General features: G+C 69.5%; 82 protein-coding genes and 1 rRNA gene (1 of these 83 cut by a window edge). 43 read left to right on the top strand and 40 right to left on the bottom strand.

Annotation, left to right across the window (positions count from 1 at the left end):
* A protein-coding gene (locus tag AAF430_10970) for a CehA/McbA family metallohydrolase (GenBank protein MEM7410746.1) crosses the window boundary here: on the bottom strand, window positions 1-709 show its 5' end (the start). 1,301 nt of this gene lie to the left of the window's left edge; only the first 709 of its 2,010 coding nucleotides appear in the window; it begins with the start codon at window positions 707-709; its stop codon lies off the left edge, out of view.
* Between the two features lie 144 nt (window positions 710-853).
* On the opposite strand from AAF430_10970, the gene AAF430_10975 reads away from it, so the two are divergent.
* Window positions 854-2,863, top strand: a complete 2,010-nt coding sequence (locus AAF430_10975; GenBank protein ID MEM7410747.1) for a hypothetical protein — start codon at window positions 854-856, stop codon at window positions 2,861-2,863.
* Here AAF430_10975 and AAF430_10980 read toward each other — a convergent pair.
* The 3 genes from AAF430_10980 to AAF430_10990 are packed head-to-tail and all read right to left on the bottom strand — an operon-like array spanning window position 2,860 to window position 7,928.
* Window positions 2,860-4,425: a carboxyl transferase domain-containing protein gene (locus AAF430_10980; protein ID MEM7410748.1), complete on the bottom strand. Its 1,566-nt coding sequence runs from the start codon at window positions 4,423-4,425 to the stop codon at window positions 2,860-2,862. The genes AAF430_10975 and AAF430_10980 overlap by 4 nt on opposite strands.
* A gap of 18 nt (window positions 4,426-4,443) precedes the next feature.
* A complete protein-coding gene (locus AAF430_10985; GenBank protein ID MEM7410749.1) occupies window positions 4,444-6,750 on the bottom strand; it encodes a hypothetical protein in 2,307 nt (768 codons plus the stop codon).
* Complete coding sequence (locus tag AAF430_10990) at window positions 6,747-7,928, bottom strand: hypothetical protein (GenBank protein ID MEM7410750.1); 1,182 nt, start codon at window positions 7,926-7,928, stop codon at window positions 6,747-6,749. The genes AAF430_10985 and AAF430_10990 overlap by 4 nt, the downstream gene beginning before the upstream one ends.
* Before the next feature lie 107 nt (window positions 7,929-8,035).
* Here AAF430_10990 and AAF430_10995 point away from each other — a divergent pair, with 107 nt between their 5' ends.
* From AAF430_10995 to AAF430_11005, 3 genes are all read left to right on the top strand, one after another.
* Window positions 8,036-8,902 (top strand): WecB/TagA/CpsF family glycosyltransferase, encoded by an 867-nt coding sequence (locus AAF430_10995; protein ID MEM7410751.1) that lies wholly within the window; start codon window positions 8,036-8,038, stop codon window positions 8,900-8,902.
* A 106-nt stretch (window positions 8,903-9,008) separates the two neighbouring features.
* A complete protein-coding gene (locus tag AAF430_11000; protein MEM7410752.1) occupies window positions 9,009-10,391 on the top strand; it encodes a sugar transferase in 1,383 nt (460 codons plus the stop codon).
* The gene (locus AAF430_11005) at window positions 10,391-11,602 is read left to right on the top strand and encodes a glycosyltransferase family 4 protein (GenBank protein ID MEM7410753.1); all 1,212 of its coding nucleotides are present in this window, start codon (window positions 10,391-10,393) and stop codon (window positions 11,600-11,602) included. The genes AAF430_11000 and AAF430_11005 overlap by 1 nt, the downstream gene beginning before the upstream one ends.
* On the opposite strand, the gene AAF430_11010 is transcribed toward AAF430_11005, so the two are convergent.
* From AAF430_11010 to AAF430_11025, 4 genes are read right to left on the bottom strand one after another with little or no spacing between them, the layout of a single operon-like run.
* Window positions 11,573-12,472 (bottom strand): glycosyltransferase, encoded by a 900-nt coding sequence (locus AAF430_11010; protein MEM7410754.1) that lies wholly within the window; start codon window positions 12,470-12,472, stop codon window positions 11,573-11,575. The two genes, AAF430_11005 and AAF430_11010, sit on opposite strands and share 30 nt — an antisense overlap.
* Window positions 12,469-13,284, bottom strand: coding sequence for a class I SAM-dependent methyltransferase (locus AAF430_11015; protein MEM7410755.1), 816 nt, complete (start codon window positions 13,282-13,284; stop codon window positions 12,469-12,471). Before AAF430_11015 ends, AAF430_11010 begins: the two co-directional genes overlap by 4 nt.
* Window positions 13,284-15,368, bottom strand: coding sequence for a glycosyltransferase (locus AAF430_11020; GenBank protein ID MEM7410756.1), 2,085 nt, complete (start codon window positions 15,366-15,368; stop codon window positions 13,284-13,286). The genes AAF430_11015 and AAF430_11020 overlap by 1 nt, the downstream gene beginning before the upstream one ends.
* Window position 15,369: 1 nt before the next feature.
* A complete protein-coding gene (locus AAF430_11025; GenBank protein MEM7410757.1) occupies window positions 15,370-17,067 on the bottom strand; it encodes a hypothetical protein in 1,698 nt (565 codons plus the stop codon).
* 191 nt (window positions 17,068-17,258) lie between these two features.
* Between AAF430_11025 and AAF430_11030 the strand changes: the two genes are divergently transcribed.
* The 4 genes from AAF430_11030 to AAF430_11045 all read left to right on the top strand — a co-directional run bounded on the left by AAF430_11030 (window position 17,259) and on the right by AAF430_11045 (window position 20,313).
* Complete coding sequence (locus AAF430_11030; GenBank protein ID MEM7410758.1) at window positions 17,259-17,591, top strand: hypothetical protein; 333 nt, start codon at window positions 17,259-17,261, stop codon at window positions 17,589-17,591.
* 79 nt (window positions 17,592-17,670) lie between these two features.
* Window positions 17,671-18,690: an aldo/keto reductase gene (locus AAF430_11035; protein ID MEM7410759.1), complete on the top strand. Its 1,020-nt coding sequence runs from the start codon at window positions 17,671-17,673 to the stop codon at window positions 18,688-18,690.
* The gene (locus tag AAF430_11040) at window positions 18,665-19,486 is read left to right on the top strand and encodes a hypothetical protein (GenBank protein ID MEM7410760.1); all 822 of its coding nucleotides are present in this window, start codon (window positions 18,665-18,667) and stop codon (window positions 19,484-19,486) included. Before AAF430_11035 ends, AAF430_11040 begins: the two co-directional genes overlap by 26 nt.
* The gene (locus tag AAF430_11045; protein MEM7410761.1) at window positions 19,483-20,313 is read left to right on the top strand and encodes an SCO family protein; all 831 of its coding nucleotides are present in this window, start codon (window positions 19,483-19,485) and stop codon (window positions 20,311-20,313) included. Before AAF430_11040 ends, AAF430_11045 begins: the two co-directional genes overlap by 4 nt.
* Before the next feature lie 4 nt (window positions 20,314-20,317).
* On the opposite strand, the gene AAF430_11050 is transcribed toward AAF430_11045, so the two are convergent.
* A complete protein-coding gene (locus tag AAF430_11050; protein ID MEM7410762.1) occupies window positions 20,318-21,271 on the bottom strand; it encodes an ABC transporter substrate-binding protein in 954 nt (317 codons plus the stop codon).
* Window positions 21,272-21,298: 27 nt separating this feature from the next.
* On the bottom strand, window positions 21,299-22,945 hold the full coding sequence (locus tag AAF430_11055) for a radical SAM protein (protein MEM7410763.1): 1,647 nt from the start codon (window positions 22,943-22,945) through the stop codon (window positions 21,299-21,301).
* 157 nt (window positions 22,946-23,102) lie between these two features.
* On the opposite strand from AAF430_11055, the gene AAF430_11060 reads away from it, so the two are divergent.
* Entirely contained in the window at window positions 23,103-27,320 is a 4,218-nt protein-coding gene (locus AAF430_11060; GenBank protein ID MEM7410764.1) for a DEAD/DEAH box helicase, read from the top strand.
* 56 nt (window positions 27,321-27,376) lie between these two features.
* Window positions 27,377-28,171: a class I SAM-dependent methyltransferase gene (locus AAF430_11065; GenBank protein MEM7410765.1), complete on the top strand. Its 795-nt coding sequence runs from the start codon at window positions 27,377-27,379 to the stop codon at window positions 28,169-28,171.
* Between the two features lie 11 nt (window positions 28,172-28,182).
* On the opposite strand, the gene AAF430_11070 is transcribed toward AAF430_11065, so the two are convergent.
* The gene (locus AAF430_11070; GenBank protein MEM7410766.1) at window positions 28,183-30,462 is read right to left on the bottom strand and encodes a tetratricopeptide repeat protein; all 2,280 of its coding nucleotides are present in this window, start codon (window positions 30,460-30,462) and stop codon (window positions 28,183-28,185) included.
* A gap of 131 nt (window positions 30,463-30,593) precedes the next feature.
* Window positions 30,594-32,213 (bottom strand): TIGR03790 family protein, encoded by a 1,620-nt coding sequence (locus AAF430_11075; protein MEM7410767.1) that lies wholly within the window; start codon window positions 32,211-32,213, stop codon window positions 30,594-30,596.
* A gap of 93 nt (window positions 32,214-32,306) precedes the next feature.
* On the opposite strand from AAF430_11075, the gene ettA reads away from it, so the two are divergent.
* Window positions 32,307-33,989, top strand: a complete 1,683-nt coding sequence (ettA, locus tag AAF430_11080) for an energy-dependent translational throttle protein EttA (protein ID MEM7410768.1) — start codon at window positions 32,307-32,309, stop codon at window positions 33,987-33,989.
* A gap of 3 nt (window positions 33,990-33,992) precedes the next feature.
* Here ettA and AAF430_11085 read toward each other — a convergent pair whose 3' ends face one another.
* The 4 genes from AAF430_11085 to AAF430_11100 form a co-directional block, all read right to left on the bottom strand.
* Complete coding sequence (locus AAF430_11085) at window positions 33,993-36,581, bottom strand: tetratricopeptide repeat protein (protein ID MEM7410769.1); 2,589 nt, start codon at window positions 36,579-36,581, stop codon at window positions 33,993-33,995.
* Between the two features lie 117 nt (window positions 36,582-36,698).
* Window positions 36,699-38,000 carry an ergothioneine biosynthesis protein EgtB gene (egtB, locus tag AAF430_11090; protein MEM7410770.1) on the bottom strand — a complete coding sequence of 434 codons (1,302 nt, stop codon included), beginning with the start codon at window positions 37,998-38,000 and terminating at the stop codon, window positions 36,699-36,701.
* Window positions 38,001-38,050: 50 nt separating this feature from the next.
* Window positions 38,051-38,608: a DUF427 domain-containing protein gene (locus tag AAF430_11095; protein ID MEM7410771.1), complete on the bottom strand. Its 558-nt coding sequence runs from the start codon at window positions 38,606-38,608 to the stop codon at window positions 38,051-38,053.
* Window positions 38,605-39,276 (bottom strand): HAD hydrolase-like protein, encoded by a 672-nt coding sequence (locus AAF430_11100; protein ID MEM7410772.1) that lies wholly within the window; start codon window positions 39,274-39,276, stop codon window positions 38,605-38,607. Before AAF430_11100 ends, AAF430_11095 begins: the two co-directional genes overlap by 4 nt.
* 168 nt (window positions 39,277-39,444) lie before the next feature.
* Here AAF430_11100 and AAF430_11105 point away from each other — a divergent pair, with 168 nt between their 5' ends.
* Both AAF430_11105 and typA read left to right on the top strand, forming a co-directional pair.
* Entirely contained in the window at window positions 39,445-40,230 is a 786-nt protein-coding gene (locus AAF430_11105) for a glutathione S-transferase C-terminal domain-containing protein (protein MEM7410773.1), read from the top strand.
* Between the two features lie 13 nt (window positions 40,231-40,243).
* Window positions 40,244-42,046, top strand: a complete 1,803-nt coding sequence (typA, locus tag AAF430_11110; protein ID MEM7410774.1) for a translational GTPase TypA — start codon at window positions 40,244-40,246, stop codon at window positions 42,044-42,046.
* On the opposite strand, the gene AAF430_11115 is transcribed toward typA, so the two are convergent.
* Genes AAF430_11115 through AAF430_11125 form a run of 3 tightly spaced genes read right to left on the bottom strand, consistent with a single transcriptional unit; the run spans window position 42,031 to window position 44,258 of the window.
* Complete coding sequence (locus tag AAF430_11115) at window positions 42,031-43,311, bottom strand: ectonucleotide pyrophosphatase/phosphodiesterase (GenBank protein MEM7410775.1); 1,281 nt, start codon at window positions 43,309-43,311, stop codon at window positions 42,031-42,033. The two genes, typA and AAF430_11115, sit on opposite strands and share 16 nt — an antisense overlap.
* Window positions 43,308-43,853, bottom strand: a complete 546-nt coding sequence (locus tag AAF430_11120; GenBank protein MEM7410776.1) for an NUDIX hydrolase — start codon at window positions 43,851-43,853, stop codon at window positions 43,308-43,310. Before AAF430_11120 ends, AAF430_11115 begins: the two co-directional genes overlap by 4 nt.
* 39 nt (window positions 43,854-43,892) lie before the next feature.
* Window positions 43,893-44,258 carry a hypothetical protein gene (locus tag AAF430_11125; protein MEM7410777.1) on the bottom strand — a complete coding sequence of 122 codons (366 nt, stop codon included), beginning with the start codon at window positions 44,256-44,258 and terminating at the stop codon, window positions 43,893-43,895.
* A gap of 120 nt (window positions 44,259-44,378) precedes the next feature.
* On the opposite strand from AAF430_11125, the gene AAF430_11130 reads away from it, so the two are divergent.
* On the top strand, window positions 44,379-44,678 hold the full coding sequence (locus AAF430_11130) for a PilZ domain-containing protein (GenBank protein ID MEM7410778.1): 300 nt from the start codon (window positions 44,379-44,381) through the stop codon (window positions 44,676-44,678).
* Between the two features lie 27 nt (window positions 44,679-44,705).
* Here the strand turns inward: AAF430_11130 and AAF430_11135 are convergent, their stop codons facing one another.
* The 4 genes from AAF430_11135 to AAF430_11150 are packed head-to-tail and all read right to left on the bottom strand — an operon-like array spanning window position 44,706 to window position 46,580.
* Window positions 44,706-45,263, bottom strand: coding sequence for a hypothetical protein (locus tag AAF430_11135; GenBank protein MEM7410779.1), 558 nt, complete (start codon window positions 45,261-45,263; stop codon window positions 44,706-44,708).
* On the bottom strand, window positions 45,260-45,742 hold the full coding sequence (locus AAF430_11140; protein ID MEM7410780.1) for a type II secretion system protein GspG: 483 nt from the start codon (window positions 45,740-45,742) through the stop codon (window positions 45,260-45,262). The genes AAF430_11135 and AAF430_11140 overlap by 4 nt, the downstream gene beginning before the upstream one ends.
* Before the next feature lie 6 nt (window positions 45,743-45,748).
* Window positions 45,749-46,081: a hypothetical protein gene (locus tag AAF430_11145; protein ID MEM7410781.1), complete on the bottom strand. Its 333-nt coding sequence runs from the start codon at window positions 46,079-46,081 to the stop codon at window positions 45,749-45,751.
* 13 nt (window positions 46,082-46,094) lie between these two features.
* Window positions 46,095-46,580, bottom strand: a complete 486-nt coding sequence (locus tag AAF430_11150) for a DUF456 domain-containing protein (protein MEM7410782.1) — start codon at window positions 46,578-46,580, stop codon at window positions 46,095-46,097.
* 64 nt (window positions 46,581-46,644) lie between these two features.
* Here AAF430_11150 and AAF430_11155 point away from each other — a divergent pair, with 64 nt between their 5' ends.
* A complete protein-coding gene (locus tag AAF430_11155) occupies window positions 46,645-47,085 on the top strand; it encodes a hypothetical protein (GenBank protein MEM7410783.1) in 441 nt (146 codons plus the stop codon).
* A 43-nt stretch (window positions 47,086-47,128) separates the two neighbouring features.
* Here AAF430_11155 and AAF430_11160 read toward each other — a convergent pair whose 3' ends face one another.
* The 6 genes from AAF430_11160 to AAF430_11185 all read right to left on the bottom strand — a co-directional run bounded on the left by AAF430_11160 (window position 47,129) and on the right by AAF430_11185 (window position 52,606).
* Window positions 47,129-47,353: an Rdx family protein gene (locus AAF430_11160; GenBank protein ID MEM7410784.1), complete on the bottom strand. Its 225-nt coding sequence runs from the start codon at window positions 47,351-47,353 to the stop codon at window positions 47,129-47,131.
* Window positions 47,354-47,372: 19 nt separating this feature from the next.
* Window positions 47,373-47,972 carry a DsbA family protein gene (locus AAF430_11165; protein ID MEM7410785.1) on the bottom strand — a complete coding sequence of 200 codons (600 nt, stop codon included), beginning with the start codon at window positions 47,970-47,972 and terminating at the stop codon, window positions 47,373-47,375.
* A gap of 58 nt (window positions 47,973-48,030) precedes the next feature.
* Window positions 48,031-49,860, bottom strand: coding sequence for a hypothetical protein (locus AAF430_11170; protein ID MEM7410786.1), 1,830 nt, complete (start codon window positions 49,858-49,860; stop codon window positions 48,031-48,033).
* Between the two features lie 134 nt (window positions 49,861-49,994).
* A complete protein-coding gene (locus AAF430_11175) occupies window positions 49,995-50,366 on the bottom strand; it encodes a GFA family protein (protein MEM7410787.1) in 372 nt (123 codons plus the stop codon).
* A gap of 38 nt (window positions 50,367-50,404) precedes the next feature.
* Window positions 50,405-51,640 (bottom strand): LL-diaminopimelate aminotransferase, encoded by a 1,236-nt coding sequence (locus tag AAF430_11180; GenBank protein MEM7410788.1) that lies wholly within the window; start codon window positions 51,638-51,640, stop codon window positions 50,405-50,407.
* 288 nt (window positions 51,641-51,928) lie between these two features.
* Window positions 51,929-52,606: an LLM class flavin-dependent oxidoreductase gene (locus tag AAF430_11185; protein MEM7410789.1), complete on the bottom strand. Its 678-nt coding sequence runs from the start codon at window positions 52,604-52,606 to the stop codon at window positions 51,929-51,931.
* Between the two features lie 160 nt (window positions 52,607-52,766).
* Between AAF430_11185 and AAF430_11190 the strand changes: the two genes are divergently transcribed.
* Both AAF430_11190 and AAF430_11195 read left to right on the top strand, forming a co-directional pair.
* On the top strand, window positions 52,767-53,384 hold the full coding sequence (locus AAF430_11190) for a hypothetical protein (GenBank protein MEM7410790.1): 618 nt from the start codon (window positions 52,767-52,769) through the stop codon (window positions 53,382-53,384).
* 22 nt (window positions 53,385-53,406) lie between these two features.
* A complete protein-coding gene (locus AAF430_11195) occupies window positions 53,407-54,201 on the top strand; it encodes a hypothetical protein (protein MEM7410791.1) in 795 nt (264 codons plus the stop codon).
* A 30-nt stretch (window positions 54,202-54,231) separates the two neighbouring features.
* On the opposite strand, the gene AAF430_11200 is transcribed toward AAF430_11195, so the two are convergent.
* Window positions 54,232-55,677, bottom strand: coding sequence for an alanine/glycine:cation symporter family protein (locus tag AAF430_11200; GenBank protein ID MEM7410792.1), 1,446 nt, complete (start codon window positions 55,675-55,677; stop codon window positions 54,232-54,234).
* Window positions 55,678-55,802: 125 nt separating this feature from the next.
* Between AAF430_11200 and AAF430_11205 the strand changes: the two genes are divergently transcribed.
* From AAF430_11205 to AAF430_11215, 3 genes are all read left to right on the top strand, one after another.
* Window positions 55,803-57,980, top strand: coding sequence for an acetate--CoA ligase family protein (locus AAF430_11205; GenBank protein MEM7410793.1), 2,178 nt, complete (start codon window positions 55,803-55,805; stop codon window positions 57,978-57,980).
* A 67-nt stretch (window positions 57,981-58,047) separates the two neighbouring features.
* Window positions 58,048-59,391 (top strand): selenium-binding protein SBP56-related protein, encoded by a 1,344-nt coding sequence (locus tag AAF430_11210; protein MEM7410794.1) that lies wholly within the window; start codon window positions 58,048-58,050, stop codon window positions 59,389-59,391.
* Entirely contained in the window at window positions 59,388-60,035 is a 648-nt protein-coding gene (locus AAF430_11215) for an SCO family protein (protein MEM7410795.1), read from the top strand. Before AAF430_11210 ends, AAF430_11215 begins: the two co-directional genes overlap by 4 nt.
* A gap of 9 nt (window positions 60,036-60,044) precedes the next feature.
* Here AAF430_11215 and AAF430_11220 read toward each other — a convergent pair whose 3' ends face one another.
* The 4 genes from AAF430_11220 to hisS form a co-directional block, all read right to left on the bottom strand.
* Window positions 60,045-62,300 carry a DUF3604 domain-containing protein gene (locus AAF430_11220; GenBank protein MEM7410796.1) on the bottom strand — a complete coding sequence of 752 codons (2,256 nt, stop codon included), beginning with the start codon at window positions 62,298-62,300 and terminating at the stop codon, window positions 60,045-60,047.
* Window positions 62,301-62,371: 71 nt separating this feature from the next.
* Window positions 62,372-63,172: an exodeoxyribonuclease III gene (locus AAF430_11225; protein ID MEM7410797.1), complete on the bottom strand. Its 801-nt coding sequence runs from the start codon at window positions 63,170-63,172 to the stop codon at window positions 62,372-62,374.
* A gap of 20 nt (window positions 63,173-63,192) precedes the next feature.
* On the bottom strand, window positions 63,193-65,091 hold the full coding sequence (gene speA, locus AAF430_11230; GenBank protein ID MEM7410798.1) for a biosynthetic arginine decarboxylase: 1,899 nt from the start codon (window positions 65,089-65,091) through the stop codon (window positions 63,193-63,195).
* Window positions 65,092-65,185: 94 nt separating this feature from the next.
* Window positions 65,186-66,478 (bottom strand): histidine--tRNA ligase, encoded by a 1,293-nt coding sequence (hisS, locus tag AAF430_11235; protein MEM7410799.1) that lies wholly within the window; start codon window positions 66,476-66,478, stop codon window positions 65,186-65,188.
* Window positions 66,479-66,592: 114 nt separating this feature from the next.
* Between hisS and AAF430_11240 the strand changes: the two genes are divergently transcribed.
* The 3 genes from AAF430_11240 to AAF430_11250 all read left to right on the top strand — a co-directional run bounded on the left by AAF430_11240 (window position 66,593) and on the right by AAF430_11250 (window position 75,587).
* Window positions 66,593-67,897 carry a VCBS repeat-containing protein gene (locus AAF430_11240; GenBank protein MEM7410800.1) on the top strand — a complete coding sequence of 435 codons (1,305 nt, stop codon included), beginning with the start codon at window positions 66,593-66,595 and terminating at the stop codon, window positions 67,895-67,897.
* A gap of 238 nt (window positions 67,898-68,135) precedes the next feature.
* Entirely contained in the window at window positions 68,136-70,898 is a 2,763-nt protein-coding gene (locus AAF430_11245; GenBank protein ID MEM7410801.1) for a DNA topoisomerase, read from the top strand.
* A gap of 78 nt (window positions 70,899-70,976) precedes the next feature.
* The gene (locus tag AAF430_11250; GenBank protein ID MEM7410802.1) at window positions 70,977-75,587 is read left to right on the top strand and encodes a DUF1302 family protein; all 4,611 of its coding nucleotides are present in this window, start codon (window positions 70,977-70,979) and stop codon (window positions 75,585-75,587) included.
* 157 nt (window positions 75,588-75,744) lie between these two features.
* Here AAF430_11250 and AAF430_11255 read toward each other — a convergent pair whose 3' ends face one another.
* Window positions 75,745-77,178 (bottom strand): DUF1329 domain-containing protein, encoded by a 1,434-nt coding sequence (locus AAF430_11255; protein MEM7410803.1) that lies wholly within the window; start codon window positions 77,176-77,178, stop codon window positions 75,745-75,747.
* Between the two features lie 52 nt (window positions 77,179-77,230).
* Here AAF430_11255 and AAF430_11260 point away from each other — a divergent pair, with 52 nt between their 5' ends.
* The 3 genes from AAF430_11260 to AAF430_11270 are packed head-to-tail and all read left to right on the top strand — an operon-like array spanning window position 77,231 to window position 79,692.
* Window positions 77,231-78,169, top strand: a complete 939-nt coding sequence (locus AAF430_11260) for a HAMP domain-containing sensor histidine kinase (GenBank protein MEM7410804.1) — start codon at window positions 77,231-77,233, stop codon at window positions 78,167-78,169.
* Window positions 78,166-78,879 carry a response regulator transcription factor gene (locus AAF430_11265; GenBank protein MEM7410805.1) on the top strand — a complete coding sequence of 238 codons (714 nt, stop codon included), beginning with the start codon at window positions 78,166-78,168 and terminating at the stop codon, window positions 78,877-78,879. The genes AAF430_11260 and AAF430_11265 overlap by 4 nt, the downstream gene beginning before the upstream one ends.
* A gap of 33 nt (window positions 78,880-78,912) precedes the next feature.
* Window positions 78,913-79,692: a PAC2 family protein gene (locus AAF430_11270; GenBank protein MEM7410806.1), complete on the top strand. Its 780-nt coding sequence runs from the start codon at window positions 78,913-78,915 to the stop codon at window positions 79,690-79,692.
* A gap of 10 nt (window positions 79,693-79,702) precedes the next feature.
* On the opposite strand, the gene AAF430_11275 is transcribed toward AAF430_11270, so the two are convergent.
* Genes AAF430_11275 through AAF430_11285 form a run of 3 tightly spaced genes read right to left on the bottom strand, consistent with a single transcriptional unit; the run spans window position 79,703 to window position 82,292 of the window.
* Window positions 79,703-79,960 carry a Trm112 family protein gene (locus AAF430_11275; protein MEM7410807.1) on the bottom strand — a complete coding sequence of 86 codons (258 nt, stop codon included), beginning with the start codon at window positions 79,958-79,960 and terminating at the stop codon, window positions 79,703-79,705.
* An 11-nt stretch (window positions 79,961-79,971) separates the two neighbouring features.
* Entirely contained in the window at window positions 79,972-81,198 is a 1,227-nt protein-coding gene (locus AAF430_11280; GenBank protein ID MEM7410808.1) for an acyl-CoA dehydrogenase family protein, read from the bottom strand.
* A gap of 8 nt (window positions 81,199-81,206) precedes the next feature.
* A complete protein-coding gene (locus AAF430_11285) occupies window positions 81,207-82,292 on the bottom strand; it encodes an acyl-CoA dehydrogenase family protein (GenBank protein MEM7410809.1) in 1,086 nt (361 codons plus the stop codon).
* A 609-nt stretch (window positions 82,293-82,901) separates the two neighbouring features.
* Here AAF430_11285 and AAF430_11290 point away from each other — a divergent pair.
* The 7 genes from AAF430_11290 (at window position 82,902) to AAF430_11320 (ending at window position 92,024) form a co-directional block, all read left to right on the top strand.
* Window positions 82,902-83,636 (top strand): cytochrome c3 family protein, encoded by a 735-nt coding sequence (locus AAF430_11290; protein MEM7410810.1) that lies wholly within the window; start codon window positions 82,902-82,904, stop codon window positions 83,634-83,636.
* Between the two features lie 39 nt (window positions 83,637-83,675).
* Complete coding sequence (locus tag AAF430_11295) at window positions 83,676-86,813, top strand: molybdopterin-dependent oxidoreductase (protein ID MEM7410811.1); 3,138 nt, start codon at window positions 83,676-83,678, stop codon at window positions 86,811-86,813.
* Window positions 86,810-88,183: an NrfD/PsrC family molybdoenzyme membrane anchor subunit gene (gene nrfD / locus AAF430_11300; protein MEM7410812.1), complete on the top strand. Its 1,374-nt coding sequence runs from the start codon at window positions 86,810-86,812 to the stop codon at window positions 88,181-88,183. The genes AAF430_11295 and nrfD overlap by 4 nt, the downstream gene beginning before the upstream one ends.
* A complete protein-coding gene (locus AAF430_11305) occupies window positions 88,183-88,689 on the top strand; it encodes a DUF3341 domain-containing protein (GenBank protein MEM7410813.1) in 507 nt (168 codons plus the stop codon). Before nrfD ends, AAF430_11305 begins: the two co-directional genes overlap by 1 nt.
* On the top strand, window positions 88,673-89,296 hold the full coding sequence (locus AAF430_11310) for a cytochrome c (GenBank protein ID MEM7410814.1): 624 nt from the start codon (window positions 88,673-88,675) through the stop codon (window positions 89,294-89,296). Before AAF430_11305 ends, AAF430_11310 begins: the two co-directional genes overlap by 17 nt.
* Entirely contained in the window at window positions 89,293-90,564 is a 1,272-nt protein-coding gene (locus tag AAF430_11315) for a hypothetical protein (GenBank protein ID MEM7410815.1), read from the top strand. Before AAF430_11310 ends, AAF430_11315 begins: the two co-directional genes overlap by 4 nt.
* Before the next feature lie 128 nt (window positions 90,565-90,692).
* Window positions 90,693-92,024 carry a rhomboid family intramembrane serine protease gene (locus AAF430_11320; protein MEM7410816.1) on the top strand — a complete coding sequence of 444 codons (1,332 nt, stop codon included), beginning with the start codon at window positions 90,693-90,695 and terminating at the stop codon, window positions 92,022-92,024.
* On the opposite strand, the gene AAF430_11325 is transcribed toward AAF430_11320, so the two are convergent.
* Complete coding sequence (locus tag AAF430_11325) at window positions 92,014-92,979, bottom strand: hypothetical protein (GenBank protein MEM7410817.1); 966 nt, start codon at window positions 92,977-92,979, stop codon at window positions 92,014-92,016. The two genes, AAF430_11320 and AAF430_11325, sit on opposite strands and share 11 nt — an antisense overlap.
* Window positions 92,980-92,992: 13 nt before the next feature.
* Window positions 92,993-93,913, bottom strand: coding sequence for a formyltetrahydrofolate deformylase (gene purU, locus AAF430_11330; GenBank protein MEM7410818.1), 921 nt, complete (start codon window positions 93,911-93,913; stop codon window positions 92,993-92,995).
* 799 nt (window positions 93,914-94,712) lie between these two features.
* On the opposite strand from purU, the gene glpK reads away from it, so the two are divergent.
* From glpK to AAF430_11380, 10 genes are all read left to right on the top strand, one after another.
* A complete protein-coding gene (gene glpK, locus AAF430_11335) occupies window positions 94,713-96,206 on the top strand; it encodes a glycerol kinase GlpK (GenBank protein MEM7410819.1) in 1,494 nt (497 codons plus the stop codon).
* Between the two features lie 5 nt (window positions 96,207-96,211).
* Complete coding sequence (locus AAF430_11340; GenBank protein ID MEM7410820.1) at window positions 96,212-96,970, top strand: glycerophosphodiester phosphodiesterase; 759 nt, start codon at window positions 96,212-96,214, stop codon at window positions 96,968-96,970.
* A gap of 117 nt (window positions 96,971-97,087) precedes the next feature.
* The gene (locus AAF430_11345) at window positions 97,088-97,654 is read left to right on the top strand and encodes an Lrp/AsnC family transcriptional regulator (protein MEM7410821.1); all 567 of its coding nucleotides are present in this window, start codon (window positions 97,088-97,090) and stop codon (window positions 97,652-97,654) included.
* The gene (gltB, locus tag AAF430_11350; GenBank protein MEM7410822.1) at window positions 97,651-102,201 is read left to right on the top strand and encodes a glutamate synthase large subunit; all 4,551 of its coding nucleotides are present in this window, start codon (window positions 97,651-97,653) and stop codon (window positions 102,199-102,201) included. The genes AAF430_11345 and gltB overlap by 4 nt, the downstream gene beginning before the upstream one ends.
* Window positions 102,194-103,663, top strand: a complete 1,470-nt coding sequence (locus AAF430_11355; protein ID MEM7410823.1) for a glutamate synthase subunit beta — start codon at window positions 102,194-102,196, stop codon at window positions 103,661-103,663. The genes gltB and AAF430_11355 overlap by 8 nt, the downstream gene beginning before the upstream one ends.
* A gap of 112 nt (window positions 103,664-103,775) precedes the next feature.
* Complete coding sequence (locus AAF430_11360; protein MEM7410824.1) at window positions 103,776-104,171, top strand: hypothetical protein; 396 nt, start codon at window positions 103,776-103,778, stop codon at window positions 104,169-104,171.
* A complete protein-coding gene (locus tag AAF430_11365; protein MEM7410825.1) occupies window positions 104,168-104,455 on the top strand; it encodes a cell division protein ZapA in 288 nt (95 codons plus the stop codon). Before AAF430_11360 ends, AAF430_11365 begins: the two co-directional genes overlap by 4 nt.
* A 7-nt stretch (window positions 104,456-104,462) precedes the next feature.
* A complete protein-coding gene (locus tag AAF430_11370; protein MEM7410826.1) occupies window positions 104,463-105,047 on the top strand; it encodes a 5-formyltetrahydrofolate cyclo-ligase in 585 nt (194 codons plus the stop codon).
* Window positions 105,029-106,285, top strand: coding sequence for a tyrosine--tRNA ligase (gene tyrS / locus AAF430_11375; protein MEM7410827.1), 1,257 nt, complete (start codon window positions 105,029-105,031; stop codon window positions 106,283-106,285). Before AAF430_11370 ends, tyrS begins: the two co-directional genes overlap by 19 nt.
* Window positions 106,286-106,624: 339 nt before the next feature.
* Window positions 106,625-107,791: ribosomal RNA gene (locus tag AAF430_11380) — 16S ribosomal RNA — on the top strand; the annotation flags it as partial.

A 107,791-nucleotide genomic window follows, 5' to 3' on the forward strand; every position in this document is an offset into this window, starting at 1 on the left:
CCCGGAGCCGGGCCACCGCAGCAGCGCGGACGTCGATGGTCGGCGAATCGACGATCAGCTTGCGAACCCCGTCGCCATCCCCGTCGACGCCGAACCAGAAGGTCGACGCGCGTTCCGCGTAGCGATCGGGGAGGGCGGCTCCGGTCTCCGCGCCGTAGTCGATTTCCAGCCGGTCACCGGGGGCGAGGGCGCGTCCCGTGATGGTGATCGAGAGCAGGCCCTCTCCGGCGGTCTCCGCGCGCACGCGCAGGGTGTCGGGAACCGTTCGAATCACCGTGTATCCCGGCAACGACGGGTAGTCGACCTGGGGCGTGCTCCAGCCCCAGTACGGTGAAACCTGGAGCAGGACGGCACCGCCGGTGGCGATGCCGAGCGGACCCGCCTCGTAGATCAAACGGAAGCGTTCCGGGGTTCCTACCCGGGCATAGGGCGGTGTCTGTTCGTCCCGCTCGAGTCGAGCGGTTCCGCCCCCGTCGGACGGATGAAAGCGGGCGCGAGCGTCCACGCCCTCACGCAGCACTTCCACGACGTCCCAACGGGCGCCGGGCGGGCCCTCGCGGACGAGCGGGGTCGCCTCGCCGGACGGGGGCCCAGCGGTCGGCGGAGGGGCCGTCTCGTTCGAGCAGCCAAGAACGCAGCAGAGGGCCAGCGCCAGACGGACGCGGCGGACGATCGGAGCGCCCGGGCGGTGGGCAGGGCAGGGGGGCATCTCGGACTCAGCAGGATAGCGTCGGGAAGCCGGCCCAGAGTCGCTCGCCGGCCACTTCGAGCTTCCGAAAACCTCAAGTGATACGTGAGGATGGCCGTTGTCCTAGCGTATCCGCATCTTCCCCCGGTGCGGCCAGGGAGCCTCATGGCGGCGGACCAGAACACGCCTGCGAGAAACGCGACACCGATTCCGTGGTTCACGGGGTTGGCGGTGATCGCGTGCCTGGGTTTCTCGATCCACGCGAAGCTCCAGCAAGAAGTCGTGACCGCCGAGGCGAGCCAGGCGCTCGACACAGCGGTCGAGTACTGGACGCAGCACCCCTACCTCGAACCCGGCTCGGTCCTGCTCACGCGCATCGACCGTGCGTGGCTCGAGCGCGCCCGCGACGACTACGAACAGCGCCGCGCGCAACAGGGGTGGACCGATACGCCTCCCGCGATCCTGTTGCGGCGCCAGAAGATTCTCGACGATCACGTCGCCACGGGATTGCGCGGCGTTCGCGCGCTTCCGGCGCAGGGCGTGGCCGTCGTGCCGGATGACGGGCCCGCACCCTCCTGGCTCCTCCACCCCGGGCTCCATCCCAGCCTCGCGTTCCTGGCGGGCAACGCCTTCCTGTTGATCTTCCTCGGGCTCTACCTCGAACGGTCGCTCGGCCCCGCGCTCTACCTGACGAGCCTGGCGGGGATCACCGCGGCCGGAGCCGCCGCCTGGTGCTTCGCCTTCGAAGAGGTGGTGGGCTGGGGTCTCGTCGGGACCGCACCCCTGTGTGCGGGGCTGCTCGCCGCGTTCGCCGTGCGCTACGCCGATCGCGCACGCGACGGCTTCTACCCGGTCGGCCTCGTCTTGGGCACTGCCTGGTTGGTGTTGCCGCCGTGGCTGGGCAGCGATGCCTCGTTCACGTCGGTCGATGTGCTCACGAAGACCGCCGCGCCGGCGAGTACGGACGTGTACTGGGCCCTGCTCGGCGCCGCGGTGGCCGGTGTGACCTTCGCAATCGTCGCCCGCTTCGCGAAGGTCGACGGGGTCCGGACCGAAGTGTCCGGCTCGGTCGCCATGCGCCACCCGCTCTTCCGGCGCGCCCTGCGCGCCCAGGAAGGCGGACGTCCCCGCGAAGCCCTCGAACTCCTCGAGGAGCTGGTCCGAGAGGAGCCCGACCACTACGAGGGCGCTGTCCTGCTCTCGGATCTCTTGCGCGAGCTCGGGCGCCCCGAGGCGCCTTCTGCACTCCTGCACGTGATTCGCATCGAGCTGAAGCAGCACCACGCGACCTCGGCGATCGATCACTGGCGTGAACTCACCCAGCACGGTATTCCCGGCGAGATCAAGCCCGCCTTCCTCGTGTCGATGGCGCTCTTGCTGCGCGAGAACAAGGAGCAGGAGGCGGCGATCACCGCGCTTCGCTGCGCGCTCGAGCGTTCCGACGACAGCGTCTCGCGCCACGTCGCGGCCCGCATCGCGCGGGCCGCCCGCGGCATCGACCACGAAGTGGCGGAAGTCGCGGCCTGGCGTGCGCTCGGCAGCATCGAGTTGGGTCTGCGGGAGCGTCAGGCCCTCGAGAGCCTGCTCGCCGAGGTCCTGCCCGCGCGCAAGGAGGAAGTGGCCCGGGCCGCGACGGTCGCGCCGCCCACGCCTGCGGCGAGTGCCCCCGACGCCGAGACGGGTGAAGCGGCGGCGCCCCGACCGGCGCCGATGAACGACGCGATCGATCTCGACCTTCCCGATCGAGGGATCGACGCGATCCTCGCCGTCCCCGTCGAGCTACGCGACGAGGGCCTCCAGATCCAGACGGCAGAGGGTCAGAAGAAGCTCGTGCGCTTCGATCGGATGGAAGCCATCGCCGTCGCAGCGGTCTCCGAGCTCGGACAGAAGCCGGTGATCCTGGTGGATGTGGTGCTCAACTGGATGACCACCGCGAACGAGACGCTGCGGGTGATCCGCCTGCGCGCGGATCGCTTCGATCCGCTGCGGCTGGTCGAGGCGCCTTCGCGGGTCGACGCGCTGCGCGAGACGGTGAAGCGGATGCTGGCGGCCTCGGGGGCGTTGCCGCTGCCCGACGAGCACGCCGCCCTGGGACGTCCCTTCGCCTCGTTCAGCGATCTCGAGACCTACCACCGCACGGTGCTGATGGTCGAGTCCGAAACCGCCAGCGACTAAGGACGCAGCGGGTAGCTGCGCGGCCCCCGTTCCACCGCGAGCGCGGTCTGGATCTCTTCGACCCATCCACACAGGTGGGGACGGGTCTCCCGGGGATCCAGGAGGTCGTGGACGCCGAAGCCCTCGGCCCGCGGAAACGGCGAACGCGCCTGGGCGAACTGGGCTTCGAGCTCGCGACGCCGCGCGTCCGGGTCGGGGGCGTTCTCGATCTCCCTTCGGAAGGCCACGGCCACGCCTCCTTCGATGGGCAGCGCCCCGCCTTCGGCGGAAGGCCAGGCGTAGATGCGGGCGTCGGGCGCGAAGTGGGCCGCGGCCGCGACGCCGTAGGTCTTGCGCACGATGACCGACGCCCAGGGCACGGTCGATTGCACCACCGCGAACATGGCCTCGGCGCCATAGCGGATCGTGCCCGCCTGCTCGGCGTCACTGCCGATCATGAAGCCGGGCTCGTCCACGAAGGCGACCACGGGTAGGCCGAAGCTGTCACACAGCTCGACGAAGCGGCGCACCTTGCGCGCGCCGTCGGCCGTCATCGACCCCGCATAGAAGCGCGGGTCGTTCGCCCACACGCCGACGGGTTGACCGGCGAGCCGGGCGAGCAGGGTCACTTGTGACCGCCCGTAGCCCGCGCCCAGCTCGAGGGTGGAGTCGCGGTCGACCACGGAACGCACGAGCTTGCGCGCGTCGTAGATCTTGCGGCGATCGCGCGGGATCCAGCCGAGCAGCGATTCCTCGATGCGGTTCGGATCGTCGTCGCAGGCCACCCGCGGCGCGCTCTCCCATACGTTCGTCGGCAGGTAGGACAGGAAGCGTCGGATCACCTCGAAGGTCTCGGCTTCGTCCTTCGCCACGTAGTCGACGACACCGCTGCGCGCGTGGACCTTCGCGCCACCGAGGGTCTCCTTGTCACGCTTCTCGCCCAGGGCGCGCTCTACCAGGGCCGGCCCCGCGACCAGCACCTGGGAGGTGTCCTTCGTCATCACCGCGAAATGGGAGGCGACCAGGCGTGCCGCGGGCAAACCCGCGACCGCACCCAGCGCGGCCGACACGACCGGCGCCTGGGCCATGCAATCGGCGATCGACTTGAAGCGGTGCCGGGCGCTGGCCATGCCTTCGCCTCCGCCGCCGCGCTTCGGTCCCTTGCCGCGGGTCCCGGCGACGCTGCCGCCGCCGCCCTGCAGCAAGCGGATCAGGGGCACGCGCTGACGAAGCGCGAGATCTTCGGCGAATACGCTCTTGCGCAGACCGGCCGGCGAGGGTGAACCGCCGCGTTGGGTGAAGTCCTCGCCGCCGACCACGCAGGGCCGCGATTCGATCCGGGCGCTCCCGAGCACGTAGTTCGCCGGCGCGAAGTCGCGCAGCTGGCCGCGTTCGTCGAGCTCGGCGTGCCCGGCGATCGGCCCCTGTTCTCGGAAACTGCCCGCGTCGACGAGTGCATCGATGCGTTCGCGAACCGTCCAGCGGCCGAGCGCGTGTTGCTTCGCGACCGCTTCCGTGCCGCCCAGCTCCAGGGCCCTCCGGCGGCGTTCTCGAATGGCATCGACTTCGGGTTCCCACGACATGCGCGGGAAGATACGCGATCAGCCTTCGTCGGGTTCCGGGCTCGCGTCTCCCTCGGCGACGCGCGTCTCCCCGCTCCAGAGTGCGATCCCGGTCTCGGGCCAGTCGGTCTCCACCTGGGTCAAGTTGGCGATCACGCGCGCCATGCCGCGCAGGTTCGGCTGGCCCGGAGCGCGGCCGACCGGAACGCCCTCGCCCTGGGCGACGAAGAGGGCGGGACGGTCGTGCTCCATCGCGGTGCGGATGCCGTGGTCCGAGGCGACGATCAGCACGTCGTCGGCGTCGAGGGTGGGGAGCAGCGCGCCGAGGCGCCCATCGATGTAGCGGTAGACGGAGAAGAGCAGGGCGTTCCCGTCGTCCTGGCCCGCGCGGACGGCTTCTCCGAAGTGGGCGTGGGTCAGGAGATCGAGCGGTTCGATCCGCATCGCGAGTACGTCGAGGCGGCCTTCCCGCAGGAGTGATTCCGCGGCGTCGAACTCGGCCGCGATCGTCTCCACGTGATGCAGGTCCGAGCCATCGAGGGAGGCGAGGGTCGGGAAGCGAGCACGCTCGTCGGCCCGGAGCGGCCGACGCGAAGCGCCCAGGGCCAGTGCTTCGGTACGGCCCTCGGGTCCCGTCACGATGCCGTGTCGACCGGCGCGAACCCCGCCGTGGGCGAGCAACAGGTTGGCGACGCGGAGTTCTCCCGCGCCGAGCGTCTCGAAGAGGTCGCGGCTCTCGGGCAGGAACCAGCCGAGCGGTTCGAAGGGATTCGTCCCGATGGATTCGAGTCCGGCGAGTTCGACGCCGTACCGGTAGACCGTGCCGACCAGCGAGGTCTCGTTGCGACGTCCCGGCCACACCAGCGCTTCGAGGGCGGCCGCCGTGAGCGGGGGATCGCTGTCGAGCACTGCGCGATGGCCGCCGGCGAGCAGGGAATCCCAGACCGGCAGGTCGCCGCGCGTCCGCAGGTATTGGCTGATGGCCCAGTCCCCGCAGTCGAGCAGCAGGAGCGCAACCCGACGTCGTCCGTCGCGCCCGCGCGCGCGTTCGGGCACGTCGGGAGGCGAAGGGGCAGACGCCATCGTCTCGACGCGCACGCCCAGGGTGTCGCCCGGGCGAGGGACGAGGGTGCCCGACGCGCGGGTGTGACCCTCACGATCGCGCGCCACCCAGCGGGTCGGCGCGAGTGCGAGCGGTCGCTCGACGCGGATCTGTACACCGGCCTGGATCCCTCGCGCTTCGTAGTCCGCGTCGGGCGCTGCGCCCGGGGCGGGGCTCACGAGCAGCGTGCCGCCGGCGAGTTCCGCGGGGAGCGTGAACTGGAGACGTCCCGCACGCGCCTCTTCGGGCGCTTCCGAGAGTCGCCGACCGAGGTCGGCCCGTTCGATCTCGTCGCGGCTGACGCCGTCGAGGGGGACGTGACCGGCCAGGGCGTCGTAGGTGGCGAGGGCTTCCTGGGCTCGATCCGCGGCGACGAGGGTGTAGAGCAGGCGCACGGCCAGAGACTCGGCGAGGGCTGCGTCGGCCTGGATCCTCGGGTCGGCGAGCGCCGTCCGAAACGCCGCCAGCAGGTCGATCTCGGTGTCGTGCAGGCCCGAGGTGCTGAGTGCCAACAGGTAGCGCGCCGAGATCTCGGCCGGATCGCCGCCGGCGGCGCGCCAGGCGTCGTAGGCGCGCTGGGTGCCCGGGAGATCGTCGTTCATGGCGTGGGCCGTGCCCAGGGTGTCGTGCCACAGCCCGAGGGCGTTCTCGGCTTCGGGGGGGAACGGTCCGGACAGCAGGGCGATGGCCGAGGGAGCATCGCCGCGCATCAGGTGGCGCTGGGCGATCAGAACGCGCGTGCGCGCGGCGGCGTTTCCGCGTTCGGGAAGTCGCGACTGGAGGTCGGCGAGCACCTTCGCTTCGGGTTCGAGGACGACACGCGCCTCGAGCTCTCGCTGCAGCAGGAAGGGCTCTTCCGGGTGGGCGCGTGCGAGTGAGATGGCGAGACTCCGCGCCTCCTCGTGTCGACCGACTTCCCCCCACCGCTGCAAGAGCAGATCGCTCAGGCCCGGCTGGGGAATCCAATCCTCGGGGTCGTCCACGAGGGTTTCGAGGAGCGCGATGCAGGCCTCGGTGTCGCCCGCGCGCAGCAGCGCGTGGCAGCGACACTCGCCGGCGGCGCGCCCGGTGTCGTCGGATCCGACCCGCTCCTCGGTCAGTGCGAGGGCGTGCTCGATCCGTCCCTGCTGCGCGGCTTCGCAGGCCTCGATCACGATCCACTGCTCCCGCGCGCGTTCGACGGAGACGAAACCGATTCCGGCGGCCGTGAGGAAGACGCCGATGGCGAGCGCGACGCGCTTCATCGATGCACCGCGGCTGCGACCGGCGGCGGGTTCGCCGTGCGGAGCGAGAGCCCGATCTGCACGCCGTCCTCGGCGCGTTGGAGTTCGAGTTCGGCGTGCTCCCAGGGCCAGTCGAGCGGGGTCGGTGCTCCCTCGACGCCGCTCGCGCGCGCCAGCAGCGCGTCGGTCGTCTCGATGGCGCGCAGATCGAGCGACGCGCGGCCGACATCCCGAGACGCGGTGGTGGACGCGGGCGTCGCGATCGCCTGGCGCAGACTCGCCGGATTCCAGGACACCCAGAGCGCCTCTTCTCCGGTGACGTAGCAAGGAGCGAACTCGGGGAGCAGCCGCAGTCCGAGCAGGCAGGCGCCGTCGCCCTGCGGTGTCGAGAGGGGGCTGGGCGTCACCGACCAGGTGGTGCGGAGGTCCGCGACGAAGCGTTCGACGGCGGGCGCGGCCGTCGCGCGCGAACGGATGCCCAGCGCGATCGCCACCCGCGGAGCGTCGCCGTCGGACTCGGGCTCATAGATCGCCGCCTCGAAGTCGCCGGCCAGGATCGCGGCCGCGAACAGCCCACTCCGCAGACGGAAGAGCCGATCGCCCTGGCTGCCCGGCGGTGCGAGGGCCGCGAGATCGAGTCCGCCTTCGGGCCGCATGCGCAGGTGCACGAGCCGTCCCGACGCCGCCAGGCGATCGGGCCCGGGTGCGCGGGTGCTGGGAACGAGCAGCGCGAGGGGACCCGCGCTCGGCGGGTCCTCCCAACGCGCTTCGAACTTCCAACCCTCGGCGTCGCGCACGCCGCGGCCACGCAGACGCCAGGCGGGCGACTGGGCCCACTGGAAGACCAGGGCCGCGTCGGCGACCTCCTGGCCGAGCGGATCGTCGGGCGCGAGGCAGGCCAGCGCTTCGAGACCGGGGACGGGATCGCCGGCGGGCGCCCGCGCGCCGAGCACCGGGCAGTCGGGCAGCGCGCCGAGTGCGGTGCGGGCCTCGCGCGCGATCCGTGTGTCCGAGAGCGTCGCGAGCTCCTCGAGGAACGCGACGAGGGCCGGGCGCGACGCGGCCCAGGCGCTCTCGTGCCAACGCGTTTCGGGCTCGGCAGGGGCGCAGGCGATCGACGCCACACACGCGACGACGACCCAGCACCCGGGGCCGCGGGCCTTCCCGTGCGGCGGCAACGTTCGAGCAAGAACGGACACGCGGCTCCTCTCTGAGACCCTCATCGGCACCGACGGGCGAGGCTTTAGGCAACCTGCCTGCGTGTTCGTGAGTACAGACGGGGGGCATTCGCACCGATGAACACGGTATGGACCCCGTCGAGGAACCCATCGAACCGGTCGGCCCCGCGCTCGAGCGCAACGGGGACACGCAGGACCGGGAGCGAAAGCCCGAGCGCGGTGCGCGCCCGGCTGCGCGTGGCCATCGCCACCTGCTCGGCATGCGCGTCGACGCGACCGACTACCTCGAGGCGACCGAACGCATTCTCGAGATGGCCGAGACGGGCGGCGGCATGAGCTGCATCGCGAATGTCCACATGGTGATGGAAGCCTGGGACGACCCGGGCTTTCGCCGCGTCGTGAACGACGCCGAACTGGTCACACCCGACGGGGTGCCCCTCGTGTGGTCGCTGCGCGCCCTCGGCATTCCCGATGCGAGTCGCGTGTACGGCCCGGACCTCACTCCCGTCGTTTGCGCCGAAGCCGAGCGCCGCGGCGTTCCCGTCGGGTTCCTGGGCGGCACGCCCGCCGTGCTGGAGACCCTCTGCCAGGAGTTGAAGCAGCGCTTTCCCGCCCTCGAGATCGCTTTCGCCCACAGCCCGGCCTGGGCGCCGGCGCCGACCGCTCCCGACACGGAACTGGTGCAGGACATCGAGGACTCGGGCGCGCAGGTGCTCTTCGTCGGCCTCGGCTGTCCGAAGCAGGAGCGCTGGATGTCCGTGTATCGCGAGTCCCTGTCCTGCGCCCTGGTCGGTGTCGGGGCCGCCTTCGACTTCCTCGCCGGGGAGAAGGCCCAGGCTCCGGCGTGGCTCCAGCGTGCGGGCCTCGAATGGGCCTTCCGCCTGGCCTGCGAGCCGCGCCGGCTCTGGCGTCGCTACCTCTGGCACAACCCGCGCTTCGCCTGGCGGATCTCCCAGCAGCTGCGCCGCGCGCGTGCAGAAGTCTCCCGCGCCTGAGCCGTCAGCCCGAAATTCCTCGCAGGAACGGGGGGTTCCCGGCCCCCCTGCCTCAAGCCGAGGGGCTGGCTGGCCGATGCGCGTAGCGACGTCTCGCGGGGGAACGATGAAGCTGGGGTTGCGCGAAGTGCGGGTGCTGCACGTCGCGACCGATGCGCTGCTGGTCTCGGTGAGCTGGCTGGCCGCATGGGCCGTGCGGTCGGCGCTCGACGATTCGCTCGGGCGACCGATCAACGCCTTTGGCGACTACCTCCGCGCCTTGCCGCTGGTGGTGCTGCCCTGGCTCGCGACCTGCTGGTGGTTCGGCATCTACAAGAGTTCGCGCCTCAGCACCGGCGTCGACGAGTTCCAGAAGCTCCTGCGCGGCGCCGCGCTCGGTCTGCTCGTCCTCGCCTCGACGTCCTTCTTCATGAAGGAGCTCCACTTCGGGCGTCTGGTCGTGCTCACCAGCGCGGCGTTCAACCTGGCGCTGCAGGGTTGGAGCCGCTGGTTCTTCCACCGCCTCGAGCGCGGGCTGCGGGGCTCCGGGGATCAGGACCTGCGCGTACTGATCGTCGGGACGGGCGTCCCGGCGATCCGGTTGCTCCAGAAGCTCCAGGACCATCCCGAGGACGGCTACGACGTCGTCGGTTTCCTCGGCCGCGAGGAGGTTCCCGGGGAGAAGGACGTCGCCGGCCGCCCGGTGCTGGGTCACATCGACGACGTCCGCAGCGTCGCCGTCGGCCATCGCATCGACGAGATCCTCGTCGCCGAGCCCTCGCTCGGGCACTCGCGGATGCTGTCGCTGGTGCTCGCCTGCGAGGACCTCGGCATCACGTTCCGCGTGGTCACGAACCTCTTCGAGGTGCTCACGGCCGGAACCCAGCTCGACCTGATCGACGATCTGCCGCTCGTGCGCCTGGGGCGCGAGCGCGTACACGCCGGATACGCACCCTTGAAGCGCGCCTTCGACGCAGTCGGCGCCACGTTGGGGCTGCTGGCCGCTGCCCCGATCCTTGCCTGGGCCGTCCTGCGCCTGCGCGGCGAAGGCGTGCGATCGCCCTGGTTCGTCCACGAGCGGGTCGGTCAGGACGGTCGACGCTTCCAGCTCTGGAAGCTGCGCACCCTCGCCGAGGACGCAGAGCCCTACGCGGTCGCCCCGCGCGACGCGGACGACACCCGCATCACCGATTTCGGTCGTTGGCTCCGCGCCACGAGCATCGACGAGCTGCCCCAGCTCTGGAACGTGCTGCGCGGGGAGATGTCCCTGGTGGGCCCGCGACCCGAGATGCCCTTCGTGGTCGAACAGTACGACGAGTGGCAGGAGCGGCGACTGACGGTGAAGCCCGGCATCACCGGCCTCTGGCAGATCCTCGGGCGCAAGGATCTGCCGATGCACGAGAACCTCCAGTACGACTTCTACTACATCCGCAACCGCTCGCTGGCGCTCGATGCTTCGATCCTGCTGCGCACCGTCGGCGCGGTGTGGTCGCGGCGGGGGGCGTTTTAGTGGAGCGACTGCGGGTCGCGGTGTTTCACAATCGCTATCTCCACCGTGGCGGCGAGGACACGGCAGTCGACACCGAGGTGCGTCTCCTGCAGGAAGCGGGTCACGAGGTTCGCACCTGCTTCGTCGACAACCGGGACGAGATCGGCGGACGCACGGGTGGGGCGCTCCGGGCGGCCGCGCGTGCCCGCTGGAATCCCGAGAGTGAACGGCGCGTCGCCGCGATGCTCAGGTCGGGGCCCATCGACGTCGCCCACGTGCACAACTTCTTTCCGGTGTTCTCGGGGGCGCTGCATACCGCTCTCCACCGACGCGGTGTCCCGGTCGTCCAGACACTCCACAACTATCGCCTGGCCTGCGGGAACGGATTCCTGCTCCGGGACGGTCGCGTCTGTGAGGACTGCGTCGGGAATCGCGCCTGGAACGCGGTCCGCCACGGCTGCTACCGGGGGTCGCGCCTGCAAACGGCGGTCTGGGCCGAAGCGACCCAGCTGCATCGTCGGCTCGGAACCTGGGACACCCGGGTCGACCGCTACGCTCTGCCCACGGCCTTTGCTCGCGATCGACTCGTGGCCACCGGAGTCGATCCGACCCGCGCCGACGTCGTGCCCTACGTCGTCGAGGATCCGGGGCCGCCGTCGCCGCCGGGCACGGGAGCGGCCTACATCGGCCGGCTCTCTCCCGAGAAGGGGGTCGACCTGCTGATCGACGCGTGGCGATCGCTCGACGCGCCCCTGTGGATCGCCGGCGACGGCCCCGCGCACGAGGCGCTTCGCGAGCGCGCGAAGTCGCTGGGACACGTCCAGTTGCTCGGTCGGCGCTCGCGCGACGAGGTGAAGGAGCTGCTGCGTCGGGTGGCCTTCGTCGTCGTGCCCTCGCGCTGGTACGAGATCTCGCCCTTCGCGGCGGTCGAGGCGCTGGCGGCGGGACGGCCCGTCGTCGCCTGGGACGGCGGGGCGATGCGTGAACTCATCGGCGACGGCGGCGTGCTCTATTCCGCGTGTGCGCCCGACGCGGTCGCGGGCGCGTGTCGCCGACTCCTGGAGTCGAGAGAAACCCTGCTCGCATGCGGAACGGCCGCACGAAAACGCTACCTCGAGCGTCACGCTCCGGCCCGCGGACGGGAGCGTCTCGAGGGCCTGTATCGCGCCGCGATGCAGCAGCGCCGCGCGGCGGCGAGACCGTCAGAAGATCGCGCCGAAGCAGCGACCTAGGCCCGTGCTCACCCTGCGCAGGGCGCGCGCGCGTTCTCCCAGGGGCGCGGGGTAGGGTGCGATCGCCCGCGCCGCGTTCCAGCCCGCGCGCAGCAATCCTCCGTAGAACGCCTCGAGGCGGGACGCTCCCTCGTACCAGCGCGCGACGCGCGCCAGGGCGACCCCCTCACGCCAACCGCGTCGCAACATGCCGCGCCACGAAACCCGGTTCGGCGTCACGGACTCCTGCACGAAGGCCTCGCGCGACCAGACGATCGTTGCGCCGCCCTTCACCAGCGAGCGAAACAGGGCGACGTCTTCTCCGCTGGGGAGTCGCTCGTCGAACCAGGGTCCGATCGGTCCGAGCCGTGCGGCGCGGACGAGGGTGTTGTGGGTATACGCGACGCTGCGGACGCTTCCTTCGGGATGCTCCGGTGTGTCGTGGAAACCGGCATCGCTCCACCATCGCGGCGGAGGATGGGCGTAGACCGCGCGCACCGGACCGGTCACGACGTCGGCCTGGGTCGACGTCTGGGTCGCGCACAGGGCGGCGATCCAGTGGCCGGGCACGATCTCGTCGTCGTCGACGAAGACGATCCAGTCGACCTTCCCCGCCACCGGAGACAAGGACGCGTTGCGCGCCATCGGGATTCCCGGGCGCGGCTCGTGCACGTAGCGAAGCGGGTATCCGAGCCAGCGCGTCGCGTCGTCGCAGACGTCTCGGGCGGAGCCCCTCTCGTCGTTGTCTGCGACCACGACGAGAAGTTCCGTCGTCGCGTCGTCGATCTCGAGGGCGGCGATCGAGGTCAGCAGGGTCTGCAGCGACTCGGGTCGTTCACGGGTGGCGATGCAGATCGCCACCGACTGGCGCTCGGGCTTCGCGGCGTTCATGCGCTGGGGCCCGCGGCGCGACGCGCAGTCATGATGAGGTCTCCGTCGAGCCCGGCGAAGCGCAAGAGCCGCTGCACCACGCGTCGCGCTGGTCCGTGGTGGGGATAGTCGACGGGAAGGGAGACCCGGCGGATCTGGTCGAGGCCTGCGGACAGCAGCAGCGCCCTCAGGGAGGTCGCGTCGAGATAGTAGAGGTGGGTCGGGTTCGTCCGATTCTCCCAGCGCTCTTTCAGCAGGCGCGCCTTGAGTCCGCGCGCGTTCGGCGTCCCGATCAGCAGCTCGCCGCCTTCGGTCAGAAGGTCGCTCAGGGAGGCGAGGGTCTTCCAGGGCATGCGCAGGTGCTCGATGACCTGCCACAGGACGATGACATCGAAGCGCGCGGAGCCCTCTGTGGCGCGCAGTGCGTCCAGCGTCTCATGGACGACGGCCTCCGCAGCGTGCTCCGCGAACTCGCGGGCCACACCATCGGCCTCGACGCCCAGCACCTCGTACCCGGCTTCGCGCGCGGCGCGCAGCAGCCGCCCCGTGCCGCAACCGAAGTCGAGGAGCGTTCGGCCAGCGCGCTGGGGTCGTCGTCCCAGGTGTCGTGAGAGACTGCGGACCACGGCGTCGGGGCTGTCTTCGATGAGCCCGGTGCCGCTCTCGGGGTAGTAGAGGGTTCGGTAGTGCGCGTCGAGCGCCGCGTCATCCGGCTGCGGGGCGCAGAACTCGAGACCGCAGCTGGCGCGGCGGCAGCGGAGGGTGTCTCCGTGTGCGAGGCGAAACGCGGGCGGTGCGGGGGCTCCGCAGAGCGGACACGGCGAGGCGCCCATCACCGGTCTCCGGTCGGCGCACGGGCTTCGTTCGGAGTGCCTGTGATCGCGTCGAGCAGGGACCGGGCGACGATCTCCGGGTCGAAGCGCGTGGCCTGGGCGAGGCAGCCCTGGCGCATTCGGCTGCGCTCCTCCGGCGAGGCGTTCAATGCACGATCGATCGCGGCGTCGACTTCGGGTGTCACGTCAGGGCGAAACGTCCACCCGTGGACGCCTTCCTCGATGAGGTCCTCCACGGCCTGGGCGTTTCGGCTCCCCAGGACGGGCACGCCATGTAGCAACGCCTCGTTGACCACGACGCCCCATTCGTCGGCGAGGGTGGGAAAGACGAGTGCATCGGCCCGATCGTAGTGGCGGCCGAGGTCCGCGTACTCGGTGTTGCCGACGAACGCGACCTCGAGGGAGTCCGGTGTCGGCAGGGCGGCGAGGCGGTCCCGCTCGGGTCCGTCCCCGACGACCGTGAATCGGACGCGGCGCTCCGGGTGCGTGCGACACCAGCGCGCGAGCGCTTCGATCCACGGGCCGAGGCCTTTGCGTTCGACCAGCTGACCCACGTACAAGAGCTTCAGCGTGGCACTCGGCATCGCGCGTCGGCGCGCGCGCGGCGGGCGCACTGCGGCGAATGGCGGCATCTGCCAGATGCGTTCCGCGGGATAGCCGAGGCTCTCGATGTAGCGTGCGCCGCTCGATCCGCTCACGACCACGGCATCGGCGCAGCGCAGCATCGCGCGGCGGATCCAGGTCCGGAAGGGGCTGCGTCCGGCCTCCGTGATCTCCGTGACGAGGGCCCAGATGATCAGCCGCGATTCGCGTCGGAGCAGACGGTACACGACGGCCTGGAGCGTGCGGGCTCCGAACTCGGTCGAGACGACGCTCGTGGGTCGGCGCGAGAAGAGCAGCGGCAGCGTGTCGACCGGAAGGTGGAAGTAGGTGCCTTCTTCGAAGCCTTGGGGATGCCGCCAGCGCCGTTCGAGGGTCCAGGTGCGCTGGACGTGCACCGTTAGGTCGCCGGTCTCGAACCGCCAAGGCCGGTTCGCCTCCATCGGGGTCGAGAGCAGCAGCTCGAAACCCGGAAGACGCTCCGCAAGCGACCGGTAGAGCGACATCAGGTAGGGCGGGACGAAGTTGGTGAGCAGCAGGGTGCTCGGCTCGGCGGGCCGGTGCTTCCAGCGCCGGAGCGCCCGTCGCAGCGGTCGCACGGGCTCGACGACGCGGTATCCCGCGTCCAGCAGACGGTTCCAGGCGCGCTGCCCGAAGACTTCGGGAACGCCCACGGGCAGGTAGTCGAAGTCGCGGAGCGCGCCGCGTGCGAGCCAGTTGAAGCGACGGTGCTGGCCTGGCGTCCAGTGCTGGAAGCGTTCGAGCGGGTCGAAGTTCTCGGGTGTGGCGACCCCCTGCCAGTGCACGCGATCCTCGCGGCGCCGCCGCAGGTCCGAAGAGCCGACGACGTCGAGGGTCTCGGCCTTCTCGAAGTCGAACACGTCGGGATCGAGGTCCAGGAAGTCGAGCAGGGAGCGGAGCGTTCGCTCCCGGTCCTCCACGAGCGACTCGTAGCGCACCAGCTGGAAGCGTCCCTGTGCCGATCCCGGCGCCTCGAGGAACCGGCGGATCTCGCGGGCTCCATCTCGCCAACCGCGCGTGGCGGTCTCGCGAAACCAGTCGAAGGAGCGCGAACCCGACTCCACGACCGCTCTTCCGTCGCGCACCACGATCAGCAGACGTGCGTCGGCAAACAGCTCCGCGAAGCGTGCGAGTTCGAGGACGCGCGGGGTCTTCGTCACGACGCGGGGGCTTTCGGCGCGTTCGGCCAGGAAACGCGCGATCCCCCCGCCCAGGCCCCGAAGGAGGTCGGCGCGGATCTCGCGAAGATCGCCCCAGGCCGGGTTCCAATCCTGGCTGACCGCACGCGCATAGCGATCCAGGTGAGCGGAATGCGAGAGGAGATGATCTTCCCAGACCGGGCGTGGCGCCGAGCAGTCGGGGTGGAGACGGAGCAGCCGAGACAGCAGATTCGTGCCGCACCGCGGGTAGATCCCATGAATGAAGATCAGGGGCGCGTCGGGTTTCGCCGGCGTTTGGGCCATCTCAGTACGACTTGTAGAACGCCAGCGGTGCGGGCCCGGGCGGATCGTCGACGGCGAGCATCAGGGCACCCCGCGTGCCGTCGGTTTCGAAGCGAACCGGGTGATCGCCCGCAGCGAGAGAGACGATCTCGCCCGCTCCGACGCGGGTCTCCCCGACCCACACCGGGGCGGCGCTGCCAGCGGGCAGCCAGCGGTAGAGCCCGGGCACGATCAGCCCGATCGAAGTCGTCTCGTCGCGTTCGCCGCGGAGCTGGCGTCCGGCGACGAACACGGCGTTTCGGTAGGGCTGGTAGTGGTCGGCCCAGAACTGGCGGATCTCGAGGGGGAACTGGTTCAGGCGGAAGGACTGGACCAGATAGTGGATCGGTTCGGTGCGGAAGCTCTCGAGCAGGCGCGCGGTCTTTCCGACCTTGTCGGGTCCCTCGAAGGCGCGGTAGATGCGCTGGGAGAACCACAGGCCCAAGGGTTGATCGACGCCGCAGAAGAGCGCCTTCTCCGGATGGAAGCCGGCGCGTTCCGGCGCGAAGTTGCGATGCACGAAGCGCAGGCTCTCGGCCTGTACCAACTGGGTGTCGCGCAGGGCACCGGCCGTGTGTAGCCCGGCAGCCAGGGCCAGGGCGCCCCAGGCGACGGCCGGCGCGACGTGTCCGAGCTCGGGCCACGTCTCTGCCGCGCGGCGCAGGCTCGGGATCGCGAGGGTGAGCGCGACCGCGAAGAAGACGCCGAGGGTCATCAGGAAGTAGGCGAAGGCGGCGGCATGGAAGCTCGCCACCGCGAGACCCAACGCCAGGACGACCCACGCGAGCGCCAGCCGACGGGAACGCGCTCGCGGGACTGCCAGGCTCACGCCGAGCATCGCGGCCAGCCCGACGAAGTGGGGCAGGAAGCTGCCGGCGGCCGTGCGGTACTGGGAGTAGCCGATCGTCGCACGGTAGAAGTCGAAGGCGTTCAGATAGCCCGCGGTCGTGCTCGGAGCGATCGCCGCGCGCGCCGAGTGGTGTGCGGGGACCTCGAAGGCCGCGAGCACGAAGAGCCGCCAGCCGACCACGATGGCTGCGGCTGCGGCGCCCGCGATCGCCAGACGCAGGGCCTCGCGTTTCGGCCGGAGATCGGCGTGGACGAGCAGGTCTCCGGCGGCGAGCACGAGCCCGAGCGCGGCGAGGTAGCCGAGCTTCTGGCTGCCGATGAAGCCCATGCCGAAAGCGATCCCGGCGAGCACGGCAAAGACCGGACGGCGGCGGGAGAGCAGCAGTCCCGCGATCCCCCAGGTCCCACCGCAGAGTGCGATCTGGTCGGTTCGAATTTGAAGCGACCATTCCAGGAACACGGGAATCGCGCCCAGCAGCGCCGTCCCGAGCGCGGCGTCGACCGTGCGCGTCGGCCCTTCGGGCAAGAGCTCCCGCAGCGCGACGAAGAGCCCGGCCAGGGCGGTCCAGGTGAGGACGAGCCAGGCCAGGCGGGCGCCACGGGCGGTGTGGATCTCGTCGAGACACGCCGATACCCAGGGCATCAGCAGGGTCTCGGGGAGCCCGGCGTGGCCGCCGCTGTGGAGGGCGCCGCCGAAGGCACTGCGCGCGGCTCCATCGAGCAGCGCGAACTCGTCCCAGTTGAAGGCCGTGGTGTAGACGGCCGCCACCCGCAGAGCGAAGCACCCGAGGAGCAACACCCCGGCCGCGAGCCAGCGCCAGCGAGCGTCCATGAGTTCCAGATCGGTCCCGCCGACGCCCCGATTGAGGGGAAGTTGCGTCTTCGTGGGGGCGCAGGCGCCTTTGCTGTGGCCGGAGACGTCTGTCGGCGACGGCGGAATCGGGTGGGGAGCGCGGCACGAAGGCTACACCCGCAGGCCGGGAGCGCCGATACAAGGACACCCACTGTGGAGGAAGGGTCCGCATGCGCCTTGCCACCTGTCTCGCGGCCTTGACGGCCATCTTGATGCTCGCGGGAGCGTCTCACGCGCAGCAGGCGCGGCAGCGCAACCCGGCCGTCTGCATCAGCATCGCGCAACAGCTCGTGCACTACGACTCGATGATGCATCGCGCTGCCGAGCTCGGGAACGAGATGTGGGTCGAGCGCTTCGAGGCGCAGATCGACGCGGTCGAAGACCGACACGCGCGTCTCTGTCCGGACCAGGCCGCGGCCCAGAAGAGTGCCCAGGAGATGGCAGAGCTGTTGCGTCTCGCCATGCAGGGCGCGCTGACCTTCTTCACGATGGGTGCCTACTAGCACCCAGCCGCCCCGCGCCCGTCGGGCGACGCCCCCAGCCCGCCTGATACACTCCGACGCCAACCGCGGAGGAGTGTGCATGATCGGTCGGCGTCCGCTGGGAAAGTCCGGGTTGGTCGTTTCCGAGATCGGCCTCGGAACGATGACCTTCGGCAGCATGGCCGACGAGGCCGCATCGCTGCGCTGCCTCGACCAGGCGTTCGACGCGGGTGTCGACTTCGTCGACGTCGCCGAGATCTACCCGGTCCCGCCCGACGCCAGCTACGTCGGCGAGTCCGAACGCATCTGTGGCAAGTGGCTGGCCGACCGCCCCCGCGATGCGGTGATCCTCGCGACGAAGGTGGCGGGCCCGGGCGGCGGCTGGTTTCGCGGCCCGGTGCGCTCGGGCACCACGGCCCACGATCGCCACCACATCGAGCGCGCGGTCGAAGGCAGCCTGCGGCGGTTGGGAACCGACTACATCGATCTCTACCAGACCCACTGGCCCGACGGGAACGTGCCCGTCGAAGAGACCCTCGAGGCCCTCGATCGCCTGGTCGACGAAGGCAAGATCCGCGCGATCGGGTGCAGCAACGAAACGGCCTACGGGCTCACCAAGAGCCTGTGGATGGCGGACCGCCACGGCACCGTCCGTTATCACACCATCCAGAACAACTTCAGCCTGATCAACCGCCGCTTCGAGGACGAGCTGGCGCGGGTGTGTCGCGACGAGTCGGTCCGGTTGTTGGCCTACAGCCCGCTCGCAGCCGGCGTGCTGTCGGGGAAGTACGACGGGGAGGCGTGGCCCGAGGGGGCGCGCTTCACCCGCTACAAGGACCACAGCCCGCGCACCCAGGCGATGGTCAAGCGCTTCCTGGGCGATCGTGCGCGAGCGGCGACGCTTCGGGTGGGTGAGATCGCGAAGGAAGCCGGTCTCGACCCGGTGACCCTCGCAATCGCCTGGACCCTGACGCGCGACTTCCTCGGCTCGACCCTGATCGGCGTCACCGACGCTTCCCAGTTGGACGCGCATCTCGCTGCCGCCGAGGTGACGCTTCCCGACGACGTCCTCGCGGCGTGTGATGCTCTGGCCCATGAGATTCCGTATCCGCTCGGCTAGTCGGGTTGCGGCCGCGATCGCGGTGGCGCTGCTGCTGCCGGCGTTTTCGGCCCAGGGCCGGGGGGCCGACGGCGACTTCGATGAACGTCGTTCCGCGCACTTCGTCCTCTATCAGGACGTGGACATCGATCAGGCCGGGGGCTTCCACGGCTCGCGGCGCTTCGAACAGCAGGTGCTCGCGGATCTCGAACGCGCCTACGAATCGGTCGATCGCTGGCTCGGGCTGCGCCCGAACCGTCTGATCGAGGTGGTCGTCTACGACCCCGGCGCCTTCGATCACACCTACCGCGGTCTGTTTCGTTTTCCGGCAGCGGGTTTCTATCACGGCGTGATCCGCATTCGCGGCGCCACGCGCATGACCGACGACCTCTCGCGGGTGCTGCACCACGAACTGGTTCACGCGGCGCTGGACGCGGCGGCGCCGAGCCTGCTGCTCCCGGGCTGGGTGAACGAGGGAACCGCCGAGTGGTTCGAGGCGCGCGTGACCGGCAAGCGCGGGCTGAGTTCGCGCGAGCGCGACGTGCTCGCGGCGTTGGCGCGCTCGGGCGAGCTGCCGCCGCTCGCGACGTTGAACACTCCCGCGTTCGGAGGGTTCGCTCCGCGCGCCGCTCAGATCGCCTACCTCCAGTCGTACGGCCTCATCGACTACCTGAACCGCCATCACGGCGAGCGCAAACTCTCGCAGTTCCTCGCCGAGCTGATTCGCAAGCGCAATCTCGACCGCGCGCTGAAACGCGTCTACCGCATGGACGCGGAGAAGCTCGAAGAGCGCTTCTTCCGGGAGCTCGGAGTTTGAAGCATCGACGCTGGGTGGGAGTGGTCGCGATCGCGATGGCGTGGGCGTGCGGGGCCGGCGACGAGTGGTCGGCTTCCGGCGTCGTGCGCGAGGTCTTCGCCGACGAGGGACAGGTCAAGATCGAACACGGCGACATCGAGGGGCTGATGCCCGCCATGACGATGAGCTTCGATGTCGCCCCGGCGGTGTCGCTCGAGGACCTCGAGCCAGGCCAGTTCGTCGAGTTCCGCCTGCGCAAAGACGGCACTCGCTACGAGATCGTGGCTCTCGACGCCCCGGAGACGACCTCGTCGGGTGAGATCCCGGACCGTCCTCCGCTGGCGGCCGCCTCCGAACCCGCTCCTGCGTTTGCGCTCGCCGCGTCGCGGGGCGGCACGCTGACCCTCGACGCGTTGGCGGGGCAGCCGGTGCTCCTCGACTTCATCTTCACGCGCTGCCCGGGACCCTGTCCCATTCTGACCGGAATCCACGCCGATACCCGCGAGGGGCTCCGCGCCGACGAACGCAGCCGCGTGCGTTCGGTCTCGATCAGTCTCGATCCGGCCTTCGACACGCCCGAGGTGTTGCAGGCGTACCAGGCGTCGCGTCGCATCGACGATCCGGGTTGGTGGTTCTTGACGGGTCCGGAGTCCGAGGTCGCGCGCGTGGTCCGCGCCTACGGAGTCGGGTCGACGCGCTCGGCCGACGGCGACATCGACCACACCGTCGCGACCTTCCTGATCGACGGCCAGGGACGGATCGCGCGGCGCTACCTCGGCACCCGGCACACGCCCGAAGAGCTGCAGCGCGACGTCCGCGAGCTCTTGCGCGCGACGCCCGCCTCTTGAGCAGCTAGCCCTCTCGCCTCCCGGCTTCGCCGGGGAGTCGTCCGTCGAGCCACTCCCAGCCCGCTCCTTCGTGCCGGGCCGGAAACCGCTCGGGCTGCAGGATCTCGCACAGGATTTCGAGGGACTCGACGAGGCGTGGTCCCGGCCGGTTGAAGTACTGGTGTCCGTCGGTGAGGGCGACGCGTCCCTCACGCACGGCGCGAAGCGATGCGAGGGCGCCGGCCGCCGGCGCGAACTCGCTGCGGGTGCGCTCGAGTCCGAAGCCACACGGCATGACGACCAGCGTGTCCGGGTCGGCGCCGCGGAGGGCGTCGAGTTCGAGCCAGGGCGAGTGGCTCCCGGCCGACCCGAAGAGCTCTTCGCCGCCGGCGATCGAGACGAGCTCGGGAACCCAGTTGCCCGCCGCCATCCAGGGATCGATCCACTCGATCGTCGCGACCCGCGGGCGCGACGCGCCACCGGCGGCTCGCTCGCCCAGTTCGGTCACGCGGTCGGTCAGGCGAGCCCTCAATGCATCGCCCGCGCTGGCGGCGCCGAGTGCCGCCGCGGCCCGGCCGACGTCGTCCCACACGTCGGCCAGGGTGTTCGGCTGGAGCGCGACGATCTCCGGACGTCCTCCGACCCAGTCCTGCAGCGCAGCTTCGACGTCGCCCACGCTGGCCGCGCACACTTCGCAGTGGGTCTGGGTGAGGATGACGTCCGGGGCGAGCTCCCGCAGGCGATCCGCATCGACGCGGTACACGGAAAGCCCTTCGCCCACGAGCTCACGGACGCGATCGTCGATCACGCGACTCGGAGCGTCGGCATCGAGCTTCGGCTCGGTGAGCGGCGGGAGCGCCTCGACGCCCTTCGGGAAGTCGCACTCGTGACTGCGGCCGACCAGGGTGTCGCGGAGCCCGAGGGCGCACACGATCTCGGTCGTACTGGGCAGCAGCGAGACGACGCGCGGGGAGGCCATCGGCTCGGGGGAGGCGACCGCGGGAGCCTAGCCGCTGTTGTAGGTGCGCAGCCGGCCGGCCACGGCTTCACGCGTGAACGTGTAGAAGTGCCAGTGGGTCACGCAGCGGTTCATGAACTGGGCGAAGCCAATGATGCTCGGCCGGTGTTTCATGTTGTCGCGCCAGAAATAGCGCCAGTAGGTCTTCCCCACCGAGCCCAGCGAGCCGTCCTGGATCAGCGTTTTCGTCAGGTTGTAGAGCAGGATCAGCCCGTAGCCGAGCGTGGGAATGGTCTTCCCCTCGCCGGCGCGCTCGCAGATTTCTTCGCGCTTGCGCTCGAACTCGGGGTGGTTCTTGTAGACCGAGAAGTACCGGTCGAAGAAGGCCTCGGGCGTGTAGAGACGCGTCACGAGGTCCCAGTAGTTCTCCTTCAACTCCTCCCGGGTCATCTGCTTCGGGTGGAAGTTGCAGTTGGGATCCTCTTCGACGAGGCGCCCATCCTTCTCCAGGCGCTCGTAGAGGGGCGTCTTCGGGATCGCGCCGAGCATCCCGACCATCGCCAGCTGGATGCCGTTGTCCTGGATGAAGGCGTACTGGTCGTCGAAGATGCCGAGGTCGTCGCTGTCGAAGCCGACGATGAAGCCGGCGGCGATGTCGAGGCCGGCGCGCTGAATGCGCGCGAGCTTGTCTTCGAGCGAATCGCCGCGCGTGTTCTGGAACTTCTTCGTCTCTTCGAGGGATTCCTTGCGCGGCGTCTCGATGCCGATGAAGACCTGGCGGAAGTTCGCCTCGTACATCAGCTCGAGCAGCTCGGGATCGTCGGCGAGGTTGATGCTGGCCTCGGTCGAGATGCGCAGCGGGTAGTTGTGCTTCTTCTGCCAGGGGATGATCTGGCGCAGGACTTCCTTCGCTTCCTTCTTGTTCCCGATGAAGTTGTCGTCGACGACCATCGCGGAGAAGAAGCCCGCCTGCCGCATCTCGTCGAGCTCGGCGATCACCTGCTCGGGTCGCTTCGTGCGCGGGCGGCGGCCGAAGATGACGATGATGTCGCAGAACTCGCACTGGAAGGGGCAGCCGCGCGAAAACTGGAGCGCACCCGACGCGTAGCGATCGACCTGGAGCAGGTCGTAGCGCGGGCTCGGCATCCGCGTCATGTCGGTCTTCTCGGGCTGCTCGTACCGGAGCTGGGTATCGCCGCCGGTGGCGAGGGCATCGAGGAACGCCGGCCAGGTCTCGTCCGACTCGCCCACGAAGATCGTGTCGTAGAGTCCGGTGAAGGCCTCTTCCTTCACCGACGCGTAGGGGCCGCCCACGATGACGTGGGTATCGACGTCCTTCTTCAGGCGCTCGAGGATCTCGCGCTGCCGCTCGCGCTGGACGTTCATGCCCGTCACGCCGACGACGTCGTACTCGTCCAGACTCTTCCAGTCGATCGCCTCGACGTTCTCGTCGAGCAGCGTCACATCATGGTGTCCCGCGAGTCCGGCGAGGGTGGGGAGCGCGCCATTGATCATGGTCGACCGGCGGTCACCCGGGTACAGCGGGAGCGCGTACTCGAAGCCCCAGTAGGAGGGCTCGAAGCGCGGGTTGATCAGGCAGACCTTGAGGGTCTTCGTGCCAGGCTGGGCGCGGAGGGTGCCGCTCGCAAGCGACGGTGCGTCCAGCTCGGCCCCGAGAGGCGTGGTGCTGGCCAAGAAGAGGTCCTTTGCGCGGGAGGAATCCGGCGGCGGAGGGAAGCTCCGAGACGACGCTAGGCGATATGGGCCCCCGCGCCAAATCCGCGAAATACCGGCGTTTGGTGACTTCGAGTCGGGTCCGGCGGGGGCCGCGGCGGGCTATCTTCGGGCACGGATGGACGCGCTCGCCCCCTTTCATCCGCTCTTGCGCGCGTGGTTCGAGAGGCGCTTTCCGGAAGGGCCCACCGAGCCGCAGTGCTTGGGCTGGCCTTCGATCGCCGCCGGCCGGGACACCCTGATCGCCGCGCCGACCGGCTCGGGGAAGACCCTCGCCGCCTTCCTGGTGTGCATCGATCGGCTACTTCGAGAAGCGCCCGCGTCAGGGGAAACGAGCGGTGTGCAGGTCCTGTACGTCTCGCCCCTGAAGGCCCTCGCCACCGACATCCGCGAGAACCTGCTCGGACCCCTCGCCGAGTTGCGGAAGCTGGGCCTCGAGCGCGGGGAAACGCTCCCGGAGATCCGGGTCGAGACCCGCTCGGGGGATACCTCGGCCTCTCAGCGCGCGAAGCTCCTGCGGCGCCCGCCCCACATCCTGGTGACGACGCCCGAGTCGCTCTACCTGATGCTCACGGCCGAGCGCAGTCGGGCCGCACTCCAGAGCGTGCGTACGGTGATCGTCGACGAGATCCACGCGACGGCCCGCGACAAACGCGGCGCGCATCTGGCCCTCAGCCTCGAGCGCCTCCAGGCGCTCTGCACGTCGCGTCCCACCCGCGTCGGGCTCTCGGCGACCCAGCGGCCCGTCGAGCGGGTCGCGCGCTTGCTGGTCGGCAACTCCGCGGACGCGACCACCGCCGACGGCCGCCCGCGCTGCGCGATCATCGACGTCGGGCACCGCCGTACCCTCGATCTCGGCCTCTGGGTGCCGGGCAGCGAACTCGGTGCGGTCGCGTCGATGGAGCAATGGGGCGAGGTGCTCGACGAGATCGCGCGCCTCGTGGACGAACACAAGACCACCCTCGTCTTCTCGAACACGCGCCGTCTCGCCGAGCGGGTGGCCCACGCCCTCGCCGAGCGGGTGGGAGAGGAGCGGGTCGCTGCGCACCACGGCAGCCTGTCCAAGGAGCGCCGCGCGAAGGTCGAGGGCCGGCTGCGCGCCGGCGATCTCTCGGTCCTGGTCGCGACCGCCTCCCTCGAGCTCGGCATCGACATCGGGCCCGTCGAACTCGTCTGCCAGCTGGGTTCTCCGCGCAGCATGGCCACCTTCCTGCAGCGGGTCGGACGTTCGGGCCACCGCCGCAGCGCGGTGCCGAAGGGTCGTCTGTTTCCGACGTCCCGCGACGAACTCGTCGAATGCGCGGCGCTCTTGCGCGGCGTGCGCGCGGGACGCCTCGATGAAGTGCGTCCCCCGAAGGCACCTCTGGACATCCTGGCGCAACAGATCATCGCGGCCTGCGCCGCCGAGGCCTGGAAGGAGACCGAGCTCTTCGACCTGGTGCGATGCGCCGCCCCCTACGTGGACCTCTCGCGCGAGGACTTCGACTCGGTGGTGGAGCTGGTGTCCGAGGGGATCGAGACGGGCCGCGGTCGGCGCGCGGCCTATGTCCATCGCGACCGCGTGGGCGGGATGCTGCGGGGTCGGCGCGGCGCGCGCCTCGCCGCGCTGACGTCGGGCGGCGCCATCCCCGAGACCGGCGACTACCGCGTCGTCGCGGATCCGGACGACACCTTCGTCGGGACGGTGAACGAGGACTGGGCCATCGAGAGCATGGCCGGCGACATCTTCCTGCTCGGCAGCACTTCCTGGCAGATCCGCCGTGTCGAGGCCGGTGTGGTCCGCGTGCGCGACGCGCGCGGCGCGCCGCCGACGATTCCCTTCTGGCTAGGGGAGGCGCCGGCTCGTACTCCGGAACTCTCGGACGAGGTGGCGGATCTGCGCGAAGCGCTCGAGGCGCGCTTCGACGATCCCCGCGGCGAATCGGCCCCGGCGTTCCTCGAGCGCGAAGCGGGTCTCGATCTGGCGAGTGCAGCCCAGGTGGTCGACTACCTGGCCGCGGCGCGCCAGGCCCTCGGCGGGCTCCCCACGCGACGCCGCATCGTGTTGGAGCGTTTCTTCGACGACAGCGGCGGCATGCAGCTGGTGGTACACGCGCCCTTCGGCGGACGCACGAATCGGGCGCTCGGGCTCGTGGCCCGGAAACGGATCTGCCGCAGCTTCGACTTCGAACTGCAAGCCGCGGCGAACGACGATGCCTTCGTGCTCTCACTAGGGCCGCAGCACAGTTTCCCGCTGGACACCTTCCGCGGCATGCTGCGCTCGAACGGCCTCGACGATTCGCTGCGTCAGGCCGTGCTCGACTCGCCGATGTTCACCGCGCGCTGGCGCTGGAACCTGGGGCGCGCTCTCGCCGTGCTGCGCTTCCGGGGGGGGCGTCGGAATCCGCCGCCGATCCAGCGGATGGAAGCCGATGATGTGATGGCGGCCGTGTTCCCCGGTCTGGCCCAGTGTCAGGAGAACCAGGCCGGCCCGATCGAGCTGCCGGACCATCCGCTCGTGAATCAGACGCTCTACGACTGTCTGCACGAGGCGATGGACGTAGAAGAAGCCCGGACCCTGGCCGAGGGGATCGAGGCCGGCACCCTCGAGCTGCTCTGCTGCGACACGAGCGAGCCGTCTCCGCTCTCCCACGAGATCCTGAACGGCAAGCCGTACACCTTTCTCGACGACGCGCCCCTCGAAGAGCGACGCACCCGGGCCGTCGCGCTGCGCCGCGGGTTGCCCGAGACGGCGCGCGACCTCGGGCTCCTGGACACGGCCGCGATCGAGCGGGTGCGCGACGAGGCGGCCCCGACTCCCCGCGACCTCGAGGAGCTGCACGACCTGTTGCTCTCGCTGGTCGCGGTGCCGGCCCGGGATGTGTGGCAGGAGTGGTTCGCGGCGCTCGAGCGCGCGGGGCGGGCGACCGCCTTCGAACGCGATGGGGTAGTGCGCTGGGTGGCGACCGAGAAGCGAGCCGCGGCGTCCCGACTCTATTCCGAGGTCGACGGTCCGTCCGGAGAGACGCCGCCCTCGGAAGACGACGCGCTGGCGGAGCTCGTGCGCGGGCACCTCGCCATCACCGGTCCCGCCACCGTAGAGGACCTGGCGCTCCAGACGGCGCTCGGTGCGTCCCGCGTCGAGCGGGCCATCGCGACGCTCGAGGCGAGCGGGTTCCTGTTGCGGGGCCGCTTCCATCCGGCGGCCGACCGCGAGGAGGTGTGCGCGCGCCATCTGCTCGCGCGGATCCACGCCTACACCCAGCAGCGCCTGCGCCGGGAGATCGAGCCCGTCACGGCCCAGGACTTCCTCCGCTTCCTCTTCGAATGGCAGGGCGTCGCGCCGCGGGCGCAGCGCCAGGGCGTCTCGGGGGTCGCCACGACCGTCGAGCAGCTGCAGGGGCTGGAGCTCGGGGCGGGAGCCTGGGAGCGCGACGTGCTTCCCGCGCGCGTGGCGCACTATCGGGCCCGCTGGTTGGACGACCTGTGTCTGTCGGGAGAGGTGTGTTGGGGGCGCTTCGCCGCCTCGGCGTCGAAAGGCGCGCAAGCCGACGCGCGGTCTTCGCGGTCGCCTTCACGCGCCACGCCGATCACGCTGGTGTGTCGCGAAGAGCTTCCCCTGTGGATGTCCGCGCTACGGAGCGACGCCGATACCGCGCCCGTGTCCGAGGCCGGCCGACGTGTCGAGGCGGCGCTTGTCGCCGGCGGCGCCCTGTTTCGGAGCGAGTTGGTCGCGCGCACGGGCCTGGACGAGCAGGCGCTCTCGGTGGCGCTCTGGGATCTCGTGGCCCGGGGACGCATCAGCTCGGACGGCTTCCACGCGCTGCGCCGACTGCTGGGCCGCAGCCCGCGCCGGGCGCGCGCGCCTCAGGGGCGCTCGTCGCGGGGATTGCGGGGCGCCGACGGTCGCTGGTCTCGCCTCGTGGCCGCGTCCGACGAGATCGACGCGGACACCCGGGCCGACCGCGTGGCCCTGCAGCTGCTCGCGCGTTGGGGCGTCGTGTTCTTCGACCTGCTGGCGCGGGAGAATCTCGCGCTGCCCTGGCGCACCCTCTTGCTGGCCCTGCGTCGGCTCGAGGCCCGCGGCCAGGCGCGCGGGGGCCGTTTCGTGACGGGCTTCTCCGGCGAGCAGTTCGCGCTTCCCGACGCGCTCACGAAGCTGCGCCAGGTGCGGAAGCGCCCCAGGGGTGGAGAAGAGGTCTCGGTCGCAGCGGCGGATCCGCTGAATCTCGTCGGGATCCTGACTCCTGGACCGCGCGTGCCCACGACGGCGAACCGCCGCGTGCACTACCGCGACGGATTGCCCATCGAAGCCGAGGAAGCGGCGCTTCCCGCGCAATCCCTGGGCGCGCCTTGAGCCATACGTCCGATCGCCCGCTTACGTCGGATCCCCGGAGTGCCGATGCGCCTTCCATGGCTTCCGACGCACGGCCGCTCGCAGGCGGCGGATCCACGGCGCGCCTGCTGCGTCACTACGACGCCAAGTACGGAGCGGGCACCGCTGGCCCGCCGGCGGTGGCTACGGCGCCCGCCGGCGCTCCGCAGAACCGACACGAGGCGTGCCTGCACTACCTGCCGCAGCACTTTCACGGTGGAGCGATCCTCGAGGTGGGGGCCGGCGACGGACGCCTGGCGCGCGGTCTGGCGGCGCAGGGCATCGGATTCGAGCGCTATGTCGCCACCGAGGCCTCGCGTGCACGCCTCGCGGGGCTGGAGCGCAGCCTGGAGGATCCGCGTTTCGAAGCGGCCCATCTCGATCTCGAACAGGCGTCTCCCGAACACGATGCGCGCTACGACGCGGTTATCTTGCTCGCGTTGGTCGAACACCTGGTCGATCCGATCGAGGCGCTCCAGCGCGTGCGCGGCTTCTTGAAGCCTGGCGGCATTGCGTTCATCGACACACCCAACGTTGCCAAGTACACGCGACGCTTGAAGCTTCTGTTCGGGAGGTTCCCAGCGACTGCGTCTCGAGACGAGGGTCTCGCGACGTTCGACGGCGCCCCCGTCGATCTCCACGACGAGGGGCACCTCCACTACTTCACCTATCGCTCGCTCTCGCGCTTGCTGTTCGAGCGCTGCGGATTCCGCGAGGTCACGCCCGCACCCTACGCGAGCGGACCGCATTGGCTCGGTCGCGGCGTCGGTGGCTGGCTCGCCCGCCTGCGCCCCCAGCTGTTCAGCGAGCTCTGCGTGGTCGCGCGGGCCTAGAACCGGCGCGTCTAGGCCGGCGAGGCGTCGCCCAGGCGGGCCAATGCCACCGGCTGGTCGGGATCGAGCGCGAGCGCGGCACGCCAGCTCTGGGTCGCTTCCTTCTTCCAGTCGAGGGAATCGCAGAGCAGGTTGCCGCGACGCGCGAGCAGCGCGGCGCGCGCCTGATCGCCTCCGGCCTTCTCGGTGATGTGCTCGATCAGGTCGAGCTGTGCCTGGGCCCCACCGCGCGCGCTCGACGCCGCGAGTGCCCATTCGAGCAGATCCTCCCGGCTCGGATCGATCTCGAGGCAACGACGCAGGTGAATCACGGAACCCTGGACGTCGGCGAGCGACTCGACCATCAACGACGCGAGCTCGAGGTGCAGCTCGAACTCGTGGGCTTCGTCGGCGTGGGGGAGGGCGCCGCGCAGCAGATCGGCGAGCGGTTCGGCGTCGCCCCGGCTGCGGTAGAGCTCGCAGAGGGCGAAGCGCGCACCGCGGTCGCTGGGGCACTCGCGCAGCAGCTGGCGGAAGCACTCGATCGCGCGGTTCGCTTCTCCGAGCGCGCGCGCGGCTTCGGCGGCGCGCCGGAACCAGAAGACCCGCTGCTCGACGGGCTCGGCGAGACGTCCGGCCTCCTCCGAGAGATCCATCAGCGGCTCGAGACGGCCGAGCTGCTCGTAGAGTCCAGCCAACGCGGGTGCGGCTTCGAGGATCGCTTCGGGATGCGCGCGCAGGGGTTCGAGGATCTCGATGGCGCCGCCAGGGTTGCCCAGCGAGTTCGCGCGCAGGTCGGCGATCCGCATGCGCAGGTGCACCGCGTCCGGGGTGTGGCCTTCACCGGCGGCCTCGCGGGCCTCGAGCTTGCGCTCGAGCACCGAGACGATGCGCGCGCCGCGCTCGTCTGCGCGCGGGGCCACCTCTTCGATCGGCTCGTCGTCGAGCTCGGGCATCGTGAGGGGCGCCGCTTCCTCTTCGGGTGCCGCCGGGGGCGCGAGCCTCGCCAACCCTTGTGTGGCGCGCGGGTCGTCCGCGTCGCTGCGCAGGGCCGCTTCGTAGTGCTCGATCGCGAGCTCGGTCTGGTCGAGCTTCTGTTCGTAGAGCGCCGCGAGTTCGCAGCGGAGATCGACTGCCTGGGTGTCGACGGCCCCTTCCAGGGTGGCTTCGAGCATGGTGGCCAGCGGCTGCCAGTCTTCGCCGGCGCGGTAGATCCGGCGCAGGCCCGCGACTCCACCCGGGAAGCCCGGGCGGCAGGCCAGGCCCTTCTCATAGGCCTCGCGCGCGGCCTGGGAACGCTCGCGTCGTTCTTCGATCTCGCCGAGTCGAACCCACATGGCGCCCTGGCTCTCAGCGGTGTCGGCGAGTTCGGCACGCTGGGCCAGGAGGGCGGCCTGTCGTTCGAGCTGATCCGACCCCTCGAGCAGGGTGAGCCACATGTCGAGAGCGTCGATGTCGGACGGGTTCTCGGCGAGGGCCTGTTCGAGGGCGCGCTCGGCCGTGATGCTGTCGCCGCGCGCAGCGGCGTTCCAGGCGCGCTGGAGCAGCGGCTCGGCTTCTTCTTCGGGCTCCGGCTCGGCGCGGACCGCGGCGGGCTGCACCGGCGGCGGCGACGCTTCGGCAGCAGGCTCGGGTTCCAGTACGGGAGCGGGCTCGGGGTCCAGTAGCGGAGCAGGCTCGGGTTCCAGTACGGCCACGGGCGGGGCGCTGGGCTCCGGCTCCGCGGTCACTTCCGGCTCTGCCGTCACGACGGGTTCGTCCTGGACGGTCGGCGTTTCGAACGCCACCTCGACGGCGTCCTGCAGCGGGGGCTCGCCGGCCGGGTCGGCTTCGCGCTCGGCGCGTGCGTACCACTCCTCGGCCTGTTCCGCGTCCTGCAGCCCGTCGCGCCAGACGTCGCCCATCTCCCGGAGCATCGCGGCGCGCTCGGGACCGGGCGGGGTGAGCGAGAGTTCTTGCTCGCCGATCTGGAGCACGGCTTCCCAGCTCTGGCGCTCGGCGTAGAGCCGACGCAACGACTGGAGTGCACGCCGCAACGACGGGTCGAGTCGCGCGGCCTCCGTGTAGGCGGCGATGGCGGCATCCGTGTCGCTGAGTCGCTCCTCGAAGAGCTGTCCCAACCGCAGCGCCAGCTGGGCGCGGGCCTGCGGGCGGTTGGAGAGAGACGGCGCCTCCTGACGGTGCTGGTACAGCTCCGCCAGGCCCCGCCAGTCCGACTCCATGAAGAGGTGTTCTTCGAGGAAGTCGAAGGCCCCGAGATCGTCCGGGTCTTCGGAGAATCGTTTTCGCAGCGGCTCGAGCGTCGCGTTCAAGGCAGCTCCACCCCGAAGTACGGGGATCCTGGGGGCCGGGTCCTAGGGGCGCATCGGAGCGTCGGCGCCCGGACTTGACCGTTCCGAGGGCGTTGGAAAGCCCCGGTCGGGGGTGGAAAACCTGATTGGGTTCAGGGCCTTGGCGGCTCTCCTCCGCGCGCGCGGAAGCGGCTGTCGCCGGTTCCGGGCCCCGGCGGGAGGAACAGGTCGAGGAGCAGGGTGTCGAGGTCGCCCGTATCCACCCGGCCGTTTCCATCGAGGTCGAAACGGGCCTCGACCCGGCCGGTCCGCAGGGCCCGCTGGAGCCGTGCCGCGTCGCTCAGGCCGGTCACGCCGTCGCCGTCGAAATCACCGTCACAGCGGTTTCCCCAGCCATCGCCGTCGCTGTCGCGCTGCCTCGGGTTCGGGCGCTCACGACAGTTGTCGGTCCGATCGGCGACCCCATCGCCGTCGCCGTCGGCCGCGGGCGGTCTGGGATCGGCGACGGTCATCAACGGATCCCCGATGTAGGCGTTGGTCCAGGACAAGAATGGAACGCTGCGGAAGAACGCCTCGCCCGCCGGGACGCCGCGCGCGTAGTCGACCAGCAGGCGGGGGCGGGCGACGCCGTTGAGCGTCGGCTCGGCCACGTGCGAAGCCACGCCGGCGGCGCCGAGGCGGATCAGGTCTGCGGCGAGCGATTGCCCGTAGGGCGTCCCTGCGGTGAAGCTGCGGCCGTTGGTGCTGACGAGGTTCACCGCGATCGCACCCGGCGCGAACGCTCCGGGATACCGCGTACCGTCGATGTCTCCGAAGAACGGGGGGCCGGGGTGGCGAGACGCGTTGCTGCCCCACGAGACGAGCCCGATGAGCCGCTCGAGTCCGCCGCGGAACGCGACGCCCGAGTCGTAGATCACGTCGAGGTCGAGCGCGCGCAGCCGCGCCATCGTGGCGGCGAACATCGCGGCGTTGGCGGCGCCGCGACCGCCTCGCTGGCCGAGATCGGCATCGATCAACCAGCGGGCGTCCGTGCGTCCGCCGCGCGCCCGCTGGAGCAGGGCGAGCACGTCCGCGGGGACGCCGGTCTTGGCATCGGTGGGTGTCGCGTAGCCCGTGAGGCGCGCGACGAGGAACCGCGGCGGAGCCTCGGGAAAGCGCTCGCGCCAGGCCGCGAAGGGCAGCGACGCGCGAAAATAGGGGTTGGGGGAGCTGGCGCGACCGGCGCTGCCTTCGTAGCGGGTTCCCAGCACGGCGAGCTCGGCGTCGAGGGCGGCCCCGCGCTGCTCGTCGTAGGACACCGGCCCGTCGTCGCGGATGTAGAGCGGAACGCCCTTGGTGGTCACCAGGATCTGGATGCGTCTCGCGCGATCGTCTTGCGAGAGGAAGCGCATCACCGGGTCGCGCACCCGCCGGAGGTAGTCCTGCCGGGAGACGGTCTCGTGGGCCGCCGTCCCCAGCCCGGGATCTTCGAGCGGGATCCGCAGGGGCAGGACCTGGCTGGCGGGAACGCCGCGTGCCCGCCGGTAGGCATCGCCGATCGCGACCGAGACCGGGCTGGCCTCGTTCACCAGAATCAGCACCTCGGGGTGCTGCTCTGCGTCGCCGCGTGCGCTTCCCGCGAGGACCGCGATGCCGAGCGCCCAGGCGACCGCGAGGGCGCGGTGGCGAGCCTCGCGCCGCGCGCCTCGTCGCGCGTCCCTCTGGCCGGAAACGGACCGCCGGATAGAATGTGCGCCCGTTGCGGGGCGCGTGTCCGAGCGCAGCGCCTTCATCCCCCTCGAATCGACGCTACCCCGATCTCGAAGGGCAGCCAAACCTCGGAAGGCTGCTGAGCGCACCGCGCTCTCGTACCGCTGGGAGACCCGATGGGCCAAGAGTTCGTCTACACCATGCAAGACGTGGGGAAGGTGGTCGGGAACGACCGCATCATCCTCGACGACATCACACTGGCGTTCCTGCCCGGCGCCAAGATCGGCGTCCTGGGCTCGAACGGCGCGGGCAAGAGCAGCCTGCTGCGCATCATGGCCGGCGTCGACGACGACCACCTCGGCGAAGCGCGACCGATGCCGGGGGTCCGCGTCGGCTACCTGCCCCAGGAGCCGGTGCTCGACGAGACCAAGAGCGTGCGCGAGATCGTCGAAGAGGGCGTCGGGGACACCCGCGCTCTGCTCCAGCGCTTCGAGGACATCTCCGCGAAGTTCGCCGAGCCGATGGACGACGACGAGATGAACAAGCTGCTCGAGGAGCAGGCGAAGCTGCAGGACCAGATCGACGCGCTCGGCGCCTGGGAGCTCGATCGCACCCTCGACATGGCGATGGAAGCGCTGCGCGTTCCTGAGGGCGAGGCGTCGGTGTCGGTGCTGTCGGGCGGCGAGCGTCGTCGCGTCGCTCTCTGCCGGCTCCTGCTGACCAAGCCCGACCTGCTGCTCCTCGACGAGCCCACGAACCACCTGGACGCCGAGTCGGTGGCGTGGCTCGAGCGCTACCTGTTGAACTACCCGGGCACCGTCGTCGGGATCACCCACGATCGCTACTTCCTCGACAACGCCGCCGAGTGGATCCTCGAGCTCGATCGCGGCCGCGGGATTCCGTGGAAGGGCAACTACTCCTCCTGGCTCGAGCAGAAGGAGCAGCGACTCGCGCTCGAGGAGAAGCAGGCCGGTGCCCGCCGCCGCACCCTGGAGCGTGAGCTCGAGTGGATCCGGATGTCGCCGCGCGCGCGTCAGGCGAAGGGCAAGGCGCGCATCAACGCCTTCGAGAAGCTCCGCAGCGAAGAGGAGTCGCGGGCGCCCGAGACCGTCGAGATCCTGATTCCGCCCGGACCGCGCCTGGGTGACGTGGTGGTCGAGGCAGAGAACCTCCAGAAGGGGTTCGACGGCAAGCTCCTGATCGACGACCTCAGCTTCCAGCTGCCGCCGGGCGGGATCGTCGGCGTGATCGGCGGAAACGGCGCCGGCAAGTCGACGCTCTTCCGGATGATCGTCGGGGACGAGAAGCCCGACGCCGGCTCGCTGCGGTTGGGAGAGACGGTCCAGCTGGCCTACGTCGACCAGTCACGCGACGTCCTCGACGCGGAGAAGACGATCTGGGAGGAGATCAGCGGCGGTGAAGAGCGCCTCAAGTTGGGCGGTCGCGAGATCAACTCGCGCGCCTATGTGGGGTCCTTCAACTTCAAGGGCTCCGATCAGCAGAAGCGCGTCGGCATGCTGTCGGGTGGTGAGCGCAACCGCGTGCACCTGGCGAAGGTGCTGCAGGCGGGCGGCAATCTGCTCCTGCTCGACGAGCCGACCAACGACCTCGACGTCGACACCCTGCGGGCCCTCGAAGAGGCGCTGCTGAACTTCGCGGGCTGTGCGGTCGTGATCTCCCACGACCGCTGGTTCCTCGATCGGATCGCCACCCACATCCTGGCCTTCGAAGGCGATAGCCACGTCGAGTGGTTCGCAGGCAACTACCAGGACTACGAGGCCGACCGGCGCCGTCGGCTGGGCGACGCGGCCGATCGGCCTTCGCGGCTGCAGTACCGAAAGTTCGAGAGCGGAGCCTAGAGGCTAGGGGCGCGTCTCCAACCCATCCGGGGCGGGCAGGGCGTCGGGCATGTTCGCCGGCCCCGCTTCGGAGAACGCGAGCTTCTCGATCGACGCGCGGGTCGCCAGGGTGAGCGGGTCCACCTTTCCGAGCGCGGGTTCGACGATCTCGAGCGCGCGCCCGAGCGTACGGCGGGCCATGTCCTTGCGGTTCTGGGCCGCGTAGACGCGTCCCAGGTACGAGAGGCTGACGCCGAGCTCGATCGGCTGGGTCTCGCCGCGTTCGTGGATCGCGACCGCCCGCTGGAGCAGCGGGCGCGCCTGATCGTATTGGGCGCGCTCAACCAACGTGGCGCCCAGGGCGTCGAGGCTGCGGGCGAGGTCTGGGTGATTCGGATCGAGCACCGACTCCCGAATCGAGAGCGCTTGCTCGTAGCGACGGACCGCCTCGTCGCGGCGCCCGAGGGCGGCGTAACTCCCCGCTGCTTCGAAGAAGACGCGGGCGACGGTCTCGTGCTCGCGACCGTGGGCGTTCGAGAGCTGCTCGATCGCCTTCGTGAACTGCACCAGCGCTGCAGCATGGCGCTCGCTGCGTCCGAGGAAGGAGCCGAGGTTGGCGAGGGTCGCCCCGAGCTGTTCGGCGTCGGGAGGCGTTTCCCGAGCGAGCAGGGCGATCGCGCGCTGGTAGTGACCTTCGGTCTCGCCCGTCTTCCCGTCGCGCTGTGAGGTGTCGGCGAGTCCGCTCAGGGCGAAGGCGAGCGCTCGGAGCTCGAGGGGTCTCGTCGTCTCGAGCAGGGCGATCGCGCGTTCGAAGTGCGACCGCGCTCCGGCGAAGTCGTCGAGTTCGAGCTGCACGTAGGCGAGACCGACGAGGGGGCGCGCCAGCGCCGGAGAACCCACGCCGCGGTTCGCCTCCTCGGCGGCGATGGTCTTCTCGAACAGACGGATCGCGGCGGCGTACTGACGCCGCGCGGTCAAGCTCGCGGCCTGGTGGTAGCGCGCGCGGGCGACGATCGGGCTGCCCGGTCCGAGGTCGCGCTCGAACATCGGGATCGAGCGCTCGAAGAGGTCGTAGGCCTTTGCGTACTCGCCTCGCGACTGGTGGACCAGCGCGAGGTTGCCGAGCACCTCCGCCACCGCGCGCTCGTCGCGCGGCGGGTGCTTCTTCCAGACGTCGAGCGCCTGGCGGAAGCGCCGCTCGGCCAGGTCCGAGTCGTCCCGACCGGACGCGATCTGACCCAGCAGCGCGAGGGTGTCGCCCACGCGACGATGCTCGGGACCGAAGGAGCGCTGCTTGCTGCGCAGCGCCCGCGTGGCGAACGACTCGGCCTCGGCGCTGCGACCGACCGCGTGGAGCAGGTCCGCCAGGTTGTGGAAGGCCATCGCGGTTTCCGGATGGTTCGGTCCCACCAGCTGGTCGAACCGATCCGAGGCCGCGCGCAGCGCCGTGATCGCGCGCTCGTGGTCGCCGCGCTCGCGAAGCAGGAGGCCCAGGTTGTTCTGCATGGCCGCGACTTCGCGGTGCGCATCGCCGACCTGCTGCTGGCGCATGCGCAGGGCGCGCAGGAGCAGGGTCTCGGCCTGATCGAGGCGCCCACGCGCCTGCTGCACCAGCGCCAGGTTGTTGAAGCTCATCGCGACTTCGCCGCTGTCTGCGCCGAACACCTGGCGTCGGATCGCCAGCACGTCGCGATGGGTCTTCTCCGCTTCTTCGAGGCGTCCCGCCGCATGGTGGATCGAGGCGATCTCGTTCAGGATCGAGGCGAGCGGTCCGCTCGGTTCGGCGTCCGGGCCGCCGCGCAGGGCGAGCGCCTGTTTCGCGAACCCGAGCGCATCGCCGTGCCGGCCCTGGATGCGCAGCGTCGCCGCGAGATTCGTGTGCGTGCGCGCGCGCAGCTCGGGGATGTCGCCGTGTTCGTCGAGGGCCGCGAGCGTGCGCTGGTAGAAGTGCTCGGCTTCGCGGTAGTGGCCGCGCGCCTGGTGGACGACGGCGAGAGCGTGCAGCGATTCGGGCAGGTCGCGTTCGTCGTCGTCGAGTTCCTGGGTTCGGATCGAGATGGACCGCTCGTAGAGCGCGGCGGCACGCTCGCCTCGACCGAGTGCGTCGTAGGCGCTCGCGAGCTGCTCGAGCAGGGAGGCGAGCTCTTTCGGCGGTGTGTCCGGTAGCTTGTCGCGCACCGCCAGGGCTTCTTCGTAGTGACGGGCGGCCACGGGCAGGTTGCCCTCGACCAGGTGGAGCGCGGCCAGGGTCTCGACGCCGGTGGCGAGGCTCTCGTCTTCGGGGTCGCCGCGCCGGGCTCGGGTGTCCCGCCAGCGTGCAAAGACTTCGCGCGCTTCGTCCAGTCGTCCGGTGTGGGCGTAGAGCTCGCCGAGCGCGCGCAGGCTCTGGACCAGGCGCGGATCGTCCTCGCCCAGTGACTCGGCCTCGGCGCGGGCGCGTTCCCAGTGCGCCTCGGCGGCTTCGACCTCACCCTTGTCGAAGGCCTCGAGGCCTGCGCGCCAGGGGTCCGAGGTGGCGCAGCCAGTGGCCGCGAGGGCGCACCCGAGCGAGAGGATCCAAGCGCCGAAGACCGAGGACCTGGGTCCGCAGCCACGCGTCGACGTCTCCACCATCGATTCCACCTCTGCCGGAAGTTTTCCGGGTCGGCGCAATCGCGATTGGGCAGCCGACCCCGCAGAACTCTTCGGCTGAGCGGGGCTGGACGTTGACTCTTCTTCGGACGCGGGGAATCAGGGAGAAATCGGGTCTCTCGCGAGCCGAATTCCGCTGAATTGCCAGCGGGCGTCTGGGTAGAAGAAGTTGCGGTAGCTGGCGCGGATGTGATCGGCGGGCGTTGCGCAGGAGCCGCCGCGCAGCACCATCTGGCTGCTCATGAACTTGCCGTTGTACTCGCCGAGCGCCCCTTCGATCGGGCGGTAGCCCGGGTAGGGGCCGTAGGCGCTCTGGGTCCACTCCCAGACGTCGCCGAAGAGCTGGACGAGATCGCCGGTGGCGTCGACCGGAGCGCGCCGGGGATGCAGCGCTCCCGACTCCACGAAGTTCCCTTCGATCAAGCGCTCCGAAGCTTCGACGCTTCGCAGGGCTGCGGTCTCCCACTCGGCTTCGCTCGGGAGCCGCGAGCCCTGCGCGCGCGCGTAGGCGTCGGCCTCGTAGAAGCTCAGGTGGCAGACGGGAGCGTCCAGGTCGAGGGTGCGGCGACCGCCCAGGGTGAAGGTCGTCCACCCCGTGTCTTCGCGCCGCCAGTAGAGCGGCGCCTGCCAACCTCGTTCGGTGACGGCTGCCCAGCCGTCGGAGAGCCAGTGCGTCGGGTCCTCGTATCCGCCGGCTTCGACGAAGGCGAGGTACTCGCGGTTGGTGACGGGCCGACGGGCGAGTTCGAAGGGCTGGAGGTAGACCCGATGGCGCGGTCCCTCGTTGTCGAAGCCGAACCCGGAGCCCGGGTGACCGATCTCGACCAGCCCTCCCTCGAAGCGATGGAAGCGGTGTGCTTCCTCCGTCGCGCTGCCCTTCTCGCTCGCCGCCGACGCGCGGTACGCCGGATCGAGCGGGTTGCGTGCGAGCAGATGCTTCAGGTCGGTGAGGATGAGCTCCTGGTGCTGCTGTTCGTGGTGGTTGCCCAGGTCGACCACCGCGCGGCCCGCGGGCGAGACCCGGTCGGCTTCGAGCAGCGCGAGCACCTGCGTGTCCACGTGCTCGCGATAGGCGAGGATTTCGTCGAGGCCCGGTCGCGACAGCAGGCCCCGGTGAGGGCGCGAGTACTGCTCGCCGACGCTGTTGTAGTACGAGTTGAACAGGAAGCGGAACTCGGGCCGGAAGGGCGCGTAGTCGGGGATCGCCGCCTCGAGCACGAAGGTCTCGAAGTACCAGGTGGTGTGCGCGAGATGCCATTTCGTGGGGCTGGCATCGGGCATCGACTGCAGCGCGCAGTCTTCCGGCGAAAGCGGATCGGCGAGGGCGATCGACGCCGAGCGGATCGAGCGGAAGCGCTTGGCCAGGGCCTCGGCGCTGGGAGCATCGCTGGAGATCGTCATGACGCGACGGACCAGAACCTACGAACCTGCCCCGCCGGATGCAAACCGGGCTACCAGTGCTCGGTGCCCGGCTCGCCCTTCCAGGGGCCGACGAGGTCGGGCGTGATCCAGCCGCCGTAGAAGGGGCCGGGCTGGGGAATCACCCGCGCATCGCCCACGAAGCACGCGTCGACGCGCCCCGCGAAGATCGCGACGTGGCCCGCGAGGGCCTCGAAGGGCGCGAGCGGCTCGTCGTAGCCCCAGGCGGCGCGTTCGGCGCGGGCGTTCCCGGCGTCGATGTGGAAGTAGCGCGCGGCCCCCTTCCATTCGCAGAGGGAGCTTCCGCCGGCGGGCACCAGGCAGTCCTTCTGGACGTCGCGCACGGGGAGGTAATAGGTGGCAGGACTCGCGGTCTCACAGATGCGCAGCGCGTCGTGCGTTTCGGCCACGATCTGCCCGGCGAACTCGACGCGCACGGACTTCCCCACGCGCTCGAGGCGCGGAGGTCGCGGGTAGTCCCAGACCGACTCCTGGCCCGGACCCGGGACCTCGGCATGTTCCGGGCGACCGCGCGGGACGCTGCGCCAGTAGGCGACCTGACGTCGCTGTTCGTCGTCGAGCGCGCTCATGACCCGACCCTAGGTCCGGACACGAGCGCGGCCAGTTCGTCGACCCGCGGGCAAAGCTCGTCGGCGCCGGCGTCCTCCAACTCGTCGCGGCTGCCGTAGCCCCAGAGGACGCCGACCATGCGCGCACCGACGGCATGCGCGCCCCGGACGTCGTGGTGGCGGTCGCCGACCATCACGCAGTGCCGGGCACCCTGGCCCTGCTCGGCCAGGATGTGCGCGAGCAGCTCGGCCTTGTCGGCGAGGCGTCCGTCCAGTGTGCTGCCGTAGACGCGATCGAAATGCGGGTCCAGATCGAAGTGGGCGACGATGCGTTCGGCGAAGGTCGCGGGCTTCGAGGTCGCCACGACGGTGCGCACGCCCTGGGCGCGCAGCTGGGCGAGCTGGGCCGGGATTCCGTCATAGACCCGGTTCTCTTGCCAGCCGACGCGATCGAAGCGTTCGCGGTAGGCGTCGATCGCGCGTGCGATCCGGGGCTCGGACGGCTCGGCGAGGTGTCGCGCAAAGACATCCGGGAGCGTCGTTCCGATCTCCCCGCGCAGGATGGACTCGGCCGGCGCCGGGTCGCCGAGCGCGCGGAAGGCGTGGGTCAGGCTCTTGACGATCCCCTCGGCCGAATCGGTGAGGGTGCCGTCGAGATCGAAGAGGACGAGTGCCGGGGGAGCGGGCAAGCGCGACTCCGGGTGGGCGCGGTAGAGTAGGGCCCGCTCTGGCTGCCGGCATACGCCGGTCCCGCTCCGGAGTCCTTTCCCTCCTCCCGAGTTCCCTGTCCCGAGCCTGGCGGCCCTGCCGCCCAGCAGTCGTCCGCGTCCGCGGCGATCCCGCGAACGGAGATTCCCGTGTCCCAAACCTACGTCGACCTCGCGACGGCGCGAGACCAGTCCGGCCTGCGCGTGGTCCTGACCCAGGGCGTGCCCGGGCCGTGGGGCGAGGCCGCGAAGGGCGTACTCCACGCGAAGGGCCTCGCCTTCACGCGGGTGGCCCAACAGGGCGGTGCCGACAACGACGCGCTCTTCGCGTGGACGGGGCACCGCAACGCCCCCGTCGTCGTCTTCGACGAGCAGCCGCCGCGGACCGGGTGGTCCGAGATCCTGTGGCTCGCGGAGCACCTGGCCCCCGAACCCTCGCTGCTCCCGGACGCCTCCGAAGACCGCGTCGCCTGCTACGGACTCTCCCATCTCTTGATGGGGGAGGGCGGCTTCGGCTGGTGCCGTCGCCTCATGATGTTCCACGGCCTGATGGACGCCGAGGGGAAGCTGCCCGAGGCCCTGCAGCCGACGCTCGGGCGGATGGTCGTCCAGTACGGCTACAGTCGCGCCGCTGCTGAGGTCGCCGAGCGACGGGTGGTCGAGATCCTCGGTCTGCTCTCGGACCGACTGGCCGCCCAGCGGGCCGCCGGCCGCGACTTCCTGGTGGGCGACCGACTCTCGGCTCTCGACATCTATTGGGCGGCGATGGCAGCGCTGGTCGCGCCGCTGCCGCCCGACGTGTGCGCCATGCCCGACATGCTGCGCGCCAGCTACCAGAACACGGGTGACCGGATCGCCAAGGCCGTCGATCCGGAGCTGCTCGCCCACCGCGATCGCATCTACCGGGATCACCTCGAGTTCCCGCTCTCCCTCTAGCCCGAGCGCACGCATGGAAGAACCCAGAAAAGATCTCCGCAACGTCGCGATCATCGCCCACGTCGATCACGGCAAGACCACGCTCGTCGACGGGCTGCTGCGCGCCACGGGCGCGTTTCGCGAGAACCAGGAAGTCGCCGAGCGGGTCATGGACTCGGAAGACCTGGAGCGCGAGCGCGGCATCACGATTCACGCGAAGGACACCTGCGTCGAGTTCGAAGGCGTCCAGATCCACCTCGTCGACACGCCGGGCCACGCCGACTTCGGGGGCGAGGTCGAGCGCGTCCTGTCGATGGTCGACGCGGTGCTCCTGGTGGTCGACTCGGTCGAAGGCGTCATGCCCCAGACCCGCTTCGTCGTCGGTAAGGCCCTCGCTCATGGGCTGCGCCCGGTGCTGGTGGTCAACAAGATCGACCGCCCCGAAGAGCGCGCTCAGGCGGTGGTGGACGAGGTCTTCGATCTGCTGGTCGACCTCGGGGCCAGCGACGAACAGCTCGACTTCCCGGTGGTCTACGCCTCGGCGAAGCAGGGTACGGCGACCCTCGATGTCGACAACCCCGGAACGGATCTGCGGCCGCTGCTCGATACGCTGATCGCCCAGGTGCCCGCGCCGGTGGTCGATACCGAGGCGCCGCTCCAGTTCCAGGCCGTCACCCTCGGCTACGACAGCTACCTGGGCCGGCTGGTCATCGGGCGCGTGTCCCGCGGACGCCTCGTGCGCGGCGAGAGCGTCGCCCGCGTCGCGGAGGACGGCAGCTCGGAGCGCTTCCGCGTGACGAAGCTGCTGGGCGCGCGCGGCCTGGAGCGCGTGGAGCTCGAGGAGGCGGGGGCCGGCGAGCTCGCGGTCCTCGCGGGTGTCGACTCGATCGAGATCGGCGACACGGTCTGCGCCCCGGATGCGCTCGAGCCGCTTCCGCGCATCTCGGTGGACCCGCCCACCGTGCGCGTACACTTCTCCGCGAACACCTCGCCCCTGGCCGGACGCGAAGGACGCTTCCTCACCAGCCGTCAGATCGACGAGCGCCTGCAGCGCGAAGCGCTCGGCAACGTCTCGATCTCGGTGGAGGAGTCGGACACGCCCGAGACCTTCCTCGTGGCCGGACGCGGAGAACTTCAGCTCGCCGTGCTGATCGAGACGATGCGGCGCGAGGGCTACGAGTTCAACGTGTCGCGTCCCGAGATCATCGCCCGCGAGATCGACGGCCAGCGCAGCGAGCCCGTCGAGGACGTGGTGATCGAGACGCCCGAAACCGCGGCCGGCTCGGTGATGGAGAAGCTCGCCCAGCGCCGCGGTCGTATGGAGAGCATGGAGCAGCGCGGCGACCGCGTGCGTCTCCAGTTCGTGGTGCCGAGTCGCGGGCTCTTCGGCTACCGGAACGAGTTCCTCTCGGACACGCGGGGCGAGGGCGTCCTGCACCGCACCGTGCGCGGCTATGAACCGTGGGCCGGGGATCTCTCGAGCCGCGGGGTCGGCGCGATCGTCGCCACCGACGCGGGAAAGACGACGGCCTACAGCCTGTTCAGCATCCAGGAGCGGGCCACGCTGTTCGTGACCTCGGGCGAGCCCGTCTACGAGGGACAGGTGGTCGGTGAGAATCGCCGCCGCGGCGACATGAACGTGAACGTCGTGCGCGCGAAGAAGCTCACCAACATCCGCGCCGCGGGGAAGGACGACGCCACGATCCTGACGCCGCCGCGGAAGGTCGAGATCGAGTGGGCCCTCGAGTGGATGGAAGACGACGAGCTCCTCGAGGTGACGCCCAGCACGCTGCGCCTGCGCAAGCGGATCCTGTCTCGGAGTCACCGCAAGCGCTGAGCCGCGCCCGTCTCGCTTCCCGGGTCCGGAGTGCTCGTCTGCGCCAGCGGTGGACCGATCCCGGGGATCGGCGCGCCTTCCGACTGGGCCGGTGGATCGATCCCGAGCAGCGCGCTCACGGTGGCGGCGACATCGATCATCGCAGCCGGGCCGAGCGTCTCGCCGGGTGCGACGCCCCGTCCCAGCGCGAGCAGGATGCCCTGCATGTCGGGCTCGCTGGCGCGGTAGCCGTGGAGTCCGCGGCGGCGACCGAGCAGGTCGCCCACGGTTGCGAGTAGCCCTCCGCGGCGGAAGGTATACGGCGGCGTCGCCTGCACGATCAGATCCCCACTGCGACGCGGGTGGGTCAGCCGCAGGGCGCGGGGAAACGCGGCGCGTCGATGGACGGTCGCACCGGCGAGGCCTTCGAGTGCGGCCTCGGCGCGCGCGACCGCATCGGTCTCCTCGAAGAACAGGTGGGCGACCGCGGCACCCGTTTCGATGCGCGCTTCCACGCCGGCGGACGACAGCGTCTCGCCCAGGGGAATCGTGTGCTCGGCGGTCGTCATGCCGTGATCGCTCACCACCAACAGCGTGGTGTGGGGCCAGGCGTTCCGCGCATCCAGCGCTGCCAGCAGGCGCGCGAGGTGGGCGTCCTGCTCCGACAAGCTCTCGACCACCGCGGGGTGGTCGGGGCCGTGGCTGTGCCCCACGCGGTCGGCGCCATGCCACCAGGAGAGGATCAGGCGGGGGCGTTCGGCCGCCGGAAGCGCCAGCCAGGCGAGGATCTGGCGGACCTTCTCGGCTTCGCCGATTCCGCTGTCGAAGGGCGCGCGCCGGTGGCGGGCGCCGACGCCGCGCCAGTCGGTTTCCGAACCGACCCAGAAAAAGGTGGCGGCCGGCACCCCTTGCCGTTCCGCGGCGGCCCAGAGCGGCTCGGCCTCGATCCAGCTCGCATCGTTCGCGTAGTCGAAACGGCCCCGCGCCGGGTCCCAGAACACGTTGTCGACGATCCCGTGGACGTCGGGATAGGTGCCCGTCGCGAGCGACACGTGTCCCGGAAACGTGCTCGACGGATAGACGGGCACCAGCGCTTCGGCCCGGGCGCCCTGCCGCGCCATGCGACCCAGCGCCGGGAAGGACGCCCGCTCGAGGTAGTCGTGACGCACGCCGTCGAGGGAGATCACGATCACCGTGGGCTCGAGCGGCGCCTCGGAGTCGGCGGCCCAGGCGCCCGCACTCGTCCACCACAGGAGGGCTGCCAGGAGCGCAGCGCGGCTGCTCATGCACGCAACGCGGGCGCGGCGACGAGCAAGGCCAGGGCCGAGGGCCCGTCATCGATCTCACCGGAGAGGGCCATGCGGTGGAGCTCGTCGAAGGACCAGAGCTCGATCTCCATCTGCTCCGTGTTCTCGCGGCGCAGCGTGCCGTCGTCGCTCAGGTCGCGCGCCAGCAACACATGGAACTGCTCGTTGCTGATGCCGGGGCTCCCGGAGAAGGTTGCGAGCTCCTGCCACTGCTGGGCGCGGTAGCCGGTTTCCTCTTCGAGTTCGCGCGCGCCCGCCGTCAGCGGCGCGTCTCCATCGAGGCTGCCTGCCGGGCACTCGAGCAGGGTGCGACCGAGCGTGTGCCGGTAGACGCGCTCCATCACGACTCGTCCATCGGCGAGCACCGGGACGACGACGACGTAGCCCCCGTGGTCGACCCAGGTGTAGGTGATGTCGTCCCCGTTCGGGAGGGTGATGTCGTCCTGCTGCAAGCGGAACCACGCGCTCTCGAAGAGCGTGCGTGAGTGCCGTATGCGCCAACCGGCGTCGTCCCCCGACATCGCGCGCAGTGTAGCGGGCGGCGGCGGTGGACTTCGCGCTCAGGGCGAGGGCGGGCGCTCGAGTTCCCAGCCGAGGAAGGTGCGCAGATCGTCCGCCGCGTCCGCGGCCTGGCGTCGAACGAGTTCGCTCGGGTCGAAGAGCGCGATCTGGACCTGACGCCGGACGCGTCCCGGGTCGAGGCGGCCGAAGCGGCGTGCCAGGTGGGCGAAACCGACGATGGCCCCGGCCCGCACGCCCGCGCTGCGATGGCGCGCCAGCTCGATGCAGCAGCTCTGCGCCCACTCCCAGGGCTCGGCCTGGGCTCCGATCTCGCTCGCCAGGTCGGCCAATTCGCGAGGATCGTCGCGCTCGATGGCGTCCTCGATGCGTGCGCGGAAAGCGGCAGCGGTGGCGTCGGGCGGCACGCGCGAACCCTAGCGCGTCGGCCCGCTCCGTCGGGCCGACGGCGCCCCGCCGCTCGCGAGAATGGGGGACGCGTGACGGCGGTCACGCGCCGGGGATCGGGCCGGTTCGATGCAGGGTGCATGGGGACACGCATTCGTACGGTAATCGACACGGAATTCGAGGCGGGATCGGTGCACGGGAAGGGCAAGATCCGAAACGTCGCAGAGGGGGGCGCGTTCGTGGGCACTTCCCAGGTACCCGACCAAGGGGATCTGGTGGTGCTCTCGTTTCGCGACGGTCGCGGGGGGCGACTCGACGTCTCCGGGCTCGTCTGGTGGACGACGTCCGAAGCACCCGGCGCGCACACGCGCCCGGGCTTCGGCGTCCGTCTGCTCGACGACGACCCGGACTACGAGCGCTTCGTCGAGAGTCTTCGCTAACCGCCGGGCGCCCGGTCGGGCGTTCGCTCACGCGCCGCGGTAGTCGCGGATGCGCCTGCGGCGCCACGCCAGCCGGAAGCGGGCGAGCTGTCGCTCGAGCCAGGGCGCGCGGCGACGTTCGTCCGGCTTCCCGGGTCGGCGCACGGTGGTCCACTCGCCTTCGACGATGCGCTCTTCGCCGTCGGGCAGGAGCACGCGGAAGCGACGCGTCGGATCCAGGACTGCCGCGACGTCGCTGATGCGCACCGGCATGCTGCGTCGAACCTCGTCGGCGATCGTCTGGAGGCGGGGGGAGCGATCGAAGCGGCCCGGCTCGGCCTCGCGGATCTCGAGCCACAGGCCGCCGCCTTCGGCGACCACGTCGAGCACCGCGCCCAGCCGGTCCGGGCGATCGTCGTCGCCCAGCCCGCCGCCCAGCCAGAGGCAGCGGTAGTCGCGACAGATCGATGGACGCGTCGCATAGATGCCGCAGCCGCCCTCGGGCCGCTGGTGGAGGCAGCGCACGCCGCCGAGCTTCTCGAGCGCGTCGACGCGCAGGACTTCGCAGCAGAGCGAACAGGAGCCGCAGGAGCGGTCGGTGCTCAACGCCGCGACCAGCGGATCGCGGCCCAGGCGATCGGCGCCAGAGCGAAGAGCAGGAGCAGGGGGAAGAGCTGCAGGGCGCGGCGCTGGGCCACCAGCAGCTCGGGGTAGTGCTCGCGGCTGGCGCTCGTGGCGTCGACCAGGTCGTCGCCCGTCCCGCCATCGTCGCTGCGGTTCGCGCCGTGGGAGTAGATGTGCGCGGCGTCGGCCGTCGCGTTGGGTTCGTAGTGGTAGGGCGTTCCCCAGGCGTCGACGGGCACGCCGCCGGACTGGGCCACCCCAGGCGCGTAGAGGCGCGCGGCGACGCCGAGGGTGTTGCGGTCCCGCGGGCGCTCACCGGTCGTGGCCTGGTGCCGTTCGACGGCGACTTGCAGGCGCTCGAGATCGCGCAGTACGAGGCGCGCGTTGCCTTCGGCGCGCGCACTCCCCGCGCTGAACACGAACACGCAGGCGAGAGCGCACGCGCCGGTGAAGCGGCTCACGCGGCGTCAGTCTCCGGCTTCGACCACGATCGTGCCGCGGTGCACCGGGTCCTTTCCGTAGGCGTAGGGGAACTCGCCGGGGAAGGGGAAGCGCAGGTGCCAGCCCTTCCCGGGGGCGAGGCTCGGGCTCTGGAAAGCGTTCTCGTCGCCGACGACCTGGTGGGTCTCGGTGTCCTGATTGTCGAAGTGGACGGTCTGGCCCTTCTCGAGGGTCAGGCGCGACGGCGAGGGGCCGGCCGGTCCGAGCCGGACCGTCGGACCGTGGGCCTCGGCGGTCGAGGCGGCGAGCAGGGTGAGCGCGAACAACACACTGGGGAACGCACGGCGAAGAGAAGACATCAGAGGCTCCGGTTCAGGCGAAACGTTGGAAGAGGAAGAGCGCGACCATCGACAGGGTGAGGGCGAGCTTGGCGGCGCTGCCGACCGCCATGCCGAGCCAGGTGGCGAAACCGACCTTGCCAGCGCGCTCGAGGTCACCGCGCGCGGTGTACTCCCCGATCACGGCACCGATGAAGGGGCCGAGCAGGATCCCGGGCAGGCCGAAGAAGAGCCCGACGAGGGCGCCCACGGCCGCGCCGATGAGTGCGTTGCGATGCGCCCCCGCGCGCTGGGCGCCGAGGGCGCTCGCCGCGAAGTCGACCGAGTAGGTGAGCACGGCCAGGACCGCGAGGACCGCCAGCGTGCCCTGGCCCACGTAGGCGAAGCCGTCGATCCAGGCGCCCAGAGCGAGGCCGCCGAACACCAGCACCGCGCCGGGCAGGCCGGGGAGCACGGCGCCGGCGATCCCGACGGCCACCAGCAGCACGACGACGATCCAGAGCAGGAGAATCGGCTCCACGTCGCGGAACCTAGCGCGGCGTCCGAAGCGGCGGCATGCGGGCAGGACCCGTACTCTGCGGTCGATGACCCCGACCGCACCCCCGCCGGGCTGGAGTGCCGAGAAGATGGCGGCCCTCGGCGCGCTCCACGCCGAGTCCGAAGGCCGCGGCGAACTCGAGCCGCTCCTCGCGACGCTGGTCGCGGAACCCGAGTACGAGTTCTATCCCGCCCGGCTGCGGATGCGCGGCGGGGACACGGTGCGGCGCTTCTACACCCAGTTCTGCGAGCGGTTCCTGCCGATGCGCGAGGACGTTCGATTGGTCGCCGAGTGGGTGAGCGAGCAGTCGGTGGCGCAGGAGTACGAGATCTCCTTGCGCACCGAGGCAGGGGTCGAGCACTTCCACGTGGTCGGCATCCTGTGGGCCGATGGCGACAAGCTGGGCGGCGAGCGCGTCTACGCGAGCGAGCGTTTCGTCGAGCTGATGACGGGCCCGCTGTTCCAGGAACTCGAGCCGATCCCGTAGGCCGATCCAAGCGCGTTTCGGGATCCGGGCCCGCAGCGGGGCCCTACGATTCGAGCAGGCGCAGGATCTCGTCGGTCTCGGGGAAGCGTCCCTCGGCCTGCTTCGAGAACACGAGTCGCTCGCCGTCGCGCACCTCGAAGTCTCCGACCTTGCCGGGAATCAGGGTCGTCTCGACGTCCAGGGACTCCTGCAGCGCGGCCGCCAAACTGGTGGCCTGGGGCAGGTAGTTTCAACGCGCGCAGTAGGTGATCGAGAGGGGTCGGCCCATGACGGTCTCCGCTTGGGGTTCAGAGCTTTTCGAGAGCTTCGCGCACGTGGGGAATGCGTTCCATCCCGTAGAAGAGCTCGTTGCCGACCAGGAAACTCGGCACGCCGAACACGCCCGCCTCGTGCGCCCATTCTTCCAGCCGTGCGTACTCGGCCCGTCCGGCGCCCTCGAGGAACGACGGAAAGCCCGCCGCGTCCAGACCGACCGAAGACAGCAGCTGGCACAGGACGTCGAGATCGCCGAGATCGAGGCTCCGCCGCCAGAACCGATCGAAGAGCGCGTCATGGAAGGCGCGCGGATCGCCCTGACGGCGGGCGTAGAGGAACGCGACGTGGGCGTCCGCGCTGTCGACCGGCGCAGGCGGCGGCACGAGCGGGAGTCCGCGACGCGTCGCTTCGCGTTTGCAGTCCCGCAGGACGTAGCGGGCGCGTCGACGCCGGGCGGGCGCATCGCGGTCGGTGGCCATCGCGTCCGGAGACGGGCTCGCGAACTCGGCGTCGGACAGCGTGTAGGGGAGCAGCACCAGTTCGGCGCCGCATTCCGTCTCGAGCGCACGGGCGTCCGCCTGGACCAGATACGCGTAGGGGCTCTTGTAGTCGAAGAAATGGATGACGCGCATCGGTGTCAACCAGGCTAGCAGGCAGCGTTCCTTCCGGGCGCGCGCCGCTGCCGAGGGTTCAAGTCCACGAGAACCAGAGCGCCAGCGCTCCCAGCCCGCCCACGAGCTGGAGGGCGATGCCCGGACCGATGCTGAGCGAGCGTTCGCGGATCACGCCGAGGGCGAGCCCGCCCAGGAGCGCCGAGCTCGCGACGAACGCGAGCATCTCCCGGGAGCTCAGGCCGAGTTGCTCGAGACCCGTCCCGAAGAAGGTCGGGATCGAGAACGCCGAGGTCACCGCCGCGTAGGCGAGGGCGGACACCCAGGTCGCCCGCGACAACCACCAGGGACCGCCCGGATGCTGGACGGGCTCGTCGACCGAGAGCATCCCGTGCACCAGTCCGCGGAACCAGACTTCCGCCGCGGTCAGGGTCAGCGCCCCTGCGACCAGGGCAGCGAGGATCTCCAGGGGCGTGTCGCCGATCGTGAGCGGCGTCCAGCCGCGGACCGGCAGCGCACAGAGGAAGACGGCGGGCGCGAGCCAGGCCCAGCGTCCGGGCGCCGGTGCGCGCCAGCCGAACACCCAGGGCCGCCAGCGGGCGGCGGCGCGCGTGGCGACCGTGCCGATCGCGAGGGCGAGGAGTCCGATCTTCCCCAGCTCGAAGGCCGGGCTGTAGGCCGGGTCGGCGGCGCCGATGCCTTCGAGGGAAGGCAACGCCGCGGCGAGGGGCCAGAAGCCGAGGAACATGATGCCGACCGCGAAGGCCGTGATCATGCGGCCCAGCCGCGACCACCGACTCGGCCGCTCGTAGGCCCGGGAGAGGATCTCGAGCACCTCCGCCGACGCGAGCTGGGTGCCGCGGGGGCGCGGCGAACCGCCGATGTCCTGGGAGCCGCCCCAGCGCTTGCCGACCGGGCGTCCGTCGACGGCCGGGTCGATGCGGTTCAGCAGCGCGTAGGCCGGCTCGAGGTCCGGGCCGGCCAGCGAGTTCACGCGCCGCAGGGTGTAGACCCCGGGCTGGTTCTCGAGGGCGATCACGCTGAGCTGGTCGCCCCAGCGCGTCTTCAGCAGCTGCTCGACGGTGTAGATTCCCGAGCGATCCCGGCACACCACGGCCACGCTGCCCGGGGCGATCTCGACGTGACCATAGATCTCCTCGACGCGCGTGTAGTCGCCGAAGTCTTCGCCCTGATAGACCATCGCGTCGACGGCGCGCAGCATCTCGAGCGTGTAGCTGGTGGGATCCTTGCGGTTCCAGGCGCCGGCCTGCCGGAGCGCTTTCTCGCGGGCCACGAGGGCGTCGACGTTGCGCTGGGCCGCCGCCAGGGAGTGGCTCGGCAGGCCGCACCACTGGGCCAGGCTGAGACCGTTGGCGTCGATCGCACCCTCGAAGCGCAGCAGCGGGAGCAGGACGTCGCGGGCTTCGGGCCGCAGCTCGCGCACCCGACGGTGGTTCAGCAGACACCACAGCGCGAGGATCGTGTCGAGATCCGGGTCGTTGGCGTAGAGGGTCCAATCGCCCGAGCCGAGATCGAGCCCGCTCGCCACGAGCAGCAGCGCCTGTTCGCAGGTCGCCAGGGTGAAGAGGCGCTCGCAGCCGGCGTGGTGGTCGAGGTTGTAGAGCTGGCGATCGGTGTCGAGCAGCGGTCCGAAGCTGCCCGCGCCGTCCAGCAGGATCACCCGCTCGCCGAGGGCGCCCGCGTCCGAGCGCGAAGCCGCCATTTCCGGGTCGAGGATCACCCGTAGCCGCGGCGCCTCGTCACAGACCAGCGCGCGGTCGCCTTCCTTCTCCCGGATCGCATAGCGCTCAGGGATCTCGGAAGCGGGCTGCGGCGCCTTTGCCAGCGGGGCCGGAGCACCGGTGGCGCGGGCGGGCCGAAGCACCGGTTGGAGCGGGGGATCCGCCATGCCGAAGTCGACTCCTGCTCGAACCCGAATCCCGGAAAGCGTGCGCCCCGGCCGTCCCTGCGGCAAGGGGGGCGTGGGAGGATCCGGGCGCCTGGAAACCGAACTGGGGCGAAAATGACGCGATTCCGGCACGTTCAGCCCTCCCCGCTGCGCTCCTTTCGGTGCTCGGGGAGGCCTCCGCCGAGCGGCAGGCTCCCGAGCGCCTGGGACGCCCAGGTGTGGTCCTCGGGGAGGACCCCGCCCGGCTCGTCGAGGGAGCTCGTCGTGACGTCGATCTCATCGGGCCGTCGCGCATCGCGAAACGTGAGCTGGGTCCCGCAATTCGCGCAGAAATCCCGCACCGCGTGAGACGAAGAGGCGTAGCCCCGGGGCTCCCCGGCGGTCCAGCTGAAGGCGGTGCCGGCGGCCGTGAACCACGCGACACAGGCCGACCCGGTGGTCCCGCGGCAGCTGCGGCAGTGGCAGTAGGTGCGGGAGCGGAAGGGCGGGCGGACGGCGTAGCGCACTGCGCCGCAGAAACAGCCGCCCGTGCGTCCGGCGTCGCTCAGGACGCGAAGGTCCCGCGGATCCGCTCGATCGCGGTTTCGACGTTCTCGCGCGAGTTGAACGCCGAGATCCGGATGTAGCCCTCGCCGGCCGCGCCGAAGCCGCTGCCCGGGGTGCACACCACGTGGGCGCGCTCGAGCAAACGGTCGAAGGCGCCCCAGCTCGAAAGGCCTTCCGGGGTCTCGACCCAGACGTAGGGCGCGTGCTCGCCGCCGAAGCACGTGAAGCCCGCGGCACCGAGGCCGCTGCGCAGGGCCTCGGCGTTCGCCATGTAGTAAGCGACCTGTTCGCCGGTCTGTTTCGCGCCTTCCGGCGTGAAGACGGCGGCAGCCGCCCGCTGGATCACGTAGGGCACGCTGTTGAACTTCGTGGCGTGCCGACGCGACCACAGCCCGTGGAGAGACACGCGTTCGCCGCCCGCGGTGCTGCCGCTGAGGGCCTTCGGCACGACCGTGTACGCACAGCGCACGCCGGTGAAGCCCGCGCGCTTCGAGAAGCTGCGCATCTCGATCGCGCACTCGCGCGCTCCCTCGATCTCATAGATCGAGCGCGGCAGGGACGGATCCTGGATGAACGCGTCGTAGGCCGCGTCGAAGATCAGCACGGCGTCGTGCTCGCGCGCCCAGGCCACCCAGGCTTCGAGGTTCGCACGGCTCGCGACGGCGCCGGTCGGGTTGTTCGGCGAGCAGAGGTAGGCGAGGTCGACGCGCTCGGCCGGCGGGCCCGGCATGAAGCCGTTCTCTGCCGTGGCGGGCAGGTAGTGGATGCCCGCGTAGCGCCCGTCGGCGTCGGCCTCGCCGGTGCGGCCGGCCATGACGTTGGTGTCGACGTAGACCGGATACACCGGGTCGGTGACGGCGAAGGAGCAGTCGCCCGCGAAGATCTCCTGGATGTTCCCGCTGTCCTGCTTGCTGCCGTCGGAGACGAAGATCTCGTCGGCGTCGATCGCCACGCCGCGCGCGGCGAAGTCGTGCTCGCGGATGGCCTCGACCAGGAAGTCGTAGCCGTTCTCCGGGCCGTAGCCGCGGAACCCGTCGGCCGTCCCGAACTCGCGGCTCGCCTCGCGGAGGGCTTCGACGATCGCCGGCGCGAGGGGCAAGGTGACGTCGCCGATCCCCAGCCGAATCACCGCCGCATCCGGGTTGGCGTCGCCGAAGGCCTTCACCCGTCGCCCGATCTCGGGGAAGAGGTAACCGGCCTGCAGTTTCTGGTAGTGCTCGTTGATGCGTGCCATGAGGATTCCGAAGCTAGGAGAAGCAGGGATCGACCGCATCCGTCTTCGACGGTGCGGGGAGCTGAGGAAGCCGACCTTCGTACCGCGCTACTGCCGCGCCGGCGCGAACACCTCGAGCAGGTTCTCGTCGAAGCCGGGCTGCCCGTCGGGGCGGAACGGCTGGATGCAGACGTGGTCGGCGCCCGCGTCGTGGTGTTCCTGGATCCGGTTCGCAATCGCCTTCTCGTCGCCCCAGGCGACGATCGCGTCGACGAGGCGGTCGCTGCCCCCGTTCTCGAAGTCGGCGTCTTAGAAGCCGAGCCCCTTCAAGTTGTTGTGATAGTTGGGGAGAACCGTGTAGGTCTGCATCTGGGCCCGGGCCAGGGCGCGCGCCTTGGTGGCGTCGGTCTCGAGCAGCACCATCTGCTCGGGGCACAGCAGCGGCTTCGTGCCGAGGATCTCTCGGGCGCGGGCGGTGTGCTCGGGTGTGGTGAAGTAGGGGTGGGCGCCCGCGGCGGCATCGCGCGCCAGGCCGAGCATGTTCTTGCGGAGCGCCGCGAGGACCACAGGAGCCGGTTCCTTCGGCTCGGGTCCGCGGTAGAGCGCGCTGTCCATGCCTTCGAGGTAGTTCCGCATGGTCGTGACCGGCTTGCCGTACTCGTGCTTGCGCAGCCCCGCGACCATGGGCGCATGGGAAACGCCGAGTCCCATCAGGAACCGGCCGCCGGTGGCTTCGCCCAGCGTTTCGCGGATCGAGCGCATCAGCATGGGGTCGCGCGCGTAGATGTTGGCGATCCCCGTCGCGAACTTGAGCGTTTCGGTCTGGCCGGCGAGGTAGCCGATCAAGGCGAAGGGGTCGCGTCCGACGGCCTCGGGCAGCCACAGCGCGCCGTAGCCCCATTCTTCGAGTCGCCCCGCGAACTCGATGGCCTGGGGGGCCGGAAGGTGGTCGAGCCAGGTCCAAACGCCGAGTTTGCCGAGGTCCATCGGGGGTTCTCCTTTGCGGGATGGATCGCGCAAGGTAGCCCTTCACGTCGGCCGGGCCCGTCGGTTCCTCTAGACTGGCGGCGACGCGAGGGCGAGGGTCCACGGCGCGCCGCCTCGCGGCTCCTGTCGGTCGTCTCGACCGGTAGGAGCGGGAGGAGGGATGGAGCCGCGCACGAAGACGGTGCTGGGGATCGCCGCCGCGGCGGCCCTGCTGTCGGCGCCGCTCGGCTGGGTGGTCACCGACCATCTCGAGCAGGACAACGACTTCTGCAACGCCTGTCACGTCGATGCGACGACTCCCCTTCACATCGACGTCCGAGCGCGCTTCGATGGACGCCCGGCCGCCGACCTCGCGTCCGTGCACGCCGCGACCGAGGTCGAGGGGCGGGACGACCCTGCCTTTCGCTGCATCGACTGCCATGGCGGCGTCAGCTTCGTGGGTCGTGCCCGCGTGAAAGCGTTGGCGGCGAAGGACACCTTCTGGTACGTCGTCGGTCACTTCGAGGAGCCGAAGGGCATGCGCTGGCCGCTCTGGGACGAAGACTGTCGCCAATGCCACGCTCGTTTCGACGAGTCGCCGGGCGCTGCCTGGGAATCCACCCGATTCCACCAGGTGCCGCTCCACAACGTCGACCTCGGGGTCGACTGCGTCGAGTGTCACCTGGTTCACGAGCCCGGCGGCAACGCCGACGCCCACTTCCTTCACGCCGAACCCGTGCGCGCGCAGTGTGCGCGTTGCCACGAGGAATTCGCCGGCACGGTTCCGCCCGGAGCCTGAGCCGACACATCGGAGGGTCCCCATGTCACTGCTTCGGATCGCTGCCTTCGCCGTTGCGTTTTGCTGGCCCCTGGTCGGGGCCGCGTACCCGGGTGGCACTCCCACGTCCCAGACCGATGCGGCGCCCTACTGCGCCGGCTGTCACGCCTCGCGCAGCGCCGATGCGCTCGGCGGTGGCGAACGTGCCGAGAAGGAAGTCGCCGAGCGGAAGCACGTGTCGGTGATCTTGTCGGGGCAGGGCGGCTACGAGCAGCTCACAGAGCAGGACCGTCAGACGCTCGCCGATCAGATCCGAGCCCTCGATGCGGCTTCCACGGTCTCTCTGAAGGCGCCGAAGACGGTGAAGCCCGGTCAGACCTTCCAGGTGCAGGTGATGGTCACGGGGGGCGCGGGCCCGGTGGTCGGAGTTGCGCTCGTCGATCGCGCCCACCGCTGGTATGCGCGGCCGGCACCCTCGGCGGGGTGGGTGGTCGTGGCGCCGCCCGAGATCACCGGTGCCGACGGCCAGCCCCGCAGCGGTTGGCTCGAGAAGCGCCCGGCCGACGCCGGTCGGAATCTCTCCTACGTGAACATTCCCGACGTCGCCTCCGACGCCGCCGCAGGGACCTGGGGTTCGGCCCAGGTGGTGTTCACCCTGCGCGCGCCGGATCGTGCGGGCAGCTACCCGCTGTCGGCGGCCTACTTCTACGGCACCGAGAAGTCGACGCTGCTCGGCTATACGACCAACGCCCTCGGCTACAAGGTCGTCCGCGGCGGACTCGCCGGTGGGTCGGGTCGCGTGATGTTCGCGCCCGTCGAAGCAATCGAAGTGAAGTAGCCGGAGGCTTCGCCGGCGCGCGCCGGCAGGTCAGTCGTGGGTCGGGAACTCGCCGGCACGCAACCGCGTGAGGTAGGAGTCGAGTTCTCGCTTGACCACGCCCGAGAGCATCACGGCGCCGAAGAGGTTCGGAAAGGCCATCCCGAGGATCATCATGTCGCCGAAGTCGACGACCGCTTTGGCTTCGAAGATCGCTCCGAACACGGCAAACAAGAGAAACACGAGCTTGAAGACGCCGATCGAGCCCACCCCGAACAGGTGCGCCCAGCACTGCTCGCCGTAGTAGCTCCACGAGATCATGGTGCTGAACGCGAAGAGCACTGCGGTGAACGAGAGCAGCACCGGGAACCAGGGGAAGACCGTGGCGAACGCCCAGGACGTCATCTGGATCCCCTCGCCCGCGTCGGGCGCGGCGTAGGCGCCGGTCACGACGATCACGAGGCCGGTCATCGTGCAGACGATGATCGTGTCCACGAAGGGTTCGAGCAGCGCGACGATGCCCTCGCGCACGGGCTCTTCGGTGCGCGCGGCCGAATGGACGATCGCCGCCGAGCCGGTCCCGGCTTCGTTGCTGAAGGCCGCGCGGCGAAAGCCCTGGATGAGTACGCCGACGAGGCCACCGAAGCCCGCTTCGAGGGAGAAGGCTTCGCCCACGATCGTGCCGAGGCCGCTGGCCAGCGAACCCGCGTGGATCAAGAGGATCGAGAGGCCGCAGATCACGTACACGATGCACATCAGCGGCACGAGCGTCGCAGCGACCTCGCCGATCCGCTTGATGCCACCCACGATCACGAGGCCGACCAGGGCGGCGAGCGCGATGGCGAAGATCCAGTTGCCGGCAGTGCCCGCAAAGATCGGGAACACGCTCGCTACCTGCGCGTAGGCCTGGTTGCTCTGGTACATGTTGCCGCCGCCGAAGCTGCCGCCGATGCACATGATCGCGAAGATCACGCCGAGCCATTGGCCCAGTCGAACCCAGCCGAGTTCGGCGAGGCCGTCGCGCAGGTAGTGCATCGGGCCGCCCGACACGTGTCCGTCTTCGCGGGTGATCCGGTACTTCTGGCCCAGCGTGCACTCGGCGAACTTCGAACTCATGCCGAGGAAGCCGGCGAGCACCATCCAGAACACGGCGCCCGGACCGCCCACCGCGATCGCGAAGGCGACGCCGGCGATGTTGCCGAGGCCCACCGTTGCCGAGAGCGCCGCGGAGAGCGCCTGGAAGTGGGAGATCTCTCCGGTTTCGTCCGGGCCCGTGTAGCGACCGCGCACGCAGTCGAGGGCGTGACGGAATGCGCGGAAGTTCACGAACTGGAAGCGCAGAGTGAAGAACCCGGCGCCCAGGATCAGCCAGAGGACCACCAGCGGAACCGACGTCGAATCGGTCCAGAAGGCGACGTCGAAGAAGATCACCGCGTCGAGCGTTGTCACCACGACGTTGGTGAACAGGGCTTCGAGCCAGCCGACGATGGAGCCCATGGTCCCCCCTTTCTGGGATGGTGGGGGGTGGGGCGAAGCGCGGAAGGTACCTCAGGGGTCCATCGGCCGGCCCGTCGGTTGCGTTGAGCGCGGGCGTCGAGGGTCGCGTACCTTGCGCCCCCGCCATGAGCCAACCCACCGAAGCGTCCTCCCAAACCCTCTCGGAACACGATTCGAAGCAGCTACTCGCGGATTACGGGGTGCCGTTGGCTGCCGAACGCCTGGTCTCCGACGCGGACGCGGCGGCCGAAGCCGCCGAAGCCCTCGGCTACCCGGTCGTGCTCAAGCTCTGCGGCGCGGCTTTCGCCCACAAGACGGAGCGCGACGCCGTGCGGCTCGGGCTGAGCCATCGGGATGCCGTGCTGGAAGCGGCCCAGGAACTCCTGGCGTCGGTGCGGCCCGAGGACGGCGACGTCAGCCTGCTCGTTGCCGAGCAGGTGCGCGGCAGCCGCGAGCTGATCGCCGGCCTCGTGCGCGATCCCCAATTCGGTCCGTGCGTGATGCTCGGGGTGGGCGGCGTGCTGGCCGAGGTGCTCTCGGACGTGGTGTTCGCCGCGGCGCCGCTCGACGCCGCGACCGCCGACGCGCTTCCCGACGCCCTCGACTCGGCGGCGCTCTTCGCTCCGTTTCGCGGCGAGCCCGCGATCGATCGCAAGGCCCTGTCGGGTCTGCTGCTCGGGCTCTCGCGCCTCGCCGCCGAGCGCCCGGACGTGGTGTCGGTCGACCTCAACCCGCTGATCGTGCGCGACGGCGTGCCGCTGGCCGTCGACGCCCTCGTCGAGTTGGCACCGGGGGCGTCGGCACCCCCGTCTCGACCGCCGCGACCGAGCGACGCCGACGTCCTCGAGCGCTTCCGCCCGCTCTTCCACCCGAAGGGCATCGCCGTCGCCGGCGCTTCGACCCACCCGGGGAAGTTCGGCTTCGTCTCGCTGCACAACATTCGCCGCTTCGGCTACGAGGGCGCGCTGTTCCCGGTCAACCGCGACGGTGCCGAGGTGCTGGGCCAGCCGAGTGTGCGCGACATCTCGGAGATCCCCGACGGCGCCGCCGACCTGGTCTTCGTCTGTACCCCCTACCAGGCGAACATCGATCTCCTGAAGGCGTGTGCCGCGAAGGGCATCCGCGCGGCGTTCATCGCGAGCGGCGGCTACGGCGAAGCGGGAGAGGAGGGACGCGCGCGGCAGGAAGAGCTGGTGGCTCTCGCCGACGAGCTCGGTGTGCTGGTCGCCGGACCGAACGGGCAGGGCGTGATCTCGACGCCGGTCAAGATGTGCGCCCAGATCGTCGCGCCCTACCCGCCGCCGGGTCGGATCTCGGTCGCGAGCCAGAGCGGCAATCTCGTGTCCTCGTTCCTGAACTACGCGGTCGAGTCGGGCATCGGCATCAGCAAGGCGATCTCCTGTGGCAATTCAGCGCAGACGACCCTCGCCGACTATCTCGATTACTTTGCGGCCGATCCCGAGACCGACGTGGCGCTCACCTACCTGGAGGGTGTGCGTGACGGCGCGGGCTTCATCGAGTCGGCACGGGCCTTCACCGCGCGCAAGCCGCTGGTGATGGTGAAGGGGGGTGTCGCGAGCGAGGGCGCGCGTGCGGCGGCGAGCCACACCGGTTCCCTCGCGAGTGACGACCGCGTCTTCGACGGCGTCTGCCGTCAGCACGGCATCTGCCGCGCACCCACCGTCGAAGAGGCCTACGAGTGGGCGGCCACCTTCGCGACCCAGCCGCTGCCGACGGGACGTCGGGTGGTCGTGTTCACGACTGCCGGCGGTTGGGGCGTACTCGCCGCCGACGCCTGCGCCGAGGCGGGCCTCGAGCTGATCAAGTTGCCCGACGCGGTGCGCGAGAAGATCGACACGCTCGTCCCACCGCGCTGGAGCCGCAACAACCCGATCGATCTCGCGGGCGGCGAGACCCGCGACACGATTCCGGAAGTGCTCGACATCCTGTGCGCACACCCGGAGGTCGACGCCGTCATTCAGCTCGGGATCGGCATCCAGGCGGCTTCGGCCCACGTGCTGCGCAGCGGCGAGTTCTACCCGGAGCACGGACTCGAGCGGATCGTGGCCTTCCACGAACGTCAGGACCGGCGCTACGCGCAGGCGGCCCGCGAAGCGTCCGAGCGCCACGGGAAGCCGGTGCTCACCGCCACCGAGCTGGTCCACACCGATCGGCACTACGGAAACCCGGGTCCGCGCGGCGTCCTCGAAGAGGGACGCTTCTGCTACGCGAGCGCGCACCGCGCCATCCGCGCCCTGCGCGCGATGGTCGACTACGCCGAGTTCCGCCAGTCGCGCGGATAGGGACGCGCCCGGGCGGCGACGACAGGTGGTATGGTGCTCTCATCCAAGGGGAGGGAATGCCGTGCCGATGCTCTCGCACTTCGGAACGACGGGATTCGGTTCGCTGGGGCGGACGCTGGCGCACCTGGGGCTGCTGTTCGCCGGGGTGGTCCTCGCAGCGGGAAGCGCGCTCGCCGACGAGACCTGTCAGTCGCCCTACATGCCCAAGCTCTCGGGGCAGGAAGACTACGTCTACGTCTGGACCCTCGGCATCGAGGGGATGGGTGACGGCTCGGACAAGCTCGTCACGGTCGGCGCCAACCCGGCCCGACCCGACTACGGGAAGGTCGTGGCCTCGGCTTCGGTCGGCGGACGCCACGAGGCCCACCACGGCGGCTTCACCGACGACCGCCGGCACCTCTGGGTGGGCGGTCTGGACACGAGCCACATCTTCGTGTTCGACGTGGCGACGGATCCCGCGAAACCGCGGCTGGTGAAGACGATCGACGACTTCCCCGAAGCGACGGGCGGGGTCGTCGGACCGCACGGCTACTACGCGCTGCCCGGGCGCATGCTGATTCCGGCCCTGTCCAACGCCAAGGACCTCGGCGGCAAGACGGCCCTGGTCGAGTACTCGAACGAAGGGGAGTACATCCGCACGATCTGGATGCCCGAGGAAGCGCCCTACGGCTACGACGCCCGCGTGAACGCGACGCTCAACCGCCTGCTGACGTCGTCCTTCACCGGCCACGCGAACTACATGCGCAAGCTTCCCGAGCTGATGGGAGACGCAGAGGCGATGAAGCGCTTCGGCAACGAGGTGGTGGTCTGGGACTTCCACGCGCGCAAGCCGCTCCAGGTGCTGGAGATCCCGGGGGCGCCGCTCGAGATTCGCTGGGCGTTGGATCCGCGTCACGAGTACGCGTTCATCGAGGCCGCGCTGACGGGGAAGCTCTGGGGTGTGTTCCGCAAGCCCGACGGCAGCTTCGAGGCGGTCGAGGTCGCGGACATCGGTCCGCCCGAAGCGCAGCCGCTGCTGGCCGTCGACATCAGCATCTCGTCGGATGACAAGTTCCTCTTCGTCGACACCTTCATGGACGGCAAGGTTCGCGTCTTCGACATCGAGAACCCGCGCGCCCCGAAGCTGATCTACGAGCGCAAGATCGGCGCCCAGGTGAACATGGTGAGCCAGTCCTGGGACGGCAAGCGGATCTACTTCACGTCGTCACTGCTCGCGAACTGGGATGGTGTGGGTGGGAACGACGAGCAGTTCCTGCGCGCGTTCACCTGGGACGGGAAGGCGTTGTCGCCGACCTTCGACATCGACTTCCGCGCCGAGAAGCTGGGACGACCGCATCTGATGCGGTTCGGGCAGCTCGGTTTCTGGGCCGGCCGCGACGCGGCCGGGGCTTCCGTCGCCGCGCTGCCGTGACGCGCGCGGGGGTCGCCGCGGCGCTCTGCGTGGGGCTCCTGCCGTTCGGCGGGTTCGGGCACGCGGCGGATCCTCCGGGAGTCGCGCGTTTCGAGGCGCCGGCAGCCGGGACCTACGAGCTCCCCCCGATCGACCGCGTGTCCGAGCACGGGCTGCTGGACTCGTCGGGCGGGACGGCGCCGCTCCTCGGCCTGGCGGCGGGAGAGGTGGCGCTGGTGTCCTTCGTCTACCTCTCGTGCGGCGAAGCCTGCCCGCTGGCCACGGCGACACTGCACCGGCTGGACCGGTTGCTCGCCTCGGATGCGGCGCTGGCTTCACGCGTGCAGCTCGTGACCGTGAGCTTCGACCCCGCGCGCGACACGCCCGAGCGCATGGCGGAGCTCGCCCAGGGGCTGGCACCGAAGGGGCGCTGGCGTTTTCTCACCGCCGAAGACACCGAGTCCCTGGCTCCCGTGCTCGCCGACTTCGGCCAGGACGCCGTGTGGCTGCCGCCCGGGGGCGTCGCGCCCGAGCGTCTCCGCCACGTGTTGAAGGTATTCCTCGTCGATGCGGATCGCCGGGTGCGGAACATCTACAGCACCGGCTTCCTCGATGTGCGTCTCGTGATCAACGATGTCCGTACCGTACTCGGCGCGGTGCCCTGATGAAGTCGCTCAGCGCTGGGCGACCTCGGCGGGCTTCGCTGCGGGAGCGTGGCCGATGAAGATCGGCGACGACCAGGCGCGCTCTTCGGTCTCGGCGAGGCAGTCCTCGCTGTCGTCCAGGTCGCGGCAGGGCGAGACGGCGATGCAGCGCCCGTCGTCGTCGCGTTCGCAGCCGAGGGGGTCGGCCCCGACGGCGGGGCTCGGCGCCTCGATAGCGCGCACGTAGTAGAGCGCGTCGCGACCCGATCCCGCGAACTCCGGGTCCGCGAAAGTGACGGTGCAGCCGGCCGGGTCGCCGTCGCACGCGAAGACCCGCCAGGGATCTTCGACGAGCTTTTCGATCGGTTCGCCCGGGCGCTCCTGCGGCCGGATCCGAACGACCTCGATGCGCGTGATCGGCCGCCGTCGATCGCTCGGGTGGTAGCACTCGCCGCCACACATCGCGGCGATCGTGTCCTCGCCGAGGGCCTCGACGCTGTCAGCGGGGCAGCCCGGCTTCTGTTCGAAGGATCCCACCGCGCGCGCCTGGAAGATCGGTGCCACCGGGAGCTTCGCTTCGCCGCCCATCGCGAGGGTCTGGCCGCGCGAACCCGGCGGGTTCAAGAGGTCGAACCACAGGAGGATCCGCGGACCGCTCGTGCCGTACACCTCCTTGCGCTGCATCGCGTCCCACACGGCGGCGCGGCCACGCCCCTCGCTGTGCACGGCGATCAGGCCTCCGGTCAGGAAGAAGGAGCTGCCGCGCTCCTGTTCGCGCTGGGCGAAGATCGGGAACTCGCTGGTGGCGGCGTCGAAGGCGCGCGACTCGGGCGTGGCGGGCTCGTCGATCTCGGCGGCGAAGCCGATGTTGTGGAACGCGCGATCGATCCGGGCCTCGGTCATCTCGACGCGGTCGTACTCCTTGTAGCCCGTGCCGGGACGACCGGTGTGGTTGTCGCTCGAGGCCATGAACCCGAACTCGAAGCGGCGCGGGTTCGCCGGGTCGTCGAAGTTGCGGAGCGCCATGATGTACTGAGCCGAGCCCTTCGGGCGGTAGTTGAACGAGGGCTGGAAGCAGTCCGTGCACTGGCTCGAGTCGAGCCAGTCGTTCGGCAGGGATCCCGGCACGGTGAGGTGTCCGGCGAGGTCGGCCTCGGCGTAGTTTTGTCGCGCGACGGCGGCGCGTTCGGCGCAGGTGGCCTCGCTTTCCCCGGCGTCGCTGCAGCGCTCGGCGATGATCTCGCCCGCGCGCCAACAGCTCGGCACGAAGTCCTTCGTGGGGTCGGGACAGCGGGGCTCGCCGTCTGGCCCGAACGCCACTTCCTGCCACGACCGGTACTCCTCCGAGTTTCCGTGGCCCGAGAACACCTCGATCAGGGTCTGTCGTTTCGGGTCGTGCATGGCGCCGACCAGCTGCTTGTCCCAGGCCGAGCCCTGTGGCGTGTACGCGCCCCAGGTCGTGCCGTGAGGAATCACGATCGAGGTGAAGCCCCAGTCGTCGAGGCGGCTGTAGAGCTCTGCCGGCGTCTTCACCGAGTCGCGGCAGCCTGCTTCCTGCTCGCGCACCGGGTTGCCGAGCGGGCAGTCGGGATACTCGAGCATGTCCCGCATGAACTTGACCGTGTCGAAGGTCGGCTGTCCCGGCCGCAGCAACCCGGCAAGCCCCATCAGGATGGCGGGAGGTGCTTCGGTGAGATCGGGCGCGACGATGTTCGCGGCGGCGATCGGTCGATCGGGAACCTCGCCGAGGTCGCGCAGGACGACGTTCTTGTGGCCGTAGTGGTTGTCCGGGTTCGAACCCATCTGGGTCCACTCCCAGCCGAGGAAGGGCACCATGTCGGCGTCGTCTCCACCGCCGGACACGTCCTCGCACTGTCGGATCGCTTCGACCGTTTGTTCCCACTTCCAGGGCGTGAGGCCGACGGCGTGATCGTTGATGCTCCAGAAGTCGAGGGCCGAACAGAAGCGTGCGTAGTCGCAGGCGTGGCTGATCGGCTTCGCGCCCGATCCCGCGGATGCGGGCAGCGCCATCCCGAAAGCGTCGGGCGAGAAGGTCGAGTGGACGTGGAGGTCCCCGAACAGGATCTGCTTCGGGCGTGCCACGCCGATCTCGCGGGCGGCCTGGGTCTGGCGCCCGTCTCCGGCCGAGACGAGGTCGGCGTCTCGGGTCTGCTCGGTCGCGACGCCTTCCTCCCAGAAGTCTCCCGCGGCCCCGGACCCGACCCAGACCAGCCAGCCGATGAAAACGGCGAGAACGACGACGGCGATCAGAGCGAAGCGAGCCATGGGACCTCCGGGCGGGTGAGGCCCCGAAGGCTACGGCAGCTGCCGGGCTCGCGCCGGGTGGAACGGCGGGGTCAGTCGAGGATCGCGGGGTCGAGATCGACGCCCACCGGGACGTGGTCCGAACCGGTGACGTCTTTCTGGATGAACGCGCCGCGCAGGAAGGGCATCGCGTTCGGCGAAGCGAGGACGTAGTCGATGCGCCAGCCGACGTTCTTCGCGCGCATGCCGAAGCGCTGGCTCCACCAGCTGTAGTGGCCTTCCCCCGGTTCGAAGTGCCGGAAGGTGTCGACCCAGCCAGCGTCCATCCAGCGGTCGAGTTCGGCGCGCTCCTCGGGGAGGAAGCCGCTGTTCTTCACGTTCCCCTTCGGGCGCGCCAGGTCGATCTCGCGGTGGGCGGTGTTGAGGTCGCCCATCACCAGCACGCGCTTTCCGCCGCGGCGTAGGCGCTGCACGCGATCGAAGACCGCGCGGTAGAAGTCGAGCTTGTAGGGGACACGGCTGTTGTCGCGCTCGTTGCCGCTGCCCTTCGGAAAGTAGCCGTTCACTACCACGAGCTTGCCGAAGCGCGCGAACTGCACCCGCCCCTCGGCGTCGAAACGTGCCTCGTCGAGCGATGTGTCGACGCGGTCGGCGGCACTCTTGCTGTAGATGCCGACGCCGCTGTAGCCGAGGCGCTCGCCGGGAAAGAAGTGGGTGTGCCAGCGCTTCGGCGCGCGGACGTCGTCGGGCAGCTGGTCTTCGAGGGCGCGCACTTCCTGGAGGCCCACGATGTCGGCGCGCGAGGCCCGGAGCCAGTCGGCGAAGCCCTTCTTCGCGCAGGCGCGGAGCCCGTTCACGTTCCAGGACACGACGCGGAGGTTCTTCTTGGGCATGGGCTCAGGCGTCGCCGCGCTCAGGCGTCACGCGACAGGTAGGTGTACTCCTGCAAGCCCTGCTCGTAGCGCTTGAGGAGTCGCGCGCTCTCGTCGAGCGAGATGGTGCCCTTGCGCAGGGCCCGCTCGATCGTGCGCCGGACGCGCTCGACCAGGCTGCGTCGGTCGTACTGGACGTAGGCGAGCACGGCCTCGACCGAGTCGCCCTCGACGACGTGCTCCACGCTGTAGCCGCCATCCTCGAGCTTCACGTGCACGGCGTCCGTGTCGCCGAACAGGTTGTGGAGGTCGCCCAGGATCTCCTGGTAGGCGCCCACCAGGAACATGCCGATGTAGTACGGCGCGCCCGTCCACGCGTGGAGCTCGAGCACGTCCTTCACGTCGTGGGTGTCGATGAAGCGATTGATCTTGCCGTCGCTGTCGCAGGTGAGATCGGCGAACACGCCGCGGCGCGTGGGCTTCTCGTCGAGCCGGTGGATCGGCAGCACGGGGAAGAGCTGCTTGACGGCCCAGTGGTCGGGCGCCGACTGGAACACCGAGACGTTCGCGTAGTAGGTGTCCGCCAGGCTCTTCTCGAGGGGCTCGAGGTCTTCCGGCACCTCGGGCAGCTCGCGGACGATGCGCAGGATGCGCTCGCAGCAGCAGAAGAACTGGTGTTCGACCCGCGCCCTCGCCTGCAGATCGAGGTAGCCCAGCGAGAAGAGGGTGTTCGCCTCCTCCTTGAGCTGGAGCGCGTCGTGGTAGGCCTCCTGGAGGTTTTTCTGGGAGACCGTGTCGAAGACTTCCTTCAGGTCGCGCAGTACCTTCGGGTCGTCTTCGGTGACCGGTGCCACCGCGTGCTGCGAGGCGCGCTCCGACACGCCGAGCACGTCGAAGATCAGCACCGAGTGGTGGGCGACCATCGCGCGACCCGCCTCGGTGACGATGTCCGGGTGCTCGACGCCGCGCTCGTCGCAGGCCTCCTGGATCACCGCGACCACGTCGTTCGCGTACTCCTGGGTCGAGTAGTTCTTCGACGAGTGGAAGTTGGTCCGGGAGCCGTCGTAGTCCACGCCGAGGCCGCCGCCGACGTCGAGCAGAGTGGGGCGGGCGCCCAGTTCGTGGAGCCCGACGAAGATGCGGCTCGCCTCGGCGAGCGCGTCCTTGTGGGCGCGGATCGCCGTGATCTGGGAGCCGATGTGGAAGTGCAGGAGCTCGAGACAGTCGAGCATGTCCTCGGAGCGTAGGCGCTCCACGGCTTCGACCATCTCGAGGGCGGAGAGCCCGAACTTCGAGCGATCGCCGGTCGACTCCACCCACTTCCCAGCGCCGCGGGCGGTCAGGCGCGCGCGCACGCCCATGTGCGGCCGGATGCCGAGCTCGCTCGCGGTCTTGATCAGCAGCTCGATCTCATGGAAGCGGTCGATCACGATGATCGGCCGGCGTCCGAGCTTCTGGGCGAGGAGTGCCGTCTCGAGGTAGGCGCGGTCCTTGTAGCCGTTGCAGATGATCAGCGCGTCGGGGTCGTCGAGCAGCGCGAGCGCCACCAGCAGTTCGGGCTTGCTGCCGGCTTCGAGTCCGACCGGCCCACCGTCGCCGTATTGAATGATCTCTTCGACGACGTGGCGCTGCTGGTTCACCTTGATCGGGTACACGCCGCGGTACTGACCGCGGTAGCCGTACTCGGTCATCGCGTGCCGGAAGGCGCCGGAGAGGCCGCGCACACGCGACGCGAGGATGTCCGAGAAGCGCACGAGCAAGGGCGCGCGCAGGCCGCGTTGTTCGAGGTCGCGCACCAGGTCGAGCAGATCGATGCTCGCACCGCCGGGACCTTCCGGGCGCACCTCGACGTTGCCGCGTTCGTTGACGTGGAAGAAGCCCGCGCCCCAGGCGGGAATGTTGTAGAGCTCGAGGCTGTCTCGCCGGGTCCAGCCGTGCATGGGCTTCACACTCCGCGCGGAGGCGCGCAAAGTGTAGATGGGACCCTGTTTGGACGCCCGCGGAAGCCGCAGTCGGGAGGGTCGTCTGCGCGGCTCAGGCGGGGTCGAGGGGCTCGCGTCGCTGCTCGCCGCTGGCGAGGTCCCGGACGCCGACTTCCCCCGCCGCGACCTCGTCCGGACCGAGCAGGTAGATCCGCGCCGCCCCGGCGCGATCGGCGTCGGCCATGGCGCGCTTCAGCTTCACGCTGCCGAGCACGAGCTCGACCGACTCGCCCCGACTCCGCAGCCGCTGGGCCAGGCGGATGGCCGCCGGCCGCTCGGCCTCGGTGAACGGGAACACGACGGCGTCGAGCGCGCGCGGACATTCCGGCCGGATGCCCTCGTCCTCGAGCAGCGCCTCGATCACGGCGTCGCCGAAGCCGAAGCCCGCGGCCGGGATGGCCTGGCCCCCGAGGCTCTCGAGGAGTCGGTCGTAGCGACCGCCCCCGCAGATCGCGCGCAGCTTCCGGTCGGCGTCGAAGCCTTCGAAGACGATGCCCGTGTAATAGGCGAGCCCGCGGACCAGGCTGGCGTCGAAGCCGACCCGATCGCCGAGGCCGTAGGCGTCGAGGAGTTCGAAGAGTCGCTGCAGCTCGCCGCGGGCCGGCGAGTCGGCGGAGAGCCCGGCGGTCGCGGTCTCGATGTCCTGGACGCCGAGCCAGTCGACCACGTCCTGGGCCTCTGCCCGCGCCAGCCCGATCAGCCCCTGTGGGTCGCAAAGCTGCTCGATCACCGCGTCGGCGCCGATCTTGTCGAGCTTGTCGATCACCACGCAGAGCGGCGCGAAGGCGTCGGGCTTGTCCCGCAGCACGCCGGCCCGCAGGGACTCCTCGAGCAGGGCGCGGCTGTTGATGCCGATCCGCACGCGACCCGGGGCGACGCCCAGCCGATCGACGAGGGTGAAGATCGCCGAGATCAGCTCTGCCTCGGCGGTGACGCTGGGCTCTCCCCAGATGTCCATGTTCCACTGGTAGTGCTCGCGGCGTCGGCCGCGCGTCATCCGCTCGTAGCGCCAGCACTGGGGGATCGCGGTCCAACGCAGGGGCAGGCGCAGGGCGCCGGCCCGCGCCATCACCATCCGGGCCAGCGAGGGGGTGAACTCACCGCGCAGGGCGTAGTGACGGTCGTGCAGCTCGAAGTGGTAGAGCTGGTCGACGATCTCCTCGCCGGCCTTCCGCTGGAAGAGCGCCGCGTGCTCGAGCACCGGAGCGTCGACGCCCTCGAACCCGTATTCCTGGGCGACGGCGCGAAAATGGTCGAAGAGCCACTCCCGGAAGCGGAAGTCTTCGGGGTAGAAGTCGCGGGTCCCCCGCGGAGGCTGGAGGCTCGAGCGGTCCTTGGCTGCCACCCGGCGTTCCATACCACACGGCTCTGGGGCCCGCGAAACGCCCGGGGCCCCGCGTCGGACGGCGTCCGGTTTGCTAGACAACAGCCGCCCATCGGATCGGGCGGGGAGGCGAGCATGGCGAAGCGACGGACGATGGTGGGACTCGTTGGAGCCCTGCTCCTGGTTTGGACGGCGTGCGGCTCCGAGGAGCCCGCGCAGGCGCCGGCGCCCGCCGCGCCGGAATCCGCGGCCGAGGCGCCCGCCCCCGAGCCGGCAGAACCCGACGAGCTGCCCCGCGGACTGGTGCTCTCGCTCGCCCAGTTCGTGACCGTGGCCGGCAAGCCGGAGCCCGGCCCGGGCCGCCTCGAGTTCCTCTACCGCCACAAGGGCGCCTGGCGCACCTCGGCGATCGAGGACACCGACAGCAACGTCTTCCACAAGGCGATGGCCTACGGCGAAGGCGACGACGCGGTGCTCCTCACCCTGGGCGGCACGAAGGCCCTGGTGAAGACCTGGGAGAAGGAAGGCAGCGCCCTCGAGCCCACCGTCCACTGGGAGAAGGATTTCGGCGGCAAATTCAGCCGCATGCGCGACGCCGAGGTCGCGGACCTCTACGGGGATGGCGACCAGGCGATCGCCGTGGCCACCCATGACCAGGGCGTCGTGGCGGTGATGCGTCCCTCGCCGGACGGCTTCTCGGTGGTCGAGCTCGACACCGAGCCCGACACCTTCGTCCACGAGATCGAGGTGGGTGACGTCAACGGCGACGGCCAGCTCGAGGTCTACGCCACCCCGAGCGAGCCGAATCGGCTCGAAGGCGGCGAGTCCCAGAAGGGCGCCGTGGTGCGCTACGTCCCGGTGGCTGGCGAGAAGCGCGTGGTGGTGGCCGACCTCGGAGATCGTCACGCGAAGGAGATCCTGGTCGAGGACGTCGATGGCGACGGCACCGACGAGCTCTACGTCTCGGTCGAGGGCCACGTCGGAGAGCTGAAGGAACTCGTCCACCCGGTCGAGATCCGCCGCTACGACGCGGACACGCCGGCCGACGGCGGGGCGGTGATCGCCACCCTGAAGGACCGGCTGACCCGGTTCCTGACCGCCGGCGACATCGATGGCGACGGCAAGAAGGAGATGGTGGCGGCCACCTTCAGTGCCGGGTTGTGGCTGCTGCGCCCGGGCGTCGACCCGCGCGGTGAGTGGAGCGCGACGCTGATCGACAAGAACTCGGCCGGCTTCGAGCACGCCTCGATCCTGGCCGACCTGGACGAGGACGGTCGGGACGAGCTCTACGTCGCCAGCGACAAGCACAAGGAAGTGCGTCGCTACGTCTGGAAGGATGGGAAGTTCGAGCGCGAGGTCATCTACAAGCGCCCCGACAACCGCCCCATCTTCACCTGGAACCTGATGCCGGTTCCGACCTCGCTGATCCCGGGCGCCTGAGCGGCGGGGGCGGACGACGGGCCCGCCAGGGCGGGGCGCCAACCTCTTGAAACCGCAGGAAACCGGCAACTGCCCCCGGGGATTCCCGATTCGACTCAAGTCTTTGGCCGATCGCCCCGAGTGGAGGCTTGCCGAGGGCGCGGAAGGCCGTTCCCGGGGGGTGCTTGTCAGGCCCCCAGACCTTGGGCTAATGGAGGGCTCGGTGGGGAAACGCTGAGCCCCGGGGGGAGCGAGGTCCATGGCGAAGGCCCTGGTCATCACCGAGAAGCCGAGTGTCGCGCGCGACATCACGGCGGCTCTCGGTGGTTTCGAAGAGGAAGACGGCTACTTCGAAGGCGACGACTACCTCGTCACCTTCGCGGTGGGGCACCTCTACGAGCTGCTTCCGCCCGAAGAAGTCGACGAGAAGTTCAAGCGCTGGACCCTCGACGTCCTGCCCATGATCCCGGAAGAGTTCGGTTACAAGGTCAAGAAGGGCCAGACCGACCGGGTGCGCACCATCAAGCGGTTGCTCGCGCGCGACGACGTCGACCGCGTGGTCAACGCTTGCGACGCGGGGCGCGAAGGCGAGTTGATCTTCCGCGAGATCGTCGACAACCTCGACGCGGACAAGCCGGTCGAGCGGCTCTGGCTCCAGTCGATGACCGACGACGCGATCCGCGGTGGCTTCGCGAGCCTGCGCCCGGGCGAAGAGCTCCAGGGCCTCGCGGACGCAGCGGCCTGTCGCGCCCAGAGTGACTGGCTGATCGGCATGAACGCGACCCGCGCGCTCACGAAGCGCCTGAAGAGTCGCAAGGAGAAGACCTCATGGTCGGCGGGGCGCGTCCAGACGCCGACCCTGACCATGCTGGTCGACAAGGAATTCGAAGTCCTCGCCCACGTGCCCAAACCCTATTGGCGGGTGACGGCGACCTTCGAACACGAGGGGAACGCCTACGAGGGCAGCTGGTTCGATCCGAGCTTCGTTGCCGACGACGACCCCGATCGCAAGGACGACCGCATCTTCGCGGAGGAGCGCGCCGCGAACATCGTCGCGGCCGTGACCGGCCAGGCCGCCCTCGCCAACGAGACGCGCAAGCCTTCGCGCGAGTCGGCACCGCCGCTCTTCGATCTGACGGCGCTCCAGCGCGAAGCGAACCGGCGCTTCTCGTGGTCGGCGCGCCGTACGCTCTCGGCTGCCCAGCGCTGCTACGAGCGCCACAAGATCCTGACCTACCCGCGGACCAGCTCGCGCTGTCTGCCCGAGGACTACCGCGCCACGGTCGACCAGACCCTCACGTCCTTCGCGACGAACAAGCGCGACGACGAGGGCTTCGCCGACTACGCCGCGGCCGCCGCCCGGCTGCGCGAGAACGGTCTCGAGAACGAAAAGCGCACCTTCGACAACAAGGGCGTGTCGGATCACTTCGCGATCGTCCCGACCGGCGCGATGCCGCGCGACCCGCTCACCGGCGACGACAAGCGCCTCTTCGATCTCGTGGCGCGTCGCTTCTTCGGCGCATTCCATCCGCCGGCCCAGTGGGAGCGCGTCGAGCGGATCACCGTTTCCGAGGGCGAGAACTTCCGCACGCGCGCACGCTTCCTGAAGGTGCCGGGGTGGCGCTCGGTGCTCCCCGAGAGCACCGAAGAGGACCAGGCCGCCCCGCTGCCGCCGCTCGTGGCCGACGCCACGGAAGCGAACGACGTCGCGGTACGGTCCATCGAGCCCGAGACCCACGAAGAAGAGACGAAGCCGCCCCCGCGCATCACCGAAGCGCGGCTGCTGTCGCTGATGGAGAACGCCGGGAAGCAGATCGACGACGAAGACTTCGCAGCGGCGCTCTCGGACAAGGGCATCGGAACTCCGGCCACTCGCGCCGACATCATCGAGAACCTGATCGCGAAGGGCTACGTGGTGCGCGTCGGAAAGGCGCTGCGCCCGACGGTCAAGGGCATCCGGATGATCGATACGCTGCGGCGCATCGACATCGACCGCCTGACTTCACCGGAGTTCACCGGCGAGCTCGAGTCGCACCTGCTCGAGGTCGAGCGCGGCGACCGCAGCAAGGAAGACTTCATGACCGAGATCACCGATTACACCGTGTCGGTGGTCGATCGCGCGAAGACCTTCGGCTACGACGAGCTCTACGACGAGAACGAGACCTTCGGCGCATGCCCGTCGTGCGAGCGACCGGTGATCGAGATGGCCTGGTTCTACCGCTGTCGCGAGGAGCCCGAGCGGGAAGAAGACTGCCCGATGCGCTTCTGGAAGGACACCTCCGGGCGCTACCTCGACAAGCGCACTTTGCGCTCGCTGCTCGCCGACGGCACCAGCGGTGAGATCGACGGCTTCACCGCGCGCAACGGCCGGACCTATCGGGGTGTGATCAACGTCGACACCGAGGAATGGAAGCTCGGCGTCAAATCGGCCGGCTGGAACGAAGAATCGGCCAGCGACCAGGTCGAGTACGACGTGAACCCGGACCCGCTCGGGAAGTGCCCGCTCAACGAGGAGCACGACGTCATCGAGACGCCGACCCTCTTCGCCTGCACGGACAAGCTCACGGACGACGCACGCACGAAGGAAGAGCGCAAGCAGCGCAAGGCCGACGGCGAGGCGCCGGCCTGCGGCTACGTGCTGCCGCGCACGGTCTGCAAGCGCGAGATCACACGGGACGAGGCCCTGCACTACCTGCGTGAGGGGAAGACCGAACTCCTCGAGGACTTCACCTCGCGCTTCGGACGTCCTTTCTCGGCCACGCTCTTTTTGAAGGAAACCGGTCGCCACGGCTTCGAGTTCCCGCCGCGGAAGCGGGCCGGGGGCGACGATGACGGCGCCGCGTCGAAGAAGAAGACGACGAAGAAGAAGGCCACGAAGAAGAAGACGACGCGGAAGAAGAAGACCACCAAGAAGAAGGCCACGAAGAAGAAGGCGACCCGCAAGAAGGCCGCCACGAAGAAGAAGACGACGCGGAAGAAGGCGGCCGCGAAGAAGACGGCGGCTCCCGCCGGCGACGCCTGAGCTTCCGGGGCGCGGCGAGGGCCCGCCCCACGAACCACTACCATCCCCCAAGGACGAGCCCACGGAGGTCGGGGGAGGGTGCGGATCCGCGCCATCGCGAGCGTCGCGCTCCTGTGCGCGTGCGCGTTGCCGGCGACAGCCGTCGAGTTCTACGACGGTCGCGTCCAGGTCCACGGCTACGCCGAGACCCAGCTCCGCGCCCTGAACGAGAAGTTCGAGCAGGAGCTCGATCTCGCGCAGTGGTACAACGTCCTGAACGTCGAGGTCGAGGTCGACGTCCTCCCGGAAGGGTTGGGGCCGATCGACCTGATGAGCGTCTATGTGCGGGCCGAGGGCCGCTACGACGCGCTCTACTCCGAGGGTTTTCGGATCTTCCACAGCGTCGACACGTACGGGAACGGGGCGCGCCGACTGCCCGAGCGGCTTCGCGATGCCCGCGATCCCGACTTCGGCGGGGTGGTACCGGGCCCGGAGGGTCCCGTCGACCGCCACCTCAGTCGGCGTCCGACGCCCTTCGCTCCCGAGGGCGAGCGCCGCGGGATTCCCGAGTTCGATTCCTTCTTTCGCCAGGCCGGCGGAGACAACCGTCTGGGGACCGCCGACGACCCCGGGCGCTACGCGAGCGCCGCGCTCCTCGACTACCAGTTCGCGCTGCGGGAGTTCCGCGGCCCCGACAGCCAGGGAACCCAGGTTCTCGGACCCTGGTTGCCCCGCAACCTCGTGCGCAGCGTCGCGTTGAACGCCGACCGCGCGAACCCCTTCCGCGGGCGGATTCCGCCGACGGCGCTCGCGACGGGGACCGACGGGGTGACAGGGGGCGCCTTCGAGGACGCCAGCTCGGTGCGCTTCTACGACGGCGATCCCCAGCTCACGGCGCTGACGCCCGCGCAGATCGGGGCGGGCATCCAGATCGATCCCCTCGACCCGGCGAGCCGCGCGACGCTCGCGCTGGTCGCTCCCGATACCACGATCACCGCGGCGTCCCGGGGCAAGTGCGAACGCGCGGGCGTCGCGGCGTGCGTCGCCGGCGCCACTTTCCCGGATCCGGACGGGCCGGGGACGTTCACGGTGCAGCCACTCAACGCGCTGCCCCCGGTGCCAGTGGCCGGGACCGACTTCTCGTCCGCCGGGCTCGACGCTGGCGGCAACGTCATCGCCGCGTTCGGCGGGGACTTCAGCGGCGTCGTGCCCTGTCTCGACCCGACCGAACCCGTGCTCGCCCCGCGTCAACGCGGTGAACTCGGTCCCCTCGCCCTCGACGAGAACGCCGGCTGCATTCCCGGCTCGTTCGAGACCGTGACCATCGGTGGCGTCACTCAGTTCGGCAACGCGGTCACGGGGCCCGAGAATGTCCGCTACACGGGCGGCCTCGGCGAGAATCCGTTCCGACCGGCGCCCGACCTCTCGAACGCGTCGAATCGCAACGCATCGCTCTTACAGGCGCAGGGCCTCTACTACCCGAGCGCGGGATTGCGCAACGTCCTGCGCTCGGGCGATCTCGATTCGCCGCGCCTGAACTTCGACGAGATCGACCGGGCCTTCAACCGTGGCGCGAGCCAGCAGCGGACGAAGGAACTGAAGGAAGCCTACGTCGACCTCGAGTTCCTCGAGTCGCGGCTCTGGGCGCGCCTTGGCCTGCAGAACATCGTGTGGGGGAAGACGGAGGTCTTCCGCACCAACGACCAGTTCAATCCGCAAGACCTCGCCCTGTCCTCGCTCCCGAGCCTCGAGGAGTCGCGCATCGCGCTGTGGTCGGGGCGCTTCGTGTATTCGCTCTACGACGTCGGAGCGCTCGAGGACGTGCGTCTCGAGTTCGCCTTCAACTTCGATCGTTTCGAACCCGCCGACATCGGTGCCTGCGGTGAGCCCTACGCCCCGGACCTCACCTGCAACCTGACCTATGGGTTGCTCTCCCATTCCTTTACGGGGGCGGGCATCGCGGGCATCGACCGACCCGAGAGCCCCTGGAAGGAGATCGGCGATCTCGAGTTCGGGGGGCGCATCGAGTGGCGCTGGGATCGCTTCAGCTTCTCGATCATCGACTTCTACGGCTTCGACGACGTGCCCTACACCGAAGCCATCTTCTTCTACGAGCGCGCCGTCGATCCCCAGTCCGGCCGTCCGGTCGCCGCGCGTCTGCCCGGCCAGGCGCTGGGCACCTGCCAGCGGGCGGGCGAGGTCGCGGTCGATACGCTGAACGCCGGTGGTGGGGGCGGCGTCGCGTACAACACCTCCTTTGCGTCCCATCCCTATTCGGTGACGCCCGGCCAGACACCCCTGGGCGGCGGCGCGGTGCGCGGCGGCGTGGGGACCGACCCCGGTTGTCTGCGTCCGGGCGGAGCGCCCGGTTACGCGAACACCTTCGCCTTCGACGCGGCCGCCCTGGCTTTGACCAATGCCCTCGAGTTCCAGTCCGCGAACCAGCAGCTCTTCGCCTGGACCTGTCTCTCGACGGTGGGCGTCGCCTCGGCCCTCGACCCGGGCGCCTGCGCCTGGACCGTGTTCGCGAGTCCGTCGAACCTGCGCGGCGTGAACGTGCCGATCACCGAGGCGTTCGTGCCGGTCTTCGCGGGCGACCCGGACGGGCCGTCGACCGTGCGCACCATGGCGATCGTCAACAACTTCCAGCGCAGCGTCGCGGTGTCGGGTCCTTTGATCGCGTTCCCGCTGGCTTCGGTCAATCGCCTCTACAACGATCCCCAGGCCCCCTTCGACACGAACAACAACGGGATGGTCGACAACGGGGTGGGGTGCGCCGACGACGATCCCGCGACGCCCTGCGACCTGGGCGGCTACGACGGGTTCGACACGCGCACCCAGCGCGCGCGTTTCCCGGGCCAGCCCACCCTCGACAACTCGCTGACCAACGAACAGCGGGCGCTGCTCGGCTGCGGCCCCTTCTACGGTACGCGCTGCGACAGCACCAGCCGCGAGACCACGACCGCGGACTTTCCCCAGTCGGGCAACTTCGGCGGCATCGACCTGCTCAACGCCGAGGCGAGTGCCATCGTGCAGTCGTGGCTCGGTGTCGAGGGCACGCTGCCCGGCCAGATCACCACCGACAACCTGCCCCAGCCGGGCACGATCGGGCCGCTCGGACCCGCGCGCGGGGTGGGAGCAGGCAGCAGCCAGCGGACGAACGTGCCCTTCGTCGGCGGGCCGACCTGCACCCGGTTCATCGAGACCCAGGGGCTGGTGAAGCTGCCGGGGTGTCGGGGGATCGCGTCGCTCAGCGTTCGTTACAACGATCCCAACGGCATCCCGGGCGATGCCGACGACGTCCCGATGCGCGTCGAGGTGGCCTTCGAGGCGGGGTATCTGCCGTCGATCGACGGCTGCATCCTGGGCGACGTGATCAACCGGCGCGGGGCGGCGGCCAGCGTGCCCGTGACCGCGGTCGGGGCCTCTCCCGAACTCGCGCGTCAGCTCGCGCGCTGCAGCGGGGCCACCGTCCGCCGCGCCGTTCCCGAACAGTTCATCACGGGCTTCGACGCCTCGGGGAACCCGACGACGGTGCCGAACACGGGACAGAACCCGGACGTTGCCGCCTGCGCGCCGCGCGGCTTCGGCGGCACGATCACCGTCAACGGTGCACCGCGCCGGGTGTTCGTGTGCGCCTCCCAGGAGGTGACCCTCGCCGACCTGCCCCTCATCCATCCCACGGCGGGCTGCATCGCCTCCGACACGAATCCGACCGCGTCCGCCGCCTGCTACGAGTGGTTCAACCGCGATCTGGTCGAGGAGTTCTTCGAGGGCACGGGGCAGCTCTTCCAGAACGAGCTCGCGGCGGTCTCGTACAACTTCTTGATGTTCCTGACCCTCACCTCGTGCGATCTGCGGACCGCGGATCTGGACGGCCGCGCGAACGGAGATGCGGCGGGGCTGGCCGCGAACCCCGAGTGCTTCCTGCCGTCGGCGCCCTACGAGCCGGGGCGCTGCAGCCTGGCGACGCCGAACCTGTGCGCGAACGTGAAGAACTTCCTGGCTGCGGTCGGTGTGCGCCGGAACACGGTGCGCGCGGCGGGCAACGAGCGCTTCGGGCGACGCACCTTCATCTGGCACAGCGGGGGGGAAGCGGTGCTGCGCTACGACCGGCGCAACGTCCTGGGCTTCTCGACCGACTTCGCCGAGGACTGGTCGAAGACGAGCTGGGGGGTCGAGTTCACCTGGATCGAGGGGGTGCCCTACGCGAACAACGACGATCCCGAGGGCATCACCGAGAGCGACTCGTTCAACGTCACGGTGTCCGTCGATCGCCCGACGTTCATCCACTTCCTCAACCCGAACCGGACCTTCTTCTTCAACACCCAGTGGTTCGCGAGCTACGTGCCCGAGCACCGCGAGGGCTTCCTGATCGACGGTCCGGTGGACGTGTTCGCGACCTTCTCGGTCTCGACGGGCTACTTCCAGGATCGCCTGCGGCCCCAGCTCTTCACCGTCTACGCACTGCGCTCCCGCGGAGGCGCCGTGCTGCCATCGCTCGAGTACGCCTTCACCGATTCGTTCTCGGTGACGGTCGGGCTCCTCTACTTCTTCGGGCGCACCCAGCTGCGTCCCATGCCGATCAACGAACTCTCGCCCGTGGTGAATCGGGCCGGGGCGAACGCGTACCGGGACGGCGTGGAGAACGGACTCTCGGCCGTGCGCAAACGCGACGAGATCTTCATGCGCCTGCGCTGGGCGTTCTAGAGGGCATCTCATCCGCCCCTCGGTCGCCAGGCACCCGCCTTCGCCCCGATCTCTTCGTTGCGAAACCTCGCCGTAGCGTCGCTATGCCTGCGGTTTCGCGCCTCGACCTCGGGCCGAATTCGAGCCCCTGTCTCGGTCGGGGTGGATGAGGTGCCCTCTAGCCCCGGCGCTCGAGGGCGCCGGGTGCGAGCCAGCGTTCGCGCTCGGCGTCGGACAGCGGCGTCGAGCGCACGTCGTAGGACTCGCGGCGCCAACCGCTGCCTCCGCCACGGGTCTCGTAGAAGACTGCCGCCACCGGATCGAAGACGCGCAGCGGCTCACCATCGCGGCCCGGCGGGTAGCCGGCCTGATCGCCGCTGTAGCGGTGGAGCAGGATGCCTACCTCCACGAGTCGGCCGTCGCGTCGCTTGGTGATGTAGTAGAGCGGCTGCGCCGTCTGGGCGTCGACGTAGAGCGTCAGGCGGTCGTAGTCGCCTCCGCGCGCGCGCAGATCCCCGTGCAGCAGGACGGCGCGGCGAAGCTCCCAGCGATCGCTGGCCGCCGAGAGCCCGCTCGGTCCGAAGTCGCGCCCCGGATGCTTCGGGTAGCCCGAACGTGACACATTGAGCGGGGCGAGTACGTCGCGCTCGCCCTCGAGTCGCCACACGTAGGCGTTGGGGCGCAGGGAGAGTCCGAGGAAGCCGCGTCGCAGGTGCTCCGTCGCGGCGACGCTGCCTCCCGCGGACACCGCCGCGCCGCCTCCCAGCGGCAGGGCACGTTCGCCACCGGCGGCGCGTCCGGCGCGATAGCGCGGCATGAAGAGCCCGTCGGACCACGCACTCGCCGCGCGTCGCACGCGGCGCAGGGACGGCAGGTAGACGAAGGTCGCGTCGGGCGCCTCGAAGTCGGCGTCGCTGGCCGCGCGACGGGTCTGCTTCCAGGCGAGGTGCCGCACGGATCCCGGCGAGGCGAAGCGCCCGCCGGCGACCCAGCGGGGCGCATCTTCGTCGTCGGCGTCGCCTTCTCTGGGCGGGATCCACTGGTGCCACTCTCCCGTGTAGGTCTGGGTGGCGCCGGTGCGTCCGGGTTTGTCGACGATCCGAAACCGGCCGTGGGGACCGGCGCCGCGATCGCGTCGTTCGACGTTCCAGGCCCAGCGGGCGCCGGCGTCGGCTCCGGCGGGATCGAGGGTGGCGGGCGGGAACGGCAGCCCGCCGCCCGCGCCGACGAGGTTTCCCGCGTCGTCGACCGAGAACGATCCGTCTCCGGATGGCGGACCGGGCAGGGCGTAGCGGCGGAAGCAGGGCCCGATCTCCATCTGCATCCGGGCGTGGAAGAACGTGTTCCGATTGCGCCAGACCTCGGCCGGTAGCCACGCGCGCAGCCGCAGCAGATCGCGGTAGCCGACCCGCAGACCCTCGCGGAGGGCGAGGGGTTCGGGGCCGCCCTGTGTCGCGGCGGTCTCGGCCGGCGGACAGCGCGGGGGGCGCTGGGTCGCGTCTGCCGCGAGGGCGGCGCCCGGCGCCGTCCCCCAGGCGAGCGCCCACGCCACCGCGAAGGCGATCCGGCGCGCCCGCGGCGCGTTGGGTTTCGACCGATGCTGGGTCGCCACGGCGTTCCTCTCGTCCCCGTTGCTACCCTATCGCGTTCCGGAGGAGGACGACGTGCGGCGTTCGATCGGCACCCCTCTCGCGCTCGGCATCGCGCTCGCGGTCCTGGTGGTCGCGCTGGGGGTGGGCTGGCAGATCCTGGTCCTCGACGATCCGCGACCCCTCGCGCGCGGCTTGTCGACCCGCGACTGGGTGATGCTGGTGCTCGGCGGCGTCTTCTTCTCCCTGGTGCTCATCGGGCTGCTGGGCCTGTCGCTCTGGCTGGTGCGCGAGATGCGTTTGAATCAGCGCCAGCAGGCCTTCCTCGACGCGGTCACCCACGAGATGCGCACGCCGCTAGCGTCGCTGCGTCTCTACCTGGAGACGCTCGAGCGGCACGACCCGGACGCGGAGAAGCGCCGCGAGTTCCTGCATCGGATGGGGCAGGACGTGGACCGCCTCGATCACACGGTGGGACAGGTGCTGCTGGCGGCACGTAGCGAGGAGGGGCGACGGCGTGTCCCGACGGACGACGTCGAACTCGAGGACCTGCTCACCGAGTGCATCGGCGAGCTGCGCGAGGTCCACGCCTTGCCCGAGTCGGCGGTGCAGCTCGACGTACGGCCCCACGCCTCCGTCCGCGGCGATCGCACCGAGCTCGGCGTGGTGTTCCGCAACCTGCTGGAGAACGCTGCCAAGTACTCGGAAGACCCGGTCGAGATTCGCGTCGGCGTCGAACAGACCAGCGATGGTCGGGTCGACGTATCGATCTCGGACCGCGGCATCGGCATTCCGGCGCGCGAGCTGCGCAAGATCTTCCAGCGCTTCTACCGCGCCGGTCGCGACGTGCAGCGCACGGCCTCCGGGCTCGGGCTCGGCCTGTTCATCGTGCGTTCGCTCGTGCGCAAGCAGGGCGGTCGCGTCGTCGCACGCAGCGAGGGCTCGGGCACGGGCAGCCGCTTCGTCGTGTCGCTGCGCGCCGCCGGTCGCCTCGCCGAACCGGAGCGCGCATGAGTCGGGTCCTGGTCGTCGAGGACGAAGAGCATCTGGCGGACGGCCTGCGCTTCAACCTCGAGCAGGAAGGGCACGACGTGTCGATCGCCCGCGATGGACTGGCCGCGCTGGAGGCGTTGGCCGAGCCCGAGGCCGGGATCGACCTGGTGCTACTCGACCTGATGCTGCCCGGAGCGAGCGGCTTCGAGGTGCTCTCGCGCACGCGTGCAGCCGGCCACTACGTGCCCGTGCTGATCCTCACCGCGAAGGACGGGAGCGAGGACCGGGTGCGCGGCCTCGAAGAGGGGGCGGACGACTATCTAACGAAGCCCTTCCACCTCGACGAGCTGCTGGCGCGGGTCCGCGGCCTGTTGCGACGCCGGCGCTGGGACGGTGTCGCCGACGGGCCGGCGTTGCAGCCCGTGGCGATCGGCGCGGCGACGGTGCACTTCGACCGTTTCGTGCTGGAAACGGCCGACGAAACGATCCAGCTCACGCCGCGGGAGCTCGGCCTGCTGCGCGCCTTGATCGACGCCGACGGGGAAGTCGTGACCCGCGGTGAGCTCCTGGAGCGTGTGTGGGGACTGCGACCCGACACACGAACGCGCGTCGTGGACAGCTTCGTCGTACGGCTGCGTCGCTACCTCGAGCGCGATCCGTCGCGCCCGGAATACCTCCTGTCCGTACGCGGCCACGGCTATCGCCTGGTGCGGACTCCCGCCACCCCTTGAGAACCCGGCGCCTGGCGTGCGACCCTTCTTCTCGTGAGAGATGTCCTGACGTTTCACGTCGAGCCACAGCTCCGGGACGCGACGCTGATCGCGGCCTTCGAGGGGTGGAACGACGCCGGTGAGGCGGCGACCGGGGCGGCGCGTTTCCTGTCCGACGCGATCGCCGCGGTACCGCTCGCCGAGATCGACGGCGAGCCGTATCTCGACTTCACCGTGACGCGTCCGTGGGTGCGCACCGATGAGACCGGGCGGCGCAGGGTCGAGTGGCCCGGAACGCATTTCTCCTATGGAGCGACGGGCGCGGCGTGCGAACTCGTGATCGCGCGCGGTGCCGAACCCCACCTGCGTTGGCGCGACTACTGTGATCAGTTCGCGGCCGTCGTCACGCGCCTCGGGATCCGCCGAGTGGTGCTGCTCGGTGCTTACGTCGCCGACGTCGTGTACTCGCGTCCGGTCGGCGTGACGGGCTTCGCCGACGACGAGGACCGCCTGCACGACATCGGGGTCGAGCCGTCGCGCTACGAAGGCCCGACCGGAATCGTCGGAGTACTCGGCGAGCGGCTGTCGTCGGAGGGCGTCGAGGTGCTGAGTCTCTGGGCCGGGTTGCCGCACTACATCAGCGCGAGCCCGAACCCGCGCGGTTCGTTGGCCCTGGTGCACAAGCTCCGCGCGGCGCTCGCCCTCGCGGTCGACGACGAACCGCTCCAGCAGGAGGCGGCGGCCTTCGAACAGAAGATCTCTGCCCTGGTGTCGGGCGACCCGGAACTGTCCGAGTACGTGCGGCAGCTCAAGCGCCGCGAATTCGCGCAGTAGGCGCGTCTCGCTACGCCGCGGAGACCTCGATCGACTGTTCGATCAGCATGACCGGGATGCCGTCGTCGACCGGATAGATCACGCGACCATCCTCGCGGATCAGCGCCTCGACGAGCGGCTTCTCGACGGCCTCACCGCCGCGATTGCGCAGGCGTCCGGCCTCGACTTCGGCATTGATGCGGCCGAGCACGTCGTCGCTGGCCTCGGACACGGGCTGACGCGTCTCGGGGCAGACGAGGATCTCGAGCAGGGTGGGGCTGATGGGCATGGGATTCCTCCTCAGCGGAGCATGCTGGATGGATAGTCGAGGATACGCCGGGCGACGATCAGCTGATTGATCTGCTGAGTGCCCTCGTAGATATCGTTGATCTTCGCGTCGCGCATCCACTTCTCGACGAGCAGCTTCTTCGAGTAACCCGCGGGGCCGAGGATCTCGACGGCCTTCTGGGTGATCTTGGTGACGGCCAGGCCCGCCTTCGCCTTCGCCATCGACGCTTCGAGGTTGTTGGGCTTGCCCTGGTTCATCATCGTCGCGGCGCGCCAGGTGAGGAGCCGTGCGGCCTGGAGTTCGGCCTCCATCTCGATGACGTCGCGCTCGACCGCCGTCTGGGCGTGGGGGCCTGCGTCGTAGCGCAGCGCGACCCCCTGGCGTTCGAGTTCTTCGAGCACGGTGTCGAGGGCCGCGCGCCCGACACCGACGGCCATCGCCGCGACGATCGGTCGGCTCGCATCGAAGGTCGCCATCGCGCCCTTGAAGCCCTTGTCCCCCGACGACTTCGGGCCCTTCTTCTTGACCTCGGCCCGGCCGAGCAGGTTTTCCTTCGGGACCCGACAGTTCTCGAAGACGAGGGTGGCCGTGTCCGACGCCCGGATGCCGAGCTTCTTCTCGCAGCCGACCAGACGCATGCCCGGCGTCCCGGCGGGAACCACGAACGCCTTGATCCCGCCGCGTCCCGCCGACTTGTCGACGGTGGCCCAGACCGCGACGAAGCCCCCTTCGAAGGTGGCTGCGCCTTCGCCGGCGGTGCAGAAGATCTTCGTTCCGTTCAGCACGTATGCGTCGCCGTCGAGGTCGGCCGTCGTCTGGATCGCGGCGGAGTCGGAGCCCGCCGCGGGCTCGGTGATCGCCATCGCGCCCCAGACCGGCTCGCCCTCGCCCTTGAACGGTGCAAGGAAGCGCGCCTTCTGTTCGGGGGTGCCGGCAGCCGCGACCGCCGATCCGCCCAGCGCCGCCGTCGGCATGCGCAGATACAGGCCCGCGTCGCCCCAGCAGAGTTCTTCGGCCTGCACGCACACCTGGACGAAGCCGTCTCCCGGGGCGTCGAGCTTCATGCCCTGCGGTCCGCTGCGGCCTTCCTTCCAGAAGTAGTCGACCCATTCGGTCGGGAGTGTGTGCTCTTCGAGGTCGTACTTCCGCGAGATCGGCCGCATCTGTTCGGCCGCCATCTTCCGGTAGTGCGCCTGGGCGGTGCGGGTGTTGTCGGTGAGATCGAAGGAGATCGGCATCGGTGTCCTCAGACGAGTGTGAGCGCCTCGAAGCAGGAGAAGCCTCGGGCGTTGCGGAGGTGCATTTCCGGCAGGTAGTCGCGGATGTAGCCATGGCCGCCGAAGACCTGGACCGCGCCGTCTGCGACTTCGAGGGCGACGCGCTGCGCCTGCCGCGACGCCAGTGTGGTCTCGCGCCCGGCCGGCAGGCCCTGGTCGAGTCGCCAGGCCGCTTCCCAGGTGAGCAGACGCGCCGCGTCGATCTCGATCGCCATGTCGGCGAGCTTGAACGCGATCGCCTGCTTCGTGGCGATCGGGCCGCCGAACGCCTCGCGCTCCTTGGCGTAGTCGCGCGCCACTTCGAAGGAGGCCCGCGCGACGCCCACCGCCATGGCCGCGAGGGCGACGCGCCCGCGGTGCAGCAGCGCGGCCAGCCCGTCGGGTCCAACCGGGAGCACGGCGTTGGCGGCGACCATCACGCCGTCCAGCTGGAGCTCGGCCGTCGGGAAGGCCTGGATGCCCAGGTTGTCCTCGGTGGCGGCCTTGAGCCCGGCTGCGTCGCGCGCCATGCCGTACAGCGCCGGTCCATCGGGGCCCAGCGCCGAGACCCAGACGGGGCCGTCGCCGGCGAGCCACGGCACCAGGCACTTCTGGCCCCGGAGTTCGAAACCGCCGTCGGCGGGCGTCGCGGAGGTGGCCGGCTGGAACACGTCGGCGGCAAAACCCGGTTCTACGACCGCGAGGGAGCCGGGTGCGAAGGCCGCACCGGTCAGGGCGGGAAGCCAGCGCGCCTGCTGCCCGGCCGCGCCGAAGTCCGCGACGGGGATGGCGCTCAGCGACGGCGAAAGCGCCGCCAGCGCGATGGACAGGTCGCCCCAGGCGAGCTCCTCCGCGATCAGGACGCCGGTCACGGCGCTGCGTTCACCGCCGCCTCCGTGCTCGGTCGCGATCCCGTTCGCCACCAGTCCGAGCTCGTGTGCACTCTGCAGCACGGCGCGGGGTACCTCGCGCGCCTCGTCGCACTCGCGGGCGCGGGGGCGCACCTCGTTGGCGGCGAACTGATGCACGGTCTCGCGGATCAGCTGCTGCTCTTCATCGGGTTCGAAGTCGATCACGGCCACCTCGTGGAGACTGCGGGCTGCGGGGCAAACGCCGCAGCCAGGAGAAACAGGGGAGGGCGACGAGGCCCGCGCAGTCGCGAAACCCGGTCCGGGTGCGATCCCCTCGGAAACCCAGGCGAATCCCTCGCGGACGGGCGTGCGCGGTGCTCGCGGCGGGCATCCTCGGCAGGCGCGGCGCCACCGTAGCACCGGCGCGCGGCGCGTCGCGGGGGCCTCTCGACGCGATCGGCCCAGACGTTGGCGCAGATCGGAAATAGGACGCGCCAAGGGCGCTTTTCGCCGGCCGTTTTCGGGCCAATTCACCTTGACGCGACCCGGCTTACGGGATATCACACCGCGCGTCGCGGGCGATGCGCACCCCGCATCGTTCGTCCTTCCCAAACGCTCACGCACCCCGTACTCAGGCTCTTCGCGGGCAGCCCGGGCGCTTCCTTCCAGGAACGCCGTCCCAACGAGGCTCTCGCACAGGAACCGGTACGGGATTCGTCGTTCTTGCCCCCGACGGTCCGGCCCGTACCCATACGGAGACGGAATGCGCGGGGCTCCGTGGCGTGAGTGACTTCCACTCGTCCCGACGCCCCACAGGAGCTGGCAGTTCCACGCATGAGACACCTCGCCCCGACGCGTCCTTGGATCCTTGGAGCTCTGGTCGTCGCGGCGGCCCTCGTATGGATGGTCGCGGGTTTCGGCGGGACACCGGTGCAAGCGGCGGACACGGACATCCGCATCGCGAAGAGTGTCTGCGAAGCCCACGAGCTCCGCGCCCTGGCCGAAGCCGACCCGGATCTCCAGATCGAGATTCCGCGCGAGTTCGCGACGCCCTGGCCCACCCGCGAGGCCTGCCTCTCCCACACGGCCGCGGAGGATCCCGACGCCCCGGGACCGCTCCAGCCGATCCAGTTCAGCCACAAGCACCACGCCGGCATGTACGAGATCGAGTGCGAGTACTGCCACTCGGGAACCGATCGCTCGCCGGCGGCCGGTGTTCCGTCCGTCGAGTTGTGCATGGGCTGCCACGCCCAGTTCCCCGCGAGCTACGACGAACTCGAAGGCATCCAGACGCTGAAGAAGCACTGGGAAGAGAAGAAGCCCATCGAGTGGGAGCAGATCCATCGGTTGCCCGAGCACGTGCAGTTCCAGCACCGCGCGCACATCCGCGCGGGCTTCGACTGCCAGCGTTGTCACGGCAACGTCGAGGAATACGACAAGCTGCCTCTGGTCGAGGACACCATCTGGTGGCCCTGGGGGTTGCCCTCGGCCAAGCTCGAGATGGGTTGGTGCATCGACTGCCACCGAGAGAACGGCGCGACGCAGGATTGCTACGCCTGCCACTACTAGGCGAACCGCGGCGCGAAAGAGCGCCGGAGTTGGGGACGGATGGGCGATTTCGACCGACGAGACTTTCTGAAGCTGGTAGGGACCAGCGCAGGTGCGGCAGCCGCCGCGGGCTGCGCAGAGTTGCCCGAGAAGCTGATCCCGTACGTGGTGCAGCCCGAGGAGATCACCCCCGGTCTGCCCGTGATCTATGCGTCGACCTGCCAGGAGTGCGCCGGCGGCTGCGGGTTCCACGTCAAGACCCGCGAAGGCCGACCGATCAAGTACAACGGAAATCCCGAGCATCCCATCAACCGGGGCTATCTCTGCTCGAAGGGACAGGCTTCGATCGGGCGTACCTATCACCCGGACCGCTATCGCGGCCCGATGCAGCGCGGAGCCGACGGCACCTACACACCGGTCGCGTGGGAAGAGGCTCTGGCAAAGCTGTCCCGCTCGGTTGCGGGTGCAGGCTCGAAGGTCGCGGTGTTCGGGGCGCCGGTGGGCCCGACGCTCGGCGATCTGATCGATCAATGGCTCGTCGTCGCAGGCGGTGGAACTCGGATCACCTACGACCCGTTTGCGCCTGAGGCACTGATCCACGCCACCGAGGCCGTCTTCGGTGTGGCATCGCAGCCCATCTTCGACCTCTCCGAGACCGACCTGGTGATCGACTTCGGCTCGGACGGGCTCAGCACCGGGCTTTCTCCGGTCGAGCACACCTACCAGCTGATGGCCGCGCGGGACGTCGAGAGCGAGGCGGGCCGCAAGGCGCGGCTCGTCTACGTCGGTCCCCGGCTCGACGAGACGGCGGGTGCCTCGGACGAGTGGCTACCGGCGAAGCCGGGCACCGAAGGGCTGCTCGCGCTGTCGATCGCCTCCGAAGCCGTGGCTTCGATCCGGCGGCGCGGCGGAAGCCTGGACGCTGCGGCCGAGGCCCTCGTGGGCCGGCTCTCGGGTTTCGAGGCGGCCAAGATCGCGAAGATCTCCGAGGTGCCCGAGGCCACGATTCGCCGCCTCGGCGTCGCGCTCGCGAACGCCAAGCGTCCCGCGGCCTTGCCTCCGGGCGTCGCGCTCACGAGTCGTCGCGCGACCGCCACGAACGCCGCGGTCCTGATCCTCAACACCGTGATCGGAGCGCTGGGCAAGACCCTGACGATTCCCCCGGTTACGGGCACGCCGACTCCGTTCCGTGAGGTGGCCCGGCTGATCGACGCGATGCGATCGGGCGACGTCGACGTGCTCGTCGTTCACGGCTCGAATCCCCTCCATTCGCTCCCGAAGGACGCCGGGTTCGCCGAGGCGCTCGAAAAGGTGAAGCTGGTGGTCTCCACGGCTTCGATGCCCGACGAGACGTCGATGCGCGCTCACCTGGTGCTCCCCGATCACACGACGGCAGAAAGCTGGGGCGACGCCGCACCCCGGGATGGCGTGATCAGTCTCGTCCAGCCCACCCTGCGACCGCTCTACGACACGCGCGCCTTCGGCGACGTGCTGCTCGAGTCGGGGCGGCAGATCGGCGGCGAGTCCGGTGGCACGCTGCCGAAGGGCAGCTTCCGCGAAGTGATCGAAGCCGCTTGGAGTCACACCGACTGGCGCGCAGCGCTGCAGCGCGGCGGTGTGTTCCGGCCGCCTGCTTCGGCGGAGCTCGACCCGGGCGCTGGTCTGGCGAGCCTCGAGTGGCGCGAGCCGCAGCTCGAGGGGGAAGGGACCTTCACGGTCCTGCCGGTTCCCTCGCCGATGCTCGGCGACGGGAGCGGCGCGAACCTGCCTCTTCTCCAGGAGATTCCCGACCCCATCACGAAGGTGGCCTGGCAGTCCTGGGCAGAGATCAGCCTCGACATGGCTGACCAGCTTGGCGTGGGCGTCGGCGACATTCTCTGGGTCGAGACGACCTACGGGCGCATCGAGGTGCCGGCCTGGCCCCGCGGTGGCGTGCGCGACGACGTGATCGCGATCGCTTTCGGACAGGGACACACGGTCGGGCGCTGGGCGTCGATGGCACCGGAAGGCGAGCTGACCGGTCCTGCCCGCGGCGTGAACGTCAACGAGATCCTGCCGGCACTCACGGACGAGAGCGGTGGACGCGCGTTCCTGGCCGTGAAGGCGAAGGTCACCAACAGCGGCGACTACCGACGCTTGCCCTTCACCCAGGCCACCGACAACAAGCGCGGACGGATGCTCGGCGAGAGCATCTCTCTGGTGGCACTCGCCAAGGGAGGCGAAAGCCCCTGGGCCGCGAACGAGGTGGCTGGACAGCCCCACGGTGGCGGTCATGGCGACGACCACGGCGCGGCGAAGGACGATCACGGCGCGGCCGCCGCCGCCCACGGCGACGCGGGACACGGCGAAGGTCACGGCGACGGCCACGGTGGCTCGCACGAGATCCTGCGGGCGTTCGACCCGGTCGACGACTCGGCTCCCGAAGATCCGTATCGATGGGGCATGGCGGTCGACCTGGACCGCTGCACGGGGTGCAACGCGTGCGTCGTCTCCTGCCACATCGAGAACAACATCCCGGTCGTCGGCGAAGAGGGCGTACTGCGCTCGCGCCAGATGAGCTGGATGCGCATCGAGCGCTTCATCGGTGAGGGCGAGCAGTCGTTCAAGACCGGTCGACCGGGCCCTCAGAACCACGAAGAGCTCGGCAACGTCGACGTTCGCAATTCGCCGATGATGTGCCAGCAGTGCGGCGCCGCGCCTTGCGAGCCCGTCTGCCCGGTCTACGCGACCTACCACACCGAGTCGGGCCTCAACGGCATGATCTACAACCGCTGCATCGGCACGCGCTACTGCGCGAACAACTGCCCTTACAAGGTGCGGCGCTTCAACTGGTTCGACTACCAGATCGAGGGCTGGCCGGAGCCGATGGGTCTCGGGCTGAACCCGGACGTGACGGTCCGTGGCCAGGGCGTGATGGAGAAGTGCACCTTCTGCATCCAGACGATCCAGGCGACCCGTCAGGCTGCGGCGGACGAGGGTCGCGACGTGCTCGGACCGGGTGAGGTCCAGACGGCCTGCCAGAGCAGCTGTGCATCGGGGGCCATCACCTTCGACAACCTCAAACTCCCCGGCAACACCGCGACCGCCAAGGTCGACGCCAACAAGAGCCGCGCCTACCACGCGCTCCACGTTCTCAATGTGCGACCGGCCATCACCTACCTGGCGAAGGTCGCTCGCGAAGAAGGACACGAGGGATGACGCCGCCGCCGCCCGCCGAATCGGTCGCTGCCATGATCCGGCCCACGCCGGTCATGAATGATTCGAAGGTCAACCGCGACCTTCTCCGCGTAATGGAAGGAGCTTCGATCGGTTGGATCGTCCTGCTCCACATCGCGGTTTTCTTCATGCTCGCGGCCGGCGCCACCTGGGTCTACCAGGTCTACAAGGGCCTCGGTATCGGCGGCTACGCCCACCCCGTCTTCTGGGGCGCTTACATCGTGACCTTCGTGTTCTGGGTGGGTATCGCTCACGCCGGCACGCTGATCTCGGCGATTCTGTTTCTGTTCCGCGCGAAATGGCGCAACGCGATCAACCGCAGCGCGGAGGCGATGACCGTCTTCGCGGTGCTCACGGCGGCCCAGTTCCTCGGGATCCACGTCGGCCGGATGTGGAAGTCCTACTTCATCCTGCCGTACCCGAACCAACGCGCGCTGTGGGTGAACTTCAAGAGTCCGCTCTTGTGGGACACCTTCGCGATCACCACCTACGCGACGATCTCGATCCTGTTCCTCTTCGTCGGGCTGATCCCCGACTTCGCGATCGCCCGCGACCGCGCCACCGGCTGGCGCAAGGGCCTCTACACCGTGCTCGCCCTCGGTTGGCAGGGCAAGTCGAGGCAGTGGAAGTCACACAACCGCACGGTGCTCCACCTGTCGGGTCTCGCGACCCCGCTGGTGCTCTCGGTCCACTCGGTGGTTTCCTGGGACTTCGCCATGTCGATCGTGCCCGGCTGGCACGCGACGGTCTTCGCACCGTACTTCGTGGCCGGCGCCATCTTCTCCGGCTTCGCGATGGTGCTGACGATGATGATCCCCGTCCGCCGCATCTTCGGCCTCGAGGAGTACATCACCGACTACCACTTCGAGAACATGTCGAGGTTCATCCTGCTGACCTCGATCATCGTCAGCTACGCCTACGCGGCCGAGTACTTCGTCGCCTGGTACAGCGGCGTCGAGGCCGAGCAGAGCTCGTTCTGGCTACGCGCCTTCGGCCCATACTGGATCTCGACGTGGGTGATGATCATCTGTAACGGCGTCGTCCCACAGATCTTGTGGTTCAAATGGGCGAGAACCCACATACCCACACTCTTCGTGGTGTCCGTGCTGATCAACATCGGCATGTGGTTCGAGCGCTACGTCATCATCATCTCAGGCTTGTCGCGCGAATACGATCCGGCCGTCTGGGGCGTCTACACACCCAGCTGGGCCGAGCTGATCATCGTTGCCGGAAGCTTCGGCTTCTTCTGTCAGTTCTTCCTACTCGCGCTCAAGGTGATCCCGATGATCGCCATCGCCGAGGTGAAGGAACTCGAGATCCACGCCAAGGCCCACGGCGAGGGAGGACACTGATGCCGACCCTGATGGGCGTCTTCGAACAGCCCGACCACATCGCGGCAGCAGCGACACGCCTGCGCGATCGCGGCTATGACAAGATGGAGACATACTCTCCCGCGCCGTTCCCGGAAGTGGACGACGCCGTGCACCCCGAGCCGAGCCCCGTGCGCCGGTTCACCCTGGTGGGCGGCCTGCTCGGGGTGGTCACCGGCTACGCACTCACCCTGTGGATGTCGAACGACTGGCCGATCATGCTGGGCGGGAAGCCGTTCTCGTCGATCCCGCCGTACACGATCATCGCCTTCGAGCTGACGATCCTCTTCGGCGGTGTGCTGACCGTGGTGGGTCTCTTCATCATGGCCGGCCTCGGGAAGTTCCAGCTCGACCCGCACTACCACCCCCGCTTCTCCGGGGAGGAGTTCGGTCTGGTCGTCGAGTGTCGCGAGCGCGACGTGCCGGAGATCGACGGTCTGCTCCGCGACCACCACGCGACGGAGGTGAGCCTTGTCGACTCTCAGTGAGGTGCACTCGTCGCGGGATGCCGCGCGCAAGCGCGGCCTGCGGATCTCGCGATCCTTCTTCGTGGGCACTGCGTTCCTGCTCGTCTTCAGCGTCGGCTGCTGGGAGCAGTGGTCGGATACGTGGTTCCCGCAGATGAAGCGCCAGAAGGCGCAGCAGGCCTTCGAGATCGTCCTGTTCGACGAGCAGGTCGAGGGTTTCGTGCCGCCCGAGGGCACCGTACCGGCCGTCGGCGCGCCGCCGCCGACCTGGGACCCGAACGACGAGCCCACCCAGAACGCCCTGGTGAACCCTCGACCGATGTCGCTCGACTCCCTCGAGAACGGCAAGGTCGCCTACGAGATCTACTGCGCGACCTGCCACGGTGACACCGGCGTCGGCGACGGCCCGGTCAGCATGAACGGCGACCTGCGCGGTCCGTTCGGTGGTGTCCTGGCCATCGCAGGCCCGGCGAGCATCGCCAAGATCCGCAGCGACGGTCACATCTATTCGACGATCCGGTACGGACGTCGACGCATGCCCGGCTACGCCCGGATCCCTTCCGACGACCGCTGGGACATCGTCAATTACATCCGATACCTGAACGAGCAGAAGGGAATCGGCCAGTGAGCAGCCAATACGTGGCAAACCCCCGCGAACTGCCGAACGGCGTGACGGCGGGCTGTGTGGCTCTGGTCGTGATCGGCGTCATCGCGCTGTTCTACGGCCTCTCGACGGACCCCGCGACCACCTGGCGCGCCTTCCACGTGAACTACCTCTACTGGGGCACCCTGTCGCAGGCGGCCCTGTGCCTGGGCTGCGCGCTGGTCATCATCGGCGCGAAGTGGGCCGGCCCGATTCGCCACGTGGCCGAGGGCCTGGCGGCATGGGTTCCGATCTCGTTCGTGCTCTTCCTCGTCGGCAACTACTTCGGCCGCGAGTACATCCACACGAATTGGATCCATGGGGCGCCTCCCGGCAAGGAAGGGTGGCTGAACTTCACCCGCGTGTTCTGGACCGACGCGGCGGTGCTCGCGGTCGGCGCGCTCCTCACGATCGTCTACCTGCGCACCAGCTTCCGCCCCGCGCTGGCAGGCGCGGCCGAGCGGGCCACGCGCGCGAAGGGACTCTTCGAGAGCTGGACCGCTGGCTGGCGGGGCGACGAAGAGGAGTACGCCGATTCGCAGCGCAAGCTGCGGGTGCTCGCTCCGACGATTTGTCTCGTCTACGCGTTCGGCAACACCTTCATCGCTTTCGATCAGGTCATGTCGCTGACGCCGACCTGGTTCTCGAACATCTTCGGCTGGTACTTCCTCTGGGGTGGCTTCCTCTCGGGTGTGTGCCTCACAGCGCTCATCTGCGTCCTGCTTCGCGCCACGGCGCCCGGCTGGGACGTCGAGATCACGAAGCCCCGCATGCACGATCTCGGGAAGATGATGTTCGCCTTCTCGATCTTCTGGATGTACCTCTTCTTCGCCCAGTACATCGTGATCTGGTACGGCAACCTTCCCGAAGAGACTCAGTTCTTCCAGGCGCGCCTCGGGACCCAGTTCCTGCAGGACAGCTGGGAGGTCGTGTGGGCCTACTTCGACGAGCCCTACGTGAAGGTGGCGCTCTTCGCCTGGCTCGGCTGCTGGCTCACGCCCTTCTGGGTGCTGCTCGGCCAGACTCCGAAGAAGACCCCGGTCATCCTGGGGAGCGTCGCCGCCATCGTGCTCTTCGGTTTCTGGCTCGAGCGCAACATGCTGGTCTGGCCGTCGCTGGTGCCCGAAGACGGCATGTCCTGGTTCGGTCCGATCCAGGTCGGTCTCGCAGTCGGGTTCCTCGGGGCCTTCGTGCTGACCTTCCTGGTCTTCAGCCGGATCTTCCCGACGCTGCCGCTGCCGAAGCGTTCGTAGCGGCGCCCAGCCGCAACCAAGCGCTTCGCTAGTCTCGCCGGGTGGAACCTCGCCGACCCGATGCGGATGCGCCGCCGACTCCGCCCGGGTCGGGGGCGAGCGGGGACCGGGAAGCGTCGGGGGAGTCGTTGAGCTTCTCCCTGGAAGGCCGTGAAGCGATCCGCTTCGAGGCCGACGGTTTCCACCACCCAGCAGCGGCTTCGGGCAGCAAGCGGGTGTTCACGCGCTTCGCTGCGCTCACCCACGTGGCCACCACGCCGCGCGCCCTGTGGATCGGCGCCGAGGATTCGGTCTACGTGCTGCCGCGCGGATCCTTCGTGGCATCCGAGGACCCGGAGCGTATGGTGCAGGCGCTGCTCTCCCGCGTCACCCAGCTGCCCGAGGGTGCCGCGCAGCTCGCGCGCATGTCCGAGGTGGAGGCGACGGCCCGACTCGATGAGCGCGAGATCGCCACCTGGGCGTTCGCGGCGCTGTGCGTTCTCGTCTACGTGGCGCAGCTCTTCCATACCCCGTGGCTCGAGCGCGTCAGCTACTTCAACGGCGCCATGGCCGCTCAGGGCGATTGGTGGCGCTACGTGACGGCGAACGTATTCCACAGCTACCTCGTCCACCTGGTCTTGAATGTCGCCGGGCTGGTCGCCGTCGGGTCGCTCGTCGAGCATGCGCTCGGGACCGCGCGCACGCTCTTTTTGATGATCGTGTCCGGCGTGGCAGCGATGGTCGTCTCCGGGCTCGCGACGTCGGTTCCCGTGGTCGGGGCGTCGGGCGTGGTCTCCGGCCTCGTCGGGGCGCTGCTCTGGCTCGAGCTCCGCATGACCGACCAGCTCCCCGCCTGGTGGCGCGTTCCCAGGCGCGTTCTCTTCTGGGTGATCGGGATCAGTGCGGTTCTCTCGCTCTTGCCCGCCATCGCGGGGGCGGCTCACCTGGGAGGCTTCGTCGGCGGCATCATCGCTATGCGCCTGGTGATCGATCGTGGTCTCGGGTCGCGTGCCAGCGAGGGTTGGATTCGCGGCGCGGCCACCGCCGGCGTCGTGCTGACGGCTGCTTCGATGGCGACGGCCACCTACCACGCGAGCTCCGCGGATTCCTTCCTCGAGCGCTACGGCGGCCGGGTGCTGATGACCTATCAGCTCACGCCCTACGACGCGAACGAGTGGGCCTGGCTGATCGCGACGACTCCGGACGCGAGCGCGGAGATGCTCGAGAACGGCCGCCAGTTGGCGGAGCAAGCGGTTCAGGCCACCGACCGGTCCGAGCCGGCCATCCTCGATACGCTCGCCGAGCTGCACTTCCAGCTGGGGAACGCCGAGGCGGCACAGATCCTGATCGACGAAGCGATCGAGCTCGAGCCGACGAACACCTACTACCGCGGCCAGCGCGCGCGTTTCGAAGCCGGGAACCCCGAAGCGCCCCTACCGCCGGCGAACGAAGCGGACGGGATCCTCGACCTTACGGTGTGAACTCGTCGCCATCCTCGGCGATGATCACGCGTCCGTCGTAGTGGTCGGCGATCTCGAGCGTGACCTGCAGGTCGAGCACCGGCGGCGGTCGCAGGCGCACCAGCGCGAGCACCGGTACTTCGGCGCGGCGCGCGAGGCTGCCGACTTCGCGGTACTCGGTCAGGAGGGCGGCCTCGCGCTCCAGCAGTTCCGGGTCCAGATCGATGCCGAGATCGGTGGCCTCTTCGGGGGTCGGCACGCGCGCGGCATCGTGGACGAGCAGGTGCGCGCCGCGCGCCGCTTCTTCGAGGGCCTCGAGTCCCCAACCGACACCGCCGACCACCGCGCGCCGATCCCCGGCGCGCAGCTGCCAAGCCAGGCTGGGCACCGGGCCGCCGTCGAGGCCGATGGCCGTGAACGACAGCGCTCCTTCGCTGCCCTCCCATCCGTCTTCGGCTTCGACGACCTCGAAGCGGGGGCTGGGGGCCGGGAGGCCGAGGGCTTCCGCCCGAGCGGTCACGCCGCGCGACACCACCTGCGCCGCGGCCTGCGCGATCTCGCCGATGCCCGGCGGTCCGACGATCCGGATCGGTTCCTGTCGACCGGCCAACCATGCCGCCGACAGCCAGTCGTCGAGTCCGACGAGGTTCTCGGGCAAGAGCGCCGTTACGAGCAGGGTGTTCGGCTGGGACACGGGGACGGTGGCGGCGCGCAGCGCTTCGGCGAGCCCACGTCCGGCGTCCACCAGCACGACGTCCGCGCCCTGGCCGGCGGCGATCGAGGTGCCGCGGCGGTTGTGGTCCTCGGCCATGCCGGCGGTTCCGAGGGTGACCACCGTGAAGCGCTCGAACTGGCGCGGGTCGAGGGGGCGCACACCCTCGGCCACCTGGTCGAACTGCCAGGCGGCGCACGTGAGCACCCAGCTGGCCACGCCCACCAGGAGCGCGATCAAGAAGCCCGCCATCCGGAAATTCATGGAGCCGAGACCTCTACTGGAAGACGACCGTCTTGTTGCCGTAGACGAGAACCCGGTCGTCGAGGTGCCAACGCACGGCCCGGGAGAGCACGTTGCGTTCGACGTCGCGTCCCTTGCGGACGAGCTCGGCGATCGTGTCCTGATGGCTGGCGCGGATCACGTCCTGCTCGATGATCGGGCCCTCGTCGAGGTCCTTCGTCGCGTAGTGTGCGGTGGCGCCGATGAGCTTGACGCCGCGTTCGTGCGCCTGGTGGTAGGGCTTCCCCCCGCTGAAGGCGGGGAGGAACGAATGGTGGATGTTGATCACGCGGTGGATGAAGTGTTCGACGAAATCCGAGGAGAGGATCTGCATGTAGCGCGCCATCACCACGAGATCGATGTCCGCCCCGTCCAAGAGCGCGATCTCCTTCTCTTCCTGCGCGCGCTTGGTCTCCTTGGTGATCGGGAAGACGTGGTACGGCACGTCGAACTGGGCCGCGACCGGCGCGAGCGATTCGTGGTTGCTCACGATCATCGAGAGCTCGCAGTCGAGTTCACCGGCGCGGTGTCGCAACAGGAGGTCATAGAGACAGTGATCGGTGCGGCTGACGAAGATCGCCACCCGCTTCGGGCGGCTCGGCTCGGAGAGCCGCCAACGCATCTGCAGGCGGTCGGCGACCTCGGCGATCGCCGCCTTCAGGCTCGTCGCGTCGGTGCGCAGCTCGGTCGTGTCGAAGCGGATGCGCTGGAAGAAGATGCCGGCGAGCGGGTCGGTGTGCTGGTCCGCGTGGAGGATGTTCGCGCCGTGTCCGTAGAGCACCTGGGCCAGGGCGGCGACGATGCCGCGTTGGTCGGGACACGACACGAGCAGCGTCCAGACCTGTCGATCCGATTCGGAAGGCCTTCGGTCTGCGCCGGAAGCTGCGCGGTCCGCGTCCGAGGGGGAAGACGCCATGGACCGATGTTCCCTGCGGGAAGGCCCGAGATCAAGTCCGGCGGGTTCCGGCGCGGGCGGGGCAGGGCGTTGCGCACCGCTTTTCGCGGCCAGGCAAAAGAAAGCCCCGAGAGCAGGCCGTCGGCTGGGCCGATGGGCCTTCGGAGCGGCTACGGCATCCGCACTCTCGGGGCGGTGGCGCTGGGAACCTGCGTCCCCTTTGCCGAGATAAGAAATTCGGCTCGTGGCGCTAGGACGCCGCCACCTCACTCGCCGTAGTACTACATTGGTTCACCGAATCACCTCCGTCTCGGCGTGGGAAACACCCAGCGAGGCCCAGACCTCGCTTCCTGCCGGCTCCCGGGGTAGTCGCCGTTACCGCCCCTACCGGTCGCCCCAAAACGACCGACCTCGGCCGCCTGGGACTCGGGGACGAGTGAAGCCCCCTGTACTCGAACGTATCGGACGAACGGGGACCTGACCAGAAGTCCGGAAGTGTGATGCCCGGCACAGCGGGCCCCTCCCACCCTGACCGATCCTGGGTTCAGCGCGGGACGCCCGGGCGCTTCTCCGAAGCCCGGATGGTCCGGGTTTCGGGATTCCCCGTCCGAATCGGCTCCTGGGCGCCCCGCGCTGTGCCTGGCCCTGCCCACCCCAGGCCCCATCCGGTCCCCGCCCGACGCGGCCCGGCGCCAGCCCTAGCCGGATCGCGGCGCGATCCGGCTCCCCGAGAGTCGTTCGGAGGCCGCGAAGGTCCGCGAATTTCCACGTGAAACGGGTACGCTAGGCGCCCGCTCGTCGGCAGTGGGAGGCAGGGATCATGGCTCGCTACGTGATGGCGCTCGATCAGGGGACCACGTCCTCGCGCGCCTTGCTCTTCGACGCCGCGGGGACGGTGGTGGCCGTCGACCAGCGAGAGTTCCCGCAGCATTTTCCGAAGCCGGGCTGGGTAGAACACGACGCCGACGAGATCTGGGAGAGCCAGCTCGCGTCGGCGCGGGGAGCGCTCGAGAAGGCGGGTGCGACCGGCGCCGATCTCGCCGCCATCGGCATCACCAACCAACGCGAGACCACGGTGGTCTGGGATCGCGCGAGTGGTCGTCCGATCCATCGCGCGATCGTCTGGCAGTCGCGTCAGACCACACGGATCTGCGACGCATTGCGTGCCGAGGGGCTGGAAGACGAGGTGCGGCGACGCACCGGCCTGGTGATCGACGCGTACTTCTCGGGCACGAAAGTGCGATTCATCCTCGATGCGGTCGATGGGTCCCAGGCTCGCGCGGAAGCGGGAGAGCTCGCCTTCGGCACCATCGATAGCTGGCTGCTCCACAAGCTCACGAAGGGCCGTGTCCACGCGACCGAGTACTCGAACGTCGCGCGCACGCTCCTCTACAACGTCCACGAGCGCGACTGGGACGACCGCATGCTGGCGGCCTTGAACGTGCCGCGCGCAGTGCTCCCGGCCGTCCAGGATTCGAGCGGCGTCTTCGGGATGGCGGACCCCGAATGGTTCGGCGCCGAAGTGCCGATCGCCGGGATCGCGGGTGATCAGCAGGCCGCGCTCTATGGCCAGGGGTGCACGAGCCCGGGCCGCGCGAAGAACACCTACGGCACCGGTAGCTTCCTCCTGATGAACACCGGGGAGCAGGCCTCGGTGTCCGAGACCGGTCTGCTCACCACGCTGGCGTGGGGGATCGACGGTCGGGTCGAATACGCCCTCGAGGGCAGCATCTTCGTAACCGGCTCGGCGGTGCAGTGGCTGCGCGATGGCCTGGGGCTCCTCGAGAGCGCGGGCGAGAGCGAAGCCCTTGCTGCCAGCGTCGACGACACGGGCGGCGTGGTGCTGGTGCCGGCCTTCACCGGCCTCGGGGCTCCCTACTGGGACGAGCGCGCGCGCGGCGCGTTGGTGGGGCTCACGCGCGGGACGACGCGCGCCCACGTGGTGCGGGCGACCCTCGAGTCGATCGCCTACCAGACCCGCGACGTCGTCGAGTGCGTGCGCACTGATTCCGGCATTGCCCTCGAAGCCCTACGCGTCGACGGTGGCGCAACGGCAAACGACTTCCTCATGCAGTTCCAGGCCGACGTCCTCGGTTGCGTCGTCGAGCGCCCCCAGATGCTCGAAGTGACCGCACTCGGTGCAGCGGCGCTGGCGGGTCAGGCGGTCGGCTTCTTCGACGGGGTTCCGGGCGGCTCCGAGCAGGCGGCGGGACTCACGCGCTTCGAACCGCGCATGTCCACGGACGAGCGGGAATCGCTCTACGGCCGCTGGAAGCGGGCGGTCGAGCGGGCACGCGACTGGGCCGAAGACTGAGCCCGATGCGTCCCCAGCGACCCCTCTGCATCGCCCACCGCGGCGCGTCCGGCGAGCGTCTCGAGAACACCCTCGACGCCTACGCCCTCGCCGTCGCTCAGCAGGCGGACATGATCGAGATCGATCTGCATCTCACCGCCGACGGGGCGGTGGTGGTGGCTCATGACGAGCATCTCCCCGGCCTGCCCGGCGACGGCGCCATCGGTTCGAGCGGCCTGGACGACGTTCGCCAGATCGACCTGGGCGGGGGAGCGCGCGTGCCCACCCTCGATGAGGTACTCGACGGCTTCGCGCCCCGGATTCCCTTCAACCTGGAGATCAAGGTCGGCCCCGACGGCGCCTACGCCGGTCTGGAGTCGCGGGTCCTTGCGGCTCTCGAGGCGCGCGGGCTCTCCGAGTCGATGCTGTTCTCGTCCTTCGACGACGGGGTGCTCCTGCGACTGCGCGAGGCCTGGCCCGAGGCGCGCCTGGGCGTCCTGGTGTCGGGGCACGCGCCGCGGGGCTGGTCCCAGCGCTGCGAAACCGTCGGAGCCGAGGCCGTCCATCTGTGGCGAGGTCTGGCGGGCCACGGGACGATTCAGGAGGCCCACGCCGCCGGATGGGCGGTCTACGTGTACACCGTGGACGATCCCGCCGAGATGCGCCGTCTGCTGCGGGCCGGGGTCGACGGACTCTTCACCAACTACCCCTCCCGCCTCAAGAGCCTGCTCGACGCCGAGTTCCGAGGAAGGTCCCCCGTGGGGATTTTCGCGCCGCCGGTTTGAGGGGTCGTTTGAGGTTCGCTGAACGAAGTACGGTTCAGCGCTCGACTTTCTTGCGATTCGCTTGACCAAGCCCCCCGCCATCGCCTATGTATTCGGTGCAACACCCGAAGGCGCCTAATGAAAGTCGGTCGCGTCCCCGCCGATTTCGACGCCACCGATCGGGCGATCCTCGAGCTGCTGCAGGAGAACTGCAAGCAGCCCCTGGCCGCGATCGGTGAGAAGGTCGGGCTCTCTGCGCCCGCCGTCGTCGATCGCATCCACAAGCTCGAAGAAGCCGGCATCGTGGTGGGCTATCGCGCCCAGCTCGACGCGCGCAAGCTCGGCCGCGACGTGTCGGCCTTCATCGGGGTGTCGACCGACCGTCCCGGCGCGATCGCCCGGGTCGAGACCCAGGCGGCCCGGCTCGACGAGGTGCTCGAATGCCACCACGTCACCGGTGCCCACACCCTCCTGCTCAAGGCAAAGACCCGCAACACGGAGAGCCTCGAACGACTGATCGACCAGATTCGCAGCATCGATGGCGTCTCGCGCACCGAGACGATGATCGTGCTTTCCACCGGCACCGAGCGCACCCGGATCGCGCTCAGTCCCGAAGACGGTTTCCGGGAGCGCCCGCGTCGCGGCAAGCGACGCGCCTCGGAGGCCGACCGCCAACCCGAAGCCCATGGAGATCCGCAAGGATGACCCCCCAGCCCGATCGCGGCCCGCTTCGCCTCGAGAAGCAAGGGCTCTACGACCCCGCCCACGAGCACGACGCCTGTGGCGTCGGCTTCATCGCGAACATTCGCGGTGAGAAGTCGCACGAGGTGGTGTCGAAGGGTATCCAGCTCCTGATCAATCTCGAGCACCGCGGCGCCTGCGGCTGCGACCCCGAGACGGGCGACGGCGCCGGGCTCCTCGTCCAGCTGCCCGACGCCTTCTTCCGTCGCGAGCTCGGCACCCAGGGCATCGAGCTGCCCGAAGCCGGTCGCTACGCGGCCGGCATGATCTTCCTCGACAAGGACCCGAAGGCGGCGGCGCGTCAGGTCGAGATTCTCGAGAGCCTGGTGGCTGCCGAGGGCCAGCGCGTCCTCGGCTGGCGCGAGGTGCCCTGCGACGAGGCTGCCATCGGCTGGCTCGCTCGCGAGAGCATGCCCGCGGCCCGCCAGATCTTCGTGGCCGCCGACGGCCCCGAGGCCCAGGACGAGGACGCGTTCCAGCGCAAGCTCTACGTGATCCGGCGCCTGGCCGAGAAGCAGATCGCGGCCGAGCACGGCGACGACCACTTCTTCTACGTCACGAGCCTCTCTTCGCGGACCATCGTGTACACGGGCATGCTGATCTCGCGGCAGATCCGCGGCTTCTTCCCCGACGTGCGCGACCCGGATTTCATGTCGGCGCTCTGTCTCGTGCACTCGCGCTACAGCACGAACACCCTCGGTGCCTGGGACCTGGCCCATCCATTCCGCTATCTCGCCCACAACGGCGAGATCAATACGATCGAGGGCAACCAGAACTGGATGCGCGCGCGCGAAGGGACGCTCGAGTCGGACCTCTTCGGCGACGATCTCCAGAAGCTCTACCCGATCATGCGCGAGGGGGCGTCCGACTCGGCGCGGTTCGACAACGCCCTCGAGTTCTTGAGCCTGGCCGGTCGGGACCTCTCGGAAGCCATCCTCATGATGGTCCCGGAGGCCTGGGAAAACCGGGACGACATGGACCCGGATCTGCGGGCCTACTACGAGTATCACTCGTTCCTGCTCGAACCCTGGGACGGGCCCGCGTCGCTGGCGTTCACCGATGGCAAGAAGATCGGAGCCGTGCTCGACCGCAACGGCCTGCGTCCGTCGCGCTACGTGGTGACGAAGGACGGCTTCTTCGTGATGGGCTCCGAGGTCGGTGTCACCGACATCGACCCGGCGAACGTGGAGAGGAAGAACCGTCTGCACCCGGGCAAGGTGCTGCTGATCGACCTCGAAGAAGGCCGCATCGTCGGTGACGAAGAGTTGAAGCGCAGCTTCGTCGAGCGCAAGCCCTACCGCAGCTGGGTGGAGAACCAGCGGCTCCTGCTCTCCGACCTGCCCGATGCCCCGGTGTCGTCCCTGAAGCAGAACCGCGAGCAGCGCTTCCTGATGCAGCAGGCGTTCGGGTACACGGCCGAGGACATGAAGCTCCTGCTGGCGCCGATGGCAACCCAGGGGAAGTGGCCGATCGGTTCGATGGGCGAGGATGCCGCGCTGGCGTGTCTCTCGGATCGGCCGCAGATGCTCTACCGCTACTTCAAGCAGCGCTTCGCACAGGTCTCGAACCCGGCGATGGACTCGATCAACGAGCGCCCGGTGATGACCCTCTTCTCGACGGTGGGCGCCGAGCGCAACATCCTCGAGGAGACCGAAGAGCACGCGCGCATGGTCCGGCTGGAGCACCCGGTGCTCACCGACGAGGAGCTGGCGAAGCTCGAGAACATCGACGCGCCGGGCTTCGAGTCGCGGACGTTGCCGTGTCTGTTCAAGGTGTCCGAGGGCGGTGGCGGCCTGCGCGCGGCGCTCGACGCGCTCTGCAACGAGGCCGAGGCCGCGGTGCGCGCGGGCGCGAACATCCTGATCCTGTCGGACCGGGGCGTCGCGCCGGACCTCGCGCCGATCCCGATGCTTCTGGCGACTGGCGCGGTGCATCACCACCTGATCCGCGAGACCCTGCGCACCCGTTGCAGTCTGATCTGCGAGACCGGTGAGGCGCGCGAGGTGGCGCACATGGCGCTCCTGCTCGGATACGGCGCCGCGGGCATCAACCCCTACCTGGCGTTGCAGAGCCTGGAAGAGCTCGTCCTCGACGGCACCTTCACGCCCGAAGGGCTCGACCCGGCCACGGCGGTGAAGAACTTCATCAAGGCGAACGACAAGGGGCTGCTCAAGACCTTCGCGAAGATGGGGATCTCGACGCTCGCGTCCTACCGCGGCGCCCAGATCTTCGAAGCGATCGGGCTCGACCGGGATCTCGTGGCCCGCTGCTTCTCGGGGACGCCCTCGCGTGTCTCGGGCGTCGGCTTCGAGGTGATCGCGACCGAGGCGGCGATGCGCCACGCGCGCGCCTTCCCGGGCGAGGATTTCCAGTATCCCGAGCTCGATCCCGGCGGTCTCTACCAGTGGCGCGCGCGCGGCGAGCGTCACACGTTCAACCCGGACACGGTCTCGAAGCTCCAGATCGCGCTGCGTCGTGGTAGCTACGAGGACTACAAGGAGTTCAGTGCGGCCGCCGACGGCACCGCCGAAGAGGCCTGCACCCTGCGCGGCCTGTTCCGCTTCCGCGAGGACCTGCGACCCGCGGTGCCTCTCGACGAGGTGGAGCCCGCGGTGGAGATCGTGAAGCGCTTCTGCACCGGCGCCATGAGCTACGGCTCGATCTCGATGGAGGCGCACCAGACCCTCGCGATCGCGATGAACCGCCTCGGCGGGAAGTCGAACACGGGCGAGGGCGGTGAGGACCCGGCGCGCTTCACTCCCGACGACAACGGCGATCTGCGCCGCAGTGCCATCAAGCAGGTCGCGTCGGGCCGCTTCGGCGTCACGAGCTGGTATCTCGTCAACGCGGACGAGGTCCAGATCAAGGTGGCCCAGGGCGCAAAGCCGGGCGAGGGCGGGGAGCTTCCCGGTCACAAGGTCAACGACACGATCGCGAAGGTGCGTCACTCGACGCCGGGCGTCGGGCTCATCTCACCGCCGCCCCACCACGACATCTATTCGATCGAGGACCTCTCCCAGCTGATCTACGACCTGAAGAACGCCAACCGCTACGCGCGTGTGTCGGTGAAGCTGGTGTCCGTGACGGGTGTCGGCACGATTGCGGCCGGTGTCGCGAAGGGGAAGGCCGATGGCGTCCTGATCAGCGGCATGGACGGTGGCACGGGCGCGTCGCCGCAGGCCTCGATCAAGTATGCGGGCATGCCCTGGGAGATCGGCCTCGCCGAGACCCAGCAGACCCTCGTGTTGAACGACCTGCGCGGGCGCATCCGGGTGCAGACCGACGGCGGCTTGAAGACCGGTCGTGACGTCGTGATCGCGGCTCTGCTCGGCGCCGATGAATACGGCTTCTCGACGGCACCGTTGGTGGCGATGGGCTGCATCCTGATGCGCGTATGCCATCTCAATACCTGCCCGGTCGGGATCGCGACCCAGGATCCGGTGCTGCGCGAGCGCTTCGCGGGCACGCCCGACAGTGTCGTGCAGTACCTGCTCTGGATCGCGGAAGAGGCCCGCGAATACATGGCGGAGCTCGGCTTCCGCAGTGTCGACGAGATGATCGGCCAGGTCGACGTCCTCGACGTGGCCCGGGCCGAGAACCACTGGAAGCAGCGGGGCCTCGACTTCGACGAGCTCTTCCACAAGCCCGACGTGCCCCATGCCATCTACCAGAAGGAGAGTCAGAGCCTGGCTCAGGAACTCGAGCAGGTGCTCGACCAGAAGCTCCTGCGGCTGGCCGCGCCGGCACTCGAGCGGGGCGAGAACGTCGAGATCGACATGCCGATCCAGAACACGGATCGCACGGTCGGCACGATCCTGGGCTCCGAGGTGTCGCTCAAGTACGGCGAGGAGGGCCTGCCGGAAGACACCATCCGCATGCGCTTCCAGGGCAGTGCCGGACAGAGCCTCGGTGCATTCTGCACGCGTGGGCTCACCTTCGAGATCGAGGGCGACGCCAACGACTACATCGGCAAGGGGCTCTGCGGTGGCAAGATCATCGTTCGCGTGCCCGAGGGGAGCACTTTCGACCCCGCGGAGAACGTGATCGCCGGCAACGTCGTGCTCTACGGCGCGACCAGCGGCGAGGCCTACTTCCAGGGGCTCGCCGGCGAGCGGTTCTGCGTCCGCAACAGCGGCGCCGACGCCGTCGTCGAGGGCGTCGGCGAGCCTGGCTGCGAGTACATGACGGGCGGCAACGTCGTGATCCTCGGAACCACTGGGCGCAACTTCGGCGCGGGCATGAGCGGCGGCATCGCCTACGTGCTCGACGAGGACGGCGATTTTCACACCCGGGTGAACCCGGAGACGATCGACCTCGACCCGTTGGACGACGAGGATCTCGAGAAGGTCCAGCGGATGGTGCGTCGGCACTTCCAGTACACCCACAGCGAGCGTGCCGACGACGTGTTGCGCAAGTGGGACAGCTACGCCGGGAAGTTCGTGAAGGTCTTCCCGAAGGACTACAAGCGGGCGATGACGGATCGCGTCGCGGCGGAGAGCGGCAATGGGTGATGTGAAGGGGTTCTTGAAGCACGGCCGCGAGAGCACGGCGTACCGCGGGGTCGACGAGCGCCTGCAGGACTGGAAGCTGGTGCAGGAGGACTTCCCGCGCGAGCAGTCGAAGACCCAGGCGTCGCGCTGCATGGATTGCGGCATCCCGTTCTGCAACAACGGCTGTCCGCTCGGGAACATCATCCCCGACTTCAACGACCTGGTGTTCCGCGACAAGTGGGAGGACGCGCTCGCGCGGCTCCACTCGACGAACAACTTCCCCGAGTTCACGGGCCTCGTGTGCCCGGCGCCGTGTGAGCAGGCCTGTGTCCTGGGCATCAACCAGGACCCGGTGACGATCAAGCAGATCGAGTGGGAGATCGTGCGGCGTGGCTGGGAGGAGGGCTGGATCCGGCCGAACCGGCCGGAACGGCGCACGGGTCGCTCGGTTGCGGTGATCGGCTCGGGCCCCGCGGGGCTTTCGGCCGCCCAGCAGCTGAACCGGGCCGGGCATACCGTCACTCTGTTCGAGAAGAACGACCGGCTCGGGGGGCTGCTGCGCTACGGGATCCCGGACTTCAAGCTCGAGAAGTGGATCATCGATCGCCGCGTCGAGCAGCTGCGCGAGGAGGGCGTCGCCTTCCAGACCGGTGTGAACGTGGGTGTCGATCTCAGCGTCTCGGATCTGCGCAAGAGCTTCGACGCGGTCGTGCTCTGCATGGGCTCCGAGGCGCCGCGCGACCTCGAGGTTCCTGGGCGGGAGCTCGCCGGCGTGCACTTCGCGATGGACTTCCTGCCCCAGCAGAACCGGCGGGTGGCCGGCGACGAGGTCGCCGAGGCGGGGGCGATCCTCGCGGGCGACCAGGACGTCGTGATCCTCGGGGGAGGCGACACAGGCTCGGACTGCATCGGCACCTCCCACCGGCAGGGCGCGCGCTCGGTCACCTCGATCGAGCTGCTGCCCCGGCCTCCCGAGGGGCGTCACGCCTCGGAGCCGTGGCCGCTCTCGAAGAAGTACTACTTCAACGTATCGAGCTCCCACGCCGAGGGCGGCGATCGCGACTACGCGATGATGACCACGAAGCTGACCGGCGAGAACGGCCGGGTGACCCAGCTCCACGGGGTCCAGGTGGAGTTCGATCGCGATCGTCTGGATCGGCCCCTGATGAACACGATGCAGGAGGTGCCGGGGAGCGAGTTCTCGATCCCCGCCACCCTCGTGCTGCTGGCGATGGGCTTCGTCCACCCGACCCACGACGGGCTGGTCGAGGGGCTGGGCGTCGATCTCGACCCCCGAGGCAACGTTGCCGCCGACACGAAGCGGTTCGAGACCAGCGAGCCGGGCGTCTTCGCCGCCGGGGACTGCCGACGCGGTCAGTCCCTCGTGGTCTGGGCGCAGTGGGAGGGCCGCGAGGCCGCGCGCTGCGTCGACGCGTACCTGCAGGGAAATAGTCGGCTGCAGTCGCGCAACACCTACGTCTAGCGGCGCCCGTCGGCGCGCGATTCTGCAACGCCGTTTTCCGTCGGAAGGCGTATGTCTTCGCGCCGAGTCGCTTGACGCCCGTCAACGAGAGTCGTTACGATTCCTCTCGACGATGGGGGGGGCCGCCATTTCGCACACCGACACCGCGATCGTCCATGGCAATGGCAGCGTTCCGGCCGAATCCCACACTGTGGAGAGTCGCCGGACCGCAAACGAAAACCGTGCTTCTGCATCCCGCGCCAGTGCGTCGGGGGCCAGCGGGCCCTATGACTGGGACCGGCTCGAGCGCGCCGTCACTGCCCTGGTTGCCGAGCAAGGGCGACTCCAGGAGGAGGCGCGTGAGCTGCGCAAGCAGGTCAGCGAGCGCAACGACCGGGTGCGCCAGCTCGAGGCCCAGCTGCTCGAGGCGAACCAGCGACGCCAAGACACGGGGAAGCAGCTCGACGAGTTGATCGCTCAGCTCGATCAGCTCGACGCCCAGCTCGCGAGCGCAGAGGCGACGAAGTGAGCGCGAAGCGCACGGTCGCCGTGCGGATTCGCGGCAAGGATTTCCGGGTCAAGAGCGACGAGCCGGCCGAGCAGCTCGCGCGGATCGCCGAGACGGTCGACGCAACGATGGCGCGCGTGGAGAAGCGCACCGGTACCGTCGATTCCTACGATGTGGCGATGCTGACCGCGCTGAACCTCGCGCGGGAAGTGGTCAGTCTGCAGGAAGACCAGCTGTGCGCCGAAGCCAGCCAGCTCCGCAGCCTCATCGAGCTCGCCGAATCGGCTCTTCCCGCGTCGCGCTAGCGACGCATTGAGCGAGAGTCTCCAGGACGCGAAGCGCGATCTGCGTCGTGAGTTCCGGGCGCGAAGGCGCGCCGTTCCCGACGCGGCCGCGGCAGCGGCGGGATCGGCACTGGCGCGCTTCGCCTGCGCGGATCCCCGGGTAGGCGCCACGTCTCGGGTGGGGTTGTACGCCGATGGCGATGGAGAAGTTCCGACCCAGCCGCTCTTCGCCGCGCTGATCGAGGTGGGCATCGGGTGCCTCTTTCCACGCGTGCAGGGGCACCGGCTCGATTGGGTGCGGGTCGAGCGCTGGGAGGATCTCGGGACGGGGCGCTTCGGGCTGCTCGAGCCCCACGGTGAACCTGCGGCCCCGCCCGGTTCGGGGGAGGGGGTCTTCGTTCCCGGCGTCGCGTTCGGCGACCGCGGCGAGCGCCTGGGTCGGGGCGGCGGCTATTACGATCGCGCGTTTCCCGCCGACGCCGACGGCCCCTGGCTGCTCGGAGTGGGCTATGCCTTCCAGCGCGTCGACGCGGTCCCCGAGGAGGAGGGCGATCGACGAGTCGACGGGATCCTGACCGAGCGAGGACTCGAGTGGTGGACGCGAATTCCCTGACCCCGGCCGAAGCGGCGGAGATCGATCGCCAGCTCGCCGTCATGCGCGACGGCGCAGCCGAGTGGTACGGAGAGGACGAGCTGCGTCCGCGGCTGGCCAAGGCGTTGCGCGAGGGCCGGCCGCTTCGCGTGAAGCTGGGCCTGGATCCCTCGGCCCCCGACATCCATCTCGGACACTCGGTCGTGCTCGGGAAGCTCGCGCGCTTTCAGGAGCTGGGACACACCCCGATCTTCCTGGTGGGGGACTTCACGGCGCGCATCGGGGACCCCACCGGCAAGAAGAAGACCCGGCCTGCGCTGTCCGCAGAGGAGGTCGAGGCCAACGCGAAGACCTATGTCGCGCAGGCGGGCCTCGTGCTGGACGTCGAGCGCGCCGAGGTCCGGTACAACAGCGAGTGGATGGACCGGTTGTCCCCCGCCGACTTCGTGCGGTTGTGCTCGCACTCGACGGTGGCGCGCTTGCTCGAACGCGACGACTTCTCGAAGCGCTACGCGGCGGGCGAGCCGATCGCCGTGCACGAGTTCCTGTATCCCTTCGCCCAGGCCTACGACTCTGTCGCCCTCGAGGCCGACGTCGAGCTCGGTGGAACCGACCAGACCTTCAACCTGCTGATGGCGCGCGAGGTGCAGCGGACCTATGGGCAGGCGCCTCAGGCCGTGATCACCCACCCGCTGCTCGTCGGCACCGACGGTGTGGAGAAGATGTCCAAGAGCCTGGGCAACGCGATCGGGCTCACCGAGCCGCCCGAAGACATGTACGGCATGGTGATGAGTGTCTCCGACGCGCTCATGCTGGACTACTTCGATCATCTCCACGCGGGTCAATGGGAAGACCTTCGACCGGCGCGCGCGTCGCTCGGCGACGGAAGTGGCGATCCGCTCGCGTTCAAGCAGGCCCTCGCGCGACGGCTGGTGACACGGTTCCATGACGCTTCGGCGGCTGACGCCGCAGCGGATCACTTCCGCAAGGTGGTTCAGCGCAAGGAGCTGCCCGACGACATCGCGGAACACGCGTTGGTGACGGACGAGGACGGTCGGCGCGGCCTGCTCGACGTGATCGCGGCTCTCGGCCTCGCGAAGTCGCGGGGGGAGGCCCGGCGACTGGTGGCCCAGGGGGCCGTGCAGCTCGACGGCACCCGGGTCGAGGACGTCGGATTGTTCCTCGCGCCGGGTGCCTATCTCTTACAGGTCGGCAAGCGTCGCTTTGCCCGGCTCGTCCTGGAGTCTGCCCCCGGGTGACCCTCCGCCGGCAGAACCGGCAAGAGGGGCCCGGAAATGGCTGTTTTCTGGGGGGTTGACCGAACCCCTTCGCTCTCGTACATTGCGGAGCCCGGTTTCCAGGGGGGGCAGCGTACGCGCTGCCCCGTCTAGTCTCTGGCCTCGGCAGCCCCCCACAGGCTGATCGTGGCTTTCTGCGGTCTTTGAAAACTGAATAGCGTGCGGCCTGTCGAGTCATGGGATGACTCGATGGGTGGCCTTGTGGGATACGTAATTTCCCATTTTTGGAAATCCGAACAACTCGATGCGAGCGCGTCGAGTGTTCACGCACTTGGTGCGTTCGTAGCGAGTCACAGGTTTAAACTGGAGAGTTTGATCCTGGCTCAGAACGAACGCTGGCGGCGTGCTTAAGACATGCAAGTCGAACGGAAAGGCCCCCTTCGGGGGGTACTCGAGTGGCGCACGGGTGAGTAACGCGTGGGTAATCTGCCTTCGGGTCTGGGACAACCTCGGGAAACTGGGGCTAATACCGGATAAGACTACGAGCTCTCCGGAGCTTGCAGAAAAAGATGGCCTCTCCTTGGAAGCTATCGCCCGTAGATGAGCCCGCGTCTGATTAGCTTGTTGGTGAGGTAACGGCTCACCAAGGCTCCGATCAGTAGCTGGTCTGAGAGGATGATCAGCCACACTGGAACTGAGACACGGTCCAGACTCCTACGGGAGGCAGCAGTCGGGAATTTTGGGCAATGGGCGAAAGCCTGACCCAGCAACGCCGCGTGAGGGATGAAGGCCCTCGGGTCGTAAACCTCTGTCGGGAGGGAAGAACGGTGACGTTTCAAATAGGCTCGTCACCTGACGGTACCTCCAAAGGAAGCACCGGCTAACTCCGTGCCAGCAGCCGCGGTAATACGGAGGGTGCAAGCGTTGTTCGGAATCATTGGGCGTAAAGCGCGTGTAGGCGGCTTGGCAAGTCGGTTGTGAAAGCCCGGGGCCCAACCCCGGAATTGCAGCCGAAACTGCCTCGCTAGAGTCCCGGAGAGGAAGGCAGAATTCCCGGTGTAGGGGTGAAATCCGTAGATATCGGGAGGAATACCAGTGGCGAAGGCGGCCTTCTGGACGGTGACTGACGCTGAGACGCGAAAGCGTGGGGAGCAAACAGGATTAGATACCCTGGTAGTCCACGCCGTAAACGTTGAGTGCTAGGTGTCGCGGGTATTGACCCCTGCGGTGCCGTCGTTAACGCATTTAGCACTCCGCCTGGGGAGTACGGTCGCAAGGCTAAAACTCCAAGGAATTGACGGGGGCCCGCACAAGCGGTGGAGCATGTGGTTTAATTCGAAGCAACGCGCAGAACCTTACCTGGATTTGACATCCTCGGAACTTCTCTGAAAAGAGAAGGTGCCTTCGGGAGCCGAGTGACAGGTGCTGCATGGCTGTCGTCAGCTCGTGTCGTGAGGTGTTGGGTTAAGTCCCGCAACGAGCGCAACCCCTATCGTTAGTTGCTAGCAGTTCGGCTGAGCACTCTAG

It is taken from the genome of Myxococcota bacterium (assembly GCA_039030075.1).
Classification (GTDB): domain Bacteria; phylum Myxococcota_A; class UBA9160; order UBA9160; family SMWR01; genus JAHEJV01.

What these genes read in the sequence shown, in the direction of transcription:
- AAF430_10975 (MEM7410747.1), top strand. Translation starts at nt 854, where the DNA reads ATGGCGGCGGACCAGAACACGCCTGCGAGAAACGCGACACCGATTCCG.
- AAF430_10980 (MEM7410748.1), bottom strand. Translation starts at nt 4,425, where the DNA reads ATGTCGTGGGAACCCGAAGTCGATGCCATTCGAGAACGCCGCCGGAGG.
- AAF430_10985 (MEM7410749.1), bottom strand. Translation starts at nt 6,750, where the DNA reads ATGAAGCGCGTCGCGCTCGCCATCGGCGTCTTCCTCACGGCCGCCGGA.
- AAF430_10995 (MEM7410751.1), top strand. Translation starts at nt 8,036, where the DNA reads ATGGACCCCGTCGAGGAACCCATCGAACCGGTCGGCCCCGCGCTCGAG.
- AAF430_11000 (MEM7410752.1), top strand. Translation starts at nt 9,009, where the DNA reads ATGAAGCTGGGGTTGCGCGAAGTGCGGGTGCTGCACGTCGCGACCGAT.
- AAF430_11010 (MEM7410754.1), bottom strand. Translation starts at nt 12,472, where the DNA reads ATGAACGCCGCGAAGCCCGAGCGCCAGTCGGTGGCGATCTGCATCGCC.
- AAF430_11015 (MEM7410755.1), bottom strand. Translation starts at nt 13,284, where the DNA reads ATGGGCGCCTCGCCGTGTCCGCTCTGCGGAGCCCCCGCACCGCCCGCG.
- AAF430_11020 (MEM7410756.1), bottom strand. Translation starts at nt 15,368, where the DNA reads ATGGCCCAAACGCCGGCGAAACCCGACGCGCCCCTGATCTTCATTCAT.
- AAF430_11025 (MEM7410757.1), bottom strand. Translation starts at nt 17,067, where the DNA reads ATGGACGCTCGCTGGCGCTGGCTCGCGGCCGGGGTGTTGCTCCTCGGG.
- AAF430_11030 (MEM7410758.1), top strand. Translation starts at nt 17,259, where the DNA reads ATGCGCCTTGCCACCTGTCTCGCGGCCTTGACGGCCATCTTGATGCTC.
- AAF430_11035 (MEM7410759.1), top strand. Translation starts at nt 17,671, where the DNA reads ATGATCGGTCGGCGTCCGCTGGGAAAGTCCGGGTTGGTCGTTTCCGAG.
- AAF430_11040 (MEM7410760.1), top strand. Translation starts at nt 18,665, where the DNA reads ATGAGATTCCGTATCCGCTCGGCTAGTCGGGTTGCGGCCGCGATCGCG.
- AAF430_11050 (MEM7410762.1), bottom strand. Translation starts at nt 21,271, where the DNA reads ATGGCCTCCCCGCGCGTCGTCTCGCTGCTGCCCAGTACGACCGAGATC.
- AAF430_11060 (MEM7410764.1), top strand. Translation starts at nt 23,103, where the DNA reads ATGGACGCGCTCGCCCCCTTTCATCCGCTCTTGCGCGCGTGGTTCGAG.
- AAF430_11065 (MEM7410765.1), top strand. Translation starts at nt 27,377, where the DNA reads ATGGCTTCCGACGCACGGCCGCTCGCAGGCGGCGGATCCACGGCGCGC.
- AAF430_11075 (MEM7410767.1), bottom strand. Translation starts at nt 32,213, where the DNA reads ATGAAGGCGCTGCGCTCGGACACGCGCCCCGCAACGGGCGCACATTCT.
- ettA (MEM7410768.1), top strand. Translation starts at nt 32,307, where the DNA reads ATGGGCCAAGAGTTCGTCTACACCATGCAAGACGTGGGGAAGGTGGTC.
- AAF430_11085 (MEM7410769.1), bottom strand. Translation starts at nt 36,581, where the DNA reads ATGGTGGAGACGTCGACGCGTGGCTGCGGACCCAGGTCCTCGGTCTTC.
- egtB (MEM7410770.1), bottom strand. Translation starts at nt 38,000, where the DNA reads ATGACGATCTCCAGCGATGCTCCCAGCGCCGAGGCCCTGGCCAAGCGC.
- AAF430_11095 (MEM7410771.1), bottom strand. Translation starts at nt 38,608, where the DNA reads ATGAGCGCGCTCGACGACGAACAGCGACGTCAGGTCGCCTACTGGCGC.
- typA (MEM7410774.1), top strand. Translation starts at nt 40,244, where the DNA reads ATGGAAGAACCCAGAAAAGATCTCCGCAACGTCGCGATCATCGCCCAC.
- AAF430_11115 (MEM7410775.1), bottom strand. Translation starts at nt 43,311, where the DNA reads ATGAGCAGCCGCGCTGCGCTCCTGGCAGCCCTCCTGTGGTGGACGAGT.
- AAF430_11120 (MEM7410776.1), bottom strand. Translation starts at nt 43,853, where the DNA reads ATGTCGGGGGACGACGCCGGTTGGCGCATACGGCACTCACGCACGCTC.
- AAF430_11130 (MEM7410778.1), top strand. Translation starts at nt 44,379, where the DNA reads ATGGGGACACGCATTCGTACGGTAATCGACACGGAATTCGAGGCGGGA.
- AAF430_11145 (MEM7410781.1), bottom strand. Translation starts at nt 46,081, where the DNA reads ATGTCTTCTCTTCGCCGTGCGTTCCCCAGTGTGTTGTTCGCGCTCACC.
- AAF430_11155 (MEM7410783.1), top strand. Translation starts at nt 46,645, where the DNA reads ATGACCCCGACCGCACCCCCGCCGGGCTGGAGTGCCGAGAAGATGGCG.
- AAF430_11165 (MEM7410785.1), bottom strand. Translation starts at nt 47,972, where the DNA reads ATGCGCGTCATCCATTTCTTCGACTACAAGAGCCCCTACGCGTATCTG.
- AAF430_11170 (MEM7410786.1), bottom strand. Translation starts at nt 49,860, where the DNA reads ATGGCGGATCCCCCGCTCCAACCGGTGCTTCGGCCCGCCCGCGCCACC.
- AAF430_11180 (MEM7410788.1), bottom strand. Translation starts at nt 51,640, where the DNA reads ATGGCACGCATCAACGAGCACTACCAGAAACTGCAGGCCGGTTACCTC.
- AAF430_11185 (MEM7410789.1), bottom strand. Translation starts at nt 52,606, where the DNA reads ATGGACCTCGGCAAACTCGGCGTTTGGACCTGGCTCGACCACCTTCCG.
- AAF430_11190 (MEM7410790.1), top strand. Translation starts at nt 52,767, where the DNA reads ATGGAGCCGCGCACGAAGACGGTGCTGGGGATCGCCGCCGCGGCGGCC.
- AAF430_11195 (MEM7410791.1), top strand. Translation starts at nt 53,407, where the DNA reads ATGTCACTGCTTCGGATCGCTGCCTTCGCCGTTGCGTTTTGCTGGCCC.
- AAF430_11200 (MEM7410792.1), bottom strand. Translation starts at nt 55,677, where the DNA reads ATGGGCTCCATCGTCGGCTGGCTCGAAGCCCTGTTCACCAACGTCGTG.
- AAF430_11205 (MEM7410793.1), top strand. Translation starts at nt 55,803, where the DNA reads ATGAGCCAACCCACCGAAGCGTCCTCCCAAACCCTCTCGGAACACGAT.
- AAF430_11210 (MEM7410794.1), top strand. Translation starts at nt 58,048, where the DNA reads ATGCTCTCGCACTTCGGAACGACGGGATTCGGTTCGCTGGGGCGGACG.
- AAF430_11220 (MEM7410796.1), bottom strand. Translation starts at nt 62,300, where the DNA reads ATGGCTCGCTTCGCTCTGATCGCCGTCGTCGTTCTCGCCGTTTTCATC.
- AAF430_11225 (MEM7410797.1), bottom strand. Translation starts at nt 63,172, where the DNA reads ATGCCCAAGAAGAACCTCCGCGTCGTGTCCTGGAACGTGAACGGGCTC.
- speA (MEM7410798.1), bottom strand. Translation starts at nt 65,091, where the DNA reads ATGCACGGCTGGACCCGGCGAGACAGCCTCGAGCTCTACAACATTCCC.
- AAF430_11240 (MEM7410800.1), top strand. Translation starts at nt 66,593, where the DNA reads ATGGCGAAGCGACGGACGATGGTGGGACTCGTTGGAGCCCTGCTCCTG.
- AAF430_11245 (MEM7410801.1), top strand. Translation starts at nt 68,136, where the DNA reads ATGGCGAAGGCCCTGGTCATCACCGAGAAGCCGAGTGTCGCGCGCGAC.
- AAF430_11265 (MEM7410805.1), top strand. Translation starts at nt 78,166, where the DNA reads ATGAGTCGGGTCCTGGTCGTCGAGGACGAAGAGCATCTGGCGGACGGC.
- AAF430_11275 (MEM7410807.1), bottom strand. Translation starts at nt 79,960, where the DNA reads ATGCCCATCAGCCCCACCCTGCTCGAGATCCTCGTCTGCCCCGAGACG.
- AAF430_11280 (MEM7410808.1), bottom strand. Translation starts at nt 81,198, where the DNA reads ATGCCGATCTCCTTCGATCTCACCGACAACACCCGCACCGCCCAGGCG.
- AAF430_11290 (MEM7410810.1), top strand. Translation starts at nt 82,902, where the DNA reads ATGAGACACCTCGCCCCGACGCGTCCTTGGATCCTTGGAGCTCTGGTC.
- AAF430_11295 (MEM7410811.1), top strand. Translation starts at nt 83,676, where the DNA reads ATGGGCGATTTCGACCGACGAGACTTTCTGAAGCTGGTAGGGACCAGC.
- nrfD (MEM7410812.1), top strand. Translation starts at nt 86,810, where the DNA reads ATGACGCCGCCGCCGCCCGCCGAATCGGTCGCTGCCATGATCCGGCCC.
- AAF430_11305 (MEM7410813.1), top strand. Translation starts at nt 88,183, where the DNA reads ATGCCGACCCTGATGGGCGTCTTCGAACAGCCCGACCACATCGCGGCA.
- AAF430_11325 (MEM7410817.1), bottom strand. Translation starts at nt 92,979, where the DNA reads ATGAATTTCCGGATGGCGGGCTTCTTGATCGCGCTCCTGGTGGGCGTG.
- purU (MEM7410818.1), bottom strand. Translation starts at nt 93,913, where the DNA reads ATGGCGTCTTCCCCCTCGGACGCGGACCGCGCAGCTTCCGGCGCAGAC.
- glpK (MEM7410819.1), top strand. Translation starts at nt 94,713, where the DNA reads ATGGCTCGCTACGTGATGGCGCTCGATCAGGGGACCACGTCCTCGCGC.
- AAF430_11340 (MEM7410820.1), top strand. Translation starts at nt 96,212, where the DNA reads ATGCGTCCCCAGCGACCCCTCTGCATCGCCCACCGCGGCGCGTCCGGC.
- AAF430_11345 (MEM7410821.1), top strand. Translation starts at nt 97,088, where the DNA reads ATGAAAGTCGGTCGCGTCCCCGCCGATTTCGACGCCACCGATCGGGCG.
- gltB (MEM7410822.1), top strand. Translation starts at nt 97,651, where the DNA reads ATGACCCCCCAGCCCGATCGCGGCCCGCTTCGCCTCGAGAAGCAAGGG.
- AAF430_11355 (MEM7410823.1), top strand. Translation starts at nt 102,194, where the DNA reads ATGGGTGATGTGAAGGGGTTCTTGAAGCACGGCCGCGAGAGCACGGCG.
- AAF430_11360 (MEM7410824.1), top strand. Translation starts at nt 103,776, where the DNA reads ATGGGGGGGGCCGCCATTTCGCACACCGACACCGCGATCGTCCATGGC.